This is a genomic window from Serratia sp. TSO36 (assembly GCF_057808395.1).
Map to the genome: position 1 here is coordinate 1 of NZ_JBJZOU010000021.1, position 111950 is coordinate 111950.

At 60.9% G+C, this 111950-nt stretch carries 114 protein-coding genes and 1 tRNA gene; 36 read left to right on the plus strand and 79 right to left on the minus strand.

Annotation, left to right across the window (positions count from 1 at the left end; genetic code table 11):
- Positions 1 to 216 precede the first annotated feature (216 nt).
- Positions 217 to 816, plus strand: a complete 600-nt coding sequence (yfbR, locus tag ACK3CV_RS17490; protein ID WP_025303666.1) for a 5'-deoxynucleotidase — start codon at positions 217 to 219, stop codon at positions 814 to 816.
- Positions 817 to 843: 27 nt separating this feature from the next.
- Here the strand turns inward: yfbR and ACK3CV_RS17495 are convergent, their stop codons facing one another.
- The 4 genes from ACK3CV_RS17495 to yfbV form a co-directional block, all read right to left on the minus strand.
- Positions 844 to 2694, minus strand: a complete 1851-nt coding sequence (locus tag ACK3CV_RS17495) for an SLC13 family permease (protein ID WP_164141673.1) — start codon at positions 2692 to 2694, stop codon at positions 844 to 846.
- Between the two features lie 79 nt (positions 2695 to 2773).
- Positions 2774 to 3430, minus strand: coding sequence for a sugar phosphatase (locus ACK3CV_RS17500; RefSeq protein WP_147840078.1), 657 nt, complete (start codon positions 3428 to 3430; stop codon positions 2774 to 2776).
- 17 nt (positions 3431 to 3447) lie between these two features.
- A complete protein-coding gene (locus ACK3CV_RS17505) occupies positions 3448 to 3942 on the minus strand; it encodes a YfbU family protein (protein WP_016926898.1) in 495 nt (164 codons plus the stop codon).
- A 142-nt stretch (positions 3943 to 4084) separates the two neighbouring features.
- Entirely contained in the window at positions 4085 to 4540 is a 456-nt protein-coding gene (gene yfbV, locus ACK3CV_RS17510) for a terminus macrodomain insulation protein YfbV (protein ID WP_004936061.1), read from the minus strand.
- A gap of 358 nt (positions 4541 to 4898) precedes the next feature.
- Here yfbV and ackA point away from each other — a divergent pair, with 358 nt between their 5' ends.
- Both ackA and pta read left to right on the plus strand, forming a co-directional pair.
- Positions 4899 to 6101: an acetate kinase gene (gene ackA, locus ACK3CV_RS17515; protein ID WP_004936063.1), complete on the plus strand. Its 1203-nt coding sequence runs from the start codon at positions 4899 to 4901 to the stop codon at positions 6099 to 6101.
- Between the two features lie 74 nt (positions 6102 to 6175).
- Positions 6176 to 8335 (plus strand): phosphate acetyltransferase, encoded by a 2160-nt coding sequence (pta, locus tag ACK3CV_RS17520; RefSeq protein WP_033653759.1) that lies wholly within the window; start codon positions 6176 to 6178, stop codon positions 8333 to 8335.
- Between the two features lie 110 nt (positions 8336 to 8445).
- Here pta and ACK3CV_RS17525 read toward each other — a convergent pair whose 3' ends face one another.
- The 7 genes from ACK3CV_RS17525 to ACK3CV_RS17555 form a co-directional block, all read right to left on the minus strand.
- Positions 8446 to 8892 (minus strand): hypothetical protein, encoded by a 447-nt coding sequence (locus ACK3CV_RS17525; protein WP_065424462.1) that lies wholly within the window; start codon positions 8890 to 8892, stop codon positions 8446 to 8448.
- A complete protein-coding gene (locus ACK3CV_RS17530) occupies positions 8870 to 9262 on the minus strand; it encodes a polymorphic toxin type 44 domain-containing protein (protein ID WP_075205680.1) in 393 nt (130 codons plus the stop codon). Before ACK3CV_RS17530 ends, ACK3CV_RS17525 begins: the two co-directional genes overlap by 23 nt.
- Before the next feature lie 322 nt (positions 9263 to 9584).
- Positions 9585 to 10538, minus strand: a complete 954-nt coding sequence (locus ACK3CV_RS17535) for a transketolase family protein (RefSeq protein WP_048321834.1) — start codon at positions 10536 to 10538, stop codon at positions 9585 to 9587.
- Positions 10531 to 11382, minus strand: a complete 852-nt coding sequence (locus tag ACK3CV_RS17540) for a transketolase (RefSeq protein ID WP_049213533.1) — start codon at positions 11380 to 11382, stop codon at positions 10531 to 10533. Before ACK3CV_RS17540 ends, ACK3CV_RS17535 begins: the two co-directional genes overlap by 8 nt.
- A 13-nt stretch (positions 11383 to 11395) precedes the next feature.
- Positions 11396 to 12775, minus strand: a complete 1380-nt coding sequence (locus ACK3CV_RS17545) for a PTS ascorbate transporter subunit IIC (protein WP_004936074.1) — start codon at positions 12773 to 12775, stop codon at positions 11396 to 11398.
- Between the two features lie 23 nt (positions 12776 to 12798).
- Entirely contained in the window at positions 12799 to 13080 is a 282-nt protein-coding gene (locus ACK3CV_RS17550; RefSeq protein ID WP_025303676.1) for a PTS sugar transporter subunit IIB, read from the minus strand.
- Between the two features lie 91 nt (positions 13081 to 13171).
- Positions 13172 to 13615 carry a PTS sugar transporter subunit IIA gene (locus ACK3CV_RS17555; RefSeq protein WP_049213535.1) on the minus strand — a complete coding sequence of 148 codons (444 nt, stop codon included), beginning with the start codon at positions 13613 to 13615 and terminating at the stop codon, positions 13172 to 13174.
- 310 nt (positions 13616 to 13925) lie between these two features.
- Between ACK3CV_RS17555 and ACK3CV_RS17560 the strand changes: the two genes are divergently transcribed.
- Positions 13926 to 14945, plus strand: a complete 1020-nt coding sequence (locus ACK3CV_RS17560) for a LacI family DNA-binding transcriptional regulator (RefSeq protein WP_033651947.1) — start codon at positions 13926 to 13928, stop codon at positions 14943 to 14945.
- A 53-nt stretch (positions 14946 to 14998) separates the two neighbouring features.
- On the opposite strand, the gene yfcD is transcribed toward ACK3CV_RS17560, so the two are convergent.
- Together yfcD and yfcE are read right to left on the minus strand one after the other, a co-directional pair.
- Positions 14999 to 15544, minus strand: coding sequence for an NUDIX hydrolase YfcD (yfcD, locus tag ACK3CV_RS17565; RefSeq protein WP_004936086.1), 546 nt, complete (start codon positions 15542 to 15544; stop codon positions 14999 to 15001).
- A gap of 99 nt (positions 15545 to 15643) precedes the next feature.
- Positions 15644 to 16195, minus strand: a complete 552-nt coding sequence (gene yfcE, locus ACK3CV_RS17570; protein ID WP_033635338.1) for a phosphodiesterase — start codon at positions 16193 to 16195, stop codon at positions 15644 to 15646.
- A gap of 233 nt (positions 16196 to 16428) precedes the next feature.
- Between yfcE and yfcG the strand changes: the two genes are divergently transcribed.
- The 3 genes from yfcG (at position 16429) to ACK3CV_RS17585 (ending at position 18471) form a co-directional block, all read left to right on the plus strand.
- On the plus strand, positions 16429 to 17058 hold the full coding sequence (gene yfcG / locus ACK3CV_RS17575; RefSeq protein ID WP_033635339.1) for a GSH-dependent disulfide bond oxidoreductase: 630 nt from the start codon (positions 16429 to 16431) through the stop codon (positions 17056 to 17058).
- Positions 17059 to 17168: 110 nt separating this feature from the next.
- The gene (folX, locus tag ACK3CV_RS17580; RefSeq protein ID WP_033635340.1) at positions 17169 to 17540 is read left to right on the plus strand and encodes a dihydroneopterin triphosphate 2'-epimerase; all 372 of its coding nucleotides are present in this window, start codon (positions 17169 to 17171) and stop codon (positions 17538 to 17540) included.
- A 16-nt stretch (positions 17541 to 17556) separates the two neighbouring features.
- Positions 17557 to 18471: a TIGR01777 family oxidoreductase gene (locus ACK3CV_RS17585; RefSeq protein WP_033648057.1), complete on the plus strand. Its 915-nt coding sequence runs from the start codon at positions 17557 to 17559 to the stop codon at positions 18469 to 18471.
- A gap of 7 nt (positions 18472 to 18478) precedes the next feature.
- Here the strand turns inward: ACK3CV_RS17585 and hisP are convergent, their stop codons facing one another.
- The 15 genes from hisP to ACK3CV_RS17660 form a co-directional block, all read right to left on the minus strand.
- Positions 18479 to 19252, minus strand: coding sequence for a histidine ABC transporter ATP-binding protein HisP (hisP, locus tag ACK3CV_RS17590; protein WP_004936098.1), 774 nt, complete (start codon positions 19250 to 19252; stop codon positions 18479 to 18481).
- A gap of 21 nt (positions 19253 to 19273) precedes the next feature.
- Positions 19274 to 19978, minus strand: coding sequence for an ABC transporter permease (locus tag ACK3CV_RS17595; RefSeq protein ID WP_033653752.1), 705 nt, complete (start codon positions 19976 to 19978; stop codon positions 19274 to 19276).
- Positions 19975 to 20661, minus strand: coding sequence for a histidine ABC transporter permease HisQ (locus tag ACK3CV_RS17600; protein ID WP_033635345.1), 687 nt, complete (start codon positions 20659 to 20661; stop codon positions 19975 to 19977). The genes ACK3CV_RS17595 and ACK3CV_RS17600 overlap by 4 nt, the downstream gene beginning before the upstream one ends.
- Positions 20662 to 20743: 82 nt before the next feature.
- On the minus strand, positions 20744 to 21526 hold the full coding sequence (hisJ, locus tag ACK3CV_RS17605) for a histidine ABC transporter substrate-binding protein HisJ (RefSeq protein ID WP_033635346.1): 783 nt from the start codon (positions 21524 to 21526) through the stop codon (positions 20744 to 20746).
- Between the two features lie 304 nt (positions 21527 to 21830).
- Entirely contained in the window at positions 21831 to 22403 is a 573-nt protein-coding gene (locus tag ACK3CV_RS17610; protein WP_033635347.1) for a UbiX family flavin prenyltransferase, read from the minus strand.
- Positions 22404 to 22534: 131 nt separating this feature from the next.
- The gene (purF, locus tag ACK3CV_RS17615; protein ID WP_033653751.1) at positions 22535 to 24052 is read right to left on the minus strand and encodes an amidophosphoribosyltransferase; all 1518 of its coding nucleotides are present in this window, start codon (positions 24050 to 24052) and stop codon (positions 22535 to 22537) included.
- 21 nt (positions 24053 to 24073) lie between these two features.
- The gene (gene cvpA / locus ACK3CV_RS17620) at positions 24074 to 24574 is read right to left on the minus strand and encodes a colicin V production protein (RefSeq protein ID WP_004936119.1); all 501 of its coding nucleotides are present in this window, start codon (positions 24572 to 24574) and stop codon (positions 24074 to 24076) included.
- Between the two features lie 234 nt (positions 24575 to 24808).
- The gene (gene dedD / locus ACK3CV_RS17625; RefSeq protein ID WP_033648058.1) at positions 24809 to 25546 is read right to left on the minus strand and encodes a cell division protein DedD; all 738 of its coding nucleotides are present in this window, start codon (positions 25544 to 25546) and stop codon (positions 24809 to 24811) included.
- Positions 25547 to 26812, minus strand: coding sequence for a bifunctional tetrahydrofolate synthase/dihydrofolate synthase (gene folC / locus ACK3CV_RS17630; RefSeq protein ID WP_164040033.1), 1266 nt, complete (start codon positions 26810 to 26812; stop codon positions 25547 to 25549).
- A 191-nt stretch (positions 26813 to 27003) separates the two neighbouring features.
- On the minus strand, positions 27004 to 27912 hold the full coding sequence (accD, locus tag ACK3CV_RS17635; RefSeq protein ID WP_025303691.1) for an acetyl-CoA carboxylase, carboxyltransferase subunit beta: 909 nt from the start codon (positions 27910 to 27912) through the stop codon (positions 27004 to 27006).
- 232 nt (positions 27913 to 28144) lie between these two features.
- On the minus strand, positions 28145 to 28807 hold the full coding sequence (locus tag ACK3CV_RS17640) for a DedA family protein (protein ID WP_019453745.1): 663 nt from the start codon (positions 28805 to 28807) through the stop codon (positions 28145 to 28147).
- A gap of 78 nt (positions 28808 to 28885) precedes the next feature.
- Positions 28886 to 29707 carry a tRNA pseudouridine(38-40) synthase TruA gene (gene truA / locus ACK3CV_RS17645; protein ID WP_033635351.1) on the minus strand — a complete coding sequence of 274 codons (822 nt, stop codon included), beginning with the start codon at positions 29705 to 29707 and terminating at the stop codon, positions 28886 to 28888.
- The gene (locus ACK3CV_RS17650; protein ID WP_033635352.1) at positions 29707 to 30717 is read right to left on the minus strand and encodes an aspartate-semialdehyde dehydrogenase; all 1011 of its coding nucleotides are present in this window, start codon (positions 30715 to 30717) and stop codon (positions 29707 to 29709) included. Before ACK3CV_RS17650 ends, truA begins: the two co-directional genes overlap by 1 nt.
- A 110-nt stretch (positions 30718 to 30827) precedes the next feature.
- Complete coding sequence (gene pdxB / locus ACK3CV_RS17655; protein WP_043147765.1) at positions 30828 to 31949, minus strand: 4-phosphoerythronate dehydrogenase PdxB; 1122 nt, start codon at positions 31947 to 31949, stop codon at positions 30828 to 30830.
- A 53-nt stretch (positions 31950 to 32002) separates the two neighbouring features.
- Positions 32003 to 32776: an AraC family transcriptional regulator gene (locus tag ACK3CV_RS17660; protein ID WP_164040031.1), complete on the minus strand. Its 774-nt coding sequence runs from the start codon at positions 32774 to 32776 to the stop codon at positions 32003 to 32005.
- Between the two features lie 117 nt (positions 32777 to 32893).
- Here ACK3CV_RS17660 and ACK3CV_RS17665 point away from each other — a divergent pair, with 117 nt between their 5' ends.
- Positions 32894 to 33814: a DMT family transporter gene (locus ACK3CV_RS17665; RefSeq protein ID WP_164040029.1), complete on the plus strand. Its 921-nt coding sequence runs from the start codon at positions 32894 to 32896 to the stop codon at positions 33812 to 33814.
- Here the strand turns inward: ACK3CV_RS17665 and ACK3CV_RS17670 are convergent.
- The 3 genes from ACK3CV_RS17670 to ACK3CV_RS17680 form a co-directional block, all read right to left on the minus strand.
- Entirely contained in the window at positions 33811 to 35229 is a 1419-nt protein-coding gene (locus ACK3CV_RS17670; protein WP_033635356.1) for a sensor histidine kinase, read from the minus strand. The two genes, ACK3CV_RS17665 and ACK3CV_RS17670, sit on opposite strands and share 4 nt — an antisense overlap.
- The gene (gene tctD, locus ACK3CV_RS17675; protein ID WP_033635357.1) at positions 35216 to 35890 is read right to left on the minus strand and encodes a transcriptional regulator TctD; all 675 of its coding nucleotides are present in this window, start codon (positions 35888 to 35890) and stop codon (positions 35216 to 35218) included. The genes ACK3CV_RS17670 and tctD overlap by 14 nt, the downstream gene beginning before the upstream one ends.
- A 167-nt stretch (positions 35891 to 36057) precedes the next feature.
- Positions 36058 to 36303 carry a hypothetical protein gene (locus tag ACK3CV_RS17680; RefSeq protein ID WP_223307145.1) on the minus strand — a complete coding sequence of 82 codons (246 nt, stop codon included), beginning with the start codon at positions 36301 to 36303 and terminating at the stop codon, positions 36058 to 36060.
- Positions 36304 to 36663: 360 nt separating this feature from the next.
- On the opposite strand from ACK3CV_RS17680, the gene ACK3CV_RS17685 reads away from it, so the two are divergent.
- Genes ACK3CV_RS17685 through ACK3CV_RS17695 form a run of 3 tightly spaced genes read left to right on the plus strand, consistent with a single transcriptional unit; the run spans position 36664 to position 39620 of the window.
- On the plus strand, positions 36664 to 37644 hold the full coding sequence (locus tag ACK3CV_RS17685; RefSeq protein WP_033635359.1) for a Bug family tripartite tricarboxylate transporter substrate binding protein: 981 nt from the start codon (positions 36664 to 36666) through the stop codon (positions 37642 to 37644).
- Positions 37645 to 37659: 15 nt separating this feature from the next.
- The gene (locus tag ACK3CV_RS17690) at positions 37660 to 38091 is read left to right on the plus strand and encodes a tripartite tricarboxylate transporter TctB family protein (RefSeq protein ID WP_033635360.1); all 432 of its coding nucleotides are present in this window, start codon (positions 37660 to 37662) and stop codon (positions 38089 to 38091) included.
- 11 nt (positions 38092 to 38102) lie between these two features.
- Positions 38103 to 39620, plus strand: a complete 1518-nt coding sequence (locus tag ACK3CV_RS17695; RefSeq protein ID WP_033635361.1) for a tripartite tricarboxylate transporter permease — start codon at positions 38103 to 38105, stop codon at positions 39618 to 39620.
- A 34-nt stretch (positions 39621 to 39654) separates the two neighbouring features.
- Here ACK3CV_RS17695 and ACK3CV_RS17700 read toward each other — a convergent pair whose 3' ends face one another.
- Together ACK3CV_RS17700 and ACK3CV_RS17705 are read right to left on the minus strand one after the other, a co-directional pair.
- Complete coding sequence (locus ACK3CV_RS17700; RefSeq protein WP_164141671.1) at positions 39655 to 40284, minus strand: CatB-related O-acetyltransferase; 630 nt, start codon at positions 40282 to 40284, stop codon at positions 39655 to 39657.
- Between the two features lie 155 nt (positions 40285 to 40439).
- The gene (locus tag ACK3CV_RS17705; protein WP_033635364.1) at positions 40440 to 41435 is read right to left on the minus strand and encodes a DMT family transporter; all 996 of its coding nucleotides are present in this window, start codon (positions 41433 to 41435) and stop codon (positions 40440 to 40442) included.
- 171 nt (positions 41436 to 41606) lie between these two features.
- On the opposite strand from ACK3CV_RS17705, the gene pdxR (ACK3CV_RS17710) reads away from it, so the two are divergent.
- Positions 41607 to 43073 (plus strand): MocR-like pyridoxine biosynthesis transcription factor PdxR, encoded by a 1467-nt coding sequence (gene pdxR, locus ACK3CV_RS17710; protein WP_033635366.1) that lies wholly within the window; start codon positions 41607 to 41609, stop codon positions 43071 to 43073.
- Here the strand turns inward: pdxR (ACK3CV_RS17710) and ACK3CV_RS17715 are convergent.
- Genes ACK3CV_RS17715 through ACK3CV_RS17730 form a run of 4 tightly spaced genes read right to left on the minus strand, consistent with a single transcriptional unit; the run spans position 43070 to position 46724 of the window.
- Positions 43070 to 43570 carry a protein disulfide oxidoreductase gene (locus tag ACK3CV_RS17715; RefSeq protein ID WP_033635368.1) on the minus strand — a complete coding sequence of 167 codons (501 nt, stop codon included), beginning with the start codon at positions 43568 to 43570 and terminating at the stop codon, positions 43070 to 43072. The two genes, pdxR (ACK3CV_RS17710) and ACK3CV_RS17715, sit on opposite strands and share 4 nt — an antisense overlap.
- Entirely contained in the window at positions 43563 to 44279 is a 717-nt protein-coding gene (locus ACK3CV_RS17720; RefSeq protein WP_033648072.1) for a DsbA family protein, read from the minus strand. Before ACK3CV_RS17720 ends, ACK3CV_RS17715 begins: the two co-directional genes overlap by 8 nt.
- Positions 44276 to 46312, minus strand: coding sequence for a protein-disulfide reductase DsbD family protein (locus tag ACK3CV_RS17725; RefSeq protein ID WP_164141669.1), 2037 nt, complete (start codon positions 46310 to 46312; stop codon positions 44276 to 44278). Before ACK3CV_RS17725 ends, ACK3CV_RS17720 begins: the two co-directional genes overlap by 4 nt.
- A gap of 49 nt (positions 46313 to 46361) precedes the next feature.
- Positions 46362 to 46724 (minus strand): hypothetical protein, encoded by a 363-nt coding sequence (locus ACK3CV_RS17730; RefSeq protein WP_033635372.1) that lies wholly within the window; start codon positions 46722 to 46724, stop codon positions 46362 to 46364.
- Between the two features lie 205 nt (positions 46725 to 46929).
- Here ACK3CV_RS17730 and flk point away from each other — a divergent pair, with 205 nt between their 5' ends.
- Positions 46930 to 47958, plus strand: coding sequence for a flagella biosynthesis regulator Flk (gene flk, locus ACK3CV_RS17735; RefSeq protein ID WP_164141667.1), 1029 nt, complete (start codon positions 46930 to 46932; stop codon positions 47956 to 47958).
- A gap of 4 nt (positions 47959 to 47962) precedes the next feature.
- On the opposite strand, the gene ACK3CV_RS17740 is transcribed toward flk, so the two are convergent.
- Positions 47963 to 48418, minus strand: a complete 456-nt coding sequence (locus ACK3CV_RS17740) for a rhodanese-like domain-containing protein (RefSeq protein ID WP_164141665.1) — start codon at positions 48416 to 48418, stop codon at positions 47963 to 47965.
- Between the two features lie 93 nt (positions 48419 to 48511).
- Between ACK3CV_RS17740 and pdxR (ACK3CV_RS17745) the strand changes: the two genes are divergently transcribed.
- Positions 48512 to 49945, plus strand: a complete 1434-nt coding sequence (pdxR, locus tag ACK3CV_RS17745) for a MocR-like pyridoxine biosynthesis transcription factor PdxR (RefSeq protein WP_164141663.1) — start codon at positions 48512 to 48514, stop codon at positions 49943 to 49945.
- A gap of 27 nt (positions 49946 to 49972) precedes the next feature.
- On the opposite strand, the gene ACK3CV_RS17750 is transcribed toward pdxR (ACK3CV_RS17745), so the two are convergent.
- Complete coding sequence (locus ACK3CV_RS17750) at positions 49973 to 50869, minus strand: endonuclease/exonuclease/phosphatase family protein (protein ID WP_164141661.1); 897 nt, start codon at positions 50867 to 50869, stop codon at positions 49973 to 49975.
- A 217-nt stretch (positions 50870 to 51086) separates the two neighbouring features.
- On the opposite strand from ACK3CV_RS17750, the gene pepT reads away from it, so the two are divergent.
- Entirely contained in the window at positions 51087 to 52334 is a 1248-nt protein-coding gene (pepT, locus tag ACK3CV_RS17755) for a peptidase T (RefSeq protein WP_103772918.1), read from the plus strand.
- Here pepT and ACK3CV_RS17760 read toward each other — a convergent pair.
- Positions 52331 to 53443 carry an SLC13 family permease gene (locus tag ACK3CV_RS17760; RefSeq protein WP_164141659.1) on the minus strand — a complete coding sequence of 371 codons (1113 nt, stop codon included), beginning with the start codon at positions 53441 to 53443 and terminating at the stop codon, positions 52331 to 52333. The two genes, pepT and ACK3CV_RS17760, sit on opposite strands and share 4 nt — an antisense overlap.
- 154 nt (positions 53444 to 53597) lie before the next feature.
- On the opposite strand from ACK3CV_RS17760, the gene apbE reads away from it, so the two are divergent.
- Positions 53598 to 54629, plus strand: coding sequence for an FAD:protein FMN transferase ApbE (gene apbE / locus ACK3CV_RS17765; RefSeq protein ID WP_164141657.1), 1032 nt, complete (start codon positions 53598 to 53600; stop codon positions 54627 to 54629).
- A gap of 62 nt (positions 54630 to 54691) precedes the next feature.
- On the opposite strand, the gene ACK3CV_RS17770 is transcribed toward apbE, so the two are convergent.
- Complete coding sequence (locus ACK3CV_RS17770) at positions 54692 to 54913, minus strand: putative periplasmic lipoprotein (protein WP_004936201.1); 222 nt, start codon at positions 54911 to 54913, stop codon at positions 54692 to 54694.
- A 212-nt stretch (positions 54914 to 55125) separates the two neighbouring features.
- Complete coding sequence (gene fabB, locus ACK3CV_RS17775) at positions 55126 to 56346, minus strand: beta-ketoacyl-ACP synthase I (RefSeq protein ID WP_039564934.1); 1221 nt, start codon at positions 56344 to 56346, stop codon at positions 55126 to 55128.
- A gap of 170 nt (positions 56347 to 56516) precedes the next feature.
- On the opposite strand from fabB, the gene mnmC reads away from it, so the two are divergent.
- Positions 56517 to 58538 carry a bifunctional tRNA (5-methylaminomethyl-2-thiouridine)(34)-methyltransferase MnmC2/FAD-dependent 5-carboxymethylaminomethyl-2-thiouridine(34) oxidoreductase MnmC1 gene (gene mnmC, locus ACK3CV_RS17780; protein ID WP_164141655.1) on the plus strand — a complete coding sequence of 674 codons (2022 nt, stop codon included), beginning with the start codon at positions 56517 to 56519 and terminating at the stop codon, positions 58536 to 58538.
- A gap of 41 nt (positions 58539 to 58579) precedes the next feature.
- On the opposite strand, the gene ACK3CV_RS17785 is transcribed toward mnmC, so the two are convergent.
- The 6 genes from ACK3CV_RS17785 to prmB form a co-directional block, all read right to left on the minus strand.
- The gene (locus ACK3CV_RS17785) at positions 58580 to 58861 is read right to left on the minus strand and encodes a YfcL family protein (protein ID WP_086580236.1); all 282 of its coding nucleotides are present in this window, start codon (positions 58859 to 58861) and stop codon (positions 58580 to 58582) included.
- A 32-nt stretch (positions 58862 to 58893) separates the two neighbouring features.
- Entirely contained in the window at positions 58894 to 59451 is a 558-nt protein-coding gene (locus ACK3CV_RS17790) for an elongation factor P hydroxylase (RefSeq protein WP_033653734.1), read from the minus strand.
- An 80-nt stretch (positions 59452 to 59531) separates the two neighbouring features.
- Positions 59532 to 60338 carry a sulfite exporter TauE/SafE family protein gene (locus ACK3CV_RS17795; RefSeq protein WP_033635385.1) on the minus strand — a complete coding sequence of 269 codons (807 nt, stop codon included), beginning with the start codon at positions 60336 to 60338 and terminating at the stop codon, positions 59532 to 59534.
- A 3-nt stretch (positions 60339 to 60341) separates the two neighbouring features.
- A complete protein-coding gene (gene mepA / locus ACK3CV_RS17800) occupies positions 60342 to 61169 on the minus strand; it encodes a penicillin-insensitive murein endopeptidase (RefSeq protein ID WP_164040022.1) in 828 nt (275 codons plus the stop codon).
- A gap of 5 nt (positions 61170 to 61174) precedes the next feature.
- Positions 61175 to 62260 carry a chorismate synthase gene (gene aroC / locus ACK3CV_RS17805; protein ID WP_033635387.1) on the minus strand — a complete coding sequence of 362 codons (1086 nt, stop codon included), beginning with the start codon at positions 62258 to 62260 and terminating at the stop codon, positions 61175 to 61177.
- A gap of 65 nt (positions 62261 to 62325) precedes the next feature.
- Positions 62326 to 63258, minus strand: coding sequence for a 50S ribosomal protein L3 N(5)-glutamine methyltransferase (gene prmB, locus ACK3CV_RS17810; RefSeq protein WP_028127753.1), 933 nt, complete (start codon positions 63256 to 63258; stop codon positions 62326 to 62328).
- A gap of 170 nt (positions 63259 to 63428) precedes the next feature.
- Here prmB and smrB point away from each other — a divergent pair, with 170 nt between their 5' ends.
- Positions 63429 to 63959: an endonuclease SmrB gene (smrB, locus tag ACK3CV_RS17815; RefSeq protein WP_033635388.1), complete on the plus strand. Its 531-nt coding sequence runs from the start codon at positions 63429 to 63431 to the stop codon at positions 63957 to 63959.
- 67 nt (positions 63960 to 64026) lie between these two features.
- Here the strand turns inward: smrB and sixA are convergent, their stop codons facing one another.
- The 4 genes from sixA to ACK3CV_RS17835 form a co-directional block, all read right to left on the minus strand.
- Positions 64027 to 64509 carry a phosphohistidine phosphatase SixA gene (sixA, locus tag ACK3CV_RS17820; protein WP_004936230.1) on the minus strand — a complete coding sequence of 161 codons (483 nt, stop codon included), beginning with the start codon at positions 64507 to 64509 and terminating at the stop codon, positions 64027 to 64029.
- Between the two features lie 388 nt (positions 64510 to 64897).
- Positions 64898 to 67063: a fatty acid oxidation complex subunit alpha FadJ gene (fadJ, locus tag ACK3CV_RS17825; protein WP_164040037.1), complete on the minus strand. Its 2166-nt coding sequence runs from the start codon at positions 67061 to 67063 to the stop codon at positions 64898 to 64900.
- The gene (gene fadI / locus ACK3CV_RS17830; protein WP_041036112.1) at positions 67063 to 68373 is read right to left on the minus strand and encodes an acetyl-CoA C-acyltransferase FadI; all 1311 of its coding nucleotides are present in this window, start codon (positions 68371 to 68373) and stop codon (positions 67063 to 67065) included. Before fadI ends, fadJ begins: the two co-directional genes overlap by 1 nt.
- 196 nt (positions 68374 to 68569) lie before the next feature.
- Entirely contained in the window at positions 68570 to 68866 is a 297-nt protein-coding gene (locus tag ACK3CV_RS17835) for a YfcZ/YiiS family protein (protein WP_072265018.1), read from the minus strand.
- 399 nt (positions 68867 to 69265) lie between these two features.
- Between ACK3CV_RS17835 and fadL the strand changes: the two genes are divergently transcribed.
- Entirely contained in the window at positions 69266 to 70594 is a 1329-nt protein-coding gene (gene fadL, locus ACK3CV_RS17840) for a long-chain fatty acid transporter FadL (RefSeq protein ID WP_489009883.1), read from the plus strand.
- A 116-nt stretch (positions 70595 to 70710) separates the two neighbouring features.
- On the opposite strand, the gene mlaA is transcribed toward fadL, so the two are convergent.
- The 10 genes from mlaA to ccmA all read right to left on the minus strand — a co-directional run bounded on the left by mlaA (position 70711) and on the right by ccmA (position 78563).
- Positions 70711 to 71469 (minus strand): phospholipid-binding lipoprotein MlaA, encoded by a 759-nt coding sequence (gene mlaA / locus ACK3CV_RS17845; RefSeq protein WP_033635394.1) that lies wholly within the window; start codon positions 71467 to 71469, stop codon positions 70711 to 70713.
- Positions 71470 to 71497: 28 nt separating this feature from the next.
- On the minus strand, positions 71498 to 72712 hold the full coding sequence (gene ccmI, locus ACK3CV_RS17850) for a c-type cytochrome biogenesis protein CcmI (RefSeq protein ID WP_060421985.1): 1215 nt from the start codon (positions 72710 to 72712) through the stop codon (positions 71498 to 71500).
- Positions 72712 to 73179: a cytochrome c-type biogenesis protein gene (locus ACK3CV_RS17855; RefSeq protein ID WP_033635396.1), complete on the minus strand. Its 468-nt coding sequence runs from the start codon at positions 73177 to 73179 to the stop codon at positions 72712 to 72714. Before ACK3CV_RS17855 ends, ccmI begins: the two co-directional genes overlap by 1 nt.
- Complete coding sequence (locus ACK3CV_RS17860; protein ID WP_015378623.1) at positions 73176 to 73727, minus strand: DsbE family thiol:disulfide interchange protein; 552 nt, start codon at positions 73725 to 73727, stop codon at positions 73176 to 73178. Before ACK3CV_RS17860 ends, ACK3CV_RS17855 begins: the two co-directional genes overlap by 4 nt.
- On the minus strand, positions 73724 to 75694 hold the full coding sequence (locus ACK3CV_RS17865; protein WP_164141654.1) for a heme lyase CcmF/NrfE family subunit: 1971 nt from the start codon (positions 75692 to 75694) through the stop codon (positions 73724 to 73726). The genes ACK3CV_RS17860 and ACK3CV_RS17865 overlap by 4 nt, the downstream gene beginning before the upstream one ends.
- Positions 75691 to 76185, minus strand: a complete 495-nt coding sequence (gene ccmE / locus ACK3CV_RS17870; RefSeq protein WP_004936264.1) for a cytochrome c maturation protein CcmE — start codon at positions 76183 to 76185, stop codon at positions 75691 to 75693. Before ccmE ends, ACK3CV_RS17865 begins: the two co-directional genes overlap by 4 nt.
- On the minus strand, positions 76182 to 76418 hold the full coding sequence (gene ccmD, locus ACK3CV_RS17875) for a heme exporter protein CcmD (RefSeq protein WP_004936267.1): 237 nt from the start codon (positions 76416 to 76418) through the stop codon (positions 76182 to 76184). The genes ccmE and ccmD overlap by 4 nt, the downstream gene beginning before the upstream one ends.
- On the minus strand, positions 76415 to 77152 hold the full coding sequence (locus ACK3CV_RS17880; RefSeq protein WP_060388083.1) for a heme ABC transporter permease: 738 nt from the start codon (positions 77150 to 77152) through the stop codon (positions 76415 to 76417). The genes ccmD and ACK3CV_RS17880 overlap by 4 nt, the downstream gene beginning before the upstream one ends.
- 119 nt (positions 77153 to 77271) lie before the next feature.
- The gene (gene ccmB / locus ACK3CV_RS17885; RefSeq protein WP_025303731.1) at positions 77272 to 77931 is read right to left on the minus strand and encodes a heme exporter protein CcmB; all 660 of its coding nucleotides are present in this window, start codon (positions 77929 to 77931) and stop codon (positions 77272 to 77274) included.
- On the minus strand, positions 77931 to 78563 hold the full coding sequence (gene ccmA, locus ACK3CV_RS17890) for a cytochrome c biogenesis heme-transporting ATPase CcmA (RefSeq protein ID WP_033635398.1): 633 nt from the start codon (positions 78561 to 78563) through the stop codon (positions 77931 to 77933). Before ccmA ends, ccmB begins: the two co-directional genes overlap by 1 nt.
- 220 nt (positions 78564 to 78783) lie before the next feature.
- Here ccmA and ACK3CV_RS17895 point away from each other — a divergent pair, with 220 nt between their 5' ends.
- Together ACK3CV_RS17895 and ACK3CV_RS17900 are read left to right on the plus strand one after the other, a co-directional pair.
- Entirely contained in the window at positions 78784 to 79710 is a 927-nt protein-coding gene (locus tag ACK3CV_RS17895; protein ID WP_033653720.1) for a formate/nitrite transporter family protein, read from the plus strand.
- Between the two features lie 129 nt (positions 79711 to 79839).
- Positions 79840 to 79914: transfer RNA gene (locus ACK3CV_RS17900), tRNA-Arg, on the plus strand.
- A gap of 94 nt (positions 79915 to 80008) precedes the next feature.
- On the opposite strand, the gene ACK3CV_RS17905 is transcribed toward ACK3CV_RS17900, so the two are convergent.
- The 4 genes from ACK3CV_RS17905 to ACK3CV_RS17920 all read right to left on the minus strand — a co-directional run bounded on the left by ACK3CV_RS17905 (position 80009) and on the right by ACK3CV_RS17920 (position 84003).
- The gene (locus ACK3CV_RS17905) at positions 80009 to 81283 is read right to left on the minus strand and encodes a lactonase family protein (RefSeq protein ID WP_239504661.1); all 1275 of its coding nucleotides are present in this window, start codon (positions 81281 to 81283) and stop codon (positions 80009 to 80011) included.
- A gap of 20 nt (positions 81284 to 81303) precedes the next feature.
- Positions 81304 to 82104, minus strand: coding sequence for a helix-turn-helix domain-containing protein (locus tag ACK3CV_RS17910; RefSeq protein ID WP_164141652.1), 801 nt, complete (start codon positions 82102 to 82104; stop codon positions 81304 to 81306).
- 704 nt (positions 82105 to 82808) lie between these two features.
- Complete coding sequence (locus tag ACK3CV_RS17915; protein WP_004936288.1) at positions 82809 to 83030, minus strand: hypothetical protein; 222 nt, start codon at positions 83028 to 83030, stop codon at positions 82809 to 82811.
- A gap of 1 nt (position 83031) precedes the next feature.
- Positions 83032 to 84003: a YrzE family protein gene (locus ACK3CV_RS17920; protein ID WP_164141650.1), complete on the minus strand. Its 972-nt coding sequence runs from the start codon at positions 84001 to 84003 to the stop codon at positions 83032 to 83034.
- Positions 84004 to 84230: 227 nt separating this feature from the next.
- On the opposite strand from ACK3CV_RS17920, the gene ACK3CV_RS17925 reads away from it, so the two are divergent.
- The 3 genes from ACK3CV_RS17925 to dsdC all read left to right on the plus strand — a co-directional run bounded on the left by ACK3CV_RS17925 (position 84231) and on the right by dsdC (position 87512).
- A complete protein-coding gene (locus tag ACK3CV_RS17925) occupies positions 84231 to 85727 on the plus strand; it encodes a helix-turn-helix transcriptional regulator (protein WP_164141648.1) in 1497 nt (498 codons plus the stop codon).
- Positions 85728 to 85861: 134 nt separating this feature from the next.
- Positions 85862 to 86113, plus strand: a complete 252-nt coding sequence (locus tag ACK3CV_RS17930) for a CsbD family protein (protein WP_049197212.1) — start codon at positions 85862 to 85864, stop codon at positions 86111 to 86113.
- Between the two features lie 469 nt (positions 86114 to 86582).
- Positions 86583 to 87512 (plus strand): DNA-binding transcriptional regulator DsdC, encoded by a 930-nt coding sequence (dsdC, locus tag ACK3CV_RS17935; protein ID WP_033648097.1) that lies wholly within the window; start codon positions 86583 to 86585, stop codon positions 87510 to 87512.
- Between the two features lie 11 nt (positions 87513 to 87523).
- Here dsdC and ACK3CV_RS17940 read toward each other — a convergent pair whose 3' ends face one another.
- Both ACK3CV_RS17940 and ACK3CV_RS17945 read right to left on the minus strand, forming a co-directional pair.
- Positions 87524 to 87826, minus strand: coding sequence for a hypothetical protein (locus ACK3CV_RS17940; protein WP_033635406.1), 303 nt, complete (start codon positions 87824 to 87826; stop codon positions 87524 to 87526).
- Positions 87827 to 88039: 213 nt separating this feature from the next.
- Entirely contained in the window at positions 88040 to 88330 is a 291-nt protein-coding gene (locus tag ACK3CV_RS17945) for a hypothetical protein (protein ID WP_164141646.1), read from the minus strand.
- 396 nt (positions 88331 to 88726) lie between these two features.
- Here ACK3CV_RS17945 and ACK3CV_RS17950 point away from each other — a divergent pair, with 396 nt between their 5' ends.
- Entirely contained in the window at positions 88727 to 89878 is a 1152-nt protein-coding gene (locus ACK3CV_RS17950) for a porin (RefSeq protein WP_033635409.1), read from the plus strand.
- Between the two features lie 56 nt (positions 89879 to 89934).
- On the opposite strand, the gene mltB is transcribed toward ACK3CV_RS17950, so the two are convergent.
- On the minus strand, positions 89935 to 91023 hold the full coding sequence (mltB, locus tag ACK3CV_RS17955; RefSeq protein ID WP_033648101.1) for a lytic murein transglycosylase B: 1089 nt from the start codon (positions 91021 to 91023) through the stop codon (positions 89935 to 89937).
- Positions 91024 to 91302: 279 nt separating this feature from the next.
- Here mltB and ACK3CV_RS17960 point away from each other — a divergent pair, with 279 nt between their 5' ends.
- The gene (locus ACK3CV_RS17960; RefSeq protein WP_164141644.1) at positions 91303 to 91755 is read left to right on the plus strand and encodes a DUF805 domain-containing protein; all 453 of its coding nucleotides are present in this window, start codon (positions 91303 to 91305) and stop codon (positions 91753 to 91755) included.
- Between the two features lie 83 nt (positions 91756 to 91838).
- Positions 91839 to 92276: a type II toxin-antitoxin system HicB family antitoxin gene (locus tag ACK3CV_RS17965; protein WP_164141643.1), complete on the plus strand. Its 438-nt coding sequence runs from the start codon at positions 91839 to 91841 to the stop codon at positions 92274 to 92276.
- Positions 92277 to 92842: 566 nt separating this feature from the next.
- Here ACK3CV_RS17965 and ACK3CV_RS17970 read toward each other — a convergent pair.
- Positions 92843 to 93370, minus strand: a complete 528-nt coding sequence (locus ACK3CV_RS17970; protein ID WP_164141641.1) for a DUF2778 domain-containing protein — start codon at positions 93368 to 93370, stop codon at positions 92843 to 92845.
- Between the two features lie 399 nt (positions 93371 to 93769).
- On the opposite strand from ACK3CV_RS17970, the gene ypdK reads away from it, so the two are divergent.
- Complete coding sequence (gene ypdK, locus ACK3CV_RS17975) at positions 93770 to 93844, plus strand: membrane protein YpdK (RefSeq protein ID WP_099782600.1); 75 nt, start codon at positions 93770 to 93772, stop codon at positions 93842 to 93844.
- A gap of 59 nt (positions 93845 to 93903) precedes the next feature.
- Here the strand turns inward: ypdK and ACK3CV_RS17980 are convergent, their stop codons facing one another.
- The 3 genes from ACK3CV_RS17980 to ACK3CV_RS17990 form a co-directional block, all read right to left on the minus strand.
- Entirely contained in the window at positions 93904 to 94428 is a 525-nt protein-coding gene (locus ACK3CV_RS17980) for a cytochrome b (RefSeq protein WP_164040007.1), read from the minus strand.
- Positions 94429 to 94538: 110 nt separating this feature from the next.
- Entirely contained in the window at positions 94539 to 95768 is a 1230-nt protein-coding gene (gene alaC / locus ACK3CV_RS17985; RefSeq protein WP_033635415.1) for an alanine transaminase, read from the minus strand.
- 119 nt (positions 95769 to 95887) lie between these two features.
- Positions 95888 to 96427, minus strand: coding sequence for a GNAT family N-acetyltransferase (locus ACK3CV_RS17990; protein WP_033648108.1), 540 nt, complete (start codon positions 96425 to 96427; stop codon positions 95888 to 95890).
- A 168-nt stretch (positions 96428 to 96595) separates the two neighbouring features.
- Here ACK3CV_RS17990 and ACK3CV_RS17995 point away from each other — a divergent pair, with 168 nt between their 5' ends.
- The 3 genes from ACK3CV_RS17995 to ACK3CV_RS18005 all read left to right on the plus strand — a co-directional run bounded on the left by ACK3CV_RS17995 (position 96596) and on the right by ACK3CV_RS18005 (position 100362).
- Positions 96596 to 97840, plus strand: a complete 1245-nt coding sequence (locus ACK3CV_RS17995; RefSeq protein ID WP_164141639.1) for a DUF1479 domain-containing protein — start codon at positions 96596 to 96598, stop codon at positions 97838 to 97840.
- A gap of 99 nt (positions 97841 to 97939) precedes the next feature.
- On the plus strand, positions 97940 to 99631 hold the full coding sequence (locus ACK3CV_RS18000; RefSeq protein WP_033635418.1) for a sensor histidine kinase: 1692 nt from the start codon (positions 97940 to 97942) through the stop codon (positions 99629 to 99631).
- Positions 99628 to 100362, plus strand: coding sequence for a LytR/AlgR family response regulator transcription factor (locus ACK3CV_RS18005; RefSeq protein ID WP_049195602.1), 735 nt, complete (start codon positions 99628 to 99630; stop codon positions 100360 to 100362). The genes ACK3CV_RS18000 and ACK3CV_RS18005 overlap by 4 nt, the downstream gene beginning before the upstream one ends.
- Before the next feature lie 4 nt (positions 100363 to 100366).
- On the opposite strand, the gene ACK3CV_RS18010 is transcribed toward ACK3CV_RS18005, so the two are convergent.
- Positions 100367 to 100699, minus strand: coding sequence for a DUF2502 domain-containing protein (locus ACK3CV_RS18010; RefSeq protein WP_025303752.1), 333 nt, complete (start codon positions 100697 to 100699; stop codon positions 100367 to 100369).
- A gap of 397 nt (positions 100700 to 101096) precedes the next feature.
- On the opposite strand from ACK3CV_RS18010, the gene ACK3CV_RS18015 reads away from it, so the two are divergent.
- A complete protein-coding gene (locus ACK3CV_RS18015; protein ID WP_033653703.1) occupies positions 101097 to 102326 on the plus strand; it encodes an L-lactate MFS transporter in 1230 nt (409 codons plus the stop codon).
- Between the two features lie 70 nt (positions 102327 to 102396).
- Here ACK3CV_RS18015 and glk read toward each other — a convergent pair whose 3' ends face one another.
- Positions 102397 to 103359: a glucokinase gene (glk, locus tag ACK3CV_RS18020; RefSeq protein ID WP_033635421.1), complete on the minus strand. Its 963-nt coding sequence runs from the start codon at positions 103357 to 103359 to the stop codon at positions 102397 to 102399.
- Positions 103360 to 103669: 310 nt separating this feature from the next.
- Here glk and ACK3CV_RS18025 point away from each other — a divergent pair, with 310 nt between their 5' ends.
- Positions 103670 to 104917, plus strand: a complete 1248-nt coding sequence (locus tag ACK3CV_RS18025; RefSeq protein WP_033648113.1) for an ion channel protein — start codon at positions 103670 to 103672, stop codon at positions 104915 to 104917.
- Here the strand turns inward: ACK3CV_RS18025 and ACK3CV_RS18030 are convergent.
- A complete protein-coding gene (locus ACK3CV_RS18030; RefSeq protein WP_033635423.1) occupies positions 104914 to 105606 on the minus strand; it encodes an aspartate/glutamate racemase family protein in 693 nt (230 codons plus the stop codon). The genes ACK3CV_RS18025 and ACK3CV_RS18030 overlap by 4 nt on opposite strands.
- A gap of 67 nt (positions 105607 to 105673) precedes the next feature.
- Positions 105674 to 106126 (minus strand): multidrug/biocide efflux PACE transporter, encoded by a 453-nt coding sequence (locus ACK3CV_RS18035; protein WP_033635424.1) that lies wholly within the window; start codon positions 106124 to 106126, stop codon positions 105674 to 105676.
- A 99-nt stretch (positions 106127 to 106225) separates the two neighbouring features.
- On the opposite strand from ACK3CV_RS18035, the gene ACK3CV_RS18040 reads away from it, so the two are divergent.
- The gene (locus ACK3CV_RS18040; RefSeq protein WP_164141637.1) at positions 106226 to 107095 is read left to right on the plus strand and encodes a LysR family transcriptional regulator; all 870 of its coding nucleotides are present in this window, start codon (positions 106226 to 106228) and stop codon (positions 107093 to 107095) included.
- Here ACK3CV_RS18040 and ACK3CV_RS18045 read toward each other — a convergent pair.
- Positions 107092 to 108753, minus strand: a complete 1662-nt coding sequence (locus ACK3CV_RS18045; protein ID WP_164141636.1) for an alpha-keto acid decarboxylase family protein — start codon at positions 108751 to 108753, stop codon at positions 107092 to 107094. The genes ACK3CV_RS18040 and ACK3CV_RS18045 overlap by 4 nt on opposite strands.
- Positions 108754 to 108942: 189 nt before the next feature.
- Here ACK3CV_RS18045 and mgrA point away from each other — a divergent pair, with 189 nt between their 5' ends.
- Both mgrA and ACK3CV_RS18055 read left to right on the plus strand, forming a co-directional pair.
- On the plus strand, positions 108943 to 109932 hold the full coding sequence (gene mgrA, locus ACK3CV_RS18050) for an L-glyceraldehyde 3-phosphate reductase (protein WP_164141634.1): 990 nt from the start codon (positions 108943 to 108945) through the stop codon (positions 109930 to 109932).
- Positions 109933 to 110156: 224 nt separating this feature from the next.
- Positions 110157 to 110567, plus strand: a complete 411-nt coding sequence (locus ACK3CV_RS18055; RefSeq protein WP_049195598.1) for a DUF2502 domain-containing protein — start codon at positions 110157 to 110159, stop codon at positions 110565 to 110567.
- Positions 110568 to 110607: 40 nt separating this feature from the next.
- Here ACK3CV_RS18055 and ACK3CV_RS18060 read toward each other — a convergent pair whose 3' ends face one another.
- On the minus strand, positions 110608 to 111843 hold the full coding sequence (locus ACK3CV_RS18060; RefSeq protein ID WP_043147789.1) for an Nramp family divalent metal transporter: 1236 nt from the start codon (positions 111841 to 111843) through the stop codon (positions 110608 to 110610).
- Positions 111844 to 111950 lie beyond the last annotated feature (107 nt).

Sequence of the window (111950 nt, forward strand, 5' to 3'; positions counted from 1 at the left end):
CGGTTTGCCGCTGGCTGCCAAGCCCGGCAAGGTAATGCCGGACGGCACTGAGTTTGTCTTGCAGCGAAAACTTCATAGAACTGCACCTCCAAATGTCAGATGTGTCCAACATTTGGGGTGCAGTTCACTTGTTGCGCCCTTCTCTCACTGCCCGGTTGCAAAATTCGCCGTCACTGCTTCACAATGGGGCCCTCACTTGCCGTTAAAGAGAGCACCATGAGCCAGAGCCATTTCTTCGCCCATCTGTCCCGCCTGAAACTGATCAACCGCTGGCCGCTGATGCGCAACGTGCGTACCGAGAACGTTTCCGAACACAGTCTGCAGGTGGCTTTTGTCGCCCACGCGTTGGCGGTGATCAAAAACCGCAAATTCAACGGCAACCTCAACGCCGACCGCGTTGCGCTGCTGGCGATGTACCACGACGCCAGCGAAGTGATCACCGGCGACATGCCGACGCCGATCAAGTACTACAATCCGCAGATCGCCCACGAATACAAGAAGATCGAAAAAATCGCCCAGCAAAAACTGCTGGACATGATCCCGGCGGAGCTGCGCAACGATTTTCGCACCATTCTCGATGAGCACTACTACAGCGAAGATGAAAAGCAGGTGGTGAAGCAGGCGGACGCGCTGTGCGCCTACCTGAAATGCCTGGAGGAACTCTCTGCCGGCAACAACGAATTCACCCTGGCCAAGGCGCGGCTGGATAAAACCCTGGAACAGCGCCGCAGCCCGGAAATGGACTACTTCATGGACGTGTTCATCCCCAGCTTCAGCCTGTCATTGGACGAAATCAGCCTCGACAGCTCGCTGTAACCCCGCCGGCGCAGCCTCGCTGCGCCGTCAAAAGCCGTAGAGCCACGGCACCACAATAACGCTGACCGCCATCACCAGCAGGGTGAACGGCACGCCGAGACGCACGAAATCGCCGAACTTGTAATTGCCCGGCCCCAGCACCAGCGTGTTGACCGGTGAAGAAACCGGCGTCATAAAGGCGGCGGACGCGGCGATGGCGATAATCATCGCGAACGGGTATGGCGAAACGCCCATTTCGCGCGCGGCGGCGATGGCGATCGGCGCCATCAGCACCGCCGTCGCGGTGTTGGAAATAAACAGGCCGATAGTGGCGCACAAGACGAACAGGCACAGCAGCATCACGCGCGGCCCCGCACCGCCGGCGACGTCCATCAGCCCGCTGACGATCAGATCCACCCCGCCGGTCTTTTGCAGCGCCTGCGCGAACGGCATCATACCGACGATCAAAATGATGCTCGGCCAATGGATCGATTTATAGGCGCTCTCCATATCGATACAGCGGAACTTGCCCATCAGCAGACAGGCGATCAGCGCCGCGATGGGGTTGGGGATTTCGTCGGTCAGCATCATCGCCACCATCAGCGCCAGACAAAACAGCGCGTGCGGCGCCTGGGTGATGGCCGGCGCCACTTCGTCCACTTCGGCCGGCAGATTGAGCACGATAAAGTCGTGGGTTTTGGCCTGCAGCTGACGGATCGCCTTCCAGTCGCCGATCACCAGCAAGATGTCGCCCAGCTCCAGCGGCTCGTCCACCAGCTTGCCGCCCAGCGTCTCGCCGTGGCGGCGGATGCCCACCACGTTCAGATCATAGCGGCTGCGGAACGCCGCTTCGCGCAGGCTTTTGCCCAGCAGCGCCGAGTCCGGGATCAGCGACACCTCCGCCATGCCGACGTTGCGCGACTGTTCAGAGAAGTAATCGCCGCGCAGCACCATCGGCTCCAGCCGCTGCTCGCCGCAGAATTCGCGCAGATCGACCTGGCTGTCCGACATGTCGATTAAAAGAACGTCTCCCTCGCGCAGCTCGGTGCTGCCGGAAGCGCTGACCATCACCCGCCGGAAGCGTTTCCAGCGCTCAATGCCCACCACGTTGGCGCCATAGCGCGCGCGCAGGTGCAGCTCATCCAGCGAACGCCCGATCAGCGGCGAAGCGCTGCGGACAGCCAGCCGCCGCGCGCGGCCGGTCAGCTTGTAGTCGCGGATCAAATCGCGGAAGGTTCGGCGCTGCCAGTCATCGCCGGCTTTGCCCGTGTCACCGCTGCCCAGCCAACGCCGAGCGATCAGCATGTAACCGACGCCCAGCGCCAGCACCGCCAGACCGATGGGCGTCACGCTGAAGAAGCCGAAACCATGGATGCCTTCACGTACCAGTTCGCTGTTGACCACCAGGTTGGGCGGCGTGGCCACCAGCGTCATCATACCGCTGATCAGCCCGGCGAAGCTGAGCGGCATCATCAGCCGCCCCGGCGCAATCTTCATTCTCGCCGTCACGCTGAGCACCACCGGGATAAAGATCGCCACCACGCCGGTCGAGCTCATGAACGCGCCCAGCCCGGCGACCGTCACCATCAGCAGCATCAACATTTTGGTTTCGCTGCTGCCGGCCACTTTCACCAGCCAGTCGCCGACCTGATAGGCCACGCCGGTGCGCACCAGCCCTTCGCCAATCACGAACAGCGCGGCGATCAAAATCACGTTGGGATCGCTGAAACCGACCGTCGCCTCCTGCAGGCTGAGCGTGCCGCTCAGCACGAAGGCGATGATCACCAACAGCGCCACCACGTCCATGCGCAGCTTGTTAGTGGTAAACAGCACGATGGCAATCAGCAGTAAACTCAGCACCCACAGTAATTCGCTGTTCAAAACGGCCTCATCCGGCAAATGTCCAAGGGCCTAAAAAATAGCATAAAAAAACCCCGCCGAAGCGGGGTCTAATCAATTAGGGTGAAGATAATGCCGCTCAGGCCAGCCGGCGAACGATCGCGCCCTGCGCCGTTTTATCGACGGCGATCTGCGCCAGCGAATCCAGCCGCAGGTCGACCTGCTCCAGCTTCGGCGCATCCGCCGGCGCGTTGACCGCGATCACCTGGCAGCCCGCGGCCAGGCCGGAGAGAATGCCGGCCGGCGCGTCTTCAACCACCACGCACTCGTGCGGCGCCAGCCCCAGGCGCTCGGCGCCCAGCAGATAGGCGTCGGGCTGCGGCTTGCCGTGTTTAACCTGCTCGGCGGTGATGAACACCTCCGGCTGCGGCAAACCGCCGGCCTGGCGGCGAGCGCCCGCCACCGGCACCGAACCGGAGGTGACGATCGCCCAAGGGATGCCGAGCGCGTTCAGGCGCTCCAGCAGCGCGATGGCGCCCGGCAGCGCGCGAACGCCGTCGGTATCCTGCGCTTCGGCCTGCTCCAGCAACTGAAACTCGCGCTGAATTTCCGCTTCGCTTTCGCCCGGCATAAAGTGGCGCAGAGAAGTAATGGCCTGTTTACCGTGAATGAAGTCCAGCACCGCTTGCGGGTTGACGCCGCGGCGTTCGGCCCAGTGCGTCCAGGCGCGCTCTACCGCCGGCAGCGAATCCACCAGGGTGCCATCAAGATCGAACAGAAAACCCTTACACTCCACAGAAAACCTCTTCTTAATCAAGCATTGATGATTTGCGCTATCTCAACGGCGCTCAAGTGATACTGGCGCGGACAGGCCAGCCAGATCGCCAGCATGCGCTGGTATTTTTCCCACATTTTGGTCTGGGCGTTGAAACCGTGGCTGCCGGAATCGAAGTGAGTATAGCGCCCCTCGGTGCTGACCAGGAAACGCACGTAGCTCAGGTAGCGCGCCTCGGTGGCGGCGTCGAAGCCGAGAAACGCCAGGCGGCGCTCGTCCAGATCCTGCTTTTCTTTCAGGTTGCCCCAGGAAACCTGCAGCGCATGGTGCATTTCCATCACGTTGATGATGGTGCGGCACACCTCTTCGCTCAGTTCGCCGAAGTCGCGATCCAGTTCGCGCATTTGCAAACCGAAGCCGCGTTCGACGATGGTTTGCAACCGGCGATAACGGTCGCCGTTGTCCGGATCGAGCAGGGTCATCATCTTGTACTGGTTCGACAGGATCAGCCGCTGGGCGTTGGTCATTTCCATCAGGATTTCCTCATTTCTGTGTGATGGCGGGAGCATCGCACAGCGCAAGAACGCAGGAAATCACAACTCGACCGTTCTTTGATTTAAACCGGGGTTATTGGCGCTTTGACGAGAAAGGCCGCACAACGCGGCCTTTTTTCATTTACAGATCGTCGAGGAAAGTTTTGTCCAGTTGCTTGAAAGCGCGCTTGAGCAGATCGGCCAACGTCTGATAGGTCGGCGTGCCTTCGAGCGGTGCCACCGCCTGCCCGGCTTCCGTCAGCTTGTTGCGCACCTCATGGAACCATTGCAGCAGCGTCGGCGGCAGCGGCGTGACCGAACGGCGCCCCAGCCACCACAGCCCCTGCATCGGCAGGCTGCAGGCGAACAGCGCAGTGGCAATCGCCGGGCCGAGCTGGCCGCCGAGCGCGATCTGCCAGGTCAGCGTGAAAATCGCCAACGGCGGCATGAAACGGATAGCGAAACGGGTGGCACGCGCAACGCGGTTCTCCGGAAAGACCGGTGCCAGACGTTTGTCCGACGGCCAGGTTTTCATATAATGCTGCCCGCGCTGGAAGACCTGAAACCAGCTTACGGAACCGGACGGTTTGCTCGTCATTGCGTACCTCAACGTCACGTAAAGAAACTAAAAGCGTGCTGCCAGAGACCATACTAAAAAATTTGAAGCTTTAAATTTATTTTGTGTTTACACCGGGCTATCGGTATCCTAAGCCGGCCTTGTGGCCGGTAGAAGATGACGCAAACTTTGTCAACTTTTAGCCCTATAATAATCAAGATTATTTAAACCGCAGAGAAATCATCGGTTTTTCCATCATCCTGTGATTTGTGCACGTCACATGATGTTAATCATAAATGTCATCGGCACTATGCGCTACGCTTGTTGTCTGATTGACGATTAATTCACCACGTGTTTTCGATTTTCTTTTAACAACACGACTATTTAAGTAGGTACTTCCATGTCGAGTAAGCTAGTACTGGTTCTTAACTGCGGCAGTTCTTCTCTGAAATTCGCCATCATCGATGCCGTTAACGGCGACGAATTCCTCTCCGGTTTAGCCGAGTGTTTCCACCTGCCTGAAGCTCGCATCAAGTGGAAAATGGACGGCGCCAAACACGAAGCTGCCCTGGGGGCCGGCGCTGCACACAGCGAAGCGCTGAACTTCATCGTTAATACTATTCTGGCACAAAAACCAGAGCTTTCCGCGCAGCTGACCGCCATCGGCCACCGCATCGTGCACGGCGGCGAGAAGTTTACCGCTTCCGCCGTGATCAACGACGAAGTTCTGCAGGGTATCAAAGATTCCGTGCCGTTTGCACCACTGCACAACCCGGCTCACCTGATCGGCATCGCGGAAGCGCTGAAATCCTTCCCTCACCTGGCTGACAAGAACGTTGCCGTGTTCGACACCGCGTTCCACCAGACCATGCCGGAAGAATCTTACCTGTACGCCCTGCCGTACAGCCTGTACCGCGACCACGGCGTTCGCCGCTACGGCGCGCACGGCACCAGCCACTTCTACGTGACTCAGGAAGCCGCGAAGATGCTGAACAAGCCGGTGGAAGAAGTGAACGTGATCACTTGCCACCTGGGCAACGGCGGTTCCGTTACCGCAGTGCGCAACGGCCAGTGCGTTGACACCTCGATGGGCCTGACCCCGCTGGAAGGCCTGGTGATGGGCACCCGCAGCGGTGACATCGATCCGGCTATCATCTTCCACCTGCACGATTCTCTGGGCATGAGCGTTGACCAGATCAACAAGATGCTGACTAAAGAATCCGGCCTGCTGGGCCTGACCGAAGTCACCAGCGACTGCCGTTACGTTGAAGACAACTACGACAGCAAAGCCGACGCCAAACGCGCCATGGACGTGTTCTGCCACCGTCTGGCCAAATACGTCGGCGCATACAGCGCGCTGATGGAAGGCCGTCTGGACGCGGTGATCTTCACCGGCGGCATCGGCGAGAACGCCGGCATGGTGCGTGAGCTGACCCTGAACAAACTGGGCCTGCTGGGCTTCGAAATCGACCACGACCGCAACATGGCCGCTCGCTTCGGCAAATCCGGCGCCATCACCAAAGACGGCAGCCGCCTGGCGCTGGTGATCCCGACCAACGAAGAGTTGGTCATCGCGCAGGACGCATCCCGCCTGACCGCGTAATGCTCTCAAAACACCGTCAGCCCAGGCTGACGGTGTTGTTTTAGCCTCATGTTAATCGTGAAGAGGACTATTCTGTGTCACGTACTATTATGTTGATCCCCACCGGCACCAGCGTCGGCCTGACCAGCGTCAGCCTGGGTGTCATCCGCTCCATGGAGCAAAAAGGCGTTCGTCTGAGCGTGTTCAAGCCTATCGCTCAACCGCGCACCGGCGACAACGCGCTCGACCAGACCACCACCATCATCCGCAGCAACTCCACCATTCCGGCGGCCGAACCGCTGCGCATGGACTACGTTGAGGGCCTGCTGAGCTCCAACCAGCAAGACGTGCTGATGGAAGAGATCGTGGCGCGTTACCACGAGAACACCAAAGACGCGGAAGTGGTGCTGATCGAAGGCCTGGTACCGACCCGCAAGCATCAGTTCGCCAACGCGCTGAACTACGAGATCGCCAAAACCCTGAACGCCGAGATCGTCTTCGTGCTGGCGCTGGGCAACGACTCCCCGGCGCAGCTGAAAGAGCGCATCGAACTGGCGCGCACCAGCTTCGGCGGCAGCAAGAACAAAAACATCACCGGCGTGATCATCAACAAGCTGAACGCACCGGTCGACGATCAGGGCCGCACCCGTCCTGACCTGTCCGAAATCTTCGACGACTCCACCAAAGCCAGCATCGCCCACGTCGATCCTGCGCAGCTGTTCGCCAACAGCCCGCTGCCGGTTCTGGGCTGCGTGCCGTGGAGCTTCGATCTGATCGCCACCCGCGCCATCGACATGGCTCGCCACCTGAAGGCCCGCGTGGTCAACGAAGGCGACATCATGACCCGCCGCGTGAAGTCCGTGACCTTCTGTGCGCGCAGCATCCCGCACATGCTGGAACACTTCCGCCCGGGCTCCCTGCTGGTGACCTCCGCAGACCGTCCTGACGTGCTGGTCTCCGCCTGCCTGGCGGCGATGAACGGCGTGGAAATCGGCGCCATCCTGCTGACCGGCGGCTACGCCATCGACGAGCCGATCAAGAAGCTGTGCGAACGCGCCTTCCAGACCGGCCTGCCGGTGTTCATGGTCGATACCAACACCTGGCAGACCTCGCTGAGCCTGCAGAGCTTCAACCTCGAAGTGCCGGCGGACGACCACCAGCGCATCGAAAAAGTGCAGAACTACGTGGCCAGCCACATCAACACCGAGTGGATCGACTCGCTGACCGCCACCTCCGAGCGTTCACGCCGTCTGTCTCCACCGGCGTTCCGTTACGAGCTGACCGAGCTGGCGCGTAAAGCCGGCAAGCGCATCGTGCTGCCGGAAGGCGACGAGCCACGCACCGTGAAAGCGGCGGCCATCTGCGCCGAACGCGGCATCGCGGAATGCGTGCTGCTCGGCAACCCGGAAGAAATCCAGCGCGTCGCGGCAGCGCAAGGCGTTGAGCTGGGCAAAGGCATCGAAATCGTCGATCCGGTCGCCGTGCGTGAAAACTACGTGCCGCGTCTGGTTGAGCTGCGCAAGAGCAAGGGCATGACCGAAGTGGTCGCGCGCGAGCAGTTGGAAGACAACGTGGTGCTCGGCACCCTGATGCTGGAACAAGGCGAAGTCGACGGTCTGGTCTCCGGCGCGGTTCACACCACCGCCAACACCATCCGTCCGCCGTTGCAGCTGATCAAAACCGCGCCGGGCAGCTCGCTGGTGTCCTCCGTGTTCTTCATGCTGCTGCCTGACCAGGTACTGGTCTACGGCGACTGCGCGATCAACCCGGATCCGACCGCCGAGCAGCTGTCTGAAATCGCCATCCAGTCTGCGGATTCCGCCGCGGCCTTCGGCATCGAGCCGCGCGTAGCGATGATCTCCTACTCCACCGGCAACTCCGGCGCGGGCAGCGACGTCGAGAAAGTGCGCGAAGCGACCCGTCTGGCGCAGGAAAAACGCCCGGATCTGATCATCGACGGCCCGCTGCAGTACGACGCCGCCATCATGGCCGACGTTGCCAAGTCCAAGGCGCCGAACTCACCGGTCGCCGGCCAGGCGACCGTGTTCATCTTCCCGGATCTGAACACCGGCAACACCACCTACAAAGCGGTACAGCGTTCCGCTGACCTGGTCTCCATCGGGCCGATGCTGCAAGGCATGCGCAAGCCGGTGAACGACCTGTCGCGCGGCGCACTGGTTGACGATATCGTCTACACCGTCGCGCTGACGGCGATCCAGTCTTCCCAGGCTGACGCTGCCGCCGCCAAGGCGTAATAAACCGTTAAAAAAGCCAGTCAGGTAATCCTGACTGGCTTTTTTATGCCTGATATTCTTGGTGATTATGCTGTTTTAGACAATATCCGCCAAATCCGCTGCACCCACCATCATCGCCAGGCGCTGACGCCCCGTGCAGAAAAATCAATGGTGGGCATGATGGGTGTTTGGCTGTTCGTGGCATAGAAAAATGCCGAATTCGTAAAGGAATACACCTTCCCGGAAAAATTGATGGTGATGCGGTTTCCCTCACCACGGATAGTTGCATCAGCCCGATCCGCCGTCAAGATTGGCGCGCTTTGCCCCAGCACTTTGATAGGGTCCCCATCCAGGCTTCGGTTCAAATAGTAACGATACACATCCGTGTCGGTAGCCCCCGCATTCTGGTACTCGGTGATGTAGAGCCAAATATCGTCGGTCAACTGCTTTTTGCTATAGAGCTTATCGTCATAAGTATCGCGGGTGGCATACCAGTATCCCGCCAATCCGACGACAATAACCAACAAAATTGCCGTCAGCAGCCGATGAGCCCATTTAGTAACCATGCCGATTTGCATAATCAATTCCTTGCTTGATCCAATATTGATCCTGAGGGTCATCACCATACGGCGGGCGTTGATACCAATGACTCCATTCTGGCCGCGATGTTCCTGCTTTTGACTGAGCAAATCCAGCGCCCATCAACAAAATATCTGCGGGAATTCCAGCCGCGGTACCGGTCGCACCATAATTGAAATTACCAAAGTTAGCCAATGCGCGATTTTGCTGTTTGTAATCCCAAGGGCCCCGATTTTTTACCTGCTGGTAGAACCAATAATAAGTACCTGGCAGCGCCATGTTGCGAGGTTGCCCCTGCCTGCGCGCCTCGCGCAAATTTCTGGCAAGAACAGTAAAACCGCCTGACGGCAGTAATGGAACCACGGCCATAATCTCCTCCTTGAGAGCCGAATGCAATTCAATCATAGGGTTAATGGAAAAATTACCCCCTCCCTTATTCACTCCATGTATGAATAAGAGAGGGTGATGTATATTATTCACAAAATAAATATAACAAATTGTTTTTATTGACTTATTTACAAATAATAAATTTTTATTCCTGCATTGGCCAGTTATTATCAATAAAAAAAGAAAAAGTCCCCTAGGGGACTTTACAATGGGTAGCATGTTGATAAACGTCTCTGGGCAGAACAACACGCGGGGAATAACCGATTTGATTACCGAAGAGAATGCCGGTAATTCCTATTCTGCTTTACAATAGCTGCCCGGCGGCCTCCAGAATATGCTCGGCGGTCAGGCCATACTCCTGTTGCAAGAACGCTTGGGTGCCCACCTGGCCGTAACGCTCCTTCACCCCCACGCGCCGCATCGGCGTCGGGCACTCTTCCGCCAGCACCTCCGCCACCGCCGATCCCAGCCCGTTATGAATGCTGTGGTTTTCACAGGTGACGATGCGCCCGGTCTTGGCCGCGTAGGTTTTGATCAGTTCACGGTCGATAGGCTTGAGGGTGAACATATCGATCACCGCCGCGCTGACGCCCTGCTGCGCCAGCCTCTGCGCCGCCTTTAGCGCCTCCGCCACCATGATGCCGTTGGCGATCAGCGTAATGTCGTCGCCGTCGCGCAGCAGGTTGCCCTTGCCGATGGTAAAGCGCGAGCCCTCCTGATAGATGCGCGTCGCCTGCTTGCGAATGGTGCGCACCCAGTAGAAGCCGCGCAGATCCATCAGCTGGCGCAGAATGTCGGCGAACATGGTGGCGTCGGTCACTTCCAGCACCACCGAATGCGCCAACCCGCGTACGATGCCCATGTCCTCGAACGACATGTGGGTGCCGCCGTTGTGGCAGGCGCTCACCCCGGCGTCGGAGGCGATCACCTTGACGTTGTTGCGCTGATAATCCAGCGACATGAACAGCTGATCGAAACAGCGGCGGCTGGCGAAGGCGGTAAAGGTATGCACGAACGGCACCCGGCCGGTGAGCGACAGCCCGGCGGCGACGCCGATCACGTTGGCCTCCATGATGCCGCAGTTGATCACGTGCTGCGGGTGATCCTTGTGCACGCCGTCCATCGCCATCGAGCTCATCAGATCCGCCTCCAGCGCGATGATCGGCGCGCCCGCCTCAATCTGCCGACGCACCGCGCCGGCGTAGACTTTGCGCATTTCGACGGCATCGTTTTCCAACTGCGTCACTACGTTAAACATGGGCGGCCTCCAGTTCGGCGATGGCTTTTTCGATTTCCTGCTGCACGTCCGGCGTCAGGCGCAGGTGGTGTGAGTTCGACAGGTTTTCCAGATAGGCCACGCCCTGCCCTTTGATGCTGTCGAGCACGATCGCCATCGGCCGCTGTTCGCCGCCGCGCGCCGGCGCCACCGCCGCCAGCAGCGCCGCGATATCGTCGCCCTTGATGGTCTGCACCTCAAAGCCGAAGGCGCGGAACTTGGCGGCCAGATCGAACGGTTGGATCACCTCGTCCAGCGCGCCGTCCAGCTGTTGCTTGTTGTAATCGATGAACAGCGTCAGGTTGTTCAGATTGTGGTGGGCGATAAACTGGAACGCTTCCCAGCACTGCCCTTCATTCAGTTCCCCATCGCCGAGGATGCTGAACACCCGATTGCGGCGCCCCGCCAGCCGATGGGACAGCGCCATGCCGGCGGCGATCGACACCCCCTGCCCCAGCGAGCCGGTAGTGGCATCCACGCCGCGCGTGCGCAGCCGATCCGGGTGGCTCGGCAGGCGCGTGCCGTTCTGATTTAGGGTTTGCAACTCCGCCAGCGGGAAGTAACCCTTGATCGCCAGCGTGCTGTACAGCGCCGGGCCGGCGTGCCCCTTCGACAGCACGAAGTCATCGCGCTCCGGCCAGTCCGGATCCGCCGGATCGATGCGCATCACGCCGCCGTACAATACCGCCAGCGTCTCGACCACCGACATGCAGCCGCCGTAGTGGCCGAACCCCAGCCCGGTCAACGCCTTCAATGTTTCCAGGCGGATGGCGCGCGCCAGGGCGCGCAGCTCTTCAATTTCCGTTTCGCTCGTTGTGTCGTTCATCATTCTGCCCTCGTTATTTCTCGACGCGGTCAGCGGCCGGCGCGCCTTTGCGTTTTCCCAGGAAGTTATGCGCCACCAGCAGCGCAAACACGGCGACAATCGCCAGCATGATCATCTCTTTCGACATAAAGCGCGCCATGTTGCCCAGCAGGATGCCGATCGCGCCGAAGTCGGCGTCGGAGAAGGTGGTGTTGGCAAAGCCCAGCGCCCCCAGCACCGGCAACAGCAGCACCGGCAGGAAGGTGATCAGCAGACCGTTGGCGAAAGCGCCCAGCATCGCGCCGCGCCGCCCGCCGGTGGCGTTGCCGAACACCCCGGCGGTAGCGCCGGTGAAGAAATGCGGCACTACGCCGGGCAGGATCAACACCATCTTCAGTTGCCCCAGCAGGAACAGCCCGGCCAACCCGCCGAGGAAGCTGAACAGGAAGCCGATCAGCACCGCGTTGGGGGCATAGGGGTAAACCACCGGGCAATCCAGCGCCGGCCGCGCGTTAGGCACCAGCTTTTCCGAGAAGCCGGTGAACGCCGGCACGATCTCCGCCAGAATCAAGCGCACGCCCTGCAGGATGATGAATACCCCAGCGGCGAAGGTGATGGCCTGGATAATCGAATACACCAGGTAGTTCTGGCCGCCGCTGAGCTCGCTTTCCACATAGGCCCGCCCGGCGCAGATCGCCAGGATCAGGTAGATGACGATCATGGTCATCGAGATAGAAATGGAGCTGTCGCGCAGGAAACTGAGGTTTTTCGGCAGGTTCATCTCTTCGGTCGAGCGCGAGTTTTTCCCCACTTTCGAGCCGATCCAACCGGACAGCACATAGCCCAGGGTGCCAAAGTGGCCGAAGGCGATATCGTCGTTGCCGGTGATGCGGCGCATATAGCGCTGGGCGATCGCCGGGAAGAACGCCATCACCAGCCCCAGGGTCAGCGCGCCGGTGAACACCAGCTGTACGCCCTCGAAGCCCGCCACCGTCAGGATGATGCCGATCATGCAGGCCATGTAGAAGGTGTGGTGGCCGGTGAGGAAGATGTATTTCAATCGGGTAAAGCGCGCCACCACGATATTCGCCACCATGCCGAACGCCATGATCAGCGCGGTGGAAGCGCCGTATTTCTCCAGCGCGATGGAGACGATGGCTTCGTTATTCGGAATGATGCCCTGAATATTAAACGCGTGTTCGAACATGCCGCCCAGCGGATTGAGCGATCCGACCAATACCGTGGCGCCGCCGCCCAAAACGATAAAGCCGAGAATGGTTTTTACCGTGCCTTTCACCACGTCGGAAAACGATTTCTTTTGCGCCAGCAAACCGATCAGCGCAATAAGCCCGACCAGTACCGAAGGCACCTTTAATATATCCACCACAAACTTAAGCGTTTCCTGGATAAACATATCCACCTCGCCAATCGTTTTATTCAGATGATTGAGTGGGCTTCGAAGTAAGCGCGCAGCTTGGCTTCCAGCTCATTAATGTCGATGATGTTGCTGATCACCACCAGCTGCTCGGCCGGTACGCTGGCGCTGTCGGCGATGTCTTTCGCCATCACGAACACGTCGGCGGCGCCGGGAGTGGCGGACGACAGATCGGAGTGTTCGACCTCGGCCTCCACCCCCATCTTTTTCAGCACCTTTTTAATGTTCATTTCCACCATAAAGCTGCTGCCGAGACCTGAACCGCAAATCGCCATGATTTTCATGATATCCACCTGTTGAATTTAGCGTGTAGGGTAGCGCCGCCGGGAATATTCCCGACGTTATGGACATTAATAATGTTCCTGGTGATAAACGTTAATAGCGGGCGATAATATCCTCAATTTGCCGTTTGTCTGTGGCGTGAAATAACGCCTCCATGGCCTGATTGTCTGAAAATAATTCCGCCAGTTGCGAAATCAATTCGATGTGGCTGTCGCCGTCGGGCGCCGAAAGCATCACCACCACCTGAACCGGATCGTTATCTGCAGAATGAAAGTTCACCCCCTGATGGATCTTCAACAGCGATAATCCCAACGCGTTGGCGCCCTCTTCGGGCCGGGCGTGCGGCATGGCGATGCCCGGTGCCAGGACGAAGTAAGGGCCGAGCTTCTCCTGCTGATGAAAGATGGCCGTCAGGTAATTCGGCGTGATCACGCCGTCTTGCAGCAGCGGCTGCGCGCTCAGCGTGACCGCCTGGCGCCAGTCCTCCACCCGTTCGCACAGCTGTATATGATCGGCGGTCAGCCACTCTTTCAGCACGTTACCCTCCTAAAGGTTGATGGTTTCGACCGGTGATTAATTCACCGACGACGGTAAAACTTTAATCAACCCCTCCCGGCCACACAGTGATGGATATCACAAAGATAGCGCTACCAAAGCGCTATCATGCAGATCTGTGATAGCGCTATCAAAACGCCGCGCCGCGGCGCGGCGTTAACCACAATTTTTTCTCGCTCTTCCGGGTTACGGGGTAGAATGTGCCGCATACTGGGATCGTCGAAGCCGTGCCGTCGGCTTCCCGCCCTCACCATTTTTATGCGCCGCGCGCGCATTTCAGTCGGGATTAGGCATGTCGATCGGTAAAAAACGACGCAGCACGGGCAGAGTGACGTTGGCTGACGTAGCGCAGCTGGCGGGCGTCGGCACCATGACGGTGTCGCGCGCGCTGCGCACGCCGGAACAGGTTTCGGACAAACTGCGCGAAAAGATAGACGCGGCGGTAAACGAGCTGGGCTATCTGCCCAACCTGGCCGCCAGCTCGCTGGCCTCGGCCTCGTCCTACACCATCGCCATGGTAGTGCCCAGCCTGTCCGAATCCGGCTGCGCCGAGATGTTCGCCGGCCTGCAGAAAGTGCTGCAGCCCGCCGGCTATCACATCATGCTGGCGGAGTCGCAGCACCACCTGGAACGCGAGGAGAAACTGCTGGAGACGCTGCTCTCTTACAACCTGGCGGCGGCGGTGCTGCTCAGCGTCGAGCATTCGCAAAATGCCCGCAACGCGTTGATCGCCGCCAACATTCCGGTGGTGGAGATCGGCGCCGTACGCGCCGATCCGATCGACATGAGCATCGGCATCGATTACGTGGCGGCCATGTATCAGCTGACGCAAACGGTGATCGCCAGCGGTTACCAGAATATCGGGCTGCTGTGCGCCAATCAGGAGCAGTGGATTTTCCAGCAGCACCTGCAGGGCTGGCACAAGGCGCTGCTGCGCAACCATATGTCGCCGCATCGGGTCATCAACGCCGCGCAGCCCGCCAGCTTCAGCACCGGCGCGCAGCAGCTGCCGGAATTCTTGCTGGCCTGGCCGGAGCTGGACGCGCTGGTGTGCGCGTCGGACGAACTGGCGGGCGGCGTGCTGTATGAATGCCAGCGGCGGCGCATCAAGGTGCCGGATAATCTGGCGGTGGTGGGCTTCGGCAACAGCGAGTTCAGCCGGGTGTGCCAGCCGCCGCTGACCACCATGACCATTCCGCATCGCGACATCGGCATTCAGGCCGGCCAGGCGCTGCTGGCGCGGCTGAACGAGCATCCCTGGCAGCCACCAGGCTCCCTGCCCGCCACGCTGTGCCGCCGCGACAGCTGCTGAATCCGCCCGTAAAAAAAGCCGGTCGATGACCGGCTTTTCCATGCGCAGGCGGCTCAGTGATTGTCGAGCGGCTTGCCGTAATCCTGTTCATTGTTGCGCGTCAGCCACAGCGACAGCGCCTTCAGCGAATCCGGGGTAAACTCGTCACAGCGGGCGGTGATCTCTTCCGGCGTCAGCCAGCACACCTCGGCCACTTCTTCTTCCTGCAGCGCGAACGGCCCGTGCGATACGCAGCTGAACAGCGCCCCCCACACCCGGCACTGCTCTTCTTCGAAGTAGAACAGACCGTGTTCGGCGAAAGGCACGCCGGCGATGCCCAGCTCTTCTTCCGCCTCGCGGCGCGCCGAGTCCAGCACGTTTTCACCGCTTTGCACCACGCCGCCCGCCGTCGCGTCCAGCCAGCCCGGGTAGAAGTCTTTGATCTCGGTGCGACGCTGCACCAGAATTTTTCCCATCCCATCATGCACCACAATATAGGTAGCACGATGACGCAGCCGCTCCGCCCGCATCTGTTGACGACTGGATTGCGCAATCACCTCGTTTTGCTCGTCGACGATATCAACCCATTCGGTATCTGCAGCCTGACCCTGTTCCGCCATCCTCTAAAACCTTCTATTTTGGCGCGATGCATCCCGCGCGCTGGTTAATCAATGAGTGCTTTTCAAAGATTTTTATTGTGTGTGTATAAATTAGTGCGTTTAGCGTGTTAACGCCACCTCCGCGACGACCTTGCCGTCGTCGAGCGTCAGCACGCGCAAAGTGCCCCGATCCAACATGCCGTAGCTGGCCGGAAAGCCCCCTTTGGGGATGCTGACCGAGCCCGGATTGAAGCAATAGATCTCACCCTGCCGCTCCGCCTGCGGCAGATGCGTATGGCCGTAGGCCAGGACGTCACCGCGGGATAACGGCGGCAGTGCCGAGGGATGATAAAGGTGACCGTGGGTCAAAAACAATCGTCTTTTTTGCAGTAAAACCTGTTGCCAGGGCGCCTCGATGGGAAACGTCAGCAGCATCTGATCGACCTCGCTGTCGCAATTGCCGCGAACGGCGATGATCTTGTCGCTATAGCGATTCAATCGTTCGGCAACCTGAGCGGGCTGATACCCGGCCGGCAGCGCGTTGCGCGGGCCGTGATTCAGCAAATCACCCAGAAGAATCAGCCAGTCGGCGCCGTTTTGTGCGAACAATTCCAGCACGCGTTCGGTAGCCGGCAGCGATCCGTGAATATCCGAGGCGAACATCAGCTTCATAACCTTGTCCTATAGAGGGAAATAAGCGCCATTTTACCGCGCCGGCGCCGTGCGGCAAACCGCCGCCCGCCCCGATGGAGAATTGTGATCCAACCGCGCAGATAGCATCGGACGAATCCCACATAGCCTGCTATCCTTAGCTGCTATTGTTGGATCTCTGATATACCTTTGTGCGCGGCGAAGACCGCAGCAACGTGTAATGAATTACAGATCACCTTACCGCAGGAGGCAACATGATTGACCTGTATTACGCGCCTACTCCCAATGGTCACAAGATCACCTTGTTTTTGGAAGAGGTCGGCTTACCCTACCGTATCCATCGCGTAAACATCAGCGCCGGCGAGCAGTTCAAACCGGACTTTCTGAGCATTTCTCCCAACAACAAAATCCCGGCGATCGTCGATCAGCAACCGGTGGACGGCGGCGAGCCGATCAGCCTGTTCGAATCCGGTGAAATCCTGCTGTATCTGGCGGAAAAGACCGGCAAACTGCTGAGCAAAGGCCTGCGCGAACGCGCCGCCACCCTGCAGTGGCTGTTCTGGCAGGTGGCCGGGTTCGGGCCGATGCTCGGGCAGAATCATCACTTCAACCACTACGCGCCGCAGCCGGTGCCCTACGCCATCGAGCGTTATCATCTGGAGACCAAGCGGCTGTACGGCGTGCTGGAAGCCGAACTGCAAAAGCACCCGTACCTGGGCGGCGACAACTACAGCATCGCCGATATCGCCACCTACCCGTGGGTGGTGTCGCATCCGCGCCAGCGCATCGATCTGGCGGATTACCCGGCGGTGCGCAACTGGTTCGAACGCATCAGCAACCGCCCGGCGACCGAGCGCGCCTACAAACTGGCCGAACAAGGCTAAGTGCCTCCCCGACTCCCCGTCGACCGGGGAGTCACATCGTCCCTGCGTTATCATTTCCCTACTTTCCGTGTATTCTGAACGCCAATAATCAGACCTATGGAGAATCTCTGATGTCTTTCAGTCAACCCGACGCCGTTATTCGCATTAAAAATCTGCGGCTGCGCACGTTCATCGGTATCAAGGAAGAGGAAATCAACAACCGACAGGACATCCTGATCAACGTGGTGATCCACTACCCGGCGGACAAGGCGCGCAACAGCGAAGACATCGCCGATGCGCTCAACTACCGCACCATCACCAAAGCGATCATCCGCCATGTGGAAGATAACCGTTTCGCGTTGCTGGAAAAATTAACGCAGGATGTGCTCGATATCGTAAAAGAACACGCCTGGGTGACCTATGCTGAAGTGGAGATAGATAAACTTCTGGCTCTGCGCTACGCCGATTCTGTCTCCATGACCATGAGCTATCGCAGGGACTAACTCAGGGAGGTCGACCATGCGGATCCTGATCACCGGCGCAACGGGATTGATCGGCAGCAGCCTGACGGCCAGGCTGCTGGCGCTTTCTCACCATATTACGGTACTGACGCGAGACGAACGGCGGGCTCGGGCCCGGCTCGGCGACCAGCCGAGCTATTGGCGCACGCTGGACGACCGGCAGTCGCTGGATGACTTCGATGCGGTGATCAATCTGGCCGGCGAACCTATCGCCGACAAGCGCTGGAGCGCACAGCAGAAGCAGCGGTTGTGTCATAGCCGCTGGGATCTGACCGAACGCTTGGCGCAGCTGATCAAGGCCGGCAGCACGCCGCCCGGCGTGCTGATTTCCGGTTCCGCCGTCGGCTACTACGGCGATCAGGGGCAGGCGGTGGTCACCGAAGAGGAGCCGCCGCACGACGAATTCACCCACCAGCTGTGCCAACGCTGGGAAGCGCTGGCGCTGCAGGCGCAGAGCGACGCCACCCGCGTCTGCCTGCTGCGCACCGGCGTGGTGCTGGCGCCGCAGGGCGGCGCGCTGGCCAAAATGCTGCCGCCGTTCCGCTTCGGGCTGGGCGGCCCGATCGGCGACGGCCGCCAATACCTGCCGTGGATCCATCTCGACGACATGGTCAACGGCATTATTTATCTGCTGGATCACGCCACGCTCACCGGCCCGTTCAACATGGTCGCCCCCTACCCGGTGCATAACGAGCAGTTCGCCGCCCAATTGGCCAACGTGCTCGATCGCCCGGCGTTTCTGCGGGTGCCGGCGTTCGTCATGCGTTTGTTGATGGGGGAAGCGGCGGTGCTGGTGCTCGGCGGCCAGCGGGCGGTGCCGAAGCGGCTGGAGGAGGCCGGCTTCCACTTCCGCTATCTGGAGCTGGAGCAGGCGCTGGATGACGTGATTAATCAGCGGGCCGAAGCCCGCTGATCTGAAGTTACTTCAACGCGCCGGACAGGAACTGTTGCAGGCGCGGGCTTTTGGGGTTACCGAACAGCTCGGCCGGCGGCCCCTGTTCTTCAATCAACCCTTTATGCAGGAAGATCACGTGGTTGGAAACGTGGCGCGCAAACTCCATTTCGTGCGTCACCACCACCATGGTTTTCCCCTCCTCCGCCAGCTTCTGCATGATGCGCAGCACCTCGCCCACCAGCTCGGGATCCAGCGCCGACGTCGGTTCGTCGAACAGCAGCACTTCCGGCTCCATCGCCAACGCGCGGGCGATAGAAACGCGCTGCTGCTGGCCGCCCGACAGGTGCACCGGGTATTTGCCGCGCGCCCGCTCATCGATGCCCACCTTATCCAGATAACGCACCGCGCGCTCGTGCGCGTCGGCCTTGCTCAGCCCCAGCACCTGCACCGGCGCCTCCATCACGTTCTCCAACACCGTCATGTGGCTCCACAGGTTGAAATGCTGGAACACCATGGTCAGGCGGGTGCGCAGCAGCTGCAGCTGCTTCTTGTCGAACACCTTCAGCTGGCCGTCCTTGTCGCGCACCATGCGGATGTCTTCGTTGTTCAGGCTGATCGAGCCCTCGCTCGGCTTCTCGAGGAAGTTGATGCAGCGCAGAAAGGTGCTTTTGCCGGAGCCGGAGGAGCCGATGATGCTGATCACATCCCCGGCGTTGGCCGCCAGCGAGACGCCCTTCAGCACTTCGTGGTCGCCATAGCGTTTGTGCAGTTCCGTGACGGCTAATTTATTCTCAGACATGGTTTTTCTTCCCGTCATTTATCAGTGACTAACGTGTGCCATCCAGCGTTTTTCAGCCTTGCGGAACAGGCTGATTAACACGTAGGAGATGATCAGGTACAGCACCGCCGCGATGCCGAAAGCGTAAAACGGCTGATAGGTCGCGGCGTTGATGTCGCGCGCAATCTTCAGCAGATCCGGCACGGTGGCGGTAAACGCCAGCGCGGTGGAGTGCAGCATCAGGATCACTTCGTTGCTGTAGGCCGGCAGCGCGGTGCGCAGCGCCGAAGGCAAAATGATGCAGCGATACATCTTGAAGCGCGAGAAACCGTAGGCGTTGGCGGCCTCGATCTCACCGTGCGGCACCGAGCGGATCGCCCCGGCGAAGATCTCGGTGGTATAGGCGCAGGTGTTGAGCGTCAGCGCCAGGATGGTGCAGTTGAGCCCGCTGCGGAAAAACGCATTGAGAAACTCGCTGCCGCGCACGACCTCGAGGCTGTACATGCCGGAGTAGAACACCAGCAGCTGCACGTACAGCGGCGTGCCGCGAAACACGTAGGTATAGAGCCACACCGGGAAACGCACCCAGCGGATGGAAGAGACACGCGCCACCGCCATCGGGATCGCCAGCAGCCCGCCCATCACCACCGAAGCGATCAGCAGCCACAGCGTTACCGCCACGCCGGTGAAACGGTAGCCGTCGCTCCACAGCAGCGACTGCCAATACTGTTGCAAAATCTCGATCATAGCTCGGCCCTCTTGACGCCCAGTGAGTAACGCCGTTCAAGCCACAGCAGCACGCCGTTGGAAACGGTCGTGAAGATCAGGTACACCACGCCGGCCACGATGGCGAAGAAGAACGGCTGATAGGTGCCTTTCCCCGCCAGCTGCGTGGCTTTCACCACGTCGTTCAGGCCGAGGATCGACACCAGCGCCGTCGCCTTCAGGATCACCTGCCAGTTGTTGCCGATGCCCGGCAAGGCGAAACGCATCATCGCCGGGAACAGAATGCGCCGGAAGATCTGCGCGCCGCTGAAGCCGTAGGCCGTCGCCGCTTCGATCTGCCCTTTCGGCACCGCCAGATAGGCGCCGCGGAAGGTCTCGGTAAAATAAGCACCGTAGATAAAGCCGAGGGTAATGATGCCGGCGCCGAGCGGATCGATATCGATCTGCGAGAAGCCCAGCAGCGTAGTGATATTGTTCAGCGCGATTTGCAGACCGTAAAAGATCAGCAGCATCAGCACCAGATCGGGCACGCCGCGGATCAGCGTGGTGTAAGCGCCGAACAGGCCGGAAATAAGGGGGTTGTGGGAGAGTTTGCCGCCGGCGCCGATCAACCCGATCACCACCGCCAACAATACGGAACTGAGGGCCAACTCCAGCGTCACCAGAGCCCCCTCGAAAATCAGTTGGGAATAGCCTTGCAGCATCTACTTCACCCTGTGGTCTAGGATCCGAACCATCGGGGCCGGCACACCGGCCCCGCAGTCACAGCATGGAACGGTTAGCGGATTACCCGCCGTAGACGTCAAAGTCGAAGTACTTTTTCGCGTATTTATCGTAGGTGCCGTCTTTGCGCATTTCGGCGAAGGCTTTGTCCAGCGCCGCTTTCAGCTCGGTATCGGCTTTGCGCAGCCCCATGCCGGTGCCGACGCCGAAGAATTTGTCATCCTTCACCGATTCGCCGGCGAACGCGTAGTCTTTGCCCGGCGGCTGTTTCAGGAAGCCGTCGCTGCCCGCCACTTCATCCTGGAAGGCGGCGTCGATGCGCCCGGACGCCAGATCGGCGTAGACCAGATCCTGGTTCTGGTAAGGCACCACGGTGACGCCCTTCGGCTGCCACATGGCGTTGGCGTAGGCTTCCTGGGTGGTGCCCTGCAGCACGCCCACGCTCTTGCCTTTCAGGGCGTCCACGGTAGGCAACAGCTTGGAGCCCTTCGGCGCGATCAGACGCGCGTTGGCGGCATACAGCTTGTCGGTAAAGGCGATTTCCTGCTGGCGTTTTTCAGTGATGGACAGCGAAGAGATGATGGCGTCGATTTTCTTCGCCTTGAGGGATGGGATCAGCGCGTCAAAGTCGCTCTCCACGAAGGTGCATTGGGTATTTATGCGTTTGCACAGCTCTTTGGCCAAATCGATATCGAAGCCGACCAGCTCGCCTTTGGCGTTTTTGGATTCAAACGGCGCATAAGTCGGATCGGTGCCGATCTTCAATGTCGATGGGATAGCGGCGAATGCGCTGTTTGCGGCCGCCAAAGCCAAGACTAAAGGAAGAACCTTAACCAGCTTTTTCATAAATTACCCTCAAATTGATTTTTTTGATGCCACTACGGGCATTACTTTTCCCCACCAAATCAATTTGCAGTAATCGTGCCACATTAGGTGCTACGGGCGGAGGGAACGGCTCCGGCCTTCACAATACTGTTTCCTGGGACGATAACCGCAAAATTAAATCGGCCGCTCGGGGCCGCGCCACTGGCAGCCGCGACAAGGCGGCGCCATGAAACAGTGAACGTGATGAAGTAGGATCATTATGGTGCATGCGCCGCCCTAATTCAGTGCGGTGTTGCACAAATGTGCCAATTTGGGGATGAAAATGTTAACTGACGCCCTGCCAACGGGTGAACAGATCGGCAGGCAGTTCGATATCAAACTGATCGATCACCCGATTGACGGTCTGATCGATGATGTCTTCCACGCTTTTCGGCTGGTGATAAAACGCCGGCACCGGCGGCATGATCACCGCCCCCATCTCCGCCGCCTGGGTCATCAACCGCAGGTGACCCAAATGCAGCGGCGTTTCCCGCACGCACAGCACCAAACGGCGGCGCTCTTTGAGCACCACGTCGGCGGCGCGAGTCAGCAGCCCGTCGCTGTAACTGTTGACGATGCCGGACAGGGTTTTGACTGAGCAAGGTAAAATCGCCATGCCCAGGGTTTTGAAGGAGCCGGAGGAAATGCCGGCGGCGATGTCGCGCGCATCGTGCACCACGTCGGCCAGCGCCTGCACTTCCCGCAGGCTGTACGGCGTTTCCAGCGCCAGCGTTTGTCTTGCCGCGTTGCTCATCACCAGATGGGTTTCCACCTCTGCGACGTCGCGCAAAACCTGTAACAGGCGCACGCCGTAGATGGCGCCGCTGGCGCCGGAAATGCCGATGATGAGTCGTTTCATGGAAAATGGCCTCTGCCGTAAAAAGTAAGATCAGGCAGACTTTGCCGCAATGGCGAGGGATAAGCAAGTCAGAGGAGCAAGGCGCACCGCCGCAGACGCGGCGATGCACCCTGATGGATCAACGCAGGCGGTTAGCCTTCGTTATGCAGTTCCAGATTTTCCGCTTCGGTTTGCACCCGCAGCGCCTTGGCGTCGTCGTTGCGCAGCGACTCCAGGTATTCCAGATAGCTTTGATCGACGTCTTTGGTCACGTAGATGCCGTTGAACACCGAGCATTCGAACTGGGTGATGTCCGGGTTCTCTTCGCGCACCGCTTCGATCAGATCGTCGAGGTCCTGGAAGATCAGCCCATCGGCGCCGATAATCTGGCGGATTTCATCCACTTCGCGCCCGTGGGCGATCAGTTCGTTGGCGCTCGGCATGTCGATGCCGTAAACGTTCGGGAAACGCACTTCCGGCGCGGCGGAAGCCAGGTACACCCGCTTGGCGCCCGCTTCGCGCGCCATTTCGACGATCTGTTCCGACGTGGTGCCGCGCACGATGGAGTCATCCACCAGCAGCACGTTCTTGTCGCGGAACTCGGCGCGATTGGCGTTCAGCTTGCGGCGCACCGACTGACGACGCGCCTGCTGGCCCGGCATGATGAAGGTGCGGCCGACGTAGCGGTTCTTCACAAAGCCCTGGCGGTAGGGCTTCTCGAGAATGCGCGCGATCTCCAGCGCGATGTCGCAGGAGGTTTCCGGAATCGGGATCACCACGTCGATGTCCAGATCTTCCCACTCGCGGGCAATCTTCTCGCCCAGCTTCTGGCCCATGCGCACGCGGGCGCTGTAGACCGAGATCTTGTCCATAAAGGAGTCCGGGCGCGCGAAATAGACGTATTCGAACAGGCACGGATTGGTTTTCGGGTTCTCTGCGCACTGGCGGGTGAACAGCTGGCCCTTGGTGGTGATATACACCGCTTCGCCCGGCGCCACGTCGCGCAGGAATTCAAAGCCCAGGGTATCCAGCGCCACGCTCTCGGAAGCCACCATGTACTCACTGCGGCCATCCTCCAGCGTGCGCTTGCCGATCACCAGCGGGCGAATGCCGTTCGGATCGCGGAACGCCAGCAGACCGTGGCCGATGATCATCGCCACGCAGGCGTAAGCGCCGCGCAGTTGCTGATGCATGGCGGCGACCGCGGTAAAGATGTTGTCGGCCTCCAGCGGGTAGTGCGGGAAACGGTCCAACTCGCTGGCCAGCACGTTCAGCAGGATTTCCGAGTCGGAGGTGGTGTTGACATGGCGGCGGCCACTTTCGAACAGCTTTTGGCGCAGCTCATGGGCGTTGGTCAGGTTGCCATTGTGGGCCAGCGTAATGCCGAACGGCGAGTTGACGTAGAAAGGCTGGGCCTCAGAGGCGCTCGAGCTGCCGGCCGTCGGGTAACGCACATGGCCAATACCCATGTTGCCCTGCAAGCGTTGCATATGGCGCGCCTCAAACACATCCTTCACCAGGCCGTTGGCTTTACGCAAACGGAACCCGTTGTGGGCGTCAATGGTGACGATGCCTGCGGCATCCTGGCCACGGTGCTGAAGCACCGTCAGCGCATCATAAATCGACTGGTTTACCGGCATGAAACCGGCGATACCGACAATACCGCACATGTTGTCTTTTCCTCATCAGCGCTACCGTCCCGGCAATTGGGTCGGCAAGAAACTCGACGTGCTCTGCAGGTAGTCAAAGAACCACCTGATGACGTAACTGAACTGGGGAATGAGCTGCGACTGTTTCCAGTCGGCACTCTGTGAAAAGCCGGTAAAGGTATCCAGGAAGAACAGGATCGCCGCGACGATCAATACTCCGCGCAGCGCGCCGAAGCAGATGCCCAGCACCCGATCGGTGCCCGACAACCCGGTTTTCTCTACCAGTGAGCTAATCACATAGTTAACAATAGCCCCTACGATCAAGGTCGCGATGAACAAAATCGCGATCGCGATGCCGTTTCGCACCAGTTCATCTTCAAAACGAGTGAAATAGACCGCAAGGTAAGAGTAGAAATGGCTGGCAACAAAAAACGCACATCCCCATGTCACAAGTGACAATGCTTCGCGAACAAACCCTCGGATCAGGCTCACCAGAGCCGAAAATCCAATTACCGCTATAATGACGTAATCAATCCAGACCATGAACTATTCCAATGATGAATCGCCCCTGCATCCAATTCGCGGCGAATTCTAACAGAAAAAGAAAACGTTTGCGTAGGGGATTTCCTACCACGTTACAAATAAAAAGCGGCGATCAAAAAATTCCCAATCGCCGCGCCTACATAGGTGATTTCGCCTGTAAAAGGCGCGGTTTTTCTCGCTTTCTCTCCACCACTCCTTCATTCAGGGGCGCATCGTGCTGCGCCCCTGCGGGGTTTAACGGCCGTACGGCTTCACCTGCCCGCTCAGCCCGCTGATCGAGTTCAGCGACGGCAACGCCGCCTGCAGCTTCTGCCTGGAGGCGTCCGGGCCGACGTAGATGCGGGTTATCTGCCCCTGCACCGGCGTTGACGGCACGGTAAAGGCGCGGTAGCCCGAGAGGCGCAGCGAGGCGACAATCTCGTTCGCCTTGGCGGCGTTTTTCAGCGCCCCGAGCTGCACGACGTAGGCTTGCCCGGCCGGCGCTTTTTCTTCCGCCGGTTTCGGCTGCGGCGCCGGCTCAGGTTTCGGCGTCGGCTCCGGCTTCGGCACCGGCTTCACTTCCACCGGCTTCGGTTGCGGTGCCGGTTTCGGTTTCACTTCCACCGGTTTGGTTTCCACCGGTTTCGGCTTGGGCTGCGGCACCGGCTGAGGACGCGTCTCGACCGGCGGCGGCGCCACCTGCGTCGGCTGCTGAGCGCTCTGCCGCACCGCCTGTTGCGCCGCCGCTTCATTGGCCGCCTGCTGCTCGACCAGCGCGCCCGCCCCTTCCGGCGGCTGCGCCGGCAGCGGTTGCGTCACCGGCGGCAGCACGTCGTTCTCTTCGACATCGCCCGGTTTCGGCACCAACGGAATGGCCGCAAATTCATCCTCGTAATGCTTCTTTTTGCCGTCCAGCAACCCTGGCAGGATGATCACCCCCAGCGCCACCAGAATCACGGTTCCAACCAGTCGGTTCTGAAATTTACTCGCCACTCACACTCCCCGCATCTCGTCTAACGCCGCCATCACCTGCGCCACGGTGTGGAACGATCCACAGACGATCACAATATCCTGTTTATCAGCATCCTGCATAGCCTGCCGCCAGGCAGTTTCGACATCATTAAAGCGGCGCGGTTCCTTCAGATGTTGCGCCAGCTGTTCGACGCTGGCGCCGCGCGGCCCGTCCAGCGGCGCGCAGTACCATTTATCCACCTGCTCGCTCAGGCAGGCCAGCGTGCCGGCGATATCCTTGTCCGACAGCATGCCCACCACCGCGCGCACCTTGCCGCCGTCGCGCGGCAGTTTGGCCAGACGCCCGGCCAGATAGCCGGCGGCGTGCGGGTTGTGCGCCACGTCGAGGATCAGCGTCGGCTCCCGCCGCACGATCTGGAAACGCCCCGGCAGCGTCGCCTGCTGCAGCCCGGTGAAGATCGCGCGTTCGTCGATTTCCAGCGGGGAGCAGTTCAGCGCCGCCAGCGCGGTAGCGGCGTTGGCCAGCGGCACGTTCGGCGTCGGCAGATCGGTCAGCAGCGTGTCGCCGCCCTGCCACTGCCAGCGATCGCCCTGCTCGCTGAAGCTCCAGGCTTCGCCGCGGCGATACAGCGGCGCGCCCAGCGTTTCGGCAACCTGACGAATGCTCTCCGGCATGTCGGGTTCGCCCACCACCGCCGGCTTGCCGCTGCGGAAAATGCCGGCCTTCTCGCGGCCGATGCTTTCGCGATCGTTGCCCAGCCAGTCGGTGTGATCGAGCGCGATGCTGGTAATCACCGCCACGCTCGGATCGACGATGTTGGTGGCGTCGAGACGCCCGCCCAGGCCCACTTCCAAGATCACCACGTCGAGCCGCGCCTGTTTGAACAGCTGCAGCGCCGACAGGGTGCCGAATTCGAAATAGGTCAGCGACGTTTCGCCGCGGCCGGCCTCAATGGCGGCGAACGAGCGGCTGTGCTCCGCTTCGCTCAGCTCTTCCCCCTGAATGCGCACGCGTTCGGTATAGCGCACCAGATGCGGCGAACTGTAGACGCCGACGCGCAGGCCGGCGGCCAGCAGAATGGCTTCGAGGGTGCGACAGGTGGTGCCTTTGCCGTTGGTGCCGGCAACGGTGAACACCGTGGGGGCGGGGGTCAGTAAATCCAGATGCGCCGCGACGCGCTGTACGCGCTCAAGGCCGAGTTCGATCGCCTGGCTGTGCAGACGTTCCAGATAATAAAGCCACGAGCTCAATGGCGACGTGGCTTGGGGAATTTGGTGGTTTTGCATGAGTCCCATCACTGAACTTGGGTTCATTAATCCATCAGGGCACCACCCTCACCGCGGTAAAGGCGATGCGCTTCGTGACTGCCGCCAGCCTGCAAACCGCAGCGAGATAGGCCACGGCCGGCAGGGAACGGGCATCAGCCGTCACTTAGCCACAAAGTGGCGGCTGAATCCGGGCGGGATCTGTCTTTGCCTCAGGCGTCGGCCTGCGGCTCCGGCTCAATGACCGGCGCGGCCTCATCGAAATGCGGCTGCGGCTGGTTGGTCAGCTTGGACAGAATGCTCGCCAACGTTTGGCGCATTTCCGGACGGCGAACGATCATGTCGATCGCGCCTTTTTCGATCAGGAACTCGCTGCGCTGGAAGCCCGGTGGCAGTTTCTCGCGCACGGTCTGCTCGATGACGCGCGGGCCGGCAAAGCCGATCAGCGCTTTCGGCTCGGCGATGTTGATGTCGCCCAGCATCGCCAGGCTGGCGGAAACGCCGCCCATGGTCGGGTCGGTCAGCACGGAGATATACGGCAAGCCGCGCTCCTGCATCTTGGCCAACGCCGCGCTGGTTTTCGCCATCTGCATCAGCGACATCAGCGCTTCCTGCATGCGCGCGCCGCCGCTGGCGGAGAAGCACACCAGCGGACAGTTGTCCTCCAGCGCCTGCTCAACCGCACGCACGAAACGCGCGCCGACCACGGAAGACATCGAGCCGCCGATGAAGGCGAATTCGAAGGAGGCGGCGACGATCGGCATGCCGTACAGCGTGCCCTTCATCACCACCAGCGCGTCTTTCTCGCCGGTCGCTTTCTGTGCGGCGACCAGACGATCTTTATAGCGCTTGGAATCCTTGAATTTCAGAACGTCCTTCGGCTCCAGATCGCTGCCCAGCTCCACTTCGCTGCCTTCGTCCAGCAGGGTATGCAGGCGCGCGCGCGCGCCCATACGCATGTGGTGGTCGCACTTCGGACACACTTCCAGATTACGCTCCAGCTCGGCGCGGTAGAGGACCTGGCCGCAGCTGTCGCATTTGGTCCAGACCCCTTCAGGAATGCTCGCCTTACGGGTTTGTGTGATATTGCTCTTGTTAAGAATTCGTTCAATCCAGCTCATCGATGACCTTTCTGTTTGAACCTGGCACACGCCAGTCCGCTGTTCATGCTTTAACAATCCCCCTGAAAACACCCCAATGAAAAAATGCCCGTTCGCGGCGCGGCAAGCGCGGCGACTGAGGCATCGGCTTCAGGGTTGTTCGCAGGAACAGACCATAATGTCGCTCATTAAACCATATCGGCCCGACGCTGTGGACAAAAAACTGGTCGAACCGACAGGTTAAGCGATGTTTTTACTGTTTTTGCTGGCGGGCGGCCGCGCGCTTGTGGCGCCAAATTTCAATCACGCCCGGCAGAATAGAAACGATGATGATCCCGACGATCAACAGTTTCAGGTTCTCCTGCACCACCGGCAGATCGCCGAACAGGTAGCCAGCATAAGTGAAGAGCAGCACCCAAACCAGTGCGCCAATCACGTTGTAGGCGGCGAAGTGGCGATAGGACATATGCCCCATACCGGCGACGAACGGCGCAAAAGTACGCACGATCGGCACAAATCGCGCCAGAATAATCGTTTTCCCACCGTGCTTCTCATAGAACTGGTGCGTCTTGTCCAGGTAGCTGCGGCGGAAAATTTTCGAATTCGGGTTGCTGAACAGCTTCTCGCCGAACAACCGCCCGATAGTGTAGTTCACCGCATCGCCGAGGATCGCCGCCACCACCATCAACGCCACCATGGTGTGCACGTTCAGATCGTTGGTCGGCAACGCCGCCAGCGCGCCGGCGACAAACAGCAAAGAATCCCCCGGCAGGAACGGCGTCACCACCAGACCGGTTTCGCAAAACAGGATCAGGAACAGAATAGCGTAGACCCACATGCCGTATTGTGCGACCAGTTCGGCCAGGTGCACATCAATATGCAGAATGAAATCAATAATAAACTTGATGATGTCCATAAATTCTCTCATTGATACCGGGTGTTTCAATCACCCGGCAGAAGCACAAGGGAGCGACGCGTTCAGGCGTGCCGGCGTTTAATCGTCGGGCAAAAACAGCGGCCCCATCGGCGGCCGCGGTAGACCAAAGTGGTCGGGATAATCCACGGCAACCAGATACAGCCCCTCGGCTCGCGCCGTCGCCGCCGCCAGATTGCGATCCTTCAGCGCCAGCAGCTCGGCCATCCAGTTCTCATCCTGATTGCCGCAGCCGATCTCCATCAGGCTGCCGACGATGTTGCGAACCATGTGATGCACAAAGGCATTCGCCTTGATATCTACCACAATATATTCGCCGTAGCGCGTAACCTTAACGTGTTTTACGCAGCGCCACGGAGTGCGCGACTGGCACTGCACCGCGCGAAACGAAGTGAAGTCGTTCTCGCCCAGCAGCGCCTGCGCCGCCCGGTGCATGCGATCGGCGTCCAGCGGGTGATAAAAGTGCGTCACCCCCTGTTGCAGCACCGCCGGCCGGTAGCGATGGTTGAAAATAATATAACGGTAGCGGCGCGCGGTGGCGCTGAAGCGCGCGTGAAAATCGTCGGCGACGGGGCTCACCCAGCGCACCGCGATGTCCGGCGGCAGATGGGTGTTCACCCCCATCGTCCAAGCGGCGTCCTTGCGGCGCGCGGTGGTTTCGAAATGCACCACCTGCCCGGTGGCGTGCACTCCGGCGTCGGTGCGCCCGGCGCACAGCACGCTAATCGGCGCATCCGCCACCTTGCTCAACGCCTGCTCCAGGCGTTGCTGCACGCTGGCCACTTCTTGCTGCCGCTGCCAGCCGTAGTACCGGCTGCCGTCATATTCGATGCCCAGCGCAATTTTCAGCGTCGGCTGAGCGGGCGAGACCACCTCAGACATCAGTACATCTGCTCCTGCACCAGACGCTCGGCGGTTTCGACAGCCATCAACGCGCCGCCGAAGCGCACGTTGTCCGCCACCGTCCAGAACTGCAGCAGCTCGGGGATGCCGTAATCGTTACGCAGACAACCGATGCTGAGCGCATCGCTGCCGGAGGCGTCGGTGACCTGAGTCGGGTAATCGTCCTCTTCGCTCAGCTGAATGTCCTCGACCTCTTCCAGCTCGCTGCGCGCCTCTTCGGCGGACAGCGGGCGCAGCGCTTCCAGGTGCACCACCTGCGCGTGGCCGTAAAACACCGGCGACTGAACGCAGCTCACCGAAATCGGCAGCCCTTCATCCTGCAGCACCTTGCGCACCTGATCGACGATCAGGCGTTCTTCGCGCACGCTGCCCTGCTCGTCGGCAATCAGCGGCAACAGGTTGAACGCCAGCTGCTTGCCGAAAACGCCTTCCTCCGCCGGGATGCCGTTCAGCAGGCGTGCGCTCTGGCCGGCCAAGTCGTCCACCGCCGCCTTGCCGCGCGACGATACCGACATCAGCGTGGTGACGTGCAGACGCGACAGCCCCGCCTGTTCGGTCAGCGGCTTGATCGCCGTCAGCAGTTGGCTGACCATGCTGTCGGCCACCGCCACAATATTGCGGTTGCGGTAATCCGCCAGCACCTGCGGGTTGACGCCCGGCACCACCAGCGGCACATCCGGCTCCATGGCGAACAGGCCGCTGGTGTCGATCACCAGGCAGCCCATGTTGCCGGCTTCTTCGGCATAGCGCGCGGAAGCGTCGCTGCCGGCGACGAAGAAGGCCAACTGCGCCTGCGACCAGTCGAACTCTTCGGCGTTTTGCACCAAAAGAGACTTGCCGTTGAAGCGCACATTGGCGCCCGCGCTGCGTTCGCTTGCCAGAGGATAGAGCTCACCCACCGGGAACTGGCGGTCCTGCAACAATTCCAGCAACGCTTCACCTACCGCGCCAGTGGCGCCGAGCAGCGCGATATTCCAGCCGTCAGACATCGGGTTTTCTCCAGAGTATTTCATTCATAAAAGCAGACGGGCAGTGCAGCCACCGCCCGATAATCTTTGCCGCTCACTGTAGCGGCGTTGGCTTAAGACAACCTTACGCGCTATGCCACGCTGAAGCCCAGCTTGCCGAGCAACTCGGCGCTGGCGCTGTCATCGCATTGCACGGCCAGCGAAGACCACTCGCGGCGCTCCTGGTAGTGCTTGCGCAGGCGATCGAATTCGCCCGGTTGCCCGGCGACTTTGCGCAGCGGCGCATCATCGCGGCGCACATCATACACCAAGTGCATCAATCGTTTTAACCGCGCTTCATCCAGCGGCCCGTTGAGGCGGATCTGGCTGAACTCCGGCACCGGCAGCAGCGAGGCCAGCGCCACCTGCTGCGGCTGCCCCAAATGGCGGCTGAACGCCTCGAACACCTGGGTGGTGCCGCGCGCCTTGCCTTCCAGCGTATACCCGGCGATGTGCGCGGTGCCGATATCCACCCGCGCCAGCAGCGGCAAGGAGAGATCCGGCTCCGGTTCCCACACGTCCAGCACCGTGCTCAGCTTTTTGCCTTTTTCCAGCGCCTGCAGCAGCGCGGCGTTGTCCACCACCGGCCCGCGGCAGGCGTTGATCAGAATGCGGTTGTCAGGCAGCGCCGCCAACAGCTCGGCGTCCGCCAGATGCAGCGAATGGTATGGGCCGGATTTATTCAGCGGCGTATGGAAGGTCAGCACGTCGGCCTCGGCCACCAGCTTCTCCAACGGCCAGAATTCCCCGGCGTCACCGCGATCGGCGCGCGGCGGATCGCACAGCAGCGTGCGCACGCCCAGCGCCTTGAGGCGCGCGTCCAGGCGCGAACCGACGTTGCCCACGCCGACGATGCCGACGGTTTTATCCCGCAGGTGGAAGCCGTCGCGCTCGGCCAGCAGCATCAAGGCTGAGAACACATACTCAACCACCGCGATGGCGTTGCAGCCCGGCGCGGCGGAAAAGCCGATGCCCTGCCGTTGCAGCCAGGCGTCATCGACGTGATCGGTGCCGGCGGTGGCGGTGCCGACAAAGCCGATGCGGCTGCCGGCCAGCAAGGCTTCATTGACCTTGGTGACCGAACGCACCATCAGCGCATCGGCATCCGCCAGCGCCTCGCGCGGGATCGGGCGGCCCGGCACCGCCTGCACGTCGCCCAGGCGGCTGAACAGCTCGGCCGCGTACGGCATATTTTCATCAACCAGAATTTTCACTGCGTTCTCCGACGGTTTACGGCTATTTGTCTGCGAAATAGTGTGCCACTGAATCATGCACGGCGAAAGCGCTCAGGGGTGGTGCCGGCGATCTGCTGGAACATGACGATAAAGGCCGACGCGGAGCTGTAGCCGACGTCCAGCGCCACCTCCTGCACCGTCTTGCCCTGCTCGAGCAGCGACACGGCGTGCAGGAAACGCAGACGCTGGCGCCATTCGCTGAACGACATGCCCAGATCCTGCTGGCAGCGGCGCGACAGCGTACGCTCGGTGGTGTAGACCCGAGCCGCCCACGCCGCCAGCGAGGTGTTGTCCGCCGGGCAATGCTCCAACGCTTCCAGCACCGGCGCCAAAAACTTGTCGTCCGACGACGGCAGATAGGTTTGCTGGCGCGGCGACAGACGCAGCTGGTCGATCAGCACCTGGCACAGGCGCAAATCCTCCTCCGCCTGCGGAATGTACTGTTTGCGCGCATAGAAATCCTCGGCGATGGCGCGGAAGATTGGCGTCACGCTCACCAGGCAGGGATCGGCGGGCATGCCGGCGCACAGTGCCGGCGTGATGTCCACCATGCGGCACTGCGCCAGCCGTTGGTTGTAACAGGAGTGTTCGATGCCCGCCGGCGCCCACAGCACGAACTCCGGCGGCGCCAGAAAGCGCTGCCCGCCGATGCGCAGCACCATCACCCCGGCTTTAACCCACATCAACTGGCCCCAGGTGTGGCTGTGCGGCTGGAATTCGGTGCGCGCATTGAACTCCTCGCAGCGGAACTGCACCGGGTTGGGTGCCGGGATCAGCGACTCGGGGAAATGGCGGATTTCTGGCATGGTTTCGTCCCGTGATTTGTCTTGTTTACGCCAATTTTTGTCTGGATATCGCTATATATGATAAACCGGACACGCGTAGACTAGCCAGCATGTTGGACGTTATTGAGAATAATTATCATGAATATGCTCTTCCCGCTGTTGGCCGTGCTGATTTGGTCGATTAACGCCGTCGTCAGCAAACTCTCCGCCACCGCCATCGATCCGGCGGCCATTTCGCTCTACCGTTGGCTGCTGGCGCTGATTGCCCTGACGCCGTTCGTGCTGCCGGGCGTGCTGCGCAACTGGGCGCAGGTGCGCGCCAACTGGTGGAAGCTGATGATCCTCGGCCTGCTGGGCATGGTGCTGTATCAAAGCCTGGCCTATTACGCGGCGCACAGCGTCAGCGCGCTGTTTATGGGCATCATCGTGTCGCTGATCCCGCTGCTGACCATCCTGATCAGCATCGTGCTGCTGCGCATTGCCCCGACCGTCGGCGTGCTGCTCGGCAGCATACTCTCCTTCGGTGGTTTGATCTGGCTGGTCAGCGGCGGCCAGCCCGGCGTGCTGCTGCAGCACGGTATCGGCAAGGGGGAATTGATGATGCTGATCGCCACCGCCTCTTACGCGCTGTATGGCGTGTTGACCAAACGCTGGGCCATCGCGCTGCCGAACTGGCAATCGCTCTACGTGCAGATCCTGTTCGGTGTGCTGCTGCTGCTGCCTAATTTCCTGATGGCGCAGGATGTCGGCTTGAACGGCCATAACCTGCCGCTGGTGCTGTTCGCCGGCATTCCGGCTTCGATCATCGCCCCGTTCCTGTGGATCCAGGGCGTGATGCGCCTGGGCGCCAACACCGCCTCGATCTTCATGAACCTGGCGCCGGTGTTTACCGCCGCTATTGCCGTGCTGTTCCTGCATGAGCAGCTGCACGGTTACCACCTGATCGGCGGCGGCATCACCCTGCTGGGCGTTATCCTGTCGCAGCGGCTGCGCACGCCGCTGACGCGTAAAGCCAAAGCCCCGGCGGCCAACGTCGAGTCCTGCAAAGAACAGGCTTAAGGCAGCAGCCTGAAGCGCACCCGCACCAACAGGCCGCCCAGCGCGGCGGAGCTCAGCAGCTCCGGGCGGGTGCCGTGATAGGCGGTGATGTCCTTCACCAGCGCCAGCCCCAGGCCGGCGCCCGGCTGATCGCCCACGTTGTCCAGCCGGTGAAACGGCTGCAGCGCCAGCGCCTTATCCTGCAAGGCGATGCCGGGGCCGCTGTCTTCAATCTCCAGCACGCCTTCCCCCGCCGCCTTATCCTGAGTGAGGCGGGCGGTCACTATCCCCTGACGCGGCGTGTATTTCAGCGCATTGTCCAGCAGATTGGCGCACAGTTCGGCCAACAGCAGCGGCTCCCCCGCCACCTGACACGCCGCCTCGCCTTCGAAACCCAGATCGATCTGTTTGCTGCGCGCCTGCGGCAAGCGGGAAAAGCAGGCGTCGCGCAGCACCTGCGCCAAATTGACCGGCTGCAGTTGGCGCTCGGCCTGGTGCTCGCTGGCTTTCAGGCGTGAGAGGTGCAGCAGGCGATCGGTCAGCGCCACGGTATTATCCAGCGTCGCGCTCATCGCCTGCAGGCTTTCACGCCACTGCTGTGGCCGATCGCTGGCCAGCGCCACCCCGACCTGAGTCTTCAACACCGCCAGCGGCGTGCGCAGCTGGTGGGAGGCGTCGGCGCTGAAACGTTCCTGACGCGCCACCATCAGCCGCAGCCGTTCGATGTAACGATTGAACGCCACCAGCAGCGGCTGCATCTCCGACCACGGCAATACCCGCGGCAAGGGCGTCAGCTCGCCCGGATCGCGCCGCAGCATGATGCCGGAGAGTTTACGCATCGGTTTCAACACCCGCTTGAGCAGCGCGAACGCCAGGATGAGGGTCAACACCACCACCGTGCCCTGGCTCAACAGCGCCGCGATCATCATCTGCCGCGCCAGGTAACGGCGCGACTCCAGGGTTTCCGCCACCAAAATGGTCGCCATGCCGCTCACCCCCGACTCGTTGACCGGTTGAAACAGCGCCGCCACGCGGATCGGCCGGCCGAGGTATTCCGCATCGTAAAAATGCACCAGCGCCGGGTAGAGCGTGGAGCGCGGGATATGGGGCGGCAAAGGCGGCAAATCGTCATAGCCCGAAATGCTTTTCCCCTGCGGCGAAATCACCTCGTAATACAGCTGATCGTTCATGTTGCGCTCGAAGCTGTCGAGCACCACATAGGGCACATCGACCGCCAGCTTGCCTTCGCGCACCACCAGCCGCTCCGCCACGGTGCGCGCCGACGCCAGCAGCGTGCGATCGTAAGCCAGGGTGGCGGCGCTCATGGCGCTGAAATAGTGGGTGTAGATAGAGATGCCGCCCAACGCCAGCAGCGGCAGGCCAAAAAACAGCAGCAGTTGATAGAACAGCGAACGCGGCGCGTTAAACCACCGCATTGCACAGCTCCAGGCTGTAGCCCAGGCCGCGCAGCGTGACGATCGCCACGTCGCTGCCCTGCAGCTTTTTCCGCAGGCGGTGTACGTAAAGCTCGATGCTCTCCGGGTTGGCTTCGTCGGACAGCGTGAACACCTGTTCGAACAGCTGTTGCTTGGCCACCGGGCGGCCACGCCGGTGCATCAGCGCAGTCAGCACCGCCAGTTCGCGCGGCGTCAGCGCCAGCGGCTTGCCCTGCAGCAGAAAATAGCCTTCGTCGTGATAGGTCAACGCCCCGTACTGCAACGCCGGCTGCGGGGCGCCGACGCTGCGGCGCAGCAGCGCCCGGATGCGCGCTTCCAGCTCGTCCAGTTCGAACGGCTTGGTGAGGTAATCGTCCGCCCCCAGATTCAGGCCTTTCACCCGGTCGGCCACGTCGGTGCGCGCCGTCAGCAGCAGCACCGGCAGATCCTGCCCGCGCTTGCGCAGGCGCGCCAGCAAATCCAGGCCGTTCATACGCGGCAGCGCCACATCCAGCACCGCGAGCGCATAGCGTTCGTTGAGCAGCAGGTGATCCGCCGCCACGCCGTCCGGGGCGACGTCAACGGCAAAGCCGGCGCCGGTCAGCGCCTTTTGCAACCAGTGAGACAGCTCGGGGTGATCTTCAACCAATAACAGTCGCATGTTCCCATTCCATTGATTTACCTGAACAACCTGGCGCCGACACGGCGCCTGTTAACAGGCCGATAACAGAGAATGGCATGGAAAATAAGGGGATAAAAGAGCGCCGCGCCGCCAGTTTTGGGAGCTGGCACACAATTATGCGTATGGGGCGCGATCGCAGGGCGGAGTCAGATCAGCGGAATGGGGCTATCGGCAACGGCGATGTCCAGCACCGGGCGCAGTTTGTCGGCGGTAAACGGTGAAGAAACCAGCACGGAGCGGTTGTTGACGGCAAACACCAGATCGATGCCGGTCACGCAGGCGGTCATCTGGCAAGCATATTTTTCACCGTCGGCGTTGACGAAATGCAGCTCAAAAACGCCAACGTCGGCACGCAGTCGCTTTAAACGGCACTGCCCGGTTTTTCCCGTCATTTCAGCGTAAACCTCAGGCAACCGTTTAATCGCACCTACTTTGGCGCTGTCCCTGCCACCAAACAATTTCCCTAACGAAAACATATCACTGCGTCTCTATTCATTTCACCGATCGTGATTTTATCGCGAAAGCAGAACGGCAAACCTGATATTACGCAGGATTTTGCCCGGTTTTGCGCCCTGTTCTTGCCTGCTTTTCTATGGTAGCGCATCCGTTATTCGCCGGCGACAAGAGACCCTAATCACAGACTGGAAACTTTTCCGGCCACTGAAAGGTAAATGAAAGGTTGTTGTTTTAACAATCCTGCAACCGCACCCGGCGGGATTTCACAATCAGAACAATACCGAGGGCAAGTCACAATGAAAAAAATAATGACCCGTACCTTTACCGCCGCCGCCCTGCTGCTGGCAGCCAATCAGGCCTTTGCCGTGGAAGCGCCCAAACGCACCGAATGCATCGCGCCGGCCAAGCCCGGCGGCGGCTTCGATCTGACCTGCAAGCTGATTCAGGTGTCGCTGCAGGACACCAAGGCCATCGATAAACCGATGCGCGTCACCTATATGCCCGGCGGCGTCGGCGCGGTGGCCTACAACGCCATCGTCGCGCAGCGCCCGGCGGAGTTCGGCACCGTGGTGGCCTTCTCCGGCGGTTCGCTGCTCAATCTGGCCCAGGGCAAGTTCGGCCGCTACAACGTGGACGACGTGAAATGGCTGGCGGCGGTCGGTACCGACTACGGCATGATCGCGGTGCGCGCCGACTCGCCTTACAAAACCCTGAAAGACCTGATGGACGCCTTCCAAAAAGATCCCAACAGCGTGGTATTCGGCGCCGGCGCCTCCATCGGCAGCCAGGACTGGATGAAAACCGCGCTGCTGGCGCGCGAAGTCGGCGTGGATCCGCGCAAGATGCGCTACGTGGCGTTCGAAGGCGGCGGCGAGCCGGTCACCGCGCTGCTCGGCAACCATATCCAGGCGGTCTCCGGTGATCTGAGCGAGATGGTGCCTTACCTGCAGGGCGACAAGATCCGCGTCCTGGCGGTGTATGCCGAGCAACGTTTGCCGGGCCAGCTGGCCGACATTCCGACCGCCAAAGAACAGGGATACAGCCTGGTGTGGCCGATTATTCGCGGCTTCTACGTCGGGCCGAAAGTCAGCGATGAAGAGTATCAGTGGTGGATCGACACCTTCCAGAAAATGATGGCGACCGACGAATTCAAGCAGCAGCGCGATCTGCGCGGCCTGTTCGAATTCAACATGACCGGCAAAGAGCTGGACGCCTACGTGAAGAATCAGGTTGCCCAATACCGTGAGCAGGCGAAAGTGTTCGGCCTGGCCAAATAACCGCAGGGGAAAACCATGAGCGATCGTATTTTTGCCGGCTTTTGGCTGCTGCTGTGTATCGGCGGGCTGTTCATCGGCTGGGGCATCCAAAGCGAATACAGCTATGAACCGCTGGGGCCGCGCCCGTTCCCGCTGGCGATCCTCAGCCTGATGGCGCTGTGCTCGGCCCTGTTGTTGCTGCGCCGCCCGCAGGCGGTGGAGTGGCCGCACAACAAGGTGCTGCAGCGGCTGCTGGTGCTGGTGATCACCCTGGTGCTGTATGCCTGGGGCTTTGAATGGCTGGGCTTCCCGCTGGCGACCGCGCTGCTGACGTTCAGCATCGGCCTGCTGTTTCAGGCCAGCCTGCCGGCGGCGGCGATCTCCGGCGTCGTCATGGGCGCAGTGCTGTATTACGCCTTTGACCGCCTTCTTGATGTCACACTGCCGCTCGGCGCCTGGCTGAGCTAACGGGAGCGATGATGGATACCTGGATGTATTTGACCCAAGGGTTCGAAGTGGCGCTGGTGCCGCAGAACCTGATTATCGCCCTGATCGGCTGCTTCGTCGGCACCATCGTCGGCCTGCTGCCGGGCCTCGGGCCGATCAACGGCGTGGCGATCCTGCTGCCGCTGGCGTTTGCCCTCAAGCTGCCGGCCGAATCGGCGCTGATCCTGCTGGCGACGGTGTATATCGGCTGCGAGTACGGCGGGCGCATCTCGTCGATTCTGCTCAACGTGCCGGGCGACGCGGCGGCGATCATGACCGCGCTGGACGGCTACCCGATGGCGCAGCAGGGGCGCGCCGGCGTGGCGCTGTCCATCTCGGCGGTCAGCTCGTTCGTTGGCTCGATGATCGCCATCGGCGGCATCATCCTGTTCGCGCCGCTGCTGGCCCGCTGGTCGCTGGCCTTCGGCCCGGCGGAGTATTTCGCCCTGATGGTGTTCGCCATCGCCTGCCTCGGCAGCATGATGAGCCAGAACCCGCTGAAATCGCTGCTGGCGGCGCTGATCGGCCTGGGGCTGGCGACGGTGGGCGTCGACGCCAACACCGGCGTTTACCGCTTTACCTTCGACAGCGTGCACCTCTCTGACGGCGTGCAGTTTATCGTGGTGGTGATCGGCCTGTTCTCGGTCAGCGAAATCCTGCTGATGCTGGAAAGCACCAGCGCCGGACAAAAGCTGGTGCGTAAAACCGGCCGGTTGCTGTTCAACCGCAAAGAGGCGGCGCAGTGCGCAGGCCCTACCCTGCGCTCGTCGGTGATCGGCTTCTTCGTCGGCATTCTGCCGGGCGCCGGCGCCACTATCGCCAGCGCGCTGACCTACATGACCGAGAAGAAAATCAGCGGCAACGGCGACACCTTCGGCAAGGGCGACATCCGCGGCGTAGCGGCGCCGGAAGCGGCCAACAACGCCTCGGCCTGCGGTTCGTTCATTCCGATGCTGACGCTGGGGGTGCCGGGTTCCGGCACCACGGCGGTGATGATGGGCGCGCTGACGCTGTACAACATCACCCCCGGCCCGGCGATGTTCACCGAACAGCCGGATATCGTCTGGGGGCTGATCGCGGCGCTGCTGATCGCCAACGTCATCCTGCTGATCATGAACCTGCCGCTGGTCGGCCTGTTCACCCGCATGCTGACCATCCCGCTGTGGTTCCTGGTGCCGGCGATCGCCGCGGTTTCGGCGGTGGGGGTTTATGCGGTGCACAGCACCACCTTCGACCTGCTGCTGATGGTCGGGTTGGGCGTGTTCGGCTACATCCTGCGGAAAATGCACTTCCCGATGTCACCGCTGATTCTGGGCTTCGTGCTGGGCGAGATGCTGGAGCAAAATCTGCGTCGCGCGCTGTCGATCAGCAACGGCGAGTTCGGCATCCTGTGGAGCAGCAGCATCGCGCAAACGCTGCTGGTGCTGGCGGTCGCGGTACTGGCGCTGCCGCCGCTGCTGCGCCTGATGCGCAAACGCCGCCAATCGGCGATCGAGGCCAAGGCCGAGTAACGCGAAACGGGCGGGTAATCCCCGCCCGTTGTGTTTAACGGCGCAAGGCCGCAATTCCCCTTTCCAACGCATCGATATCGTCATCGGCGAGCAGGGGCTGAATCCCCGCAAAGTCCGCCTCCGACAAGTCATAGAGGCGCAAGGCAAGCAACCGTGCGATGACCTCCGGCGCGAACCGCCAACGGATAAACCGCGCGGGGTTACCGCCGACGATGGCATAAGGCTCAACATCGCCGGCCACCACGCTGCCGGCGGCGACGATCGCCCCCTGGCCTATCGAGACTCCCGGCATCAGCATCGCCCGCATGCCGATCCAGCAACCGTCGCCCAGCCGGGTATCGCCTTTGGGGCGGTACGCCTGTTTGATGGTTGCCATAAACGGATACAGGCTCAGCCAATCGATGCGATGGGTATGGTTTCCGCCCATCAGGATCACCGCTTCGGCCGCGATGCACACGTAATCGCCGATCAGCAGGCGGTCTATTTCGCCCAGCGGCTGCCATTGCCGGCTGACCGCGTCGCCGTGCAGATAGCGCACTACCGAACGTTCGAAGCCGTTATCCCAGCAGTCGCTGTAGTAGCTGTGGGTGCCTTTGACGATAATATTCGGGTTGGTCACCGTCTGATGCAGCAGCTCGGTGTTGGACCAGTGTTTTTCGGACATGGCGTATTCTCTGGTTACGGGAATAAAAGCCACGGAACGGAATGTCTGTGGCCGTGTTGTCGTTCACTCAACACGGCCATTCAAGCGATAAGCGCTCGTTTCAATCTCGGGTTATTCATCTTACGGCCTCTCTTGCGAGGCGTAATGGTAGCCGATCACGCCTCGGCGGTCTTGCTTTTCAACAGCAGCACCCCGCCCATCACCAGCGCGCTGCCCAGCAGCTGCAGCTGATTCATGCTCTCCCCCAGCAGGAAATAGGCGATCACCGCGGTGAACACCAGCTCCAGCGACAGGATCAGGTTGGCCACCGCCAGCGGCAGCGTTTTCAGGCTGATATTGTACAGCCCGAAGCCCAGCAGCGTCGGCCCGGCGGCCAGCGCCAGCAGCAACAGCCAGCCGCTCCACTGAATGCCCTGCGCACCGTGCGACAGGAACCACAGAGAGCCGGCCATGCCGTGGAACGCCGCCAGCGGGAACGCCGTCAGCGCCGCGTTGAACACCAGCTGGTACAGCGCCGAAAAACCGAACACGTACAGGATGGTGTTCCACACCGGATAGCCGCGTTCGCTGGCCACCCGCCCGCCGAGGGTATACAGGGTATAGCCGATGCCCGACAACATCCCCACCAGCAGCCCCAGCAGATCGAAGTGGCTGTTCCCCATACTGTCGCCGTTGCTTACCAGGAAGCAGCCGCCCAGGCTGATGGCGATCACCAGCAATTGGCGCAGCGTCAGGCGTTCGCTGTACATCACCCAGCCGAGGAACACGGTAAAACCCACCGAACAGTAGGTCAGAATGGTCGCCACCGATGCGCCGTTCAGCGCCACCGACAGCGTCCACAGGCTGTTGAACAGCGCCAGCAACAGCCCGTAAAGCGCGTAGAATGCCACCTGTTTACGGCGCAGGCGCGCCCACTGCGGTTTCACCAGCAACAGCAGCGGCAACAGCACCAGCGCCACCAGCGCCGCACGCCAGAACGCCAGCACGAAGGTCGGCAGGTGATAGTACTCGGTCAGCGCGCGGATGATGATGGCGGTAAAGGCCAGCAGCATGGCGCTGATAATGGCGATGACGTAACCCTGGTGGCTGCCCTGAAAGAGACGCGCGCCGGGCAGCGCCGGCCGGGCGGAAACGCCTGACGGTAATGACATGAGATCCTCGGAGAAATGGCGACGTAAATGCTCAGGCGGACAGTGTAACGCGGCCATTTTTTCTCACTATAGCCACTTTACGGCGTTGTCATGCAGGCCACTTTTCTGCGCTTGAAGCCCTGTTGACATGGGGTATAGTAAAATCTCTTCCGATAACCGGGCCAATTTCCCATGCACATCCCGTTGGATCGCGAGCAGGACGTTCCGCTCTATTTACAGATCGAAGAAGCGCTGCGGCGCGCCATCCTCACCGGCGTGTTCGTCGATGGCGACAAACTGCCCTCGACGCGCACGCTGGCGGCCGAACTGGCGGTCAGCCGTTTAACGGTGGATAACGCCTACGCCGAACTGGCGGCCAAGGGCTTTTTGCATCAGCGGCGCGGCAGCGGCGCCTATGTCGCACACCCGCAAGCGCAGGCGCGCCCGGCCCGGCCGAGCAGCGATGCCCCTTTCCCGCTGGAGAGCTTCACCACCCTCACCTCGCGGCTGGACGGCTACGCCGACGCCCCGCTGCCGGAGGGGCTGGTCAACTTCGCCGCCGGCGTCGGCAGCCCTAAGGTGTTTCCGCTGGAGGCGTTTCGCAAAGTGCTGCTGTCGGTGCTCAGCCGCCACGCGGAAGAGGCCTTCAGCTACGGTGAATACTGCGGCTACTACCCGCTGCGCGATACGCTGAGCCGCATTCTCAGCGCGCAGGGCATCCCCACGCAGGCGGAACAGGTGCTGATCACCAACGGCTCGCAGCACGCCATCAGCCTGGTGGTGCAAAGCCTGCTGGCGCCGGGCGATACGGCGATCGTCGAAGAGCCGACCTACGCCGAAGCGCTGGGCCTGCTGCGCCAGCACCGCGTCAATATCGTCACCGTGCCCGGCGACCGCCACGGCATGCGGGTGGATTTGCTGCCGGAGCTGCTGGAACGCCACCGCCCCAAATTGATCTACACCATCCCCAACTTCCACAACCCGACCGGCCGCTGCCTGAGCGAGGCGCGGCGGCGGCGCCTGCTGACTGTCGCTCAACAGGCCGGCGTGGTGATCCTGGAAGACGACTTCGTCGGCGATCTGCGCTATCAGGGCAAACAACTGCCGTCGCTGCGCGCGCTGGCGCAGCCGGGCGCGGTGATCTACGTCAGCACCTTCTCCAAAATGCTGCTGCCCAGCATGCGCATCGGCTATCTGGTGGCGGACAGCGAACACTATCAGCGTTTCGCCAGGCTGAAACACGTCGACAGCTTCACCAGTTCCAGCCTGATCCAGCGGGCGCTGGACGCTTTCGTCACCGTCGGCCGTTACGACAAGCAGCTGCGGCGCGCCGGGCGCGTCTACCGCCACCATCTGGAGGTGATGATTGACGCCTTGCAACGGCGGCTGCCGCCGGGGTGCCGCTTTGAAACGCCGCAGGGAGGCTTGTTTATCTGGCTGACGCTGCCGGCGGCGGTGACCACCGCCGAGCTGATGCCGGTCGCCTGGCGATACGGCGTGACCTTCGCGCGCGGCGAATGCTTTTATGCGCAGGAACATTTGGGCGCGCACGGCCTGCGGCTGAATTTCGCCGCCAACTCGCCGCCGCAGATTGAAGAAGGTATCGCCCGGCTATGCCGGGCGATTGAGGAGGTGATAACGGAGAAAAACGCCGGTTAGACGGCGGCCCACCACAGCCGTAGCTTCATCCCCCAGTAGCTGGTCCAACCGGTGGTGGTCTGCACCACCTTGCCCTGCGAGACCACCACGAAGGTCGGCGTCACGCCAATCTGCCACTGCGCCGAGAGCGTACCGGCCGGATCGTTGACCACCGGCAGCGCCAGCCGTTTGCGCGCCAGCCATTGTTTCACCTGGGTATCGTCGCCCGAGCGCAGCGCGACGGTCAGCACGTTGCCGCCCGCCGCCTGCAAACGGGCGACGTCCGGCGTGGTGAAACGGCAGACGCCGCACCAGCTGGCCCAGAAGTAAACCAGCAGCGGCCGCTCATGGCTGAGCTGCGCCAACGACACACTCTCGCCATCCAGCGTGGTCAGGGTCTGGGCATCGAAGGCCGGCGGCGCCTGCGGCGCGTTCAGCCAATCCATCACCGTCACCACCGCCAGCGCGATCAGCGCCAGCAGCAGCAACTCGCGCCCCCAGCGCTTGAGCTTAGCCATTGTTGGCCTTCGCCAGCTGCTGTTTCACCATCGCTTCCAGCTCTTCATAGGATACCGCCCCCGGCAGCATCCGATCGCCGATCAGCGTCGCCGGCGTCCCCTGCACGCCCAGTTGCTCCGCCAATTCCATGTTGGTGCGCAGCGTGGTCATGCTCTGTTCGCTGGGCGCCACCGCCTTGACGCCGGTTTTCTCTTGCGCGGCGGCGATGCTGGCGTTGTCGTGGAAGCCCTTTTTCGCCATCAGCCGCTGGTGCAGGGCCCAGAATTGATCCGGGTGCTGTTGCCAGGTGGTGAGCGCCACGCGCGCCGAACTGACCGAGCTTTCGCCCTTGAACGGCAGCAGTTTCACCACCAGCGCCACGTCCGGGTATTGCTTGACGATCTTCTCCAGCATCGGATCGAAACGCTTGCAGTACGGGCAGTTATAGTCGGTAAAGGTCACCAGCGTCAGTTTGGGGTTGGCGGCGCCGAGGCGCGGGCTAGCCGGATCCTGATACAGCGTTTTGGCGTTCTGCTTGATAGCTTGGCTGATTTGCTGGCCGGCGGTTTGCTGCTGCCAGGCGTCCACCGCCTGCGCCAGAATGTCCGGGTTAGACACCAACGTTTCGCGGATCATCTCTTTGATACGCGCCTCTTGTGCCGGAGTGAAAGGCTCGGCGGCCCACACCGGGGCGGCGATGATCATCAGTAAAATCAGTAGCTTTTTCATTGTTCGGTTCCTTTGGCATGGGAAAGGGTTTGCAGCACGGCGTCACGGGTCAACAGCGGGGATAACACCTCGCCCTCCGGGCTGCCGGGGCCATAGATTTGGTTGAAAGGCACGGCGACGCTGCCGCGCTTTTGCAGGAAGGCGCTGATGTCGGCCGACGGGCGGCTCCAGTCGCCGCGCAGCGCGACCACGTCGTCGGCGCTCAACGCGCGCTGCACGTCATCGCGCAACAGCACATTGAATTTGTTGGCTTTACAGGTCACGCACCAGTCGGCGGTCACGTCGACGAACACCCGCTTATGCTGGGCCAGCGCTTCGGTAATCGCCTGTTCGCTCAGCGGTTGCCACTGCACCCGATCCTGCAACGGCTGGCGCCACAGGCCGGCGGTCAGCGATCCGGCCAGCAAGGCCACGCCCGCCAGCACCAACGTGCCCGCCGCCAGCTTGGCCGCCAACCGTGCGCCCTGTTGACGCCACACCGCCAGCAGCAACGCCAGCAGCGCCAACGCCCCCAGCCACAGCGTGGCCTGCACGCCGATATGGTTGCTCAGCAGGCTCAGCAGCCACAGCGACGACGCCAGCATCAGCAGCCCCATCGCCAGCTTGACGGTATTCATCCAGCGGCCGGGGCGCGGCAAGCGCAGCGCCAGCGACGGCCAGGCGGCGATCAGCAGCCACGGCAGGCTCATGCCGATGCCGAGCGCGATGAACATGCCCCACAGCACCGGCAGCGACGCCGCCAGCGCGAAGGCCACCGCCGTGCCGAGAAACGGCGCCGAGCACGGCGTCGCCAACAGCGTGGCGAACGCGCCCTGCCAGAAATGGCCGCTCAGCCCCTGCCCGTTATGGGTGGCCAGTGACGTATTCAGATCGGACGAGAGGCGCAGGTGGAACAGGCCAAACAGGTTGGCGCTGAACAGCAGCGTCACCAGCACCATAAAGCCGATAAACCACGGATTCTGGAACTGAATGCCCCAGCCGAGCGCATGGTTGCCGAGCCGCAGCAGCGTCATCAACAGGGCCAGCGCCATAAACGAGGCGACGATACCCAGCGACGACGCCAGGAACTGCAAGCGTACGCTGCGCCGATCGCGATGCTCCACCTGCAGGATGGAGCCGAGCTTGATGCCCAGCACCGGCAGCACGCACGGCATCAGGTTGAGGATCAACCCGCCCGCCAGCGCCATCAATACCGCCTGCCACAGCGGGAACGCCGCACCGACGGGCGCGGCCAGCGGATCGCCAATCGGCAGCGTAATCTGCTGCGCCATGCCGCCGTCGTCGATCACCAGCGTCAGCGTTTTGCCGCGCAGATCCGGCGCCGCATCGCCCCAACCGTCGCTGACCGGCACCCGCGCCAACAGTTGAGCGCCGGCAGTCTCGACTTGAGGTTTACCGAGATCGGCATCCGCCAGCGTATCGAAGAACAGCGCGGGCTGCTGCCAGCCGGCGGCGCGTTCGGCGGCAATCTGCAGCTCGCCGTTGCGGTAACCGGCCTTGACGCTCTCCGCCACCCCGGCGGCGATCGGCACCTGCCCCATCGCCTGCGCGAAGTCGTGGTTAAACTGCGGATCGTTCGGCGTCGTCAGATCCAGACTGAACGGGTAGTCGGTCAGAATGCAGACGTTGCTGCAGGTGGACAGCGTCAGGGTGCCCGCCAGCGGGCCGGATACCGGGCCTGACATCACGATCGGCAGCGTGACCCGATCGTGATAGCCCTGGGTGGAAATGCCGGCCACTTCGAAACGCTGCGGCGTCGGCCAGTGCCAGGTCGCCGGCGGCGGGTTGCCCTGCCAGACGATAGCCGGCGCGATGCCGCCTTCGCCAGGGGAACGCCAGTAGGTTTTCCAGCCCTTTTGCAGCTCGACCGACAGCAGCAGGCGGGTCTCCCCCGGCTGTGACGTGTCGGCGCGCAGCCGCACCTTGGCATGATCGTTGGCCGGATTTTGCAGCCAGCCGCTGTCCGCCGCCTGCAAGGCAGGTAGCCACAGCATAAACAGGCAAGCGCAGGCCAGCCTGATAATTTTCAACATGTTAATTCTCCATAAATGATTAAATCACCGCGAAAAACGGGCGATTAACTCATTCACGGAAGACGCATAATCGAAGGTGCACCCTGAGGGTGGGGGGTGAAATGGCGCGGGGAGGAGGAATGCGCAGGCGCGCGGCGATAGTCGGCGCCAACAGCGCCAGCAGCAGACCCAGCCCGAACAGCACGGTTTCGAACATCACCGGCGGCGCGGCCAGCAATGACTTGGCGCTCAGCTCACAGGGCGTCGGCTGCGCTTCGGCGGCGGTATCACCGGACTGAACGGCAGTGGCCGCCGGGATCCCCAGCGTTTGCTGCAGCGCATGCAGGCCCGCCATGCGCTGGGTCATGCACGTCAGCACCACCAGGCAAGCCAGGCATAAAAACCATTTTGCAATCCGCTGCCGTTTAACCATGCCATCCTCACGTTCGGGTCTGGGGCTATCTTAGCGGCGCGGGCGCGATTAGCAACGTTTTGTCGGTAAAGAAATGTCTGAGCGGCGGTATTGATGGCGGCGATTTACAGGTATCATAGTGGGTAAGCCTGCGCTTTTCGCCGGGTACGATGATGATTCTCTCCTCCAGGCATTCTGCGGGGATACACAGCGAAGGACTGGTGATATGCAACCTTTGAGTGGGCCGGGCACCCCAATCGCCGGCGAACGCCCTCCCTCACCGGGCAAAACGGCGGCCACTGACGATCAACCCCTCTCTCCGGCGCAGCGCACGACGCTGGAAAAGCTGATCGTGAAAATCATGACGCTCAGCCCGGCAAAGCCAGCGGAGATCTGGGCGACTCTGCGTCACGATCTCGGCGCCGATAACGGCGGTGAACTGCTGGCGCGTCATTTTCAACCGGCGGAACAGCTGCTGCAAACGCGCCTGACGCAGGCGCAGCAAAACCATGCCGGGCGCCAGCTGTTGCAACAGCTGGCCGAATTGCTGCCGCAGGGCAACAACCGCCAGGCGGTCAGCGACTTTATTCGCCAGCAGTTCGGCCACACGGTACTGAGCCAGCTGAGCCCACCGCAGCTGCAGCAGGTGCTGAATCTGTTGCAGACCGGCGGCCTGGCCATTCCCCAGCCGCAGCAAACCGCCACCAGCGATCGCCCGCTGCTGCCCGCAGAGCATCAAAGCCTGCAGCAGCAGGTCACCAAACTCAGCGCCGCCACCGGCGAAGCGCCGGCTAAAATCTGGCAAACACTGTTTGATCTGGCGGGTGTGAAAACCAACGATCCGCTGCCGGCGCGCCACTTCCAGCTGTTAAACCAATTCTTGCAAGTAAAGGTGGCCCTCAGCCCGCAGAGCGCGCCGACGCTGAACAATTTGCTGGCGGCACTCAAGCAGCCGGCAGACGAGCAAGAGCTGCAGCAGATGAACGACTACTGCCAGACGCGCTTCAACTGCGGCGCCAATGCGCCGCTGACGCATCCGCAGATGAGCGACGCCATTCATCAGCTGTTTGCCCGCCGCCTGGAGAAGGCCGGCCAGGCGCAGCCGATCGTCAGCCAGCCCGTCGAGCTGCAGCCGCTGCTCAACCCGCTGATCGCCGCCCTGCCGCTGCCGCTGCAAAAAGCACTCAGCAAGCCTGCCGTGGCACTGATCCTGCTGCTGGTGGCGCTGGCGATCGTACTGGCGCTGGTGTTTTAACGCCTCAGGCGCAGCCGCAGTCCTCAGCAGCCGCCCGATCGCGCAGCGATCCCGGCTGTTCGCCGATGGCCAACGGATGGCCGTCGCGCAGCCAGAAATCCAGCCCGCCGATCAGCTCCTTCACCCTGAATCCCAGCTTCGCCAGCTTGTAGGCGCCTTTGGTGGAACCGTTGCAGCCGATGCCGTCGCAGTAGGTCACATACACTTTTTCGCGATCCAGCTGCGCCGTGCCGGCTTCATCCATCAGGCGATGCGGCAAGCTGATCGCCCCGGGGATATGCCCGGCGGCGTACAGCGCCTCTGCGCGGGTGTCGATCACCACTATCCCGTCCACGCCGTTGCGCAGATCTTCCGCCACGTCCCAGGCATCCGCATAGCGGCTCAGCTTGGCCACCAGGTAAGCCAGGCTCTCTTCCGGCACCGCCGGTGGAAAAGCCAGCACCAATGATTCTTTCGACATACCACTCACTCCCGTGCATCAAGACAGATGACAATAGTGCCTCATTTTGGTCTTATGATTGATACCCATTTCCAATAAATCATAAGGCCAATTATGCGGCACTCGCTGGTCACGCTGTTTCAGCAATCGCCCCACACCGCCGGCACGCTGCGCGATCGCCTGTGCGGCGCACTGCGGCAGGCCATCCATCAAGGGGCATTGAACGTTGGGCAACGCCTGCCTTCCAGCCGGGTGCTGGCCAGCGATCTGAGCCTCTCGCGAGTGACCGTCGAAGCGGCCTACGGTCAGTTGGAGGCGGAGGGATATCTGCAGCGCCGCGTCGGCCAGGGCTCCTTTGTGGCGATTACCATCGCCAAATCGCCGCCGCCGGCAAGCGGCTCCGGCATGCCGCGCCTTTCACAGCGCGGCCAACAGATCGTGAAAACCGGCGGCTGCCGCGATCCGCAGCAGCCACAGGCGTTCGCCGCCGGTTCACCGGACCTGCGCGCGTTTCCGCTGGCCTTGTGGAAGCAGCTGACAGCACAGCGCCTGCGGCTACAGGGAGAAAGCCTGCTGCGCTACGGCGACCCGCAGGGCTATTTACCGCTGCGTGAGGCGATTGCCGCCCACGTCAACCAAACGCGCGGCGTGATCTGCGATGCACGGCAGGTTATCGTGCTGACCAGTTCGCAGCAGGCGCTGCAGCTGATCGCCACGTTGCTGCTGGACAGCGGCGACAGCGTCTGGATGGAAGAGCCGGGTTACACCGGGGCAAGAAACGCCTTTATCAGCGCCGGCGCCGCCCTGACGCCGGTCGCGGTAGACGGCGACGGCCTGCGTGCTGAATCCTCCTTGCCGGACCCACGTTTGATTTATCTGACCCCCTCACACCAATACCCGACCGGCGCCGCGCTCAGCCTGGCGCGCCGATTGGCGTTGCTGGCGCTGGCAGAGCGGCAACAGGCCTGGATCATCGAGGACGATTACGACAGCGAGTTTCATTACGACGGCCTGCCGATACCGGCGATGCAGGGCCTGGATCGCCGTGGCCGGGTGCTGTACCTCGGCACCTTCTCCAAGTCGCTGTTCCCTTCACTGCGGTTGGCGTATCTGATCGCCCCGCCCGCGCTGGTTGAAGCGTTCGTCACCGCGCGTACGGTGTATGACGGCCACAGCGCGCAGCTGATGCAGGCGGTCACCGCCGAATTCATCCACCAGGGGCACTTCGCCGCGCATATCCGCTACATGCGCCAGCTCTACCGCAGCCGGCGCGATGTGTTGCTGGCGGAAGTACGCGAAAAACTCGGCCACTTCGCCACGCCCGCTCCCGCCACCGGCGGCCTGCAGCTCAGCGTCTGGCTGCCGCCCGGCCAGGAGGCGGCGCTCAGCCGACAGGCACGGCGGCTCGGCATCCTCACGCCCGGGCTGAAGGCGCAATACCAGACGGCGCAGCCGCAGCGCGACGGCTGGCTGCTGGGCTTTTCGGCCCTGACGCCGAGCGAGATCCGCAGCGCCGTCGAGCGGCTGGCACGGATCGCCGTGGCTTAGCGCGGCCCCAATGGAACGCCCACCCGCTTATTGCTCGGTCAGGCGCATCTCCGCCACCAGCGGCAGGTGGTCGCTCACCGCCGGCCAATGCACGCCGTTCCAGTCGCCGCTGGCGTTCGGCACCGTCAGGCTGTCCAGATGCCAGCGCTGCGCGTTACCGGTGAAGATGTAATCCACCTTGATCTCGGCGTTTTCCGCCGGCCAACTGCGGCCGTCCTGCCCGTCAGGCATGATGTCGTTCCAATAGCGGCTCAGCTCCAGCCAGATCACGCTGCCCGGCACATCGTTCATATCGCCGAACAGCAGCTTGATACCGCGTACTTCGATGGCGCGATCGTTCAGCTCCCGCACCTGATCCAGGCGCATCGTCGGATCTTCCTTGGTATCGAGGTGCGCGTTGAACAGCGTGATCGGCGCCGGGAACTCCGGCACGTCAACCTTGGCGCTGAAGGCGATGCGCTGTTCGCGCTGGCCGGACGGCAGCGGATAGATCACGGCATCGTGCAGCGGATACTTCGAGAGAAACGCCAGGCCATATTCGCCGCCGTCGTGATCGATCGCCCGGCCAAACACCGCCTGCATGCTGGTCAGCTTCGCCAGCTCCGCCGCCTGATCGACCCGGCCGCTGCGGGCGGTGAGTTTATCCACCTCTTGCAGCGCCACCACGTCGACGTTCATCGCGCGAATTGCCTTGGCGATGGCGGTCATGTCGCTGACCTTGCCGGCGGCGATATTGAAGCTGGCGACGCGGATCTTCGGCGCCTGCTCCAGTTCATAGGTTTTATTTTTCAGGCCACCCAACGCGCTGGCCACTTCGCGGCTGTTGGCGTTGCTGTTGGCATTGCCGGCATCGGCAGAGGCCCAGGCGCTGTGAGAGAGGCCCAGGGACAGTAAGGTGATAAGCAGAGCGTGACCGGTGTGCATGAATTCTCCTTGAGGGACAGATAAGTGTTATGTAGGCGCTTCCCGGCCCACAGCTAACACCGATTTTGCCGCAGAAACCTGCGACTATTTCCTAGTTGCACCGCTATTTTTCGTTTCTGCGCGATGCTTCGCATTCTGGCGGTTTACGCATTGCACCGTTGGACAAACGGCTGATTTCGTTTTAAAACCGGTAGATTGCCAACCGCGAGGAGTTCCGATGACCAGCCCGATTGCCGAACAGCTTACCGAACGTTTCTTCCGCTACCTGGCGGTCACTAGCCAGAGCAATGCCGCCGCAACCACCCTGCCCAGCACGCCGGGGCAGCATGAAATGGCGCAGCTGCTGGCGGAAGAGCTGCGCCGGCTCGGCCTGGCCGACGTGCAGATAGACGACCACGCCACCGTCACCGCCCGCAAGCCCGGCACCCAGCCCGGCGCGCCGCGCATCGGCTTCATCACCCATATCGACACCGTGGACGTCGGCCTGTCGCCCGAAATTCGCCCGCAGCGCCTGCGCTTCACCGGCGAAGATGTATGCCTGAACGCCGAGCAAGACATCTGGCTGCGGGTCGCCGAACACCCGGAGATCCTGCCCTACCGCAACGAAGAGATCCTGTTCAGCGACGGCACCAGCGTGCTGGGCGCCGACAACAAGGCGGCGGTCACCGTGGTGATGACGCTGCTGGCCAACCTGGCCGCCGCCGATCGCCACGGCGATATCGTGGTGGCGTTCGTGCCGGATGAAGAGATCGGCCTGCGCGGCGCCAAGGCGCTGGATCTGCAGCGTTTCCCCGTCGATTTCGCCTACACCATCGACTGCTGCGAACTGGGTGAAGTGGTTTACGAGAATTTCAACGCGGCGGCGGCGGAAATCCGCATCGAGGGGGTGACCGCGCACCCGATGTCGGCGAAAAACGTGTTAATCAACCCGATACGTATCGCCAACGACATCATCAACCGCTTCGACGTGCAGGATACCCCGGAACACACCGACGGGCGCGAGGGCTATTTCTGGTTCACCGATCTGGCCGCCAATGCCAATCAGGCGACGCTGAAGGTGTCGATTCGCGACTTCGATAGCGCGGCGTTCGAGGCGCGCAAAGCCCGCCTTGAGGAGACAGTGCGTCAGGTGGCGGCCGGCTATCCGCGCGCCAACGTCAGCTGCAGCATCAGCGACATCTACAGCAACATCAGCAACGCCATCGGCGAAGATCGGCGCGCCATCGATCTGATCTTCGGCGCCCTTGCCGCCCACGGCATCCCGCCGAAGGTGATCCCGATGCGCGGCGGCACCGACGGCGCGGCGCTCTCGAGCCGCGGCATCCTGACGCCCAATTACTTCACCGGCGCGCATAACTTCCACTCGCGCTTCGAGTTTTTACCCGTCAGCGCCTTCGTGAAATCCTACCAGGTGACCCGCAGCATTTGCCTGCTGGCCGCCCGGCAGAGCGGTAATCAGAGTTAGCTCAATAGCCAGCCGACCAGCGCGGCCCACGCCAGCAGCGGCAGCGAGTAATAGTGGAAGCGCAACCAGATCTTGCGCTCCCCCGCCATGCGCAGCGCAATCAGGTTGGCGAGCGAGCCGATCGCCAACCCGAAGCCGCCGGCATTGACCGCATAGGCCAACTGCGCACTGGAGGGCACATAGTTGAGCAGCAAAATGGTGGCCGGCACGTTGCTGACGATCTGCGACAGCCCAACGCCCAACGCATACACCCCGCCGTCGTTCAGCCCGGCGATAGCGGCAAACGCCGGCTGAAGCGGCGGCAGGCGGGTAAACAGGCCGACATCGATAAACATGGCGGCGAACACGAAAATCAGGCTCCAGTCGATCTGCAACAGCACCCGGCGCGCCAGCAACAAAAAGCCGGCGAACACCGCCAGCAGCCCATACAGCGGCAGGCCGATATCCAGGCACAGCAGGAAGATCGCATACAGCCCCACGCAGCTCAGCAACAGCGGCCGTTGATAGGGGTAGCCCTCGGTATTCGGCGTTTTCACGATGTCGCGCGCCGGGAAGCTGAACCAGGTCAACGCCAGCAGGCTCAGCATCATCGCGGCGCCAAACGGCGCCATCTGGCCGATGAAGCCGAGGAAAGAAAGGCCGGAGCGGCTCCACAGCAGGATATTTTGCGGGTTGCCGATCGGCGTCAGCAGCGAACCGGCGTTCACCGCCAGCGCCTGAAAGATGATCAAACGGCCAACCGGCAGCGCCGACAGCTTTTTCAGCGTGATGGTGAGCGGAATGACGATAAACAGCGCCACGTCGTTGGTCAGAAACGACGACAGCAGCGCAGCGGAAAACACCAGGAACAGCGCCAGCCGCCGTTCGCTGTGCAACCGGTTGATAATCTTGCGGCCCACGAAGTCGAAGTAGCCACTGACCTCGACGCCTTTGGTCAGCAGCATCAGCCCCAACAGAGTAATGAGGGTGCGGCCGTCGATGAACCCGCCCAGTGCCGCCAGCGGCTGCGGATGAAAGGCGAACATCGCTACGCCGGCCAGCAACAGCACGTGCAGGAAACGGTCTTTGACAAAGGGGTGGATAAGCCGGGAAATGGCGGTTGCACTCATGGTGGCAGCTTGAAACCTCAGCGAAAAGCATGAGCGAGACGTTATCTCAGGCGCAGCCGCAACGCCAGCAAAATGCTATTTTACCTTTATCCGCTTTCCATTTGCCGCGCTTTACTTTATTTGTAGCGGCTTTCTCGTTTTCAAAGGACATGTTATGGCTTCCCTGTTCGCCAAAGGGGCGTTGCTCAGCGCCTTATGCGCCCTGCTCGCCGCCTGCGACGATGCCTCCTCCCGCCCGCAAATCGATATCGACGGCAAAACCATGGGCACCTTCTACAGCGTTAAAGTCAGCGGTGACGTCGCGATCGGCAAGCAAGAACTGCAGCGGCAGATCGACGCGGTGCTCGAACGGGCCAACGACGATATCTCCACCTACCGCGCCGACTCGGTGCTGTCGCAATTTAACCGCAGCGCCGGCCTCGAACCGCAGCCGATCCCGCGCGGCATGGCAGACATCGTGCTGATGGCGCAGCGCATCGGCCGCGATACCGGCGGCGCCATGGACATCACCGTCGGCCCACTGGTGAACCTGTGGGGGTTCGGCCCCGACAAACACCCGGTCAAAGTGCCGGAACAGGCACAGATCGACGCGGCGAAGCAGCGCACCGGCCTGCAGCACCTGAAGCTGATCAGCGACAATCGCGGGGAGTGGCTGCAAAAAGATCTGCCGGATATGTATGTCGATCTCTCGACGCTGGGCGAAGGCTACGGCGCCGATGAACTGGTGCGCCTGATGAACCGCAACGGCATTACCAACTACCTGGTATCGGTCGGCGGCGCGGTCTCTTCACGCGGCGTCAACGGCCAGGGCAAACCCTGGCGGGTGGCGCTCCAAAAGCCGACCGACCGTGAAAATGCGGTGCAGGCGCTGGTGGATCTGCACGGTTACGGCATCAGCACCGCCGGCAGCTACCGCAACTACTTCGAACAAAACGGCCAGCGCTACTCCCATGTCATCGATCCGACCACCGGCAGGCCGATCAACCACCGCCTGGTTTCCGCCACGGTGATCGCCCCCACCGCGCTCGAGGCCGACGGCTGGGATACCGGCCTGATGGTGCTGGGCACGGAGAAGGCGTTGAAACTTGCCGAAGAGAAAGGGCTGGCGGTCTACCTGATCAGCAAAACCGACGACGGTTTCAGCGCCGTGATGACGCCGCAGTTCAAGGCGTTTTTGGTGCAGTGAAATAAAAAAGCCCGGCGCGCGATGGCCGGGCTGGTTGCATGCGCCCGCAGGCGCTGCGCCGATCACTTGGTCAGCGCGATGATGCCGAGAGTCAGGCCGGCAACCGCCGCCGCGCCGCCGGCGATCGCACCCGCGGTTTCCCAGTTATCCTGAGTGGTGCCCTTCATGCAGGTGTTGGTGTGCACCAGGCGCCCCTGGTCATCGTAGACCGGCACGCAGGGAGAATCGGTGGCGCATCCGGCCAACACGGCCGACAGTAACCCAACCGCAATTAACTTTTTCATACTTCGTGCCTCAATGTTCGATCACTTTGGAAAACTACGCCGAGCGATAATCACGCTACCCGGCTATTGTATGCCCAACGCATGTAATGGCGAGGTAATGATGTGTCAGGGGATGTGATTTGGGAAAACTCCGAGCGCCCGGCCGGCGGGCTTCGGCCAGTAAAAAGCCCGCGAAAACGCGGGCTTGATAGCGAGGTGAGACTCAGGCGGGATTATTTCGCCAGTTTGCGCATTACCAGGGTGGCGTTGGTGCCGCCGAAGCCGAAGCTGTTGGACATCACGGTGGTCAGCTCGCGCTGAGTCGGCTGAGTCACGATGTTCATGCCGGCCGCCTGCTCATCCAGGGTTTCGATGTTGATGCTCGGCGCGATAAAGCCGTGCTCCAGCATCAGCAGGCTGTAGATCGCTTCCTGCACGCCTGCGGCGCCCAGCGAGTGACCGGTCATCGCCTTGGTGGAGGAGATAGCCGGGGTATTGTCGCCGAACACTTCGCGAATCGCGCCCAGCTCTTTCACGTCGCCCACCGGCGTGGAGGTGCCGTGCACGTTGATGTAGTCGATCGGCGCATCCAGATCCTGCATCGCCATCTTCATGCAGCGCACCGCGCCTTCGCCCGATGGCGCTACCATGTCTGCGCCGTCAGACGTTGCGCCGTAGCCAACGATTTCCGCGTAGATGTGCGCACCGCGCGCCAGCGCGTGTTCCAGTTCTTCAACTACCACCATACCGCCGCCGCCGGCGATGACGAAACCGTCACGATCGGCGTCGTAAGTACGGGAGGCTTTTTCCGGCGTGTCGTTATACTTGGTGGACAGCGCGCCCATCGCGTCGAACTCGCAGGCCATTTCCCAGCACAGCTCTTCGCCGCCGCCGGCGAACACGATGTCCTGTTTGCCCAGCTGGATTTGCTCAACCGCGTTACCGATGCAGTGTGCGGAGGTCGCGCAAGCGGAGCTGATGGAGTAGTTCACGCCGTGGATTTTGAACGGCGTCGCCAGGCAGGCGGAAACGCCGGAAGCCATAGCTTTGGTGACCACGTATGGGCCAACCGCTTTCAGGCCGCGCGGGCTGCGCATCGCATCGGCGCCGAACACCTGGAAGCGCGGAGAACCACCGCCGGAACCGGCGATCAGGCCCACGCGCGGGTTGTTTTGATACTCTTCTTCCTTCAGGCCGGAAGAAGCGATCGCTTCTTGCATCGCCAGGAAGGCATAGATGGAAGCATCGCTCATGAAACGCACCACCTTGCGGTCGATCAGGCCGGTCGTGTCGAGCTTAACTTGCCCCCATACGTGACTACGCATGCCGGAATCTTTCAGCTCCTGGGAGAAAGTGATCCCAGAACGTCCTTCCTGCAGGCTCGCCAGGACCTCCTGCTGGTTATTACCAATGCTGGAGACAACTCCCAGGCCAGTAATCACTGCACGTTTCATTCAATACCTCTTCCACTATTTACCTACGGGATTTTGCATCGCACTTTAGCGTACAGATGTAAGCCGAACAAGTCCGATCAGCGTTTTTCAGCTTTATTGTTGTCCAGTTTGCGCCAGGGCGCCAGCGCCGTTAGAATTCGCGGCATCCCTTGAATTTCGAGCTATTGACCGTGAACCACGCCCCCATCCAAACCGCAACGCTAACCTGGAACGAACAGGGTACACCTGTTTCGAAACAGTTTGATGACGTCTATTTTTCCAATCAGGATGGGCTGGAAGAAACCCGCTATGTCTTTCTGCACGGCAACCGGCTGCCGCAGCGTTTCGCCACTCACCCGCGCCCGCTGCTGGTGGTGGCGGAAACCGGCTTCGGCACCGGGCTCAATTTCCTTACGCTGTGGCAGGCCTTCGCGGGCTTCCGCCAGGCCGAGCCGGACGCCGCGCTGCAACGCCTGCACTTTATCAGCTTCGAGAAATTCCCCCTGCAGCAGGCCGATCTGGCGGCGGCGCATGCGCGCTGGCCGGAGCTGGCTCCCTATGCCGATGAGCTGCGCGCCCAATGGCCGCTGCCGCTGCCGGGCTGCCATCGCCTGCTGTTGGCCGAAGGCCGCATTACGCTCGATCTGTGGTTCGGCGACGTCAACGAACTGCTGCCGCAGTTCGACGCCAGCATGAATAACCAGGTCGACGCCTGGTTCCTCGACGGCTTCGCACCGGCCAAAAATCCCGACATGTGGACCGAGCAACTGTTCGCCGCCATGGCGCGTTTCGCCCGGCCGGAAGGCAGCTTCGCCACCTTTACCGCCGCCGGCTTCGTGCGCCGCGGCTTGCAACAGGCCGGTTTTCAGGTCAACCGTTGCAAAGGCTTCGGCCAAAAGCGTGAGATGCTCGCCGGCTGTCTGCCGGCCGATGCGCAGCCCACGCGCCACCCGGCACCCTGGTATCGGCGTCCGGCGGCGGACAACACCGCCGACATCGCTCTGATCGGCGGCGGCGTCGCCAGCGCGCTCACCGCGTTGGCCCTATTGCGGCGCGGCGCCACCGTCACGCTGTACTGCGCCGACGAGCTGCCGGCCGAGGGCGCATCCGGCAATCGTCAGGGGGCGATTTACCCCCTGCTGAACGGCAGCGGCGACGCGCTGGAGAGTTTCTTCAGCGCCGCGTTTCCTTTCGCCCGCCGGCAATACGATGCCCTGTTGCAACAAGGCGTCGCCTTTGATCACCAGTGGTGCGGCGTCAGCCAGCTGGCCTACGACGAAAAGAGCGGCGCCAAGATCGCCAATATGCTGAAAACCGACTGGCCGCCGGCGCTGGCGGCGGCAGCCGACCGCGAAACGCTCAGCGAACTGTGCGGCGTCGATACCGGCTTTGGCGGCATCACCTACCCGCTAGGCGGCTGGCTCTGCCCGGCCGAGCTGACGCGCGGCGCTATCACGCTGGCGCAGCGTCAGGGCTTGGTCTGCCAATACCAGCACGATGCACAGAGGCTGACGCAGGAAGAAAACGGCTGGCGCATCGATTTCGCCCACGGCGAAAGCCGCCGCCATGCGACGGTGATCCTGGCCAACGGCCACCGGTTGGCCGAGCTGGCGCCGACGCAAGCCCTGCCGCTGTATGCGGTGCGCGGGCAGGTGTCGCACATCCCAACCTCGCCGTCCCTCGGTCAACTGAAACAGGTGTTGTGCTACGACGGCTACCTGACGCCGGTCAACGCCAACAACGGCCAACACTGCATCGGCGCCAGCTACCAGCGCGGCGACACCGCCACCGACTACCGCGAGCAGGAGCAACAGGAAAACCGCGAGCGCCTGCTGCGCTGCCTGCCGGAGCAGGCCTGGCCGCAGCAGGTGGACGTCAGCGCTCATCAGGCGCGCTGCGGCGTGCGCAGCGCCACCCGCGATCATCTGCCGATGGTCGGCGCGCTGCCGGACTATCAGGCCACGGTGACGCAGTATCAGGATTTGCAGCGGCGAAACCAGCGCGGCGAAACCGTCGCCGATGCGCCGGTCTATCCCGGCCTGTTCGCTATCGGCGGGTTGGGATCGCGCGGGCTGTGCTCGGCGCCGCTGGCGGCGGAAATTCTGGCGGCGCAGCTGTTCGGCGAACCGTTGCCGGGCGATGCGCGCCTGCTGGCGGCGTTGAATCCAAATCGGATGTGGGTGAGGAAGCTGCTGAAAGGACGTGCGGTTTAATTCATGAATGAGGGGCGCGGCGGCGCGCCCCGGCATGGCGGTCAGGCGGCAGGGGTAGCGGCCTGATAAAGGTTTTCCCACATGCCGCGCACCAGGATCTGATCCGGCGGCGAGAGTTCCCCGGCGGCGATCGCTTTGTGCAGGCTCTCCTCCACCCGCGCTTTCAGCGCTTCGGCAGTGTGCTCACCCTGCTCTTCCGATTCGGCCACCGCCAGCGTCAGATGACCGCGCAGGTAGCCACCGGCAAACAGTTCATCATCGCTGGCGTGCTCTACCATGTCATCAATCAGCGCCAAAATGCGCGCTTCGAATTCTGCGATCATCAAATTTCCTCATTAAATAACGGGCTGTGGCGTCAGTTGAGATCTTCCGGATACGGAAAATGCTCGGCCGCCAACGGTGGCGTATTGTAGAACGATTGCAACGCCTGAATAAAGCGCGCAGGCCGTGTGGGTATTCCCTGCTCCAGCAGCGCCAATACCCGGTCGCGCACCTTGCGCTGGAACGCGATGCGATCCGGCTCGCAGTCGCCGTTCAGGTTGTCGCAGCTGACGTTAAACGGGAAACCGGCCGCCACGCAGAACATCCACTCCAGCGCCTGCGGTTTGATCTCCACCGCTTCGAATTCACTCTGGGTTTGCGCGTCGCGCCCGTCCGGGCAATACCAGTAACCGAAGTCCACCAGCTGGCGGCGCGCTTCGCCGGCGATGCACCAGTGCGAGATTTCGTGCAGGCCGCTGGCGTAGAAGCCGTGGGCGAATACGATGCGGTGATACGGCAGTTCGTCGTCGGCCGGCAGGTAGATCGGCTCGTCGTCGCCCTTCACCAGGCGGGTGTTGTAGTCATCGCTGAAGCATTGATTGAAGATCTCGATCAGTTGCTCATAGTGATGACGGGTCTGTGTGTCTGACATAAAAACTCTATAACCACAAAAATAAAGAGGCCATTATACCCGATAAGACAGGGCGCGTAAGCAACGCCCTCTCTTCATCTTTAACCGTGCACCAGGGCGCTCAACCACTGCTGAATTTCCGCGCCGTGATTGTCGTACAGCAGCTTGAGGCTCATCACCAGCGAGACTATCACGATCATCGGCCGAATCAGCTTCTGCCCGCGGGTCAGCACCATGTGGGCACCCAAACGCGCCCCCAGCACCTGCCCCACCAGCATCACCAGACCGATGCTCCACACCACCTTGCCGCCGATGATGAACAGCGCCAACCCGCCGACGTTGGAGGTGAAGTTAAGCACCTTGGCGTGCGCCGTGGACTTGGCAAGGTTGAAACCGCACAGCGTCACATAGGCCAGCGCGTAAAACGATCCGGCGCCGGGGCCGAAGAAGCCGTCGTAAAACCCGACGCAGCCGCCGGCCACCAGCCCGAACGGCAAGGCGCCGAGACGGCGTTGACGATCTTCCTCACCCAGCCGCGGCATCAGCAGGAAGTAGAGGCCGATGCCGATCACCAGCAGCGGCAACATCTGCCGCAGCAAATCGGCGCGCATATGCTGCACCAGAATGGCGCCGGCGATCGAACCGATCAGCGTCAGAAAGATCGTCAGCTTCTGGTCGTTGAGGTTCACCGCACGCCGACGAATAAAGTACAGGCTGGCGGAGAAGGAGCCGCCGACCGACTGCAGTTTGTTGGTGGCCAACGCCTGAGCCGGGGGAACCCCCACCGCCAGCAAGGCCGGCACCGTCAGCAACCCGCCACCGCCGGCGATGGAGTCGATAAACCCCGCCAGCAGCGCTACCGCAAACAACACCCCGAGCATCTCGGGGCCGATGACGAACCAGTCCATGTATTATTCCGCTGCGAAGTGATTATCCAGCAATGCCTGACAGGTCGGCGGTAACGGCGGCGGCACCGGTTTACCCGGTTTGGCGTTCGGTTGATGCGGCACGAACCAGCTCGCCAGTTCGGCGCCGCAGCCGTCGCCCGGCGGCGGCGTATCCTGCTCTTTACATTCAAGGCTGCCCGCCGGGCAACGCAGGCGCACGTGCATGTGCGCGCGGTGACCGAACCACGGCCGCACCTTGTGCAGCCAGGCGCGATCGGCGCCGGCATCCAGACACAGACGCTGTTTGATGGCCGGATTGACGAAGATGCGCGTCACGTCCGCATCCTGCGCCGCCAGCTTGATCAGCGACTCGATCTGCGGCTGCCATTGGCGCGCCACTACCTGCTTGCCGTCACTTGACACCAGATCGATAGGCTGCGGCTTCAGCAATTGCTGCGCGCTCCAGCGTTGGCGCGGCAGCTGCAGCCAGATGTCGACGTCGAGCCCCGACTGGTGGCTGGCGTGGCCGCTGCTGAAGCGCCCGCCGGCCGGCATCGCCATATCGCCGATCAGCACCGTGCCCAGCGCTTTCTGATTCGCCTGGCTGCTGAGGCGCTGAATGAACGCCAACAGATCCGGGTGGCCGAAATAACGGCGCTGGTCGGTACGCATCACCTGGTAGTTCGGTGAGTTCAGCGGCAACGGCTGGGCGCCGATAACGCAGCCGTTGGCGAAACCGCCCACCGCCTGCGGCGCGCCGGCCACCGGATGATCGATTTTCTGCCACGGCGTCAGCGCCATGGCGGAGGCGGAGGCCGTCAGGGCCACCAGGCCCAACATCCAGTTTTTCATGGCGATTACCAGCGCGGCACGTCGGAAACCACATCACCGTTTTGCGCACGCTGGCGCAGCAGGTGATCCATCAGCACGATCGCCATCATCGCTTCGGCGATCGGCACGGCGCGGATACCCACGCACGGATCGTGGCGGCCGCGGGTGACCATTTCCACCGCTTCGCCCTGGCGATTGATGGTGCGGCCCGGCACCATGATGCTGGAGGTCGGCTTCAGCGCCAGATGCGCCACCACCGGTTGGCCGCTGCTGATACCGCCGAGAATGCCGCCGGCATGGTTGCTCTGGAAACCTTCCGGGGTGATTTCATCGCGGTTTTCGCTGCCGCGCTTGGTCACCACGGCAAATCCGTCGCCGATCTCCACGCCTTTCACCGCATTGATGCTCATCAGCGCGTGCGCCAGATCGGCGTCGAGGCGGTCAAACACCGGCTCGCCCAGGCCAACCGGCACGTTTTCAGCGATCACGCTGACCTTGGCGCCGATGGAGTCGCCCTCTTTTTTCAGCGCGCGCATCAGTTCGTCCAGCGCTTCCAGCTTGTCCGGATCCGGGCAGAAGAACGGGTTCTGCTCAACCTGATCCCAGTCTTTCAGCTCGCAGGTCACGTCGCCGATCTGCGCCAGATAGCCGCGCACCTGCACGCCGAACTTCTGCTGCAGGTATTTCTTGGCGATAGCGCCCGCCGCAACGCGCATGGCGGTTTCACGCGCCGAAGAGCGGCCGCCGCCGCGGTAATCGCGCAGGCCGTATTTCTGTTCGTAGGTATAGTCGGCATGCCCCGGACGGAACACGTCTTTGATGGCGCTGTAGTCTTGCGAGCGCTGATCGGTGTTCTCAATGATCAAACCGATGCTGGTGCCGGTGGTCACGCCTTCGAATACGCCGGAGAGAATACGCACCTGATCCGGTTCGCGGCGCTGGGTGGTGTAACGCGAGGTGCCCGGACGACGGCGGTCCAGATCGTGTTGCAAATCGGCTTCGGTGAGCGGGATGCCGGGCGGCACGCCGTCGACGATACAACCCAGCGCCACCCCGTGAGATTCACCGAAGGTGGTGACGCGGAAAATCTGCCCAATACTGTTTCCTGCCATCACGGCTCCTTACCGTTAGTCTTTTATCGTTATGAGGCCCGCCGTGCGGGCCCTGAAAATGCGGCTTAGCTGCGATAGAGGCTGAAGTGTTCCTTGCAATCCACCAGCTGCTGCTTGGTCAGCATGAACACGCCGTCACCGCCGTTTTCGAACTCCAGCCAGGTGAACGGAATATCCGGATATTGTTCCATCAGGTGTACCATGCTGTTGCCCACTTCACAAATCAGCACGCCGTCGTCGGTCAGGTAGTCCGGCGCGCAGGCCAGGATGCGGCGCACCAGCTTCAGGCCGTCGCTGCCCGCCGCCAGGCCCAGCTCCGGCTCAAAGCGGAACTCCTGCGGCAGATCGGACATGTCTTCCGCATCGACGTACGGCGGGTTGGTGACGATCAGATCGTACTGGATCGCGGGAACATCGCGGAACAGATCGGAACGGATCGGGATCACCTGGTGTTCGACGCCGTGCGCCTGAATGTTGCGCTCGGTCACCGCCAGCACCTCGCTGGAGATGTCCACCGCGTCCACTTCCGCTTCAGGGAAAGCGTAGCCGCAGGCGATGGCGATACAGCCGCTGCCGGTGCACATGTCGAGGATATGGCGTGGCGGGTGTGGGATCAGCGCGCTGAAGCGATCGTTGATCAGCTCGCCGATCGGCGAACGCGGCACCAGCACGCGCTCGTCGACGTAGAATTCCATGCCGCAGAACCAGGCCTTGTTGGTCAGGTAGGCGACCGGGATGCGTTCGTTGACGCGGCGGATCACGCGCTCAACGATGCGATGGCGCTCGCTGGAGGTCAGACGGGCGGTGTGCATGTCCTCCGGAATGTCCAACGGCAGGAACAGGCTTGGCAGCACCAATTGCACCGCTTCGTCCCACGGATTATCGGTTCCGTGACCATAATAGATATTGGCGGCGTTGAAGCGGCTTACCGTCCAGCGCAGCATATCTTGAATGGTGTGCAGTTCGTTCACTGCTTCGTCGACGAAAATTTTGTCCAATTTGCCCTCCGGCAGGCGCTGTGTTTCATGATTTAGCCGCATAGTTTGCCATGAAGCCCGCGACAAATCACGCTTGCCCCTCGCGCTTTTCACTCTGGCCCGAGTTTTGCGTCGACAGCGCTCATTCACAAGGTAAACTAGCGAAATAAACGATTTCCGGTGAATGAAGCATGAAGAACAAGCCCCCTCTGAGCCAAGACGAACAACAGCTCTTCAGAGAGTCGGTGGCGGGCGCGAAAAAGCTGCGCCAGGACACCATCGTCCACCGCCCGCCGAAGCCCAAGGTCAAACAGATTGCCCCGCAGCGGCTGCTGCAGGAGCAGGTCGATGCCAGCTATTATTTTTCAGATGAATACCAGCCGCAGCTGGAAGAAGAAGGCCCGACGCGCTACGTGCGCCCCGGCAGCAGCCCGTATGAGCTGAAGAAGCTGCGACGCGGCGATTACTCGCCGGAGCTGTTTCTCGATTTGCACGGCCTGACCCAGCTGCAGGCCAAGCAGGAGCTGGGGGCGCTGATCGCCGCCTGCAAACGCGAACATGTACACTGCGCCTGCGTGATGCACGGGCACGGCAAGCACATTCTCAAACAGCAAACGCCGCTGTGGCTGGCGCAGCATCCCGACGTGCTGGCGTTCCACCAGGCGCCGAAGGAATGGGGCGGCAACGCCGCCATCCTGCTGTTGGTGGAGCTGGCCGAGTAGACCCGCAGAAACGACTCAGGGCGATGTCAGACATCGCCCTGAGTTTATTCCACACCGCATCCGCGGTTCACACTTTGGCCATCACCTGCGACGGGCTGACCTGCCATTCAAACTTGCCGTAGCTGCCGTCCGCCGGCAGATCGACGTTGGCAATCGCCGAGGTCGCGAACATCGGCGGGCACTCGCCCGGGCACAGTTCGGCTACCAGATACCCCACCAGCGGCAGGTGCGACACGATCAGCACCGAGCTCACCCCTTGCATCGCCAGCGCCTGCAGATAGCTGCCGACCTGTTCGGCGTTACCGCCCGGCGTCAGCTCGGGCAGCACTTCTTCGCCCTCCGGCAGCGTCAAGGCTTCACGCACCGTCGCCAGCGTCTGTTCGGCCCGCAGATAGGGGCTGACCAGCACGCGTTCAATATCCACAGACTTGGTGTTCAACCAGGCCGCCATCTGACGGGACTCGTCGCGGCCGCACAGGGTAAGGGGCCTTACCGCATCGCTGGCTGCCTCGAGCGCCGCCTCTCCGTGACGCATAATCAAAACTTGCATATTGCACCGCTGTTGTTGACAAAGTAACGCTATACAGAAACGCCGTGCGTGCTGTACCGCCGAGTTTTACAACCCAAAGCCAAAGCTTTAAAACGATAACGCGCCGTCTCTTTATGGCGGCCGGGCATTTTGCCTGAAAGTTTGCCTAAAGAAAACGCTGTTTTTTACAGCAATCCTCCCCGGGCAAACCTCGATTGCTCACAGAACAATCAATTCAACGGGTTAAATTTTAACCTTTCCGCCATGAAATTTATTGATGGCGGTCAAGCTAACTTACCGCTGCCGCAGCCTCGCTGTACAGCCTCACCGGCTGACGCTGTTGCAAGGAGTGATGGCGATCACAACGCGGCCCTGTTGCAACTATAGTGCAAATCGGGCCGCCCTGCGTTCAGCTCCCCAGCGGGTAAAAGCGCTCGCCCTGCTGCGCCATGCGCTGCAGGCGTTCGCACGGGGCGAAATGCTCGCCGTGCTGCTGACGCAGGTAGTCCAGCGTCTTCACCACTTTCTCGGCGCCGAGCTCGTCCATATAGCGGAACGGGCCGCCGAGGAACGGCGGGAAGCCGATGCCGAACACCGCGCCGATGTCGCCGTCGCGCGCGCTGCGGATCACGCCTTCGTCCAGGCAGCGCGCCGCTTCGTTCAGCATCATCATCACGCAGCGTTGAGCGACGGTCGCCGGCAGCATGTGCGCCTTCGGCGTGACGCCGAGCAGCGTATACAATGAGGTATCCGCACGTTTGCGCCGCTGCCGCTGCTGCCCTTCGCTCGGGTAGAGATAGAAGCCGCGGCCGTTCTTGCGCCCTTTGCGCCCGTCTTTCAGCACCGCATCGAACGCGGCAGGCGCGGCGAAGCGCGGCCCCAGCGCCTCGACCAGTACCGGGATGATCTTGGTGCCGACGTCGATGCCCACTTCATCCAGCAGGGTGATCGGGCCGACCGGGAAACCGAAGTCCACCAGCGCCTTGTCCAGCGACTCAATCGGCTCGCCTTCCAGCAGGCAGCGCGCCGCTTCGTTGATGTACGGCGCCAGGATGCGGTTGACATAAAAACCGGCGCTGTCGCCCACCACGATGGCGGTTTTGCCCTGCTTGTGCGCCAGCGCCACGGTGGTGGCGATGGTCTCTTCGCTGGTGCCGGCGTGCGGGATCACTTCCACCAGCGGCATCTTGTCCACCGGGCTGAAGTAGTGCAGGCCGATCACCTGCTGCGGCCGCTGGGCCTGTTCGGCGATGCGGCCGATAGGCAGCGAGGAAGTATTGGAGGCGAACACGGTATGCGGCGCGCAGTTGGCTTCTACCTCGGCCACCATCTGCTGCTTCAGCGCCAGATCTTCGAACACCGCCTCGACCACGATATCCACCTGTTCAAAGCCGGTGTAATCGGTAGAGCCGGAGATCAGCATCATCTGCTTTTGCCGTTCCGCAGCGCGCATGCGCTTGCGGCGCACCCGCTTGCCAAGCACGTCCCAACTGTATTTCAGCGCATGGTTGATACCGGTTTCATTGATGTCTTTGATGCGAACCGGCAATCCGCCGCGGGTGGCGGTGACGCAGGCGATGCCGCCGCCCATCAGGCCGCCGCCGAGAATGCCGACGCGATGCAGGGCGTGCGGCTGGGCATTGCCGCCCCGCTCCTTTTTCAGCGCGGTGGAGGCGAAGAACAGGCTGCGAAGCGCCGCCGACTGCGGCGTCATCGCCAGCTCGCCAAAGGCGCGCGCTTCGGCCTCATAGCCGCTGGCGCTGCCGTGATCCAACCCGGTGCGCACCACCTGAATGATGCGCTCCGCCGCCGGGTAATTACCGTGGGTTTTCGCCAACGTTTTCTTGCGCACGATGCTGAACAGCAGACTTCTGCCCAGCGGGCCGTTGAGCAGGCGATCCTGCCACGGCAGCTCGCGCTGATGCTTCCAGCCCTGCTTCACCCGCTCGATGGCGGTCTGCAACAGAATCGACTGCGGCACGGCGTCGTCCACCAACCCCATGCGCAGCGCCTGACGGGCGCGAATGTGCTTGCCGGTCAGGATCATGTCCAGCGCCTTGGCGGCGCCGACCAGGCGCGGCAGGCGCTGCGTGCCGCCAGAGCCCGGCAGCAGGCCCAGCTGCACTTCCGGCAGCCCGAGCGCGGTTTTGTCATCCAGCGAACAGACGCGCCCGTGGCAGGCCAGCGCCAATTCCAGGCCGCCGCCCAGGCAGGCGCCGTGAATGGCCGCCACTACCGGCACCGGGAACGCGGCGATCTGCGCCAACGTGCTCTGCCCTTTCTTGGCCAGCGTTTCCGCCTCTTTGGCGCTGGTGCAGGCGGCAATCATGGTGATGTCGGCGCCGGCGATAAACGAGTCCGGCTTGCCGGAAACGATCACCAGCCCTTCCAGCGCGGTATGCTGCTGCGCCCGGATCAGCACGTCGTTGACCTGTTCGACGAACTCGGCCTTGAGCGTGTTCACCTTGTCGCCCGGCACGTCGATGGTGATCACGCCGATGTTGTCGGGGCGAATCGTCAGCTGAAAGGCCGACGGTTTGGCGCGCTGTTCGTGCAGTGCGTTTTCAAAGCTCATCATTCCACCTCCACGATCATCGCGGCCCCTAACCCGCCGGCGGCGCAGGCGGTGGTCAGGCCCAGCCCGCCGCCGCGGCGTTTCAGCTCATGCAGCGTCTGGGTGATCATGCGCGCGCCGGTGGCGGCGAACGGGTGGCCATAGGCGATGGAACCGCCCAAGACGTTGAATTTGTCCATGTCCACCTCACCGATCGCCTGGCTGCGGCCAAGCTTCTCACGGGCGAACTCTTCGCTGGCGAACATCTTCAGGTTGGCCAGCGTTTGCGCGGCGAAGGCTTCATGCATGTCGATGAGCGTCAGATCGGCCAGACCGATGCCGGCGCGATCCAGCGCCAGCGGCGTAGCGTAGGAAGGCCCCAGCAGCATGTCTTCCCACACGTCGATGGCGGCGAAGGCGAAGCTGCGCAAATAGCCCAGCGGCTGCAGCCCCAGCTCTTTGGCGCGCGACTCGCTCATCATCAGCACCGCCGCCGCGCCGTCGGTCAGCGGCGTGCTGTTGGCCGCGGTGACGCTGCCATGCTTGCGATCGAACGCCGGTTTCAGCTTGGCGTAGGAAGCCAGGCTGGAGTCTTTACGGATGTTGTTGTCTTCAGAAAGCTGCGCGCGGTAAGGCGGCACATAGGCGGTCATCACCTCGTCGCGCAGCCACCCTTCCCGCCAGGCCTTGGCCGCCAGCTCGTGGGAACGGTGCGCCAGCGCATCCTGCGCCTCGCGGGTGATGCCGTGGCTCTTCGCCATCTGCTCGGCGGTATCGCCCATGCGCAGGCCGGTGGAATACTCCGCCACCGCCGGCGGCACCGGCATCAGATCGCGGAATTTCAGCCGGCTGAACAGTTTGAGACGCTGCGACAGCGTGCGCGCCTTGTTGACGTCCACCAGCGTGCGCGCCAGCGCCTTGCTGACGCCGATCGGCAAGACGGAAGAAGAATCCGCCCCGCCGGCGATGCCAACGCTGATGCTGCCGGCCATGATGCTCTCCGCCACGTTGGCGATTGCCTGGAAGCTGGTGGCGCAGGCGCGCGACACGCTGTAGGCGTCGGTATGGACGCTCATGCCGGTGCCCAGCACGATTTCACGCGCGATGTTCGGCGCCTCGGGCATTTGCACCACCTGGCCGAACACCAGCTGTTCGATAAGCTGCGGATCGATGCCGCTGCGCGCCAACAGCTCGCTCACCGCCGTTTTCCCTAAATCCACCGCCGGAATGCCGTGATAGGCAGTCGCCTGTTTGGCAAAGGGGGTACGCAGTCCATTCACAATCGCAATGCGGTCACCATGACGGGTCACCAACGGCAGTGCCTTACTCATAAATGCTCCTGAAGAAAATAACGTCAGCGCAATGGGCAGAAAGAGGTCTGACCTGATGAGGTCATTGTTAACCAAACGGTTACATTTGGCAAACCGGCAGAGATCAAAACTGCGAGCAGGCGCACTTTCTATCGGGGGCGGTGTGGGGAAAGGGAATCCCCGGCACGCGGCAGGCGGCGCCGGGGTAAAACGGGGATTAACGCAGGCCGAGCTGGAAGATCAGGGTTTCCGCCTGGCAGGCGAAGGTAAAATCGGCCGCCAACTGCACGCCGCCGTCAACCGGTTTAATGCTACTGCTGATGTCACAAGGGTCGGATTCGACCGCGCGCGCCTTTTCGCTCAGGGCGGCCAGCATCGCCTCCGCATCTTGTTGATTGCTGAACACCTGGCTGTAGGACGCGGTGCAATCGGTGTTATCCATCACGGTGCCGACATCCACACAGCAACACGCGGCGGTTTCCTGGGCGCTGCATTTATTAATTGCATCTGACATGATTGGTTCTCCTCAAAGGCCTCGGTTATCAGCCCAAATTGCCGTTTTACTCACCGGCACAAAGCCACAAAATTCTGCAGGTATTTTACGCTTCCACGCCGGCAATCACTAGCACTTACTTTTAATGGGTGTTTTAAGTGATGGAAATCACAAATAAAAATGAGCGCCTGCTAAGGAATGGTAAGAATTTTGTTATTTACCGCTGGCGTTTTGTTAAGCAGATCTCTTTTTTGATATCAGGTTAGAAATATTTCAAAAACAAACTTGCAACATTTTCACAGGTCAGACCTATACTTCAGCCACTGGTCTGATTTGTCTGAACGATAACGGACCCTACAATCCCGCGCTCCTTGTTACCTCGTGTAACAATAGTTTAAATAATAAACACATAATGAGGTTTTGGTCATGAGCCAGAAAAACCTATTGACTAAATCAGCTCTCGCAGCTGCAGTGGCAATTATCTCTTCAAACGTGTCTGCCGCAGGATTCCAGCTGAATGAGTTCTCATCAGCTGGTTTAGGACGTTCGTATTCTGGCGAAGGCGCCATGGCGGATACGGCGGCCTCGGCAAGCCGCAACCCGGCGTTGCTGATGATGTATACCCGCCCGGAACTTTCTTTCGGCGCGGTCTTCATCGACCCGGACGTTGACATTACCGGTCAATCCCCTTCCGGCGCCAGTTTGGATTCGAAAAACATCGCGCCGACCGCCTGGGTACCGAACCTGCATTATGTTCACCCGATTAACGATCAGTTCGCCGTAGGCGGCTCGGTCACCAGCAACTACGGTCTGGCGACAGAATTCAACGACGGCTATACCGCCGGCGCTTACGGCGGCAAGACCGATCTGACCACCCTCAACCTGAACCTCAGCGGCGCATACCGTCTGAATCAACACTTCAGCTTCGGTCTGGGCTTCGATGCGGTGTACGCCAAAGCCAAACTGGAACGTTACGCCGGTGAATTGCCGAAGCTCATCGCCGGTTCAGGCCAATTACCGCCGCAGCTAGCCGGCCCTGTTTCGCAGATCCCGGCAGATACCCAGATTTCGCACCTGAAAGGCGACGAATGGGGCTTCGGTTGGAACGCCGGTATTCTGTACGAAGTGGATGAAAACAACCGTTACGGCCTCACCTACCGCTCTGAAGTGAAAATCGACTTCGACGGCGATTACAAGAGCAGCCTGCCTTCTGCCTTCAACCCGCTGCTGACCTCTAGAGGTCTTCCGTGGGGCACCAACGGCAACACCATTCCGGGTTCTCTGAGCCTGCACCTGCCGGAAATGTGGGAGCTGTCCGGTTACAACAAAGTGGCGCCGCAGTGGGCCATCCACTACAGCCTGGCCTACACCAGCTGGAGCCAGTTCCAGGAGCTGAGAGCCACCGGCAACAACGGCCAAACGCTGTTCGAGAAGCATGAAGGCTTCAAAGACGCTTACCGCATCGCGCTGGGTACCACCTACTTCTACGACGACAACTGGACCTTCCGTACCGGTATCGCCTTCGATGACAGCCCAGTGCCAGCACAGAACCGTTCGATTTCCATTCCGGATCAGGATCGCTTCTGGCTGAGTGCCGGTACCACCTATGCGTTCAACAAAGACGCGTCGGTCGACGTCGGCGTTTCCTACATGCACGGCCAGAAAGTCACCATCAAAGAAGGCCCTTACACCTTCAACTCTGAAGGTAAAGCCTGGCTGTATGGCGCCAACTTCAACTACCGCTTCTAATCTCGCCTGAGATGGATGCCAAAGCGCCCCGCGGGGCGCTTTTTCTTTGCCTGCCGCGTGCCGCCGGCATAAAAAACCCGCCTGCCGGCGGGTTTTCATTGGCGTGACGCCCGTGATTACTGCGAGTCGATCTCGTCCAGTTCGCCCTGAATCGCCTTGGCGTTCGGGTTCTCTTCCGGCTTGAGCGAGCCGCCGTTGGCGATGAAATCGTGGCGCTGGAAGTAAGCTTCGCGCACCATGATGTAAGGATCGGAGGAGTTGCGCAGCAGGCCGTCGGAATCCAGCAGCTGGGCGCGGGTTTCGATCCCCTCGACCACCCATTTGCCCGCCGACATCCAGAAGGTGAGGTAGCTCAGCATCGGATACAGCGTATCCGCAAAGTCGCCGCCGTCTTCACGCAGGGTGAAGCTGCCGTAGCCCGGCAGCATCACGTACGGGCCGTAACCCACATCGTAATGCCCCAACGTGCTGCCGAAGCGGTTCGGCTCTTCGCGCGCCAGTTTCGGGTTGGCCATGCCAGCCACGTCGATCAGGCCGCCCATCCCGAGCAGGGTGTTCAGGAAGAAGCGGTTGAAGTGAATCATCCCGCGGTAAGGGTCGCCCTTGAGGAAGGCGTTGACCATGCTGGCCGGCTCTTCCAGGTTGGAGGTGAAGTTGCTGATGCCGTTACGCGCCGGCATCGGCACGTAGTCACGCCAGGCCACCGCGACCGGACGCAGGATATAGGGATCCAGGACGTTGTAGTTGAAGTCGAACATCGTCCGGTTGAATCCTTCCAGAGGATCGGAACGCCCTTGCGGATCGTTGTCTGGCGCGCTGGCACAGCCCACCAGTAATACCGTTGCGAATGCCACCCCAGTCAGGCGAAAGTTCATATTTTTCTCCATAAAAACACGTTCGGTCTTATTTTTCAGTGACCTGCTTGTTTATCTGAACGCTAACCTGCTCTTTACCGCTGAATGTCTGCAGCGAGCTTTCGCCGAACCAGTCCCCCGGCTGCGGCGTGGCCAATCCGTCCTGTGAGAGGCGCACACGCACCTGTACCTGATGCTGCGCCGAGAGCAGACGCTCGGGCATCATGGCGTTGCTGTCATCCAGAGAGAAAGACAGCGGAAAACGGCTCAGCGGCAATTGTTTTACCGCCACCGGCACCGGGCTGACGCCGTCAGTGACCGAAATGACCAGCGTCCCCTGCGGCGGCAAGGCTTTCGCCGCCTGCGGTGACAGCGAAACGGTCACATTCAGTTTAACATTTTCTCCGCCTGCCTGGGCTTTTGCTTGTGCAATGCTGCGCTTTATCACTTCCGCGCGCGGATCGTTGGCCGGCAGCAGCTGCAGCATCACCTGCCAGGCACCGATCGCCTGCTTGAAATCGCCCTGTTCGAAGGCATTGAACGCCAACAGGCTCAGCACCCGCGGATCGCCGTGGTTTTCCGCGATCATGCGCCGCAGCAGCTGCGTCGCCTGCTTGTTATCCTCCGGATCGTTGGAGCGCGTCAAGACCTCGGCATAGCCGAGCCGCACTTCCAGACTATTCGGATCCAATTGATAAGCATGGGCAAACGCCTGCGTGGCGGTGGTGGCGTTGTTCAACGCCATGCCGACGCGCCCCAGCATCATCCAGTCGTTGATATTGCGATCGTCCTGCTGCAGCGCGGTGCGCAGCCCCAGCCCGAGGCGGGCGATCTCTTCCATGCTCAGCGGTTTGGCGCGCTCATTGGCAACGCGCTCGCGCAATTCCGGCATTTGCGCCTGCACCAGACGCCAGTCCAGCACCTGCGCCAATCCGCCGGTTTTCAGATAAAAGCCAACGGTCACCGCCAGCAATAACAGCACGCCCGGCACCAGCGCCCAACGATTGATCGGTTTCGCCTGCGCCGCTTGCTCGGCCGGGATGTCGTTCAACAGGTTCTGTTGCAGCTCTTTCACCAGCTCCGGGCGCTCGGCCACCACGCCCTGCTGCTCGTCCTGCTCCAGCTCGCTGAGACGATCCTGATAAAAAGCCTTGTTCAACGCATCGCGCGTGGCGGCGCTCTGCTTGCCGTGGCGCATTGCCGGCACCACCAGCAACGCGGCGGCGCCGGCCAGCAACACGCAAATAATCAGCCAAAAAGCCATTAGGGTTTCTTCCTGTCAGTCTCTTGCAACAGCGCCGCCAGGCGCTGCCGTTCCCGTTCGGAGAATGCATCGTCCACCGCCGCGCCAGGCCGGCGCCGGGCGCGCAGGATCACCACCGCCCCGCCGATCAGCACGAACAGCAGCGGGCCGATCCACAAGATCAGCGTCGCCGGCGTTACCGGCGGCTCGTAGGTGACGAAATTGCCGTAGCGCGCCACCATGTAATCAATGATCTGCTGCTTGCTTTGCCCCTGCATCATCAGCTCGTACACCTTGGTGCGCATGTCGGCGGCGATAATGGCGTTGGAATCGGCAATGCTGTTGTTTTGACATTTCGGGCAGCGCAGCTGTTCGGTCAACTCGCGATACTGCTGCTCCTGCTCGACGGAGTTGAAGCGATAGGTATCGATCGCCGCAGCGGCGCTCCAGCTCAGCAGCGCGGCGCACAGCAGGACAATCAGCCTCATGCCTCACCTCCGTACTTTTTATACAGCGGCAGCACTTCCTGCTGCCAGACGCGCTCGTTCATGTCGCCGGCGTGGCGATAGCGAATAATCCCCTGGCCGTCGATGAGAAAGGTCTCCGGCGCGCCGTAGACCCCGAGATCCAACCCCAGCATGCCGTCGCCGTCGTACAGGCTGAGGGCGTAGGGATTGCCGAGGGAATTCAGCCAGGTCACCGCCTTGGCGCGATCGTCTTTATAGTTCAGGCCGACCACCCGCACGCCGCGCGCCGCCAGCGTGTTGAGATACTGGTGTTCCGCGCGGCAGGTCGGGCACCAGGTGGCCCAGACGTTGAGCAATATCGGCTTGCCGTCGCGCAGCACCGCCTGATCGTAGGTTTTGCCGGGCTGATCCAGCGATTCCAGCCTGAAGGTCGGCACCGGCTTGCCGATCAGCGCCGATTCCAGCATGGTCGGATCTTCGCCGCCGGCGTTGCGCGTCAGCTGCACCATCAGCGCCGCCACCAGCAGCAGGAAGAGGACCAACGGGATAAACAGCAGCTTGCGCTTCATGGTTGCGTCTCCAGCTTGCCTTCGCGCTTGAGTTTTTTGCTCATGCGGTAACGCGGGTCGAGGATGCACAGCAGGCCGCCGATCGCCATAAAGACGCCGCCGAACCAAATCCAGCGCACAAAGGGTTTGTAATACAGGCGCACCGCCCAGGAGCCGTCCTCCAGCTCCTCGCCCAGCGCCGCGTACAGATCGCGGCTGAAACCGCCGTCGATCGCCGCCTCGGTCATCATGCTGCGCGCCACGCTGTAGTAGCGTTTCTCCGCGTGCAGCGTCGCCTCCGGCTTGCCGTTGCGCGTGACGTCGATGATGCCGACGCCGCCGCTGTAGTTCGGGCCGCGAATGTCGTGCACGTCGCGGAACACGAAGTGATAGTTGTGGATATCCACGCTGTCGCCGGCCTTCATCCGCACGTCGCGCTCCACGCTGTAGTTCTGGCTGAAGGCGATGCCGATCACCGTCACCGCCACGCCGAGGTGGCCGAGCACCATGCCCCAGTGGCTGCGGGACAGCTGCCGCAGGCCGCGCCAGAAACCGTGACGATGGGTGGCGCGCTCATGCAGCTCCATCAGCGTCAGGATGATCACCCACAGCGCCATAATCAGGCCCACCACCGTCATGCCGGCGATGCTGTCCTGCAACAGCCACGGCAGCAGAATAGACAGCGCCAGCGTCACCAGCAGCGCCACGCCGAGGCGGCGCCACAGCTTGCCCGGCTCATCGCGGCGCCAGCGCACCAGCGGCCCGATGCCCAACAGCAGCGCCAGCGGCGCCATCAGCCAGGTGAACATGGTGTTGAAGAACGGCTCGCCGATCGAAATGCTGCCCAGCCCCAACTGTTTGTGCACCAGCGGCAGCAGCGTGCCCAACAGCACCACCAGCATGGCGGCGATCAGCAGCACGTTGTTGCCCAGCAGGAAGGTCTCGCGCGAGAAGGTCTCGTGCTGCACCCGGCTGCGCACCTGGCCGCCCTTGACCGCGTACAGCAGCAGCGAACCGCCGATCACGATCACCAGATAGGCGAGAATAAACATGCCGCGCGCCGGATCGGAGGCGAAGGAGTGCACCGAGACCAGCACGCCGGAACGCACCAGGAAGGTGCCCAGCAGGCACAGCGAAAAGGCGGTGATCGCCAGCAGCACCGTCCAGGCTTTGAACGTGCCGCGTTTTTCAGTCACCGCCAGCGAATGCATCAGCGCAGTGCCGGCCAACCACGGCATAAAGGAGGCGTTTTCCACCGGATCCCAGAACCACCAGCCGCCCCAGCCCAGCTCATAGTAGGCCCAGGCCGATCCGAGCACGATGCCCAGCGTGAGGAACACCCAGGCGGCTGTGGTCCACGGGCGCGACCAGCGCGCCCAGGCGGTGTCGAGCCGGCCGGCCATCAGCGAGGCGATGGCGAACGCGAAGGCGACCGAGAAGCCGACATAGCCCATATACAGCAGCGGCGGGTGGAAGATCAGGCCGATATCCTGCAGCAGAGGGTTGAGATCGCTGCCGTCGATCGGGAAGTTCGGCAGCGTGCGGGTGAACGGATTGGAGGTCATGATGATGAACAGCAGGAAACCGGCGGTGATCATCCCCATCACCGACAGCACCCGCGCCACCGCATCCTGCGGCATCGCCCGGCTGCACAACGCCACCGCCAGCGACCAGCAGCTCAGCAGCAGCACCCACAGCAGCAGCGAACCTTCATGCGCCCCCCAGGTGGCGGCGATGCGGTAATACACCGGCAGTTGGGTATTGGAGTTGGTGGCCACATAGGCGACGGTAAAATCGTTGACCACGAAGGCGTGCACCAGGCACAGGAACGCCAGCGCTATCGCGGCGAACATGCCGTAGGTCAGCGGCCGGGCCACCGCCATCATGCGGCTGTCCTGCCGCGCCGCGCCCCACTGCGGGTAAATGCTCAGCAGCAGCGCGATCGCCAGCGCCAGGCACAGCAGAAAACTGCCCAGTTCCGGCATCATGACTTGGCGCCCTCCGCCTGCGGCGCGTTATACGCTTCCGCCGGGCCTTTGTGGTTCTCTTTCATCGCGTCGGCCACTTCCGGCGGGGTGTATTTCTCGTCGTGTTTGGCCAGCACTTCGCGCGCGTTGACCACGTTGCCCTCACCCAGCACGCCCTGCGCCACCACGCCCTGCCCTTCGCGGAACAGGTCCGGCAGAATGCCGGTGTAGGTCACGCCGATCGCGCCGCGCGCGTCGTAAATCTTGAAGCTGACCTGCAGCGTATTGGGATCGCGTTTCACCGAGCCCGGCATCACCATGCCGCCGATGCGCAGCCGCTGGCCGACCTCGGGCTTCTCATGATTTTCGCCCTTGCCCTGCAAAATTTCACCCGGGGTATAGAACAGATCGATATTGGAGCGCAGCGCGTACAGCATCAGGGTCGCGGTCAGCGCGATGCCGATCAGCACAACGATCGCCAGATAAAGGCGGCTTTTACGACGTGGATTCACAATGATTTCTCCCGCGGTGCGGCGGATTTTTGTTTTGATTGTTGCGCATGGCGAATGCGCCGCTCGCGCGCCTGACGGCGGCCGATCTCGGCGAGCAACTGCCGCCGTTGCCAGACGGTGTGCGCCACCAGCCCCAACAGCGAAATCAGCGTGGCGGCGACCGCCAGCCAAACATAGAAGGCGTAACCGCCCATGGCGAAAAACGCCGACCAGGAATCGAATGCGGCATTCATGGCTGACGCTCCTTATTCACCAGCCCGGCGACCCACGGGCGCTGGCGCTCCTGGAACAGGATCAGATTGCGCAGGCGCATCAGCGTCAGCGTGACGAACAGCAGCAGGTAACCGAGGATCGCCCAGCGCAGCGGGGTGCGCATGCTTGGCGCGATAGACTGCTGCATATTGGTCGAGCCCTGATGCAGCGTATTCCACCATTCGACCGAGAAATGGATGATCGGGATATTTACCACGCCCACCAGCACCAGAATCCCGGCGGCGCGGCCCGCCAGACGGCGGTCTTCAAAGGCGTTGTACAGCGCGATGACGCCCATATAAAGGAACAGCAGCACCAGCTCGGAGGTCAGACGCGCATCCCACACCCACCAGGTGCCCCACATCGGCTTGCCCCAGGCGGAGCCGGTCACCAGCGCGATAAAGGTGAACACCGCGCCGATCGGCGCCATCGCCGCCACCACGGTATCGGACATTTTCATCTGCCACACCAGGCCGATAAACGCCGCCACCGCCATCGAGGCGTAGATGCCCATCGACCACATGGCCGCCGGCACGTGAATATAAATGATGCGGAAGCTGTCGCCCTGCTGATAATCCTTCGGCGCGAAACCAAAGCCCCATGCCCAGCCAAGCAGCAGGCAGGCCGCCGCCGCCAGCCCCAGCCAGGGGATAAAGCGGCCGCAGACGTGATACAGCCGTTCAGGCCGCGCCAGTTGATGTAACCATTTCCACATTGTCGTCAGTGCTCACGGTAATTTTTATGCGTCGGCCGCCCCGAGGGTTCGAAACGGCGAAAATCTTCTGCGGGGTACGCTCTTGTCGGCCTTGCCCGTCTGTTCATTCAATACGTTAGCTAGTGTACGCTCACTCGCAGCGCCGCCGCGGTGGCAAACGGCGCCAAAGTCACGCTGCCCGCCAGCATCGCGCCGAGTATCGCCAGGTAACCGTCGATCGGCATGCCCATCGAAGCGGCGTCGATCGCCCCGGTGGCGAAGATCAGCACCGGAATATACAGCGGCAGCACCAGCAGGCTGAGCAGCACGCCCCCTTTACGCAGGCCGACGGTCAACCCCACGCCGATAGCGCCGATCAGGCTCAGCGTCGGCGTGCCGAGCAGCAGCGTCCCCGCCACCGCCAGCCAGGTCTGCATATCGAGCGACAGCAGCAGCGCCACCAGCGGCGACAGGATCAGCAGCGGCAGACCCGTCACGACCCAGTGAGCACACACTTTGCCCAGCACCGTCATCGGCAGCGGCGTCGGCAGCAGCAACAGCTGCTCCAGCGAGCCGTCGAGGAAATCATCGCGAAACAGCCGCTCCAGCGACAGCAACGAGGCCAGCAGCGCCGCCACCCACACGATGCCCGGCGCAATGCGCGCCAGCAACTGCGGCTCCGGGCCAATCCCCAACGGGAACAGCGTGATCACTATCAGGAAAAACCACAGCGGGTTGACGATCTCCGAGCCTTTACGGCAGGCGATCTTCAGTTCGCGGCGCACCAGGGTCAAAAACATCACAAACTCCCCGCGTCGTGTTCCGCCAAACGAATTTTGCCCACCGTTTGGCCGACGCCGGCCAAATCCTGATGGGTGGTCAACAATACCATGCCGCCCCGCTGCGCATGTTGTTCAAAAAGGCTAATCAACTCGGCCACGCCCTGTTTGTCGATCGCCGTCAGCGGTTCATCGAGGATCCACAGCGGCGCCGCGCTGAGCCACAGCCGCGCCAGCGCCACGCGCCGCTGCTGCCCGGCGGAAAGCTGCGCCACCGGCAGATCCTCGTAACCCACCAGCCCCACCTGCTCCAGCGCGCGCCAGATGGCCTGATGCTCGGCCGCGCCGCGCACCGCTTGATAAAACTGCAGATTTTCGAAGGGCGTCAATACGGCTTTGATGCCGGGCTGATGGCCGATAAACAGCAAATCTTGCTGGTAATTCGCGCGATCGCGCAGCGTGTTGCGCCCGCGCCAGCACACCTCGCCGCCGTCCGGCCGCGCCAGGCCGGCGAGAATGCGCAGTAAACTGGTCTTGCCCGCGCCGTTCGGCCCTTCTACCTGAATGATATCGCCCGGCTGAACTGAAAAGCTTAGCTCGCTAAACAGGATGCGCTCATCGCGCACGCAACTCAGACTTTTGGCTTCCAGCATCGGGGAACTCATATTTTTCTTTGGGATAGCGAATCATAGCATAAGCCTTTCCCCGCACGCAGCCCGCGGCGGGCGCGCCGACGGGCCAATATGGCGAGCAGGATCAAGAATGCGTGGAAAAAATCGGCGGATTTTAACTCTTGTTACCTTTTTCTGTATTTCGCCGCATTTAACTACGCTTAATGACGTGAACTCACCCTTATGAAGCAGGAGCGATAGCATGAACGAACAGCGACGCCAGGAGCACGAGCCGGATGAGACGATGCAGGTAGAGAGCGAAGAACAGGAACAGGGCAAGCGCGAAATCGAAGTCAGGGAAGAAAATCTGCCCTCGCGCGCGGCGGCGGTGCATGAACAGATCCGGATGGAAGGCGAAAAAGAGCTGGAGCGCGACTGGCTGGCATTGCTGTGGTCGGCGATCGCCGCCGGGCTGTCGATGGGCGCCTCGCTGGCGGCAAAGGGCATTTTCCACGCCCGCCTGCCGGACGATCCCAGCCGCTTTTTCATCGAGAACCTCGGCTACACCTTCGGTTTCATCATTGTCATCATGGCGCGCCAGCAGCTGTTTACCGAAAATACCGTCACGGCGGTATTGCCAATCATGCATAAACCCACGCCGCGCAACCTGCTGATCCTGCTGCGCCTGTGGGGGGTGGTGCTGCTCGGCAACCTGATCGGCACCGGGCTGGCGGCGCTGGCGTTTACCCATATGCCGCTGTTCGACGCCGAGACGCGCGGCGCCTTCATCAGCCTGGGCGAAGAGGTGATGCGCCATACGCCGGGAGAAATGTTCGCCAACGGCATCCTGGCCGGCTGGATCATCGCCACCATGGTGTGGATGTTCCCGGCCGCCGGCGCGGCGAAAATCTGGGTGATCGTGCTGATGACCTACCTGGTGGCGATTTGCGATCTGACCCATATCGTGGTCGGTTCGGTCGAGATCCTCTATCTGGCGTTCAACGGCGCGATTGAATGGCAAGAATTCATTTACCCGTTCGCCCTGCCGACGCTGGCGGGCAACATCATCGGCGGCACCTTTATCTTTGCGCTGATAAGCCACGCGCAGATCCGCAACGATTTGAGCGCCAAAAACCGGGCGGCGCGCCTGCAAGAGGAAAAACGGCGCCACGGCGGGGAAAAACCGTGATCGCCGTCGGTTAGCCGAGGAAATTTCGGCATGAACTGGCGAGGTATTGAGCAAACGCGCCGCTAAGCGCTTATTCTGCGGGTAAAAAAAGGTATAATGCCCCGGCAGCTTCGGTTGCCGGCCCGCAGCGTCCCCGTAGTTAAACGGATATAACAAGCCCCTCCTAAGGGCTAGTTACTGGTTCGATTCCAGTCGGGGACACCATTCTTTCTTATCCAGCCATTCCCCGTCATCTGCACCCGCAATCCGCCCTTTTCCCCCGTTCAGATTCGATTTCCCCCGAGCGTTATGATTGGCATCAATTAAAAAACTTAATATCCGTCGGAGTAGAAACCGTCGTCGCCTCCCCTCTGGCCTGCAACTCGCCCTTCTCATCATCGAAATCGAACAACATAACGGTATTGGTAAACACATTCGTCACATAGAGGTGGTTGCCGGCGGCATCGAAAGCGAGCGCACGCGGTTCAATGCCGCCGGCCTCATAGCGCGTCGGTGCGCCCGGCAGCCCATCCTCGCCAATTTTTAATACCAGCAGGTGGTTATCGGCACCGCGATTGGTGGCAATAAGATATCTGCCGCTCGGGCTGAGGATTATTGCCCCACCGCTTTTCGCCTCCGCTGAATCCTGCCCGCCGTGCAGTTTCACCTTCCCTTGCCGCGTCAATCGATGGTCGCTGACGGCAAACACCTCGATTTCACTCGCCATTTCAGTGATGACGTAAGCGTATTCCCCTTCTGGCGAGAACGCCATGTGCCGTGGGCCGGCGCCGGGTGCGAAGGCGACATCGCGCGAAGCATCCGCCTGCAAAGGCTGCGCGTTGTCCGAGCGATAGCGATAGGCGCGCAGCTTGTCCCCGCCGAGATCCGCCGCGTACAGGTATTGGCCATCGCGGCTGAAGGTGGTGGAGTGCGCATGGCCCCCTTCCTGGCGCCCCTGCACTGCGCCGGAGCCGAGCGTGAACGGATAATGCTGCACCCGTTCCCCCAGTTTGCCGTCACCGCCAATCGGCAATACCGTCACCCCCGCGCCGCCTTTGGCGACGGAGTAGTTGGCGACAAACAGAAACTTGCCATCCGGGCTGAGGGTGGCATGCGTCGGCTGCCGGCCCGCGCTGCTCACCGTATTCAGCACCCGCACGGCGCCGGCGTTGTCTATCGCCAAGGCAGTGACCGTTCCCGCGTTCTCCTCATTGGTGACATAGGCGAAACGGCCATCGCGAGATTTTACGATCCATGACGGGCTTTTCATTTTAATCACGTCGAGCAGCGTTAATGTGCCGTCGCCATTAACCGCCAGACGATAGAGGCCTTCACTGGGGTGCGCCGGTTTCTGCACCGCAGGCGCATCAGGAATATGGGTCCAGGTGCCGACTAACGCTATTTTCTGATGCTCCCGATTATTTGCCATCGAATTTCCTGAAAACATGAAAAGAGTTAATGCCAACGCGAATTGAATGACCTGTCTGGCTAAACCGGCCACGCTCGCTCCGCCAGGCACAGACAATGTCAAAGGTAGCATACGGCGCGCATAATGACGCTTATTCATCGAATCGGGGGATTTCTCTATACTCATGATGTTTCCTTTTCTCAACGTTACGCCACAGGAATAAGTATATCGACATTGATGATCTTACTGTTTAAATGCTCGTGCCTGTATAATTCGATGAAAAAGCTCTCCCTCATTTTGACATTAATAGCCGGCAGATGGGCGTCATAGATGCCCTCAAAAAAGGCAATATACTCAGGCAGCTCCCCTATAAAGGGGATAACAATATATTTCCCCATGGGTATATAGAAGTTAAATATGGAATGAAAAACCTCTTGCTCCTTGCCGTTGGCATGCGGCCGCCCCCCTTTTCTTTTTTCTACGCTATAAGCCCTCCCATTTTTACTTAGCCATTTATCATTCGTCTGGGTAATGTCACTGGCATCTCTGTACTTCCTGACGGAGTGGAAAATCAATGCCTTGTACTGCTTCAACATGTCGATGTCATCCGGCATGACCGTATGATAAAAATAGGGTTTATTGTCGCTGCCATACGGTGGGATCTGGGTGGAGAAATCCCATCCCCGGCTGTTCCTAAAGCTGTTGGGTGTTTCGCCAAAGAAACGTTTAAACGCCCGCGTGTAACATTGCTGAGAGGCAAAGCCCGATGCCAAGGCGACATCCAATATGTTCCCTTGATGTTGTTTAAGCAAGATTGCGGATCGGCTCAGCTTTCTGTTTCTGATATAAGTCCCTAACGTAATGCCAAAATAATGTTTAAACAGCCGCTGTAAATGCCATTTAGAGTAACCCGAGATAATAGACACTTTCTCAACAGAAAGTCCCTCTATAATATTCTTCTCCATATACTCTAACACCTGTAAAAGAATATCTTTTCGATAGTCCATGCGCGCTCCTTGCTTTTATAAAAAACGTGTCCTTTTCATTAAAATCGTTAACCAACCAAATCAAGTCATTAAGATTAATCCTAAAAAAATCAGCCTGGCAACGCCATTTTTACGGCATAGGAAAAGTCATCATATAAATAACTGAAAATGATCATGTTATATAAATACGCTTGCGAAAAACACGTGAATAAAAAATGTGCCACGCAAAGTGCATCCATTAAAGATGCATTTGCCACGCCAGGGCAAATCACACTTTATGTTAATTGTTTTATCTTAAAGTGTTTTTTTGCATCCCAATTGCATAACCAAATAGGAATTTCATCATTGCAAATTAAAATGCATTTTATAATCAGGCTGACTGATAAAACTTATTGAGGCTAATAAATAAAAGCATGAGCAGCGTTTGAAAAGAAGATAGGGACAGGCTCATTTTCTGAACATCAGGCCAGAAAATCACAGATCGTAATAGGGAGCTTCTTTTATCTTTTTTCCTGCGCTGAGAAGAACCGATGTTTTAACACATCTTGCTCGATGCCCTATTTTACCCTCCACGCCAATTGGGGCGCGACTTTGCCCACCGTGAACCGCCGACCCTCCAACGTAAAAGCCTCATGCCGACTCGCACCGTGCGTTGTTGCCAGAATAGCCTGATTGCCCAGTAAAAAGCCCAGCCCATAAGGCCGGGCCTTTCATTAACGGCCTGATTAATCAGCCAGGTTGTCGATCTCTGCGGATCTGTGCTTGCGCAACAGATACAGCAGCAAAGAAACCCGCCGCTCGGTGCGTTCCGGGGTATCCGGCGGCAGGTTGTAGCGCAGGGTGTAGCGCTCGTTATTCTCGTTGCAAAAATCGATGACGAGCACGGGAGCAGAGGCCCCCGCTACTTTTCGATAATTCAGCGAGATGCACGACAGGTTTTTTTTCATCTCAACTTACCGCGACAGTGCGGCGGGTTGATTCGGCAATCCGCCCCACGCCGGCGCTCAGCGCGGCGCCCAACAGCAGCATCAACAGCGAACCCCACGCGGCGCGCGACAGCTGTTTGGCCGCTTCGTCGGCCGCTTCACGCGCTTTCTGCTCGGCCTCGGCCTTGAGTTTTTCCACTTTCTGCACCGCCTGCTGGTAAGCCTGAGCATAGTTATCGACGATTTGGCTCGCTTCATCGCGGCTTTTGCCGGTGCCCGCCGCAACGATATTCACCAGCGCATCCTTGTCGGCGGCGCTCAACGTCGGCTCACCGGACTGCTTGACGCGGTCGAACCACTGCTTGAGCTCGGAGGCGGCCTGCGCCGGATCGGCAGCCGCGTCCATGGCCGATTGCTTGCCGTCGGCGGTCGCCCTATCGGCCTTCTGTTCCAACCGAGCCGGATCCAGTTCCGGCTTGCCGGTCTGCTTGAGCGTGGCGTTCAACTGGTTTTCCAGGCTCCCCCAGTCAAGGCTGATGCCCTTTTTATCCAGCTGTTGCTTGAGGCCTTCGCCCACGTTTGGCGCCGCCGCCGCCAGGCCGCTGCCCGCCAGCGAAAGCCCTTTGCCCACCGCGCTGCCCGCCAGCCCCACCACGCCACTCGCCAATGAAACCACCAGCCAGGTGGTCAGCAAGGTGGTGATCGCCCAGCTCAGCAGGCCATGCAAGCCGCCGCGGTTCGGTGCGGTGCGGCCGGCGACGAACGCGCCTGCGGCCAGCGACGCCAGCGTTGAAACCAGCAGCCAGATCCCGGTGCCGGTGCCAAAGCCGCTCAGCGGGTTACCCTTTTGCATCATATCCACGGCCTGGGCGCCGATAGCCGTGCCCAGCACGCTGAAGATCAGATAAGTCACCAGCGCCACGGCACTCCCGGCCAATATCGAGCCCCATGACACCTGAAACGCAAAGCGATTTGATTCATAGACAGTGGTCATCGTTGTTCCTTATATTTTCTGGACAAGTGATTGCACGCACGGCGGATAACCGCGCAGACAGATGCAGTCTGCCGCGCGGCGTCGTCGGCCGTCCCGGTTCATTTGCGCCAGAATGACTAGTGCATTCACACCCTGCGAATACGCACGTTATGCACTAAGCTGCTCAGCGAGTAGCGTAACCCGCGGCCCCGGTCAGAGGCCGCTCCCTTCTGTCTAGCGGAGAACACATGAGCCAATCCGTCCTGGCCAGCGAAACCCACCGCGGCCACCTGCAGCAAATCATCTCCGGCTTGTCCGACGGCGTGATCCTGACGGATACCGATCAAACGCTGCTCTGGGCCAACGAAGCCGCCTTGGCCATGCATGGCGTGAGTCATCAGAAAGCCCTGGGGGCCAATGCCGGCGAGTACGCGGCGCGTTTTGCCCTGCGCTATCGCAACAATCATCCGCTGGCTTTGGAACAGTATCCGCTGAACCGGGTTGCCGATGGCGAGACCTTCACCGATGTGGTGGTGGAGGTTCGGCAAGCTGACGATCCGGATAGCTTCTGGGTGCACCGCCTGCGGAGCCTGATTATCACCGATGCGCAGGGGCAACCGGAGCTGCTGGCGCTGATCCTGAGCGACGCGACGGAGTGGGCCAGCGCCGAACAGCGCTTTGAAAAAACCTTCAACGCCAATCCGGCGCCGGCGGTCATTTGTCGGCTAAGCGACCTGCGCTACGTCAAGGTCAATCAGGGGTTCCTCGATATGACCGGTTACCAGCGTGAACAGGTCATGGGCCGTTCGGTTTATGAACTCGACGTTTTGGAACAGGCGGAGCACAAAGATCTAGCGATACAGCGCCTGGGGGAAGGCGCCACCATTCCGCAAATGGAGGCCGAGCTGAAACTGCCCGGTGGCGGAAGCAAGCTGGTGGTGGTTGCCGGCCAACCGCTGGACATCAATGAAGACGACTGCATGCTGTTCACTTTTACCGATCTCGAACCCCGGCGCCAGGCGGAATCGGCGCTGCGGGAAAGTGAAGAGCGGTTCGCCAAGGCATTTCGCCTGAGCCCGGTGCCGACGTTGCTGTGTACCGCGCACGAGCGGCGCGTGCTGGACGTCAACGAAGCCTTCACCCGCACCACCGAGTACGACGCCGAAGCCTTGATCGGCAAGACGATCGATGAGATCCCGTTTATTGACGATCCCGAGGCGAACCGCCGTTTGTTTGCCGCGCTGGAAAAAAGCGGCAACGTCGAAGGGCTGGACATCCGGGTGCGCAAGAAAGGGAGCGAGTCGATCGACTGCGTGGCCTCGGCGGATGCCGTCAGCATCCACAATGCGCCCTGCTACCTGCTGGTGCTCATGGACATTACCGAACGCAAACGCTCGGAGCTGGAGCTGGTCAGCGCCATCGAAGAAGTGATGCAGGACGCCTCCTGGTTCAGCCAAACCCTGATTGAAAAACTGGCCAACGTGAAAAGCATCAACCGGCCCGACCAGGCCGGATTGACCGCCAGCGATCTCACGCCGCGCGAGCGCGATGTGCTGGAATTGATTTGCGAGGGGCTGCCGGACAAGAAAATCGCGGCGCGTCTCAATCTGGCGCTCAACACCATTCGCAACCATGTCGCGACGGTCTATTCCAAACTTGGCGTGCACAGCCGTAGCGAAGCCATCGTCTGGGCCAGAGAACGCGGGCTGTTTACCGGCGGGCTGGCCGCCAGGAACGGCAAGTAGCCTGCAAATGCACTATCCGTACCGATGCAAACGCCCCTTATAGGCTCAAAGTGAAGTGCATAACATGGAGGTGCAAATGCAGGCTTTCGCCCTGTGCGTAAGCCAAACGGATCGAACCTTAGGAGCGCATCACAATGAACAGCGAAAAAGCCAATGGCATGATGGAAAAAGTGGCGGGCAAGGCGCAGGAAATGGCGGGCGACGTCACCGGAAACCCACGTTTGCAGGCCGAAGGCGCCACACGCTATGCAGCGGGCGCGCTGCAAGAAAAATACGGCGACGCCCTGAGCTGCGCCGGCAGCATGATGAAGAAAAACCCCCTCGCCGCATTAGCCCTCATTGCCGGCGCTGGCCTGTTGGCCGGCCTGCTGTTGCGCCGCCGTTGATACGCGCCGGCGAGCAAACCGCTTTTCCCTGAACGCCGCGCCCGGTTAACAACAACCGGGCGCGGTGCTATCGGCCAACGGGCAATGCCGTGCGGGCATATGACCTTATCGATTTATTCATCCGTTACGCCGACAATGATGATTAACGGCTATTCAGCGGCATCGGGTTATTATGGCGAAACGGCGATATCCCTCATGGAATAGACGGCATTCTTTTTCATACCGTCGCACGCCGCCTTTACTCACGGCTTAACGACAGCCATTTTATTTTCCTCGCGTATTCCTGATTTTTATCGTCTTCTCAACCCAAGCCCATCGGCGGTTATTTACGGTCTTGGTGCAATAAATCGGCTTACCCTCAACATCATTAAAACCATCAGGTTAAAATTCGACTCCATTCGTCAACCTAGGTTTATCCTCCTCTCCATTAAATGTTAAGATCGCTGTATTGCGCGCACGGAGAAATAGCATGTTCCCCAGTAAAAAACATTCACAGCGGGCCACCCCGCTGACCAGCTATCAATTTTCCCGGCTGCATACTTTCGAATGCGTCGCCCGTCATTTATCTTTTGCGCTGGCGGCGCAAGAATTGTCGATCACCCCCAGCGCCGTAAGCCACCGCATTAATTTGCTCGAAAAGGAGTTGGGTTTTCTGCTATTCCAGCGCTTTCATCGCAGAATTACCCTGACGCCGGAGGGCGAGCGCATGCAATGGGCGCTGGACAGCTCCTTCAACACGCTGAATCAGGAAATTCTGGACATCAAGAATCGCGAGCTGACGGGCACCCTGACCCTCTACTCGCACCCGTCTCTGGTGCAATGCCTGCTGCTGCCGCGCATCGGCGATTTTATCGCCCAGCACCCCACCATTCACCTCAACATTCTGACCGGGCAAGAGATCATCAACCTGGCCAACCGCGGCGTGGACTTGGCGATGTACTTCGGCAAACTGCCCTCGGGGCGGCATCTGGACGAGGCCTTTATGCAGGAATCGATGGTGCCGATCTGTACGCCGCAGTACGCTGCCGCACATAGCCTGTACGATGCGCCGGAAAACCTGGCCCACTGCACGCTGCTGCACGATCGCTACAACTCCGGCGAAGACGAGTGGCAAACCTGGTCGCAACACTTTGCGCTGGGGCTGGATACCGACAGCAAGAGCATGGAGTTCGACCGTTCCGATCTCGCGGTGCTGGCCGCCACGCGGCACCTTGGCGTCGCCATGGGGCGGCTCAATCTGGTGCAGGACTGGATCAAAAGCGGCGAGCTGATCATTCCGTTCACCGACATGACCGTGCCCTGCGAGCACTGCTATTTTACCTCGACCATCTCCGAGCGGCAGTGGCCGAAAATCCTCGCGTTTAAGCAGTGGATCATGAAAATCGCCCCTCTGGTCTGATGGCCGGAGGGTTAGCGCTCTATTTTGGGGGAATAAGAAAAATTCAGCGCGCAGGCGTATAGCCGGCCGGCCTTTGAATAAGAGATATATTTGCGGTTTTTATCCCAGGTAAGCAGGGAATTATTGGCAAAATAATAAACCTCCAATTGCATCCCATTAGCCAACCTCGACCAGCCTCGGCTTCTTATCACGGTAAAATCACCGTTGTCGCTGAGCGTAATCAGCGGCACGCCCCAGGCATAGCGGGATATTTGCAGCTGAATAATGAATTGGCTTTCGCAGCTTATTTGGTAGTTCTGTACATCAACATCCATAATTTATATTTTTGGTGCCACCCTTCGGTAAAAATAAATAAGATAAGAACAACTCACCACGCTTAACACCAGCGCGATCAGCAAACAGGCGCACAGCGTGGCGCGATCCCAGATGAAGCGCTGGCCGCGGCGGCAGCCCTGCCGTCGATTCTGATTCTCGCATTCATAATAGGGTTCTCGCCACCGTGAGAATAATAACGGGCAACCGTCGTATTATTCTTTATAAACCACGATTTCCTGATAAAGCTTAATAACCTCACCATCGCTATCGACAGAGTCGGCATATTCCGTTTGCTGCGCCAAATGAATCACCTTCCATCCTTTGCGCGCTAATTCAGGGATCGTCAGGCGCCCCACGTCGCGGCAGGTGAACAGGGTGTCATCCGACAACCTAAGCTTACTAACCTCTGCATAATCATAGGCTTGAGAATGACAAACGTGCGACTCCGCCGCCATCGCCGGCAGTGAAAACAGCCCCACTAATAACATTAACAGGTTTCTCATGGCGACCTCCCAATCGCTTATTCATGCCGGCCGATTACGCAGACAAAGGCTGACGTTAATACACCGGCGAAAGACTCAAATTTATTATCTCTTGCACGGCTGAAATTACAGGCTGGCGCCGGTGACTGACAAATGAAAAATATAAACCTTGGCGTTAGATGAATTCATCCGAATCGAGAAACATGAACAGCGGCCCTTTGCACCGCACGGAATGGTTAAAAACCGGCCAATAATTAGCAAGAAAAGTAATTCTTTATGTCACTGTTTATGTTACAAATGCCGCCCGCCGCTAACACACCAAAAAAACCGTCAAAATGCGTGAAAACGCAGCGTTCTGCGCAAAACATCGGCTTGGCGGCGCTGATGGGGCGGTCATACATAAAACAGGGATAACACATGGCAATCAAATTGCGCGTATTGACTCAAGCGGTGGCGCTGGGTCTGGCGATCGGCAGCGCGTCGTTCGCCGCTCAGGCGGAAATCACCCTGCTGAAGCAGGATCCGCAGGCCGGCGATCCGCTCAGCCGCCTGAACTTCACCGTTGGCGGCAGCATCCGTCCACAGTTCAACAACATGACGGGCGACGGCGACAAGGGCTCCTACAAGCGTAACGGCTTCGACGGCGGCACCCGCTTCCGTTTCGCGGCGGACTACTACCTGTTCGACGATATCAGCTGGATCAGCTACTACGAGCTGGGCGTGAACATTCCGGCGCTGTTCGACTGGGATCACCACTATGCCGACGGCGCGAGAAACACCAGCCGCCGCATGCTGTACACCGGCCTGAAAAGCAACACCTGGGGCCAGATGACCTTCGGCCAGCAGAACAGCGTTTACTATGACGTGGTGGGCGCCAAGACCGATATCTGGGACTACGACATGCTGGCCCAGGCGCCGGGCAACGGCATCAACGGCGACTACGACGGCTCTTACCGTTCACGCAAGATGCTGAAGTACAAGAACCGCTTCGGCGATGCGGACGTTTATGCCTCGTACCTGTTCAGCGACAGCGACTACCTGCCGGGCAACGGCCTGCGCTATAAGCGCAAAGGCGGCGGCTCACTGGGCGTGGACTACCACATCACGCAGGATCTGACCTGGGGCACCGCCTGGAACTACACCCGCGCCGAAATGCGCAATCCGTCCACCAGCGGCAGCAAGAGCTACGATCAGCACATCGTCGGCACCGCCCTCAGCTGGAAACCGGACAACTGGACGCTGACTTTCGGCGGCGGTTACTACCACGACTTCCTGACCACCAAGAAAACCGACATCAACAATTACTTCGCCGGCGATGCCTGGGGTATCGAATACCTGGCCGGTTATACCGTGCCGGTGGGCCAGTACGCGGTGAAATCGGTGATGCCGTACTTTATGGGCGATCGCCTGGAATACATCAGCGGCCGCAACTACCAGCGCATCGACAACGGCCTTGGGGTTACCGTGCAGTTTGACTACGGCTTCCGCGTTGACGTAGAGCACGTGCTGACATCGAGCACCGACAACCTCGGCGATATGACCGTGGTGCGTCTACGCTACGATTTCTGATTGTTCCGCACGTAAAAAAGGCCGCGCAAGCGGCCTTTTTCGTTATTGAAGCAGCGTCAGAAGCCGCCGCGCGCCGAGCGCCCTACCGCTTCGCCCAGCTGCCATACCGCCATGGCGTAGTGGGTGCTGTGGTTATAGCGGGTGATGACGTAGAAGTTCGGCAGGCCGTACCAATACTGGTAGCCGGTGCCGACGTCCAGCCGCAGCAGGCTGGCTTCCTGATTGTCGCCGAGCGAACCCTGCGGGCTTAGGCCGGCTTCCGCCAGCGCGGCGACCGAGTAGCGGGTCTTGAAGCCGTTTTCCAACCCTGGCGCCTGGCCGTTGGCCTGAATCGCGACCGGCTCGCCTTTGGACCAACCGTGCGCCTTGAAGTAATTGGCCACGCTGCCGATGGCATCGACCGGATCCCACAGGTTGATATGACCATCGCCGTTGAAGTCGACCGCATAGCTCTTGAAGGAAGACGGCATGAACTGCCCATAGCCCATCGCGCCGGCGAAGGAGCCGCGCAGTTCGAGCGGATCGTCGCCCTCGGTGCGCGACATCAGCAGGAAGGTTTCCAGCTCGCCGGCGAAGTAATCGGCGCGGCGCGGGTAGTTGAAGGCCAGCGTCGCCAGCGCATCGATAATGCGGGTTTTACCCATTACGCGGCCCCAGCGGGTCTCCACGCCGATAATCCCCACGATGATCTCCGGCGGCACGCCGTACACCTGCCAGGCCCGCTGCAACGCATCCTGATATTGATTCCAGAACACCACGCCGTTTTGCACGTTATCCGGCGTGATGAACTTGTTGCGGTAGCGCAGCCAGGAACCGTTCGGGCCGGTAGGCCCCTGGGTAGACGGTTTCGGCGCCTGCCTGTCCATCAGGCGCAGCACCGAATCCAGGCGCCGAGCCTGCGCCAGCACGTCGTGCAGCTGCTGCCGATCAAAACCGTGTTCCCGCACCATCTTATCGATAAAGCGTGCGGTATTCGGGTTATTGGCGAAATCTCCACCCAGCGGCGCGCCGCTGTGCGCCGGGCTCAGCAAAAAGCCGCCCTTTACCGGGGTGCCCTGCGGCGTAGCGGTGGTACTGGGTTTCGGCGTGCTGCTACAGGCAGCAAGCAAGGTAATCAGCGGTAAAAGCGCAACCAGGTGACGCATCGGATATCCATATAGCCATGCAAGAGATAAGTGGGAGTTATGTTAATGCATTGTTCAACGCGAACAAACAGGATTATGCCGCCAATTACCGCGCCAGGTAGCCAAACGTGCCAAATTGTGACGTTTTGCACGGTGAGAGAACGCCCGGCGCGGCCGCGCGGAATCTCAACCGCGACTAAATGAGAAAAATTATCACCTTGACGCTCCCTTTTACCCCGATAAAATGCCTGGCTGCTTGCCACCCGGCTATCGCCGCAATGATCACGACAATGGACTGTGATGGAATCTCTCGGACAACTCGCCAAAGACCTGTACCGTGGGCGCATCTCGCGCAAACCCTTTATTTTCTCGCTGGCGATCTTCGCCGTTGGCATCGTGCTGCTGTCGTTTCTGTCGACCTATCTGGACAAAAACCATTTTCGCGCCCATGCGCACGGCGATACCGAGGAATTCGTCTCGGTGCTACTGTATCTGCTGTGCATTATGGTCTGGGCGCTGTTCTGTTTCGGCCTGGTGGTGTGGTTCATGGCCAAAACCGCGTTCCGACTCAACGATATCGGCCTGCCCGGCTGGGCGCTGGCCGTGGCGTGCTATGTTTGCTCGGTGCTCAACAACTACTCCCCCGGCCCGGTGGCGCGCTGGCTGCCGCTGCTCAGCCTGGCCGTCATGATCTGCGCCCTGCTGTTGCCGCCCGACGGGCTGCGCCGCAGGCCGCGTGAACATGCCGATTGAGCGCCATTCCGCTCAAGGCTATGGCTATCCGCCGGCCGTGCCGTCACAATAGCGCCTCATTCAGGTTTCAATCAGGGATTGCCATGTACAGCCACTACCCCGCCCATTACGCCTTCGATCGCGACAGCGACGCCTGGCAGATCGGTTTTCACGACTTCCCCGAGTGGCAATCTGCCTGCTATAAACGCGAAGACATCGAGCTGGAAGCGCAGGAAAGCCTGCTGGCCGCCATCGCCGCCGCGATGGACGAAGGGCTGCCCCTGCCCGCCCCTTCCCCTGTGCAAACCGATGATCTGAGAGTACATCTGCCGGCGCTGGTGGCGCTGAAGATCGAGCTGCACAACGCCATGCTGCGCAAAAACACCGGCAAAGCGGCGCTGGCGCGCAAGCTGGGATTCAACGGTGGGCAAATGGAGCGGTTGCTGGATCTCGGCTACGCCTCGAAGGTTGAGGCGTTGGAGCAGGCGCTGTATCTGCTGGGCTACGAAGTGCGCGTGACAATAAACGAAGTTTGCCAATAGGTTAGCGGCAGGTAAGCGAAATATTATCCAACGGGGCTAAATTTTCCCCGTTTTGCGCCGATATGATCGCTACCTAATCACTTGTCGCAACAACGAAGGCTAAAAATGGAGTGGAGTCGCCGTCATATTTGGGCCGTTATTCTGCTGTCTTGTCTCGTTTTTTGGGTCATTTTGGCGACCGGCATCAACGCCGTCGCCTGAGCGCCTGCCGCCGCATTGCAATACCTAACGCTTAACGTCGCCCATGACTGAGTGATATCAGCCATGGGCGATGAAACAAAACCCCGTGCAGGCCTAAAGACCTAATATAAAAATATTATTTAATATCAATCAATTATCAATTAACCCTAAGCCTTCTTTCAATAACACGAATGATTACTGGGCTGACTATAAGCGTAATAACCAAGCAGCCGATAAGTAGCGCTATACCTACAAACCCCTCAATATCGCGTTCACCGAACAAGTTTGCTGCTTTTATCCAAAATGCACGCTCCCCCTGAGTCGAGGGGTCTGAAGGCCTCGCAAGCAAAAATGTCAGTATATAAATGCCAGCCCCTATCAGAAGTTTAATCCCTATTGGGACACGTCTGCTTTCCATTAAGAATGACCTCAATCGTTCCATAAGACATCAGGCCGTTAACTAACCTGACTGGCCGGGTAGAGACTAATGCCTGACGAATAGCTAAAAAGTCAGTCCGATGCTGCAATGTAATACAGCCCAAAGAAATACCTAAAGGGCCTGATGGATGCAAACGGAAATTTCCCCGCTTTACCCCATTGATCCATGTATAGTCGTCGATTTTCCCATCTTCACGATAGGGGGCAAACCACTCATATTTGATAACCGGTGTCGATGTCGGCCACGAATAGAAATCACGAAGATCGGTTCTCAACATTCCTTTCCAGCCGCCCGTTAGCCTGTTGACGATGTGATAACGGCCCTGAGGGATTGGGCCATTGTCAGGAACAGCCACGCAACCGGCTTGGTTACGATATATTCCATTGCCCGAGTAAGCCAGAAAAGTGCCAACACCGTATATGAGTAAAGGGGAGAACTGAGCATCATTAACGATAAACTCTCCATGTAGCGGCATAGGTAAAACTCCTTTTTACCGTTCATTAGTATAAAATTCACACTAACAAAAAAATCATCTACCGAAAAAGAATACCTGCGGCTATCGTGGGTCAGAAAGTTGGCCTATCCCGACTTAAAAAGCGTTATAAAACAGCCCTCACTGTGCAAAAAACAGCCAAAAATTGTGATCAAAAACACAGTATTGAAATCAGACCAGTATTGAGAGTACATTAGCGCCGATCCTGTCGCGGTTCGGATTTTACCTCACGGAGCATGAGGCGCGACAACCGGACAACCCGCGCTCGAGGACGTTGTTCTTTCGCTTGGAAGAATCCGCCCGACAAGCAGGTTGCCCATAAAATACTCAGCACAACAATCGGGATCATTGCTGGCGAGGACTCCAGACAGGAGTTGTTCAGTGAAATATTTTTTGATGGGCGTGTCATTCATGCTGGTTGCCTGGGTTGGCACCTTCATGTTGATGGTTGCCTGACAGCAGCCTGACCAGGAACACAGCCAAAGGGACGCGCAAGCGTCCCTTTGTCGTTTCGGTCATTTGCCCGGCATCATGCGGCGCAGGGTGTCGTCCTTGCGCAGATAGTGATGATACAGCGCCGCCAGCGCATGCGCGCCAATGATAAAGTAGCCAACGTTTGCCAGCGTCTCATGCACCGTTTTGACCAGCCGGCGCATCACCGGATCCGGCGTCATCCACTGCGGCACCGGCCAGCCCAGCAAAGACCACGATTTGCCGCCGTAGGCCAGGGTTAACATACCCAGCAGCGGCAACATCAGGAAGACCACGTACAGCAGCCAATGGAAGATCTTGGCGCCCACTTCCTGCCATTCCTCCAGCGGGGGCGTGGTCGGCGGCGCCGCGCGGAAAGCGCGCACCGCCAACCGAATCAGCATCAGGGCAAAGACCGAAGCCCCGAAATTAAAGTGCAGATTTTTGACCACCGGCCCCCACGCCTCCGGCATCGAATCCTTCAGCAACATCGCCGAATAGGTGAGGATCACCAGCAGCAGCGTCAGCCAATGTAAAACGATTTGCGATCGCGCGTAGCGGTTGCTCATACACTCAATCCAAAAAATAAAACTCAGCGTAGTCGAGCATAATGGGGAAATGATGAAGAAAACCTTGGGACGGAAAAAATAAGGCCGGGCGAACGCCCGGCCTGACAGGATTATTTGGCGCTGCCCGCCTTGCCTGGCTTCAGCAGCCCATCCGCGCGGAACATCGCCTTGATGCCGCGCACCGCCTGGCGGATACGGTCCTGATTCTCGATCAGCGCGAAGCGCACGTGGGTATCGCCGTAGTCACCGAAGCCGATGCCCGGCGAGACGCAGACCTTGGCTTCCGCCAGCAGGCGTTTGGCGAACTCCAGCGAACCGAGGTGGGCATAAGGCTCGGGAATTTTCGCCCACACGTACATCGACGCCTTAGGATTTTCCACCATCCAGCCGGCCTCATGCAGCCCCTTCACCAACACGTTGCGGCGCTGCCGATACTGCTCGGCGATATCGCGCACGCACTGCTGATCGCCCTCCAGCGCGGCGATGGCCGCCACCTGCAGCGGCGTAAAGGTGCCGTAGTCGTGATAGCTCTTGATGCGCGCCAGCGCGCTGACCAGCTCGGGGTTGCCGACCATGAAACCGATGCGCCAGCCGGCCATGTTGTAGCTTTTCGACAGGGTGAAGAACTCCACCGCAATGTCTTTCGCCCCCGGCACCTGCATGATCGACGGCGCTTGCCAGCCGTCATAGACGATATCGGCATAGGCCAGATCGTGGATCACCAGCACGTTGTACTGCTTGGCCAGCGCCACCACCCGCTCGAAGAAATCCAGCTCCACGCACTGCGCGGTCGGGTTGGACGGGAAGCCGAGGATCATCATTTTCGGGCGCGGAATGGTTTCCCGAATGGCGCGCTCCAGCTCACCGAAGAAATCCACGCCGTCCACCAGCGGCACCGAACGCACCTGGGCGCCGGCGATCACCGCGCCGTAAATGTGGATCGGGTAGCTGGGGTTCGGCACCAGCACGGTATCGCCGTGATCGAGGGTCGCCAGCATCAGGTGCGCCAGCCCCTCTTTCGAACCGATAGTGACGATGGCTTCGCTTTCCGGATCGATCTCCACCTGATAACGGTCGGCATACCAGCGCGAAATGGCGCGACGCAGGCGCGGAATGCCGCGCGAGGTGGAATAACCGTGGGTGTCGTCGCGCTGGGCGACGGCGCACAGTTTTTCCACGATGTGCGGCGGCGTCGGGCCGTCGGGGTTACCCATGCTGAAGTCGATAATATCCTCGCCGCGACGGCGCGCGGCCATCTTCAGTTCGGCGGTGATGTTGAATACGTAAGGGGGAAGACGTTCAATGCGCGTAAAACGGCGCTGTGGACTGTTATCAGCCATAGGGGATTCCTCGATAGACGTTAGCGCCCGGACCGTCCGAGCGACGCTGGCCAGCGAACTGACCGAATATCGAACATAGCGCAGCGCCGACGAGCTTGTCGATACCCGGCGCGATATTTTTATTTGCCGCCCTGAAACTCCGCCGCCAGCAGCCCGAACAGCCAGTCGTCGCACCACTGCCCCGCCAGACGGTAGTTGTCGCGCAGCGTGCCTTCCAGCTGAAAACCGCACGACTCCAGCAGGCCGCGCGAAGCAAGGTTGCCCGCGGTCACGGTGGCGGTCAGCTTGTGAAAACCGCAGGCGTTCACCGCAAAATCCAGCACCGCCCGCAGCGACTCCTTGCCATAGCCCTTGCCCTGGCCGGCAGGCAAACTCCCGTATCCCACTTCCGCCTGCCGATACGGCACCCACTGCGGGCGAAAGCCGGTAACGCCCACCGCCTCCCCGCTGTGCTTCTCACGCATCACCAGGCACAGCCACTGCTCACCGTGTTTGTCCCAGGCCGGCAACCGCTCCTCGAACCGGGCGCGGATCTCCGCTTCGCTGCGCGGATCGGAGATGTAACGGATCACCTCGGGATCTTGGTACAGGCGCAAAAACAGCGGCCAATCCTCGGCGGTTATCGACTGTAAGTGCAGACGTTCAGTGACCAGCTTCATAAAATCTCCGAAAAACGAAAAAGAGGAACTTACGAATGAAAGATATCTCTTTATTTTCCCCGATTGGTTGCCGATAATCATTCACGTTAAAACCACAAAACCATAACGTCTTGCCCGATTCCCTACAACCGCTCGCCGCAGTCACTCACGCGGCACGAGGAGAACACCATGGCCTCTTTAGTCATCGACGATATTCCGCAGACGATCGTTAACGTCAAGCGCCAGCTGCGCCAGGCATTGCCGAACTACCGCGACGTATTTCTGGCGCTGGAAGAGAACATCCGCGGCCAGGTCGAACAGATCCGGCTCGAGCTGGCCGCCGGCCACAATCCGGTGCCGCAGATCGACGCGGAAGATATCCTGCAGCAGCGCGTCAGCGAGCAGCAGATAGCGCTGATCAAACAGCGCGGCGCCTGTGCCATTCGCGGCGTGTTTCCCCGCGCCAAGGCCGAGGGCTGGAACCGGGAAATCGGCGACTACCTTGAGCGCAACAACTTCGTCGAGCGGTTGAAAAACGCCGCCGAAGACAACTATTTCGGCAAGCTGGCCGCCAGCAAACCGCAGATCTACGGCATCTATTGGTCGAAACCGCAGGTCGAGGCGCGGCAGGATGCGCGCATGCATGCGGTGCAGGTGTTCCTCAACAGCCTATGGGCCACCGAGAGCAACGGCAAACAGCATTTCGATCCGACCCGCGTCGCCACTTACGCCGATCGCACCCGCCGCCGCCCGCCGAACTCCTCGTCGCTGGGTCTGTCGCCGCACGTCGACAGCGGCACCATCGAGCGCTGGCTGGACGAAAACTTCCGCTATGTGTATCGCCACGTTTTCTCCGGCGACTGGCAGCAGTACGATCCCTTCGCCGCCGACGGCCGCACCGAGGTGCGCGAGATAGCCTCGCCGGCGGTCTGTTCGATGTTCCGCACCTTCCAGGGTTGGACGGCGCTGACGCCGCAGCGCACCAATGCCGGCACGCTGAACCTGGTGCCGATCGCCAACGCCATGGCCTATGTGCTGCTGCGCGCGCTGCAGGACGACGTCGCCGATGACGATCTGTGCGATGCGGCGCCGGGCCGCGCGCTGTCGATCTCGGAAAAATGGCATCCCCTTTTATTAAGTGGGATTTCCCCTATTCCCGATCTGGAGCCGGGCGACACGGTCTTTTGGCACTGCGACGTGATCCACGCGGTGGAGAACGAGCATAACGGCGAGTTCGACAGCAACGTGATGTACATCGCCGCCGCGCCGGGCTGCGCGAAAAACGACGCCTATCTGCAGCGCCAGCTGCCGAGCTTTATCGACGGCAGAACGCCGCCGGACTTCGCCCCCGACGACTTCGAGGTGGATTTCGACGGCCGCGCCACCACCGACCTGCTGACGCCGCTGGGCAAAGCGCAGCTCGGCATGGGCTGATCCCCCGCCCGTGGCGCGCGCCACGGGCCCCTTTCGCTGTGGTATACTGCCGCCATCCGTAGGCCGCAGCGAGAACCCGTCGTGCACCCTTTTTTTGAAATGCTGTTGGCGGTGTTTGATCGCGCCGCGCTGATGTTGATCTGTCTGTTTTTCCTGACCCGCACCCGGCTGTTCCGCCAACTGCTGCAAAAAGAAGACCATACGCCGCTCGAGCTCGGCATCGTCACGGCGATCTTCTCGCTGTTCGCGCTGTTCAGCACCTACTCCGGCATCAACGTCGAAGGATCGCTGGTCAACGTGCGCGTCATCGCCATCATGGCCGGTGGCATCCTGTTCGGCCCCTGGGTGGGCATCGTCACCGGCATCGTCGCCGGGGTGCACCGCTATCTGATCGACATCGGCGGCATCACCTCGGTGCCTTGTCTTATCACCAGCATCATCGCCGGCATCAGCGCCGGCTACATCAACCTCAAGGTGAAAAAAGAGCAGCGCTGGCGCGCCGGCATCGTCGGCGGCATGCTGTGCGAATCCCTCACCATGCTGCTGATCGTGCTGTGGGCCAAGCCGACCGAGCTTGGGTTGGACATCGTGTCGCAGATTGCCCTGCCGATGATCCTCGGCACGGTGTGCATCGGCCTGATCGTGCTGCTGGTGCAGAGCGTCGAGGATGAAAAAGAGGTGATCGCCGCGCGCCAGGCCAAGCTGGCGCTGGATATCGCCCACAAGACGCTGCCCTATTTTCGCAACATCAACAGCGAATCGCTGGCCACCATCTGCGATATCATCCGCCAGGACATCCGCGCCGACGCGGTGGCGATCACCGATACCCATCAGGTGCTGGCCTACGTCGGCGTAGGGCGCGAAGCCTACCCGATCGGCCGCGAAGGGCTGAGCCGCGTCACCCGCGAAAGCATTCGCCACGGCAAAATCATCATCAAGAACAACCTGGAAAACCCGGCCGCGCCGCAGATCCATTCGCAGCTGGTGGTGCCGCTGTGGGAAAAAGGCGAAGTGACCGGCGCGCTGAAAATTTACTACTGCCACGCCCACCAGATCACCAACACGCTGAAGGTAATGGCGGTCGGGCTGTCGCAGATCATCTCCACGCAGATCGAGGTTTCCCGCATCGAGCATCTGCGCCAGATGGCGGACAAAGCCGAAATGCGCGCGCTGCAGAGCAAGATCAACCCGCACTTCCTGTTCAACGCGCTGAACGCCATCTCTTCCTCTATCCGCCTGAATCCGGACACCGCGCGCCAGCTGATCATCAATCTGTCGCGCTACCTGCGCTACAACCTGGAGCTGAACGACGAACTGATCGATATCCGCAAGGAGCTGCATCAGATTCAGGACTATATCGCCATCGAACAGGCGCGCTTCGGCGCCAAGCTGACGGTGATTTACGACATCGACGACGACGTCTCGGTGCGCATTCCCAGCCTGCTGATCCAGCCGCTGGTGGAAAACGCCATCGTACACGGCATCCAGCCCTGCAAGGGTAAAGGGGTGGTGGTGATCGCGGTGAAAGATCAGGGCGACCGGGTGAAGATTTCGGTGAAGGATACCGGCCACGGCATCAATCAGGAAACCATCGACCGGGTGGCGCGCAACGAGATGCCGGGCCACAATATCGGCCTGCTCAACGTGCACCACCGCGTGTCGCTGCTGTACGGTGAAGGGCTGCATATCCGCCGCCTGGAGCCAGGCACCGAAATCGCGTTCTACATCAGCAAAAACGGCGGCAAGCTGCATCAGGAACCGAGCGCGCCGCCGGTCGGGGAGGCCTCATGAAAGCCATCATCGTGGAAGACGAATTCCTCGCGCAGGAAGAACTCAGCTACCTGATCAAAAAACACAGCAATATCGATATCGTCGCCAGCTTCGAGGACGGCCTCGACGTCCTGAAATACCTGCAAACCCACCAGGTCGACGCCATTTTCCTCGACATCAACATCCCGTCGCTGGACGGCGTGCTGCTGGCGCAAAACATCAGCAAGTTCGCGCATCGCCCGTCGATCGTGTTCATCACCGCCTATAAGGAGCACGCGGTGGAAGCGTTCGAGATCGAGGCGTTCGACTACATCCTCAAGCCCTATCACGAGGCGCGCATCGTCACCATGCTGCAAAAGCTGGAGGCGCTGCATCAGCGCCCCGCCGGTGGGGCAGAACCGACCAGCGCGCCGAGCCGCGGCAGCCACAGCATCAACCTGGTCAAAGACGAGCGGATCATCGTTACCGACATCAACGACATCTACTACGCCGCCGCCGATGAAAAGGTGACGCGGGTCTATACCCGCCGGGAAGAGTTCGTGATGCCGATGAACATCACCGAATTTTACGGCCGGCTGCCGGAAGCGCATTTCTTCCGTTGCCACCGCTCTTACTGCGTTAACCTGGCGAAGATCCGCGAGATCGTGCCCTGGTTCAACAATACCTACATTCTGCGGCTGAGCGATCTTGAGTTTGAAGTGCCGGTCAGCCGCAGCAAGGTGAAAGAGTTTCGCCAGCTGATGCGCCTGTAAGCGCTTACCAGCGCGGGCCCGGACGGTAGTAATAGCCGGGCGGCGGCGGCGGCGGCATGCGGTAATGCGGCCGATCTCGCCAGTCGCGCCGCGGCGGCCCGTAGTAAATCACCCGTGGCGGCGGGCCGTAATAGTACCCGCGCGGGCGTTCATACCGGTGGTGATCGGCCCACCAGCGCGGATCGCGCCAGCGATAGCCGTCCCAGTAGTGGCCGCGATTATCGCGATCGCCGATATGCAGCGACAGGCCCGGCACGTTCACGCCGATGGACACGTCGGCCTGGCTCGCCAACGGCAGCGCCAGCAGCGCGGCCAGTAACAACAGCGTTTTTTTCATTTCATAGACTCCTGCAGAGCGGATCTCGTCCGATCGCAGATAACATAGTCCCGCGCTCATCGCCGCTCTATAGGCGCAATGCCGATTTACGCCTTTCAGACGCATCCTTCACAATCTCACCACAATCGTTCACCGGCAGTTAACAATAAATCGTTGATATCTTTGATGTAGATCACGTGCCACCCCCGGCATTTCACGCGCTTTTCGGCGCTAAAACGGCAACTCACGCCGCATAACATGCATTTCATTCCTTCCGCCGTGCAACTCATTCCCGATCCGCCGCCCGCCGGGGGGGCCGGCCATATAATAAACCCATACCGCGGGAACGCTGATTCACCCCGCAAATTTCAGCCAGCGGCTCACGCCCGGCAACGCACACACAGGAAGGAGACCGGCCATGAACACCAAACCGGCAAATCGCAGCTTAATCGTTCTCGGCACCATCATCTGTCAGATGGGCCTGGGCACCATCTACACCTGGAGCCTGTTCAACCAGCCGCTGGTCGACAAGTTCCACTGGGGGCTGGCGGACGTCGCCACCACCTTCTCCATCACCAGCTTCTTCCTGGCCTTCGCCACGCTGTTCGCCGGCAAGCTGCAAGAACGCTTCGGCATCCGCAATTTGACGCTCTGTTCCGGCATTCTGGTCGGCCTGGGCCTGATCGCCAGCGCCCACGTCAGCTCGCTCGACATGATCTACCTGCTGGCCGGCGTGGTGGTGGGCTTTGCGGTCGGTATCGCCTACATCTCCACCCTGTCCAACCTGATTAAGTGGTTCCCGGCCAACAAAGGCCTGATTTCCGGCATCTCCGTCGGCGCCTTCGGCAGCGGCAGCCTGCTGTTCAAATACGTCAACGCCGCCCTGATCGCCGACGTCGGCGTTTCCGGTGCCTTCTTCTACTGGGGCGCCATCGTGATGGGCCTGATCGTCGTCGGTTCCCTGCTGCTGAAAGAGCCGGTGCTGGCGACCAACGCCGCGCAGCAAGGCGCCAACGGTCTGGGCAACGACTTCAGCGTGCGCCAGATGCTGGCCACCAAAGAAGCCTACCTGCTGTTCACCATCTTCTTCGCGGCCTGCATGAGCGGTCTGTACCTGATTGGCATCGTGAAAGACATGGGCGTTCAACTGGCCGGGATGGATTTGGCCACCGCCGCCAACACCGTGTCCGCCGTCGCTATCTTCAACACCGCCGGCCGCATCATCCTGGGTACGCTGTCCGATAAAGTAGGCCGCATGCGCGTCATCAGCTTCACCATGTTGGTTACCGTGCTGGCGATTGTCGCGCTGAGCTTCATGACCCTGAACCACACGCTGTTCTTTATCTGCGTCGGCGCGGTGGCCTTCTGCTTCGGCGGCAACATCACCGTGTTCCCGGCGATTGTCGGCGACTTCTTCGGCCTGAAAAACCACAGCAAAAACTACGGCATCATCTACCAGGGCTTCGGCCTGGGCGCGCTGGCCGGTTCGTTCGTCGCCAAATACTTCGGCGGCTTCCACGCCACCTTCATGGTGATTGGCGTTCTGTCCGCCGCCTCCCTGCTGATTACGCTGTTCATCAAAGCGCCGAAAGCGGTGGAAGCGGAAACGGCAGAAACCGCCCAGACGGCGGAGCTGGCCAAAGCCTGATCCCCCGCAAAAACGACAAGGGGCACAACCTGTGGGTTGCGCCCCTTTTTTTATTACTTCATCTCTGGGCTTACAGATGCATGCCCAGCGTCTGGCGCAGATGCGCGCCGGCACCCAGCAGGCCCGGCTGGCCATGCGTTATCATGAACACCGGGATGTCGCGCACATAGTCGCGGAAGCGCCCCTTGTCTTCGAAGGCGGCGCGGAAGCCCGAGGCCTTGAAGAATTCCATAAAGCGCGGCACGATGCCGCCGGCGATGTACACGCCACCGAAGGTGCCCAGATTCAGCGCCAGGTTGCCGCCGAAGCGCCCCATGATCACGCAAAACAGCGACAGCGCGCGGCGGCAATCAATGCAGCTGTCGGCCAGCGCCCGCTCGGTGATGTCCTTCGGTTCCCATTTCTCCGGCAGGCGGTTGTCCGCCTTGACGATGGCGCGATACAGGTTGACCAGGCCCGGCCCGGACAGCACGCGTTCGGCGGAAACGTGCCCCACTTCCGCGCGCAGCACCTCCAGAATGATGTCTTCTTCTTCGCTGTTCGGCGCGAAATCGACATGGCCGCCCTCGCCCGGCAGGCTGACCCAGCGGCGATCGACGTGCACCAGGTGGGCAACGCCCAGCCCGGTGCCGGCGCCATACACCGCGATCGGTTTGCCCGGCTGCGCATCGCCGCCGCCAAACTGCAGCACGTCATCCGGCGAAAGCATCGGGATCGCCATCGAGACGGCGGTGAAATCGTTGATCACTTCCAGGTGGCTCAGCCCCAGGCTGGCCTTCATCGCTTGGATCGAGAACGCCCAGCTGTGGTTGGTCATCGCCACCCAGTCTTCGGTCACCGGGCAGGCGATCGCGATACAGGCGTCCTGCACCTCGATATCGCACGCTTTCAGGTAGTGACGGATCACCGCCTCCAGGCTGTCGAACTCCAGGCCGGAATAGGTTTTCGCCTGGGTAATTTCACCCGTCGCAACAGTGCACAACGCCAGGCGGGCATTGGTGCCGCCAACATCACCCACGAGGGCATAGGTCATTGATTTCGTCTCCGCAAAATGAAAAATAAAAAGCTGCCCACACTGTAAAATCCTGCTGCGAAAACAACAATCACCCGCCCCGGATCTGCACCCCAATAGCGATCCGGATCACAAAAAACGTTTCAGCTTGCCCGCGACGCCGCGCCTTGAAACAAATTGCGGCAAAAAACGCCCCCCGGCGACTGTTAACCGTCATCGCCGCCGGGCAATATCAATGCGTGCCTGCGCGCCGATAGTCTGGCAAGCTGTGGCCACAGCCCAACCACCCGCTCTCCCTGCCCTGTAGGGAGGCATCGACAAGGGATTACCCATGCTGCATCCGCGCGCCAATGCCATGTTGGCCTTTGCTTTGCCTGCGCTGATTATCGGTTCCGCTTCCAGTCTGGTGCTGCTGCTGGTGATGAAAGTCGCCGCCGCGCTGCAGCAATTACTGTGGGTAACGCTGCCCGATGCGCTGAGCCTGGACGCCCAGTCACCCTGGTGGCCGGTCGCGATGCTGACGCTGACCGGCGTGGCGGTGGGCCTTATCGTGCGCTATATGCCGGGCCACGCCGGGCCGGATCCGGCGACGGAATCGCTGATCGGCATGCCGCTGCCGCTCTCCGCCCTGCCGGGGCTGGGGTTGGCGCTGATCGTCGGCCTGGCCGGCGGCGTCAGCCTGGGGCCGGAGAACCCGATCACCGCCATCAATATCGCGCTGGTGGCGGCCGCCGGTGCGCGCCTGCTGCCGAAGGTGCCGCGCATGGACTGGATCATCCTGGCGGCCGCAGGCACCATCGGCGCGATGTTCGGCACGCCGGTCGCCGCCGCGCTGATCTTCTCGCAAACCCTGGCGGGCAATAACGAAACGCCGCTGTGGGATCGCCTGTTCGCCCCGCTGGTGGCCGCCGCCGCCGGCGCGGTCACCACCCAGATGTTCTTCGTGCCCAATTTCGCCCTGCAGCTCGACGCCTACGACGTGACGCGGCTGCCGGACATCTTCAGCGGCGCCATCGTGGCGCTGATCGCCATCGCGCTCGGCATGGTGGCGCTGTGGTGCTTCCCGCACGTTCACCGCCTGTTCCATTCGATGAAGAATCCGGTGTTGATGTTAGGGCTGGGGGGTTTTGTGCTGGGCCTGCTGGCGCTGGTGGGCGGAGAGATTACCCTGTTTAAAGGGCTGGATGAAATGAAGCGCCTCGCGCAAGACGACGGCTATTCGGTGCCGGCGCTGTTGGCCATTACCCTGACCAAGCTGGCGGCGCTGGTGATCGCCGCCGCCAGCGGCTTTCGCGGCGGGCGCATCTTCCCGGCGGTGTTCGTCGGCGTGGCGCTGGGGCTGATGCTGCACCAGCACGTTCCGGCGGTGCCGGCGGCGATCACCGTCTCCTGCGCCATCATGGGGCTGGTGCTGGTGGTGACGCGCGACGGCTGGCTCAGCCTGTTCATGGCGGTGGCGGTGGTGCCGGATCTGCACCTGCTGCCGGTCTTGTGCATCGTGATGCTGCCCGCCTGGCTGGCGCTGGCGGGCAAACCGCTGATGCTGGTGAACCGCCGGCAACCGCCGCACGACGATTAGGCCAGCGCGAACGCCGCGGCGGCGCGGGCGTGGATCGCGGTGGTGTCGAACACCGGCACCGAGGCATCCTGCTCGCTCACCAACAACCCTATCTCGGTGCACCCGAAAATAATCCCCTGCGCGCCCTGCTGCTCCAGATCGCTGATGATCCGGCGATACTCGTCGCGCGAGGCGTCGCGAATTTTACCGAGGCACAGTTCCTCATAGATGATGCGGTGTACGATGTCGCGATCGGCGCTGACCGGCGTCACCACCTCAATGCCGTGCAATTCCTGCAGGCGGCCACGGTAGAAGGTCTGCTCCATGGTAAAGCGCGTGCCCAGCAGCCCGACGCGGCGAATGTTTTTTTCCCGCACCTGCAGCGCCGTGGCGTCGGCGATGTGGATCAGCGGCAGGCCGCTGGCCTGCTCGACCGCCTCCGCCACCTTGTGCATGGTGTTGGTGCAGATCACGATGGCTTCGGCGCCGGCGGCGCGCAACGCCACCGCGGCGGCGGCCAGCAATCGGCCGGCGCCGTCCCAATCGCCCTGGTGCTGCAATCGCTCGATCTCCTGAAAATCGACGCTGTAGAGCACGATTTTGGCCGAATGCAGCCCGCCGAGGCGCGCCTTTACCTGCTCGTTGATGGTGCGGTAATACGGAATGGTGGATTCCCAGCTCATGCCACCCAGCAAGCCCAACACTTTCATTTTTCTTTCCTCAGCCTGTTGCGACAATCCTCTGACCTTACCTGAGAATCGCCGGGCTGACGACGCCTTATTCAGCGCCGGAATTGATCGGCTGGCGCGCTTCGAACCAGCGCTGGCGCAGCGTGTCGTACAGCCAGTTATAGGCCATGGTGTACGGCAGGAAGAACAGGAAGAAACCGATCTCCAGCATAAAGGCCTGCAATACGGAAATATTCAGCATCCAGGCGGCGATCGGCACGCCGATCAGGATAAAACCGGCTTCAAAGCCGACGGCGTGCAGCACACGCACCTTCAGGTTGCGGACGACCCGGCTGACCGGCCACAGACGGTCGAACACCGTGTTGTAAACCATATTCCAGACCATGGCGATGGTCGCCAAGGCCACCGCCAATGCGCCGATTTGCACCATCGAACGATTAAGCAGCCATGCCCCCAGCGGAGAAACGATCATCACGGCAATCACCTCGAAACCGACGGCGTGGACGATACGTTCAATGAGAGACTTGTTTTGCAGTTGCATACATCACCTTTTTTCCGACAGTTGTTGCGAAAGTCAGGTGATTATCATCGCTTTTTTGGGTAGATTAAAAATAGATACCATCGATAAAGTAGATAGTTTATGCACTATTCCCCGGAAGCGCTGCACGCGTTTGTCGAAGCCGCCGCCCTCGGCTCGTTTTCCGCCGCCGCGCGCAAGCTGCGCAAAAGCCAATCCACCATCAGCACCGCCATCGGCAATCTGGAGGCCGACCTGGCATTGACGCTGTTCGATCGCAGCGCGCGCCAGCCGGTGCTCACCGCCGCCGGCCGCAAAGTGCTGGGGCATGTGCAGGCGATCCTCGCCGCCAGCGAGCGGCTCGACGCCCTGAGCATTCAACTGGCGGGCGAGGTCGAACCGCGCCTGAGCATGGTGTTCTCCGATACCTATCAACCCAAGCATCACGATCAATTGATGCAACAATTCGAACTGCGTTACCCGGAGATTGAGCTGGAGTGGATGATCGCCGAAGATGGCGACGTTATCGATTTGCTGCAAAGCGGCCGCGCGCATTTGGGCATGGTGGAAGTGCAAAAAAGCTACCCGCCGGATATCGCCTTCTCTCGTTTGCCGGAACAAACCGACATGGGGCTGTTCGTCGCCCACCAGCATCCGCTGGCGCAGGCCGCCGCGCCGACGCCGGAGCAGTTGTCCAGCACCCGACAGCTGATCCTGAACACCTACACTGGCGCCGAAGCGGCCAGACAAGGCGGCCTGGTTTGGTCGGCGCCTAGCTATCTGCTGCTGCTGGAGATGGCGGAACAGGGGTTCGGCTGGGCGGTATTGCCGCACTGGCTGGTGCAACAATACGGCCACAATATGCTGACCGAGCTGCGGCCGCGCGGCTGGCCGAAAATGATCTCGGTGGATGCGGTATGGTCAAAACTGACCCCGCCGGGCCCGGCGGGGTTCTGGATGCTGAAGCGCCTGCTGGGCGATTCCCTGCCTTAAGCGGCGGCGTTGCGCGCCTGGATGGCGCGCGAAACGGTGTCGAGCAGCTCGGGAATGTCCATCTTCGGCAGCATCACTTCAATGAAGGCCAGCCGATCGCCATCGGCTACCTCGCGCAGCACCTGGCGCAAGCCGTCCGAATCGCTGACCCGCAGCGCCTTCACCGGCCGCTCGCCGGCCAGCGCAGGCGGCAGCTGCGTCCAGTTCCAGCGCGCGATGTCGTTATAACGTTGCTCCGGCCCGTGGATGGCTCGCTCGACGGTATATCCCTGATTGTTCAGCACGAAGATCACCGGTTTAAGTCCGTCACGCAGCATCGAACCCAGCTCCTGCACGGTCAGTTGCGCGGCGCCGTCGCCAATCAGCAGCACTGCCCGGCGCTGCGGTTCGGCGGTCTGCACGCCGAACGTCGCCGGCAGGGTATAGCCGATCGAGCCCCAGAGCGACTGCACGATCAACCGGCAGCCGCGCGGCAACGTCAGCGCCGCCGCACCGAAACAGGCGGTGCCCTGATCGGCCAGCACGATATCCCCGGGCCGCAGGAAATCCTGCATCTGCCGCCAGAAGGCGTGCTGATCCAGCCCTTCCCCATCGCCTTCCGGCAGCGCCGGGCGGACGATCGGCGGCAACGGCCAACGCGACGCCAGCGACAGGCTCAGGCGATGCAGCGCCCGCACCGCGTCGCGCATCGGAATGCGGCTAAAGCGCTGCCGCCCGACCCAGGCTTCGAACGGCTGAATGTCGATGCATTTTTCCACCGGCAAATGATGCGTGAAACCGGCGGTAATGGTGTCGGTCAAACGCACGCCGACGTTGATCACCACATCGGCGTTTTCGATAAGCTGTTTCACCACCGGATCGCTGGCACCGCCGCAGTAGGTACCGACAAAACCGGCGCGGTTCTCATCCAGCACGCCTTTGCCGAGCAGCAGCGTAGCGTGCGGAATGTTGACCTCCTGCAGCCACTCGTCCAGCGCCGCTTCGGCACCGAAGCGATCGGCCAGGAAGTCCGCCAGCAGCGATACCCGCCGCGCCGACAGCAGCTTTTCGCGCGCCGCGGCGATAAACGCCTGCAATGCGCTGCGCGACAGTTTGGCCTGGCGCAGCATCAGCGGCGCCGGTTTGGCCGGCAGCGGCGCCTGCGCGACGTCGCTGGGCAACATCAGGTAAACCGGGCGATGCTCCAGCAAGGCGGCGCAAATCAGGCGGTCGATCTCCTCTGCGGCGTTGTCGGCGGTCAGGTCGGCCTGCGCGACGGTCACCTCTTTGGCTATGCGGGCGAAGTGGGTGAAGTCGCCATCCCCCAGCGAATGGTGCAGCAAATCACCGGCGCGCTGAGCGCGCTGCGCCGGCGTGCCGACCACGTGGATCACCGGCAGGTATTCGGCGTAGCTGCCGGCCACCCCGTTCAACGCACTCAGCTCGCCGACGCCAAAGGTGGTGAGCAGCGCGGCCGCCGGTTTGCAGCGCGCATAGCCGTCGGCGGCGTAGGCGGCGTTCAGTTCGTTGGCGCAGCCTACCCAGGTGATTTGCGGATGGGCGAGGACGTGATCGAGGAATTGCAGGTTGTAATCCCCCGGCACGCCGAAGAAATGACGGATGCCGATTTGGGCCAGACGATCGAGCAGATAATCGGCCACCGTATAGGTCTGAGTCATGATCATCACCTGTCTGCAGCTGGAGCGATTACCTTTAAGTATCGAAGATGCTGTTCAAATTTCGAACAAGGATTCCTGCATCGATCGGCAACCTGGCGTTACATGCCGGCGCTGTGATCGCTCCCCCGGCAACGCGGTGTGAAAGCGTATACACTCAAAGCACTTCACCTCTCGCCGACAAGGATAACTATGTCCTACCCCGCCTCCCCCTCACGTTATCAAGACATGGAATACCGGCGCTGCGGCCGCAGCGGGCTGAAGCTGCCCGCCGTCTCGCTCGGACTGTGGCACAATTTCGGCGACACCACGCTGTACGACAACGCCCGCGGCCTGATCCGCTGCGCCTTCGATCGCGGCATTACTCATTTCGATCTGGCCAATAACTACGGCCCGCCGCCCGGCGCCGCCGAGGAGAACTTTGGCCGCATACTCAACGCCGATCTGCGGGCCTGGCGCGATGAGCTGATCGTCTCATCCAAAGCCGGTTACACCATGTGGCCCGGCCCCTACGGTGATTGGGGCTCGAAAAAGTACCTGGTCGCCAGCCTCGATCAGAGCCTGAAGCGCATGGGGCTGGACTATGTTGATATCTTTTATCACCACCGGCCGGATCCGGACACGCCGCTGGAAGAAACCATGGCGGCGCTGGATCTGCTGGTGCGCCAGGGCAAAGCGTTGTACGTCGGCCTGTCCAATTACCCGGCCGAACGCGCACGGCAGGCGTTCGACATTCTGCAAGGGCTCGGCACGCCGTGCGTGATCCACCAGCCGAAGTATTCGATGTTGGAACGCGGGCCGGAGACGGCGCTGCTGGATACGCTGGCGGAGCATGGCGTCGGCTCGATCGCCTTCTCGCCGCTGGCGGGCGGCCTGCTGACCGACCGCTACCTGCACGGCGTTCCGCAAGATTCCCGCGCCGCCAGCGGCAGCCGCTTCCTGCAGCCGGAGCAACTGACTGCCGAACGGCTGGACAAGGTGCGCCGCCTCGATGCGCTGGCGCGGCAACGCGGGCAGAAGCTGTCGCAAATGGCGCTGGCCTGGGTGCTGCGGGGCGATCGCGTCACCTCGGTGCTGATCGGCGCCAGCAAGAATGCGCAGATAGAAGACGCGGTGGGCATGCTGGCCAATCGCCACTTCAGTGAAGAAGAACTCGCGCAGATCGAGAAAATCTTATTGTAATCGCTTACAAATTCCGCCGCTCAATCGAGCGGCGATCCCCCAGAAAAATCTCAAATCTTGGCCTTCGTCGCCGTTTTCAGAGTGGCTCTCAGATTCAACCCTATGCGCCGGCGCTATGATGCCGATATTGCAGCAAAAATAACGATAAGGCCGTTTTTTTAAACTGATGAACGCGCTTCATAAAGTGACAAACGGCCAGGCCGCGCAAGCGGAAAGGAGAAGTCATGTTTAAACCTCTGCTCTTGGCCGCCATCTTGGCGGCGACGGTACTGCCCGCCGCACAGCAGGCGCACGCCGAAGGGATCAGCATCGATCTGATGCCGGGCGTTTCACTGCGCATCGGCGATCGGGACAATCGCGGCCGTTACTGGGACGGTTACGACTGGCGCGATCGCGACTGGTGGCAAGGCCATCAGGGGCGCTATCTCGGCGACCGCAGCCGCCGCGGTTACTACTGGGACGGCTATCGCTGGCGCGACCGCGACTACTGGCGCAAACACTATTACTATCATGAAGGACGCTATCGTAAATACGACAGGCATTACGATAAGCATCACTGGAAGAAAGAGAAAAAGCACCACCACGATCATGACCGCGATCGCTGGCGCCGCCACGGCGATGACGACCGCGATTAACGACGACGGGCCGGCACCATGCCGGCCCGCGTTTTTTTGCCTACAGCACGCTGCCGATCAGCAGGTAGCCGTTCAATCCCACCACCACCAGCACGATCAGCTTGCCCAGGTTTTGCACCACAGGGCCGTTGACCATCTCCCCCATCAGCGCCCGATTGCCGGTGAAAGCCAGCAGCGGCACCAGCGCCAGCGCGATGCCGAAGCTGAGCAGCACCTGGCTCAGCACCAGAATGCGCGTGGCGTCCATCCCCAGCATGATGACGATAAACGACGGCAGCATGGTCACCGCGCGCCGCAGCCACAGCGGAATATGGAAATGCACGAACCCCTGCATCACCACCTGCCCCGCCAGCGTGCCCACCACGGTAGAGGAGAGGCCGGCGGCCACCAGGCTCAGGCCGAACACGGTGGCGGCGGCTTGCCCGAGCAGCGGTTGCAGCGTCAGGTAGGCCACGTCGAGATCGGCGATGCCGCTGTGGCCGCTGAAATGAAACGCGGCGGCGGCGGTAGCCATCATCGCCAGGTTAACAAAACCGGCAATGGTCATGGCCACGGCGACGTCGACTTTGGTGGCGGCATAGCGCTCCGCCTTGTCGTGCTCGCCGCCGATTTGGGTAAGCGACGAATGCAGGTAGATCACGTGCGGCATGATGGTGGCGCCCAATACCCCGGCGGCCAGAAATACCGCATCGCCGTTGGGCAGATCGGGCAGCGCCATGCCCTTCAGCAGCGGCGCGAGCTGCGGCTGGGAGAATGCCAGCTCGACGATGTAAGCGGCGGCGACGAACAGCAGCAGGCCGCCAATCACCCGTTCCAGCGGCTTTTGCCCGCGCTTTTGCAGCATCAGAATTAAAAAGGTGGCGATGCCGGTCAGCACGGCGCCCTGCAGCAGGGAAACGCCGAGCAGCAGCTTGAAGCCGATCGCCGCGCCGATAAACTCGGCCAGATCGGTCGCCATGGCGATGATCTCCGCCTGCACCCAATAGGCCCACACCGCCGGGCGCGGAAAGCGATCGCGAATGTGCTCGGCCAGATTTTTCCCGGTGGCGATGCCCAGCTTGGCGGACAACAGCTGGATTAGCATCGCCATCACGTTGGCCCAAACCACCACCCACAGCAGGCTGTAGCCGAACGAGGCGCCGGCCTGGATGTTGGTGGCGAAGTTACCGGGATCGATATAGCCGATAGCGGCGATGAAGGCAGGCCCCATCAGCGAGAGTTTGATTTTTCTGGCGGAGCGACCGGAGGTGGTTTCAACCACGCGACTGTTCAGCATATGTTGAACCCTTACTGAAATTACGTTTATCTCCACTCTATATAAATGATAATAATTATCAAGCGCATTTAGAGCGGTAAAACTTATCTCTGTAATAGCCAACATTA

Coding starts and splice junctions, on each gene's coding strand:
- yfcG (WP_033635339.1), top strand. CDS start 16,429: ATGATTGACCTGTATTACGCGCCTACTCCCAATGGTCACAAGATCACC.
- yfbR (WP_025303666.1), top strand. CDS start 217: ATGAGCCAGAGCCATTTCTTCGCCCATCTGTCCCGCCTGAAACTGATC.
- ACK3CV_RS18010 (WP_025303752.1), bottom strand. CDS start 100,699: ATGAAAAAAACGCTGTTGTTACTGGCCGCGCTGCTGGCGCTGCCGTTG.
- ACK3CV_RS18040 (WP_164141637.1), top strand. CDS start 106,226: ATGCACTATTCCCCGGAAGCGCTGCACGCGTTTGTCGAAGCCGCCGCC.
- hisP (WP_004936098.1), bottom strand. CDS start 19,252: ATGTCTGAGAATAAATTAGCCGTCACGGAACTGCACAAACGCTATGGC.
- ACK3CV_RS17995 (WP_164141639.1), top strand. CDS start 96,596: ATGGCCTCTTTAGTCATCGACGATATTCCGCAGACGATCGTTAACGTC.
- mltB (WP_033648101.1), bottom strand. CDS start 91,023: ATGCGTCACCTGGTTGCGCTTTTACCGCTGATTACCTTGCTTGCTGCC.
- flk (WP_164141667.1), top strand. CDS start 46,930: ATGCAACCTTTGAGTGGGCCGGGCACCCCAATCGCCGGCGAACGCCCT.
- ACK3CV_RS17865 (WP_164141654.1), bottom strand. CDS start 75,694: ATGATGCCGGAACTGGGCAGTTTTCTGCTGTGCCTGGCGCTGGCGATC.
- ACK3CV_RS17640 (WP_019453745.1), bottom strand. CDS start 28,807: ATGGACATCATCAAGTTTATTATTGATTTCATTCTGCATATTGATGTG.
- ACK3CV_RS17700 (WP_164141671.1), bottom strand. CDS start 40,284: ATGTCCGAAAAACACTGGTCCAACACCGAGCTGCTGCATCAGACGGTG.
- fabB (WP_039564934.1), bottom strand. CDS start 56,346: ATGAAACGTGCAGTGATTACTGGCCTGGGAGTTGTCTCCAGCATTGGT.
- ACK3CV_RS17725 (WP_164141669.1), bottom strand. CDS start 46,312: ATGTTGAAAATTATCAGGCTGGCCTGCGCTTGCCTGTTTATGCTGTGG.
- ACK3CV_RS17540 (WP_049213533.1), bottom strand. CDS start 11,382: ATGAACGACACAACGAGCGAAACGGAAATTGAAGAGCTGCGCGCCCTG.
- ACK3CV_RS17855 (WP_033635396.1), bottom strand. CDS start 73,179: ATGAGGCTGATTGTCCTGCTGTGCGCCGCGCTGCTGAGCTGGAGCGCC.
- ACK3CV_RS17535 (WP_048321834.1), bottom strand. CDS start 10,538: ATGTTTAACGTAGTGACGCAGTTGGAAAACGATGCCGTCGAAATGCGC.
- ACK3CV_RS17545 (WP_004936074.1), bottom strand. CDS start 12,775: ATGTTTATCCAGGAAACGCTTAAGTTTGTGGTGGATATATTAAAGGTG.
- ACK3CV_RS18045 (WP_164141636.1), bottom strand. CDS start 108,753: ATGACTCAGACCTATACGGTGGCCGATTATCTGCTCGATCGTCTGGCC.
- ACK3CV_RS17910 (WP_164141652.1), bottom strand. CDS start 82,104: ATGGACTATCGAAAAGATATTCTTTTACAGGTGTTAGAGTATATGGAG.
- ACK3CV_RS17750 (WP_164141661.1), bottom strand. CDS start 50,869: ATGCACACCGGTCACGCTCTGCTTATCACCTTACTGTCCCTGGGCCTC.
- ACK3CV_RS17730 (WP_033635372.1), bottom strand. CDS start 46,724: ATGGTTAAACGGCAGCGGATTGCAAAATGGTTTTTATGCCTGGCTTGC.
- ACK3CV_RS17720 (WP_033648072.1), bottom strand. CDS start 44,279: ATGAAAAAGCTACTGATTTTACTGATGATCATCGCCGCCCCGGTGTGG.
- ccmI (WP_060421985.1), bottom strand. CDS start 72,712: ATGGCTTTTTGGCTGATTATTTGCGTGTTGCTGGCCGGCGCCGCCGCG.
- ACK3CV_RS17695 (WP_033635361.1), top strand. CDS start 38,103: ATGGATACCTGGATGTATTTGACCCAAGGGTTCGAAGTGGCGCTGGTG.
- alaC (WP_033635415.1), bottom strand. CDS start 95,768: ATGGCTGATAACAGTCCACAGCGCCGTTTTACGCGCATTGAACGTCTT.
- ACK3CV_RS17530 (WP_075205680.1), bottom strand. CDS start 9,262: ATGGCCGTGGTTCCATTACTGCCGTCAGGCGGTTTTACTGTTCTTGCC.
- ACK3CV_RS17680 (WP_223307145.1), bottom strand. CDS start 36,303: ATGACGGGAAAAACCGGGCAGTGCCGTTTAAAGCGACTGCGTGCCGAC.
- ACK3CV_RS17790 (WP_033653734.1), bottom strand. CDS start 59,451: ATGTCAGACACACAGACCCGTCATCACTATGAGCAACTGATCGAGATC.
- ACK3CV_RS17835 (WP_072265018.1), bottom strand. CDS start 68,866: ATGTCAGATGCAATTAATAAATGCAGCGCCCAGGAAACCGCCGCGTGT.
- ACK3CV_RS17660 (WP_164040031.1), bottom strand. CDS start 32,776: ATGCCAGAAATCCGCCATTTCCCCGAGTCGCTGATCCCGGCACCCAAC.
- ACK3CV_RS18035 (WP_033635424.1), bottom strand. CDS start 106,126: ATGCAACTGCAAAACAAGTCTCTCATTGAACGTATCGTCCACGCCGTC.
- ACK3CV_RS17930 (WP_049197212.1), top strand. CDS start 85,862: ATGAACAGCGAAAAAGCCAATGGCATGATGGAAAAAGTGGCGGGCAAG.
- ACK3CV_RS18000 (WP_033635418.1), top strand. CDS start 97,940: ATGCTGTTGGCGGTGTTTGATCGCGCCGCGCTGATGTTGATCTGTCTG.
- ACK3CV_RS17880 (WP_060388083.1), bottom strand. CDS start 77,152: ATGTGGAAATGGTTACATCAACTGGCGCGGCCTGAACGGCTGTATCAC.
- ACK3CV_RS18055 (WP_049195598.1), top strand. CDS start 110,157: ATGTTTAAACCTCTGCTCTTGGCCGCCATCTTGGCGGCGACGGTACTG.
- ACK3CV_RS17665 (WP_164040029.1), top strand. CDS start 32,894: ATGAATATGCTCTTCCCGCTGTTGGCCGTGCTGATTTGGTCGATTAAC.
- ACK3CV_RS17990 (WP_033648108.1), bottom strand. CDS start 96,427: ATGAAGCTGGTCACTGAACGTCTGCACTTACAGTCGATAACCGCCGAG.
- ACK3CV_RS17970 (WP_164141641.1), bottom strand. CDS start 93,370: ATGCCGCTACATGGAGAGTTTATCGTTAATGATGCTCAGTTCTCCCCT.
- apbE (WP_164141657.1), top strand. CDS start 53,598: ATGGCTTCCCTGTTCGCCAAAGGGGCGTTGCTCAGCGCCTTATGCGCC.
- ACK3CV_RS17785 (WP_086580236.1), bottom strand. CDS start 58,861: ATGATCGCAGAATTCGAAGCGCGCATTTTGGCGCTGATTGATGACATG.
- hisJ (WP_033635346.1), bottom strand. CDS start 21,526: ATGAAAAAGCTGGTTAAGGTTCTTCCTTTAGTCTTGGCTTTGGCGGCC.
- glk (WP_033635421.1), bottom strand. CDS start 103,359: ATGACCTATGCCCTCGTGGGTGATGTTGGCGGCACCAATGCCCGCCTG.
- ACK3CV_RS17905 (WP_239504661.1), bottom strand. CDS start 81,283: ATGAGTATAGAGAAATCCCCCGATTCGATGAATAAGCGTCATTATGCG.
- yfbV (WP_004936061.1), bottom strand. CDS start 4,540: ATGACGAGCAAACCGTCCGGTTCCGTAAGCTGGTTTCAGGTCTTCCAG.
- ACK3CV_RS17670 (WP_033635356.1), bottom strand. CDS start 35,229: ATGCGGTGGTTTAACGCGCCGCGTTCGCTGTTCTATCAACTGCTGCTG.
- ACK3CV_RS17860 (WP_015378623.1), bottom strand. CDS start 73,727: ATGAAGCGCAAGCTGCTGTTTATCCCGTTGGTCCTCTTCCTGCTGCTG.
- ACK3CV_RS17560 (WP_033651947.1), top strand. CDS start 13,926: ATGTCGATCGGTAAAAAACGACGCAGCACGGGCAGAGTGACGTTGGCT.
- ACK3CV_RS17795 (WP_033635385.1), bottom strand. CDS start 60,338: ATGGACTGGTTCGTCATCGGCCCCGAGATGCTCGGGGTGTTGTTTGCG.
- accD (WP_025303691.1), bottom strand. CDS start 27,912: ATGAGCTGGATTGAACGAATTCTTAACAAGAGCAATATCACACAAACC.
- ACK3CV_RS18060 (WP_043147789.1), bottom strand. CDS start 111,843: ATGCTGAACAGTCGCGTGGTTGAAACCACCTCCGGTCGCTCCGCCAGA.
- ACK3CV_RS17950 (WP_033635409.1), top strand. CDS start 88,727: ATGGCAATCAAATTGCGCGTATTGACTCAAGCGGTGGCGCTGGGTCTG.
- ACK3CV_RS17505 (WP_016926898.1), bottom strand. CDS start 3,942: ATGGAAATGACCAACGCCCAGCGGCTGATCCTGTCGAACCAGTACAAG.
- ACK3CV_RS17705 (WP_033635364.1), bottom strand. CDS start 41,435: ATGTCATTACCGTCAGGCGTTTCCGCCCGGCCGGCGCTGCCCGGCGCG.
- ACK3CV_RS18025 (WP_033648113.1), top strand. CDS start 103,670: ATGCTGCATCCGCGCGCCAATGCCATGTTGGCCTTTGCTTTGCCTGCG.
- ACK3CV_RS17525 (WP_065424462.1), bottom strand. CDS start 8,892: ATGCAAATCGGCATGGTTACTAAATGGGCTCATCGGCTGCTGACGGCA.
- ACK3CV_RS17925 (WP_164141648.1), top strand. CDS start 84,231: ATGAGCCAATCCGTCCTGGCCAGCGAAACCCACCGCGGCCACCTGCAG.
- ACK3CV_RS17610 (WP_033635347.1), bottom strand. CDS start 22,403: ATGAAACGACTCATCATCGGCATTTCCGGCGCCAGCGGCGCCATCTAC.
- pepT (WP_103772918.1), top strand. CDS start 51,087: ATGACCAGCCCGATTGCCGAACAGCTTACCGAACGTTTCTTCCGCTAC.
- ackA (WP_004936063.1), top strand. CDS start 4,899: ATGTCGAGTAAGCTAGTACTGGTTCTTAACTGCGGCAGTTCTTCTCTG.
- aroC (WP_033635387.1), bottom strand. CDS start 62,260: ATGGCAGGAAACAGTATTGGGCAGATTTTCCGCGTCACCACCTTCGGT.
- yfcE (WP_033635338.1), bottom strand. CDS start 16,195: ATGAAGCTGATGTTCGCCTCGGATATTCACGGATCGCTGCCGGCTACC.
- folX (WP_033635340.1), top strand. CDS start 17,169: ATGTCTTTCAGTCAACCCGACGCCGTTATTCGCATTAAAAATCTGCGG.
- ACK3CV_RS17915 (WP_004936288.1), bottom strand. CDS start 83,030: ATGAAAAAAAACCTGTCGTGCATCTCGCTGAATTATCGAAAAGTAGCG.
- ACK3CV_RS17945 (WP_164141646.1), bottom strand. CDS start 88,330: ATGAGAAACCTGTTAATGTTATTAGTGGGGCTGTTTTCACTGCCGGCG.
- ACK3CV_RS17600 (WP_033635345.1), bottom strand. CDS start 20,661: ATGCTGCAAGGCTATTCCCAACTGATTTTCGAGGGGGCTCTGGTGACG.
- sixA (WP_004936230.1), bottom strand. CDS start 64,509: ATGCAAGTTTTGATTATGCGTCACGGAGAGGCGGCGCTCGAGGCAGCC.
- ccmD (WP_004936267.1), bottom strand. CDS start 76,418: ATGAATGCCGCATTCGATTCCTGGTCGGCGTTTTTCGCCATGGGCGGT.
- ACK3CV_RS17585 (WP_033648057.1), top strand. CDS start 17,557: ATGCGGATCCTGATCACCGGCGCAACGGGATTGATCGGCAGCAGCCTG.
- pdxR (WP_164141663.1), top strand. CDS start 48,512: ATGCGGCACTCGCTGGTCACGCTGTTTCAGCAATCGCCCCACACCGCC.
- cvpA (WP_004936119.1), bottom strand. CDS start 24,574: ATGGTCTGGATTGATTACGTCATTATAGCGGTAATTGGATTTTCGGCT.
- ACK3CV_RS17740 (WP_164141665.1), bottom strand. CDS start 48,418: ATGTCGAAAGAATCATTGGTGCTGGCTTTTCCACCGGCGGTGCCGGAA.
- pdxR (WP_033635366.1), top strand. CDS start 41,607: ATGCACATCCCGTTGGATCGCGAGCAGGACGTTCCGCTCTATTTACAG.
- ACK3CV_RS18030 (WP_033635423.1), bottom strand. CDS start 105,606: ATGAAAGTGTTGGGCTTGCTGGGTGGCATGAGCTGGGAATCCACCATT.
- smrB (WP_033635388.1), top strand. CDS start 63,429: ATGAAGAACAAGCCCCCTCTGAGCCAAGACGAACAACAGCTCTTCAGA.
- ACK3CV_RS17770 (WP_004936201.1), bottom strand. CDS start 54,913: ATGAAAAAGTTAATTGCGGTTGGGTTACTGTCGGCCGTGTTGGCCGGA.
- ACK3CV_RS17940 (WP_033635406.1), bottom strand. CDS start 87,826: ATGGATGTTGATGTACAGAACTACCAAATAAGCTGCGAAAGCCAATTC.
- dsdC (WP_033648097.1), top strand. CDS start 86,583: ATGTTCCCCAGTAAAAAACATTCACAGCGGGCCACCCCGCTGACCAGC.
- ACK3CV_RS17920 (WP_164141650.1), bottom strand. CDS start 84,003: ATGACCACTGTCTATGAATCAAATCGCTTTGCGTTTCAGGTGTCATGG.
- ACK3CV_RS17650 (WP_033635352.1), bottom strand. CDS start 30,717: ATGTCTGACGGCTGGAATATCGCGCTGCTCGGCGCCACTGGCGCGGTA.
- ACK3CV_RS17965 (WP_164141643.1), top strand. CDS start 91,839: ATGTACAGCCACTACCCCGCCCATTACGCCTTCGATCGCGACAGCGAC.
- ACK3CV_RS17690 (WP_033635360.1), top strand. CDS start 37,660: ATGAGCGATCGTATTTTTGCCGGCTTTTGGCTGCTGCTGTGTATCGGC.
- mlaA (WP_033635394.1), bottom strand. CDS start 71,469: ATGAACTTTCGCCTGACTGGGGTGGCATTCGCAACGGTATTACTGGTG.
- ACK3CV_RS18015 (WP_033653703.1), top strand. CDS start 101,097: ATGAACACCAAACCGGCAAATCGCAGCTTAATCGTTCTCGGCACCATC.
- ACK3CV_RS17550 (WP_025303676.1), bottom strand. CDS start 13,080: ATGAAAATCATGGCGATTTGCGGTTCAGGTCTCGGCAGCAGCTTTATG.
- mgrA (WP_164141634.1), top strand. CDS start 108,943: ATGTCCTACCCCGCCTCCCCCTCACGTTATCAAGACATGGAATACCGG.
- fadJ (WP_164040037.1), bottom strand. CDS start 67,063: ATGAGCTTTGAAAACGCACTGCACGAACAGCGCGCCAAACCGTCGGCC.
- ACK3CV_RS17960 (WP_164141644.1), top strand. CDS start 91,303: ATGGAATCTCTCGGACAACTCGCCAAAGACCTGTACCGTGGGCGCATC.
- purF (WP_033653751.1), bottom strand. CDS start 24,052: ATGTGCGGTATTGTCGGTATCGCCGGTTTCATGCCGGTAAACCAGTCG.
- ACK3CV_RS17595 (WP_033653752.1), bottom strand. CDS start 19,978: ATGATCGAGATTTTGCAACAGTATTGGCAGTCGCTGCTGTGGAGCGAC.
- mepA (WP_164040022.1), bottom strand. CDS start 61,169: ATGAAAAACTGGATGTTGGGCCTGGTGGCCCTGACGGCCTCCGCCTCC.
- ACK3CV_RS17760 (WP_164141659.1), bottom strand. CDS start 53,443: ATGAGTGCAACCGCCATTTCCCGGCTTATCCACCCCTTTGTCAAAGAC.
- fadI (WP_041036112.1), bottom strand. CDS start 68,373: ATGAGTAAGGCACTGCCGTTGGTGACCCGTCATGGTGACCGCATTGCG.
- ccmA (WP_033635398.1), bottom strand. CDS start 78,563: ATGCTGGAAGCCAAAAGTCTGAGTTGCGTGCGCGATGAGCGCATCCTG.
- yfcD (WP_004936086.1), bottom strand. CDS start 15,544: ATGGCGGAACAGGGTCAGGCTGCAGATACCGAATGGGTTGATATCGTC.
- truA (WP_033635351.1), bottom strand. CDS start 29,707: ATGTCTGAGGTGGTCTCGCCCGCTCAGCCGACGCTGAAAATTGCGCTG.
- folC (WP_164040033.1), bottom strand. CDS start 26,812: ATGCAAAACCACCAAATTCCCCAAGCCACGTCGCCATTGAGCTCGTGG.
- ACK3CV_RS17980 (WP_164040007.1), bottom strand. CDS start 94,428: ATGAGCAACCGCTACGCGCGATCGCAAATCGTTTTACATTGGCTGACG.
- tctD (WP_033635357.1), bottom strand. CDS start 35,890: ATGCGACTGTTATTGGTTGAAGATCACCCCGAGCTGTCTCACTGGTTG.
- ACK3CV_RS18005 (WP_049195602.1), top strand. CDS start 99,628: ATGAAAGCCATCATCGTGGAAGACGAATTCCTCGCGCAGGAAGAACTC.
- ccmB (WP_025303731.1), bottom strand. CDS start 77,931: ATGTTTTTGACCCTGGTGCGCCGCGAACTGAAGATCGCCTGCCGTAAA.
- ACK3CV_RS17715 (WP_033635368.1), bottom strand. CDS start 43,570: ATGGCTAAGCTCAAGCGCTGGGGGCGCGAGTTGCTGCTGCTGGCGCTG.
- ACK3CV_RS17895 (WP_033653720.1), top strand. CDS start 78,784: ATGAACGAACAGCGACGCCAGGAGCACGAGCCGGATGAGACGATGCAG.
- ACK3CV_RS17685 (WP_033635359.1), top strand. CDS start 36,664: ATGAAAAAAATAATGACCCGTACCTTTACCGCCGCCGCCCTGCTGCTG.